The sequence below is a fragment of the Luteipulveratus mongoliensis genome (genome assembly GCF_001190945.1).
Lineage (GTDB): Bacteria > Actinomycetota > Actinomycetes > Actinomycetales > Dermatophilaceae > Luteipulveratus > Luteipulveratus mongoliensis.
On the sequence record NZ_CP011112.1, the window covers coordinates 3,624,771 to 3,740,113 of the forward strand.

The following is a 115,343-nucleotide window of genomic DNA, read 5'->3' on the forward strand; positions in this document are numbered from 1 at the left end:
ATCACGGCGAACTTGTAGTCGTGACCCGGGTGCCGACCGATCGGTGCCTCGATGGTGCCGACAACCGGATCGGGCAACCCCTGCACGATCGCGTGATAGGTCTTCTCGACCGTGCGGTCGCGAAACGCCTGCTTCAGCACCGTGTAGGCGCGCTCGCTCTTGGCCACCACCATGAGGCCGCTGGTCCCGACGTCGAGTCGCTGCACGATGCCCTGGCGCTCGGCGGCGCCTGAGGTCGAGATGCGGTAGCCGGCCGCAGCCAGCCCGCTGACCACGTCTGGGCCGTCCCAGCCGACGCTGGGGTGCGCCGCGACACCGAGAGGTTTGTTGACCACGATGATCTCGGAGTCCTCGTGGATGACCTTCAGACCCGGCACGAGCACCGGCTTGACCTCCGGCTGGCGCGGTCCGACCCGCTCGGGCATCTGCACCTCGAGCCACTGCCCGGCGCTGACCCGGTCGGACTTGCCGACCTGCTTGTGGTCCACCGAGATCGCACCCTCGGCTGCCAGCTCGGCGGCTCTGGTCCGCGAGAAGCCGAGCAGCCGGGCTACGGCCGCATCGACACGTTCGCCTTCGAGTCCGTCGGGCACGGACAACGCCCTGACATCACTCACAGCCGAGTGGAACCCTGTCGCGGCTTGGGCTCCTCGTCGCCATCGGTGCTGCTTGAGTCCTCGGCATCGTCCGAGGCGGCGTCGCTGTCGGGGTCATCGGAGACATCCTCATCCGGTGAGACGCGCGTGCCGTCCACGCCGATGCCGATGAAGGCCAGGATGCAGATCAGCACGGCCGCGCTGACGATGCTCATGTCGGCGACGTTGAAGATCGGCCAGTGCGGCAGCTCGAGGAAGTCGACGACGTGGCCCTTGCCACCGCCTGGTGACCTGAAGAACCGGTCCGTGAGGTTGCCGAGTGCTCCGCCGATCAAGAGCCCGAGCGCGCAGGCCCACGCGCGGCTGCGGAGCTTGCGCGCGACATAGACGGTCGCTGCGATGACACAGCAGGCGACGACGGTGAGCACCCAGGTCGCGTTGGTCGCGATGGAGAAAGCCGCACCCGGGTTGGACGTACGCCGTAGTCGCAGGAGGCTGCCGACGACCTCGTGCGGATCGCCTGGGTCGAGAGCGCTCACGACCCAGGCCTTGCTGCCCTGGTCGAGCAGGTAGGCGATGACGGCGACCGCCACCAGCAGGACGACCTTGCGCACCGCGAGGCCCGGCTTGGGCGCCTCGACGGATTCAGCCGGTGCTACGGGCGACTCGTCAGCGGACGGGTCTGGACTCGGTGTGGCGCTCGGACTCTCAGGCGGCACAGCACGCTCCTCCGACTCGGCATCGTCGGTGGATCCGTCCCGTGTCGCGCTCAGTGGCGCTCCTGAAGCTGCTTGCATGGCAGGCACAGGGTCGCACGCGGGAAGGCCTGAAGGCGAAGCTTGCCGATCGCATTTCCGCAGTTCTCACAGATTCCGTAGGTGCCGTCGTCGATCGCGGTCATGGCCCGCTGTGACTGCTCCAGCATCTCGCGTGAGTTCTGCGCGACGGTGAACTCATGCTCACGCTCGAACGTCTTGGTGCCGGCATCGGCCTGGTCGTCCCCGGCGCCGTCACCGCTGTCCTGCATCAGGCCGATGATCTCCAGCTCGATGTCGGACAGCTCAGCGTTCAGCCGCTCGATGTCCTCCGTCAGCTGCGCGCGGACCTCGTCCAGCTCCTTGGTGGTCCACGGGCTCTCATCGCCGCGCACCTTCAGTTTCGCCGGTGCGGCCTTGGCCGCCTTCTTGACCGGCTTCGCGGGGGACTTCTTCGCTGCATCCTCGGCGGCGGGGCCCTTGATCGACACATCTACCTCGCTCGGGTTGATCGGTGCGGATGACGCGGTACGTGCGCTGGCCTTCTTGGCTGCAGCCTTCTTCGCCGGTGCCTTGGCGGCAGCCTTCGCAGGAGCCGCCTTCGTGGCCGGCGCCTTCGCAGGAGCTTTTTTGGCCGGTGCCTTCGCAGCGCTCTTCTTGGCCGGAGCCTGCTTGACCGCGGCCTTCTTCGCCGGAGCCTTCTTGGCGGGTGCCTCGGCAGCCGCCTTCTTCGCCGGAGCCTTCTTGGCCGGTGTCTTCGCAGGCGCCGCCTTCTTGGCCGGAACCTTCGCAGCGGCCTTCTCAGCCGGCGCCTTCGCGGTCTTGGCGGGCGCACTGGCGGCCTTCGCAGCCGGGCTGGAGGAACGGCGTACGGCCTTCTTGAGCGCGCGGCTGACTCTGCCGCCGAGACCCGCAGGTTCGGACGTGCCCTGATCCTTCTTCACAGCCATCGGATCCTCTCGGTACGTCCTGGACGCTTCGCCCCCCAGGCTCAGGCGTGAGCGGATGTACCGGCAGAGGATAAATGACGGCCCGTCATCGAACAACGGCGACCGGCCGCATGCTGGGAAATTCTTGACCTAGAACCGTGCCCACATGGTGAGACGACGACGGCGCCCCACCCTCAGGGTGAGGCGCCGTCGTACGCGCGATCAGGCCTTGGCGATGTTGCCGGCGCCCTTCTCACTGTCGATCGGGGCGTGGTCCAGCTGCTTGAGCTGGCCCTCGATGTAGCCCTTGAGCTTGGTGCGGTAGTCACGCTCGAACGTCCGCAGCTGCTCGATGTCCGACGTCAGCCGGTCACGCTCGGTGTTGAGCTGGCTGAGGATCGTGGACTTCTTGTTCTCGGCGTCCCCGACCATGGTGTTGGACCGGTCGGTCGCATCCTTGATCAGCGAGTCGTGCTTGTTCTGGCCGACGCTGATGAGCTCGTCGTGCCGGGCCTGCGCGGTGCGGATCAGCTCGTCGTACTTGGACTGACCCTGCTTGAGCAGGTCATCACGCTTGCTGGTGGCCTCGCCGACGACCTTGTCGCGGTGCTGCTCACCCTCGGAGATCAGCCGCGAACGCGTCGACTGCCCCTCGGAGACGTGCTCGTCGTGCAGTCGCTGAGCCAGCGCGATGACGCCGGCCGCGTCACTGTCGGCGGTTGTCGTCTGCGGCTGCTGCGGCGATGGCGGCGCGAACGCTGCGGGTGCCGCGGCCTGCTGGCCAGCACTGTTGGCCGTGGCGGTGGCCCGCTCTGCACGCTGACGCGCATCGCGCTCGGCCGCCTCGGCCTTCTCGATCTCGTTGCGCAGCGCGACAAGTCGGTCCTGGGCCTGCTTGGCCTGGGCCTCGACCTGCTGCTGTGCATCCTTGGCCGCGCGGGCCGACTCCTCGGCACGGGCCGTCTCGGCCTTGACCGCCGCGAGGCGGTCCTGCGCCGCGGACAAGTCACCGGAAACCTTGTCGGCGTCACGCCCACCGGCCGCCACGGGCGTCAGCCCGGGGACCGCGGACGCTCCTGAGGAAGGCGAGGCCCCCGCCTGCTCCCGGCCACTCAGACCCTTGGAGCGACGGCACTCCTCCAGCTTGGAGGTGAGGTCCTCGTTCTCAGCGTTCAGCCGACGCAACTCAACGACGATCTCGTCGAGGAAGTCGTCCACCTGGATCTCGTCGTAACCGCTACGACCGAAACCCTTGGGCTTCGTGAACTCCTTCTTGACTACGTCTTCAGGCGCCAACGCCATCTGTGCTCACCTCGGAAACCACGGTGTGGCCGGCTGCTGCGCACATGCTTCAGCGCGCGACCGGCCGACCTAACGAATGTCTGTCGTCCTCACCTTAGAAGACGGAGCAGCAAAGAGACAGTCAGCACGAGCACGAGGAACGCCAAATCGATGCGAATCTGCCCCAGACGGAGGGGTGGGATGACCCGTCGCAACGCTTTCAGCGGGGGGTCGGTGATCGAGTAGACGACCTCGGCGATGACCAGAACCGGCCCACGCGGGCGCCACTCACGGGCCAGCACCTGGATCCAGTCCAGGACGAGTCGTGCGATGAGCACGATGAAGAAGAGGTAGAGCAGGAGGGAGAGGACTGCGCGCACGGCGGTCATAGGCAGCAAGTGTGCGGGACGGCCGACCGCGCCTGTCGGCGGGGTCGGCCCGAAACCGCGGTCAGGACTGGTTGAAGAGCCCGCGCGTGGACTTGGCCGGCTCGCCGCCGGAGGTCGCGACCTCCACCGAGGACGGCGAGAGCAGGAAGACCTTGCTGGTCACCCGCTCGATCGAGCCATGCAGGCCGAAGACCAGACCGGCGGCGAAGTCGACCAGCCGCTTGGCGTCGTTGTCGTCCATGTCGCTGAGGTTCATGATCACCGGGACCCCGTCACGGAAGCTCTCACCGATGTTCTTGGCCTCGTTGTAGGTCCGCGGGTGGATGGTCGTGATGCGGCTCAAGGTGCCCACCTCCGAGTCGTGCAGCTCGCGGACAGGTCGCGCGACCCCGGAGCGCTGATGCAGTGGGGTCACCTCGGCGGTGTGCTCGATGACGGGCTCGCGCTCGTAGGCGGGCTCGTCGTCGTAGTAGTCGCCCTGGTCGTCCTCGTAGTAGTAGTCGTCCCGACGGCCCTGGACCTCAGGGTGGGCAGGATCGACCTCGGCCAGTCCGAGGTACTCCATCGTCTTGCGCAGCGCGCCAGCCATGTCCTGCTCCTTGGATCCTTCGTGCCCGGGACCGCCTCGCGGCGACCAGGATGTGCGTCGTCGTCCGTTCTCGACGCTACCGAAGGGCCGGTCTGGAACCGAGGATTGCGCTTCCGACACGCAGGTGTGTCGCTCCGGCCGCCACCGCTGCCTCGAGGTCGCCACTCATCCCCGCGGAGATCCAGGTCGCGTCGGGGTGTTCACGGTGTACGTCCTCGGCGAGCTCCCGCAGCCGGGCGAAAGCCGGCGCCGGGTCCGCACCGAGCGGCGCCACGGCCATGACGCCGCGCAGGTCCAGCTGTGCCGAGTCGGCGACCGCGTCAGCCAGCGCCCCGATCTCGTGCGGTGCGACCCCGCCTCGTGCGGCATCGGAGCCCGCCAGGTCGACCTGCAGCGTCACGGACAAGCGCCGGTCACGCTGGGCCGCGGCGCGGTCGAGGGCCGCGACCACCTTGGCGCGGTCGACGGACTGGACGACATCGGCGTACGACGTCACGGCAGCTGCCTTGTTGCTCTGCAGCTGACCGATGAAGTGCACCGTGAGGTCCGCCCGCGTCCGTGGGTCGAGCTCAGCCACCTTGTCCGCGGCCTCCTGATGCCGGTTCTCACCGATGTGGCGTACGCCGAGGTCGTGCAGGCGAGTGACATCGGCTGCCGGGAAGAACTTGGTGACCACGACGAGGGTGACGCCTTCAGGGTCGCGATCGACGGCCGCGCAGGCCGAGCGAATGCGAGCATCCACGACTTCGAGGCCGGCCTTGAGCTCGGCCGTCCGCTGGTCCTCGGTCACGCATCTCCCACCGTCGTACGGTCGCGAACAGCGTTGCGAATCAAGACTTCTCGCCGCGCAGCACGATGACGCCCGCGAAGCGACCGGTGCGACCATCGCGACGGTAGGAGTACAAGGAAGGCGACTCACGCGTACAGCCCGGCACCCACTCGACCTCGGCCGCGGCGTCGGCCAGCTGCCCCACGACACCGGCCGCGACGTCGATGGCCGGCGTGCCCACCCAGCTCACGGTCCACGCACTCGGGGTGACGGTCCCCGCACCCGCGCGCATCTCGGCCGGCACCTCGTAGCAACGGCCGCACACCGATGGACCCACGGCAGCGTGGATGGTGCCTGCGCCCATCTCGCGCATGCGACGAATGGTCTCGGGCACGACGCCGGCGGTCATGCCGGGTCGCCCGGCGTGCACTGCGGCCACGACCCCGGCAACCGGATCGGCCAGCAGCACGGGAACGCAGTCCGCGACGAGTACGACAAGAGCCAGGTCGGCGGTCCGAGTGACGACACCGTCAGACGGCGGGGCCTCCGCCGCGCGCGGCGCCGTGATCACCTCGACCGAGGAGCCGTGCACTTGGTTCATGAAGACGAGTCGCTCGGCGGGTACGTCGACGGCCTCGGCGAGCAGGGCACGGTTGCGCTCCACGTCCTCGGGCCGGTCGCCGACGTGTGCGCCGAGGTTCAAGCCCTCGTAGGGGGACGCGCTCACGCCCCCGGAGACATCGGTGAAGTAGCGGTCGACCCTCGCAGCGCCGGACCCGCCGACCTGGTCGTGCCAGGCGATCATGCGGTCACTTCAGGAAGTCGGGGACGTCCAGGTCATCCTTGTCCTCGAAGGTGACCTCGTGGGGTGGACGAGCGGCGCTGCCCTGCTGCACCTGGCCGGGAACCGTGGGCGGTTCGGCCTGGTCGGGCACGACCTGGACGGGCGGCTGCGCTGCCTCGGGCGCGGGTGCCGGGACCTGGACCGGTGGCGGCACCTGACCCGGGGTCGACTGCTGCGGCGGCGCGGCGGGCGCCGGCTGGTTGCCGGTGGACGCCGGCGCCTGCTGCGTGCGGGTCGGACCGCCCTGGATCTGGCCGAGGGCCCGGTCGTCGGCGCGCTTCTGGGGTGAGCCGCCGTCGAAGCCCGCAGCGATCACGGTCACGCGGACCTCGTCACCGAGCGCGTCGTCGATGACGGCACCGAAGATGATGTTGGCCTCCGGGTGGGCGGCCTCCTGGACCAGCCGCGCAGCCTCGTTGATCTCGAACAGGCCGAGGTCGGAGCCGCCCTGCACCGAGAGCAGCACGCCGTGCGCGCCGTCGATGCTCGCCTCGAGCAGCGGCGAGGAGATGGCCAGCTCGGCGGCCTGCACCGCGCGGTCCTCACCGCGCGAGGAGCCGATGCCCATGAGCGCGGATCCGGCACCCTGCATGACCGACTTCACATCGGCGAAGTCGAGGTTGATCAGGCCCGGCGTGGTGATCAGGTCAGTGATGCCCTGGACACCGGAGAGCAGCACCTGGTCGGCACTGCGGAAGGCGTCCATCATGCTGACGTTCTTGTCGCTGATCGACAGCAACCGGTCGTTGGGGATGACGATCAGGGTGTCGACCTCCTCGCGGAGTGCGTTGATGCCCTGATCGGCCTGGTTGGCGCGCCGGCGACCCTCGAAGGTGAACGGGCGCGTCACGACGCCGATGGTCAGGGCACCGATGCCCTTGGCGATCTTGGCCACCACCGGAGCGCCGCCGGTGCCCGTGCCGCCGCCCTCACCGGCAGTCACGAACACCATGTCGGCACCCTTGAGAACTTCCTCGATCTCCTCGGCGTGGTCCTCGGCAGCCCTCTTGCCGACCTCAGGGTCGGCGCCGGCGCCCAGTCCGCGGGTCAGCTCGCGACCCACGTCGAGCTTGACGTCGGCGTCGCTCATCAGCAGGGCCTGCGCATCGGTATTGATCGCGATGAACTCCACGCCCTTGAGGCCGACCTCGATCATCCGGTTGATGGCGTTGACGCCACCCCCGCCGATGCCGACGACTTTGATCACGGCCAAGTAGTTCTGGGGAGTTGCCACGAGTGAGGGCCTTTCGCAAAGCGTTGGTAATCGAGGGTTTGACCTCTGGTAGAGCCACAAGCTGCCAGCGTGACTCGTACGCCGATCATGTCGCGTCCCGTTGTGCAGCCGTGGGTACGACACGCGTGCACGAGCCAGTGGGCGGATTTCGGCATGCTACGCGACGACTCTGGACAAGCACGAGTCTCAACCTCATGGCGAGCGTGACGCCGTCACAGCCCTCGCGACCTGCGGCGCAGGCCCGTCCTCGCTAGGAGAGCACAGGGCGGTCCGGTGCACTGAGGTCCAGCGACGTCGCCTTCATCGCGGCCACCTGGGGCGCCATGACGCGCAGCGCCGCGGCCTTGCGATCGGACTGCGTGGCATCCCCCCACTGGACCTTCAGCCGGCCCAGGTGGAACGAGACCGCACCGTCTCGGTCGAGCTGAACTTGGGTCACCGTGCCGCGCTCCTGGGCCGACAGCGCGCCCATCACCGCGGCGAGGGCACGCAGGCCGGGCTGGTTGGCCGCACTGACGGGTTGGGACAGCGGGACGACGGGCAAGCCAGCAGCGGACGTGGGATCGGTCCGTGCGTACGACAGGCCGTTCTCGTCGACCAGGTGACCTATCCGATCAGGTCCGGTGACGACCAGGACCGGCGTCCGTGGCGTCACCCGGACGACCAAGGTCGAGGGGAACGACCGGGTGACCTGCACGTCCCGGACCGGTCCAAGTGAGGCAACCGACCGTCGTACGCCGGCGGGGTCCGTCCGCAGGAGTGGTCGGCCCATCGCCGACCTCGTCGCCTGCCTCACCTGCTGCTCCAACGCCGCTGATGCACCCTCGACCTTGACCTGACGTACAGCGATCGCCGGGCTGAACGCGACGAGCCAGATGAGCCCCACGACCAGGGCGACGACGCCGGCCGCGATCAGGTGCCGGCGCCGCGCCGTGACCCGCACGCTGGCCGCGCGCTCGGCGAACCTGGTGTGGGGTGCGCTCATCTGGTGCTCGACCGCTGTCCCAGCCGATCCAGCAGGACCGGGCCGAGGCGGGTGACATCACCCGCGCCGACCGTGAGGACCAGGTCGCCCGGCCGGCTGGCGGCCAGCACCTGCTCGAGCGCCGCGTCGTGATCGGGAGCGAAGTCCGAGCCAGGCACCAGCTCGGTGATCAGGCGACCGGAGACGCCCTCGACGGGCGCCTCGCGCGCGCCGTAGACGTCGAGGACGACCGCATGGTCAGCCAGCCGGAGGGCCTCGGCGAGACCCGCAGCGGCGTGCTGGGTACGCGAGTAGAGATGTGGCTGGAAGAGCACGACGAGACGGCCGCCCTCGCGCAGGGCCAGGCCCGTGCGTACGACGGCCTCCAGCTTGCCGGGGTTGTGGGCGTAGTCGTCCACGACGCGTACGCCGGCCGCCTCGCCCTTGGGCTCGAACCGCCGGGAGGTGCCGGTGAACTCGCCCAGCCCTTCGACCACCTGCTGCGGCGAGAGACCCAGGCCCGCGGTCAGCGCCAGGGCCACTCCCGCGGCGTTGAGCAGGTTGTGCGCCCCCGGAACCCTCAAGGTCAACGGGAGGCTTGGGCCGTCTTCGAAGGTCAGCGTCGCGGACCACTCGAAGCCCTGGCCCGCCTCGTCGGTCAGTCGCAGGTCCGCATCCGGCGCCCGGCCGTACGTCAGCACCCGGGCTCCCCCGGCGCGCCTCGACTCGGCCAGCGCTCGGCTGCCCTCGTCGTCGGCACAGGCCACGAGCAGGCCGCCCGGGCGGATGGTCTCGGCGAACTCGGCGTAGGCCTGGTGCAGCCGCTGCGAGGTGCCGTAGAAGTCGAGGTGGTCATCGCGCACGTTGGTGACGATCGCGACCTGCGGCCGGTAGACGACGAACGATCCGTCACTCTCGTCGGCCTCGACCACGAACGCCTCACCCGCGCCAGGTGCCGCGTTGGCGCCGATCCCGGCGATGTCCGCACCGATCGCGAACGACGGGTCAGCGCCCGCCGCCCGCAGCGCCACCACGGCCATGCCGCTGGTGGTGGTCTTGCCGTTGGCTCCGGCCACGGCCAACCCGGTCCGGTCCCCCAAGAGCATCGCCAGGGCCTGTGAGCGGTGCAGGACGAGCAGACCTCGACGACGCGCCTCGACCAGCTCGGGGTTGTCCTCACGGATGGCCGAGGAGATCACCACGACAGCGTCGGCCGGGACCTCGACGAGGTTGGCCGCGGCGTTGCCGACGAAGACGCGTGCACCGGCGGCGCGAAGGGCATCGAGCGCCGGACCGTCGCTGTTGTCCGAGCCGCTGAGCTGTACGCCCCGGGCGAGCAGCAGCCGAGCGATGCCGGACATGCCTGAGCCGCCGATCGCGATCATGTGCACCGCGGCGACGTCATCGACCAACGGCAGGCTCGCCGCGAAGTCGAACCGCTCATTGACCCCGTGACCCATCAGCGCGCCGCCTTGGCGCCGGCGGCTTCCTCGATGAGGTCGACCAGCCGCTCGTCGGCGTCGCGATGACCGTGCTGCGCCGCGATCGTCGCCATCTGCGCGAGCCGGTCGGTGTCCTTCACCAAAGACGGCACGTGCTCGGCAACCCAGGCCGGCGTGAGGTCGTCGTTGTCGACCAGCAGCGCTCCCCCGGCCTCGACCACCGCCGAGGCGTTGAGGCGCTGCTCGCCGTTGCCGACCGGGAGCGGCACGAAGACCGCGGGCAGGCCGACCGTCGTGGTCTCACAGACCATGTTGCCGCCGGACCGGCTGACCACGAGGTCAGCGGCGGCGTAGGCCAGGTCCATCCGGTCGGCGTACTCCTGCACGACGTAGGGCGCCTGGCCCGGCTCGCCCGGTCCAGGGTCGAAGCCCTTGTCGCGACCGGTCACGTGCAGGACCTGGACACCCTCGCGCCGCAGCAGGTCGACCTGCGCGGCGAACGACTCATTGATGCGCTGGGCGCCCAACGAGCCGCCGGTGACCAGGACCGTCGGCCAGCCCTCCTGCAGGCCCAGCTCGGCCAGGGCTTGCGGCCGGGTCGCCGCTCGGTCGAGCCGGGTGATCTGCCGACGTAAGGGCATCCCGATCAGACGGGCCTGCGGCAGGTCGGTGATCTCGAACGTCTTGGCCACATGCGTGGTGAACCGGACCCCGAGCTTGGTCGCCATCCCGGTCACGGCGTTGCCCTCGTGGACCACGATCGGCACCCGACCACGGGCCGCGAGATAGGCCGGCGGGCAGACGTAGCCGCCGAACCCGACCACGACATCGGGGGTGACCTCACGCAGGATCGCCTTGGCCTGACGGACAGCCCGCGGCAGCGCCACCGGGAACTTCACCGCATCGAGGTCGGGCCTCCGCGGGAACGCCACCTTGGGAATGAGCCGCAGGTCGTAGCCGCGCTCGGGCACCAGGCGCTCCTCGAGCCCACCCCGGCTGCCCAGCACAGTGATGCGTACGTCGGGGTGCCGCTCGCGCAGCGCGTCGGCGGTGGCGAGCAACGGGGAGACGTGGCCTGCCGTACCTCCCCCAGCGAGCACGACGGAGGACAGGACAGTCACAGGGTTCTCCTCAGGTGTGACGAGCTCGCGCCGCGGCCGGCGCGACGAGCAGTATGCGCCCTGCCGTCACTCGGCCGGAGTGCGGCGGGGCAGCACGGCGAGCGAGCGGCGTACGAGGCTGGGACGCGCGGCGAGCGCAGCGCGACAGTCAGGATCATGCCGGGCGAACGAGATCAGCATGCCAAGTGCGGCCATCGTCGTCACCATCGCCGAGCCACCGGCGGACACCAGCGGCAGCGGGACCCCGATGATGGGCAGCAGGCCGGTGACCGACCCGATGTTGATCATGGCCTGGCTGATGATCCAGACGACGATGCCGGCCGAGGCCAGGCGGACGAAGAAGTCGTTGCTGGTCACGATGATGCGATAGCCGGCGTAGGCGAGCGTGGCGTACAGCCCGATGACGACCAGCGTGCCGGGCAGCCCGAGCTCCTCACCGATGACCGCGAAGATGAAGTCGTTATGGGCCTCCGGGAGACCGCCCCACTTCTCTCGGCTGGCACCCATGCCCAGGCCCCACCAGCCGCCGTCGGCCATGGCGTACATCGCGTGCGCCTTCTGGTAGCACTCGGGCCGGGCCGGATCGGTGCAGGTGCCCAGCCAGGCGTCGACGCGGCCCATCCGGTTCTGGTTGGTGAGCACGAGGACGAGCACGGCCAGTGCCGTGACGACTGCCGGGACGACGAAGACTCGCGCCCTCAGACCCGCGACGAACAGCACTCCTCCGGCGATCAACATCAGGACGAGCACGGTGCCGAGGTCGTGCCCGAGCAGGACGAGGAAGATCAGCGCCCCGCCCATCGGCACGAACGGCACCAAGGCGTGACCCATGTCGGCCAGCAGCTTGCGCTTGCGGGTCAGCACCACAGCGCCCACCAGCAGGAGTGCGAGCTTGCCGAGCTCGGAGGGCTGCATGGTGAACCCACCGAAGGCCAGCCAGTTGCGGTTGCCCTTGACGGTGTTGCCCAGCGGGCTGAACACCGCCAGCTGCAGCAGCATCGCCATCACGAACATCGGCAGGGCCAGGCGCTTCCACCAGGTCACCGAGATCCGGCTGGCGACCACCGCGGAGATGAGGCCGAGGAAGGCGTACATCGTCTGGGTCTTGAAGACGGTGTAGGAGGAGCCGCTCTCCTGATAGCTGGTCACGCTGGAGGCCGACAGCACCATCACCAGACCCAGGGCGACCAGCAGCGAGCTGACGCCGAGAATGATGTAGTACGCCGCCACGGGCGACTCGAGCCGAGCCCGGACGGTTTCCAGCGTCCAGGGCTTGCTGGGCGCTGAGGACTGGGTCGGGCTGCTAGCGCTCATGACGAGTCGTCCGATGAGCCGGCCAGGCGGCGTACCGCGGCAGCGAAGGCGTCCCCTCGGGCCTCGTAGCTGGTGTACATGTCCTTGGACGCGGCCGCAGGCGCCAGCAGTACGACGTCGCCCGGCTGGGCCATCGCCGTCGCCTCGCGCACTGCCTCGTCCATGACCCCAGTGTCGGTGCTCGACAGCTGGAGAACCGGGACCTGTGGCGCGTGTCGGGCCAGGGCGTCGGCAATCTGCTGACGGTCGACGCCGACCAGCACGACGCCTCGCAACCGCCTCGCAGCGTCCTTGACCAGGTCCTCGACATCGGCACCCTTGAGCTGTCCACCGGCCACCCAGACGACGTGCTCGAAGGCGGCCAGGGATGCGGCCGCGGCCGGCGGGTTGGTGGCCTTGGAGTCGTCGATGTAGCGGATGTCGCCGGAGATCGACACCGTCTGCACCCGGTGCGGCTGCGGCGTGTAGTGCCGCAGGCCGTCGCGGATCGCTGCCGGCCCCACGTTGTAGGCCCGAGCCAGAGCGGCGGCCGCGAGGGCGTCGGCGATGTAGTGCGGCGCCGGGTCGGCGCCGTCCACCCCGCGCAGGTCCTCCAGCTGGCACAGCTCGGCCGCGGACGTGGCCCGCTCCTCGACGAAGGCTCGGTCTGCGAGAACGTCCTCCACCATTCCGAGCATCGAGCGCGCCGGGATGCCCAGGGTGAAGCCGATAGCCCGGCAGCCCTCGACGACCTCAGCGTCCATCACGAGCTGCTCGGTCTGCGGGTCGTCGACGTTGTAGACGCAGGCGACCTGGGCGCGTTCGTAGACACGCCCCTTCATCCGGCGGTACTCCTCGAACGAGCCGTGCCAGTCGACGTGATCGGGAGCGACGTTGAGGCAGACGGCGGCGTAGGGCGAGATGCTGCGCGACCAGTGCAGCTGGAAGGTCGACAGCTCGACGGCGAGCACGTCATAGGGCTCGGGATGCAGCACGGCCTCCAGGATCGGCAGCCCGACATTGCCCGCAGCCGTGGCGCGCAGGCCGGCTGCTCGCAGCATCGACTCCAGCATCGTGACGCAGGTCGTCTTGCCATTGGTGCCGGTCACGGTGAGCCACGGGGCGCCGCCCTCGAGAGGGCGCATCCGCCAGGCGAGCTCGACCTCGCCCCAGACCGGGATGCCTGCTTTGGCGCACGCGACCAGCAGCGGATTGGTCGGAGGGACGCCGGGCGAGGTGACCACGAGCTGCGTGCCCGGGGGCGCCTCGCTCGGGAGAGGCTCGCCGGCGCGTACGACCGCACCGAGGACGTCGAGGATCTGGGCCCGGTCCGCGATCGCCGGCGAGGTGTCCGGACTGACCACGGTCACCCGCGAGCCGCGCTCCAGCAGCGCGTCCGCAGCGGCGAAGCCACTCACGCCGAGGCCGACGACGAGGACCTGCAGACCGGACCAGTCGGCGTCGCGGTGCGTCAGGTTGCGCGTGCCGGACAGCGGTTCGTACGACGGATCGACCGGCCAGAGCTCGGTCACGCGGGGTCCCCGCTAAGTATTCGGAGGAGCGAAGCGGGGGAGAAACTTCGTGGGGTGCTCATGCCCCAACCACCCACTCGGCGTAGAACAGCCCGAGGCCGAGCGCGACACAGAGTCCGCAGATGATCCAGAACCGGATCACGACCGTGACTTCGTTCCAGCCGAGCATCTCGAAGTGGTGGTGCACCGGCGCGATGCGGAACACCCGTTTGCGCCGCGTCTTGAACGAGGCGACCTGGATGATGACCGAGAGCGTCTCGAGCACGAACAGACCGCCGAGGATGACGATCAGCAGCTCGGTGCGGGTCGTGATGGCGAGCCCGGCCAGGGCGCCACCGAGCGCCAGCGAGCCGGTGTCGCCCATGAAGATCTTGGCCGGTGACGCGTTCCACCACAGGAAGCCGAAGCAGGCACCCATGACGCAGGCCGCGACCAGCGCCAGGTCGTGCGGGTCGCGGACCTCGTAGCACTTGTCACTGGGCGTGATGCTGCAGCTCTGGTTGAACTGCCAGATCGAGATCAGGACGTAGGCGCCGAAGACCATCACGCTCGCGCCGGTGGCGAGACCGTCGAGCCCGTCGGTGAGGTTCACGCCGTTGCTGGTGCCGGCGATCATCAGGTTGGCCCACAGGACGAACAGCACCAGCCCGAGCGCAGTGCCGCCGAACGCGAGGTCGACCCAGGTGTCGCGGACGAACGAGATGTGGGTGCTTGCCGGAGCGACGTTCTTGTGCTCGAACTGCAGGGAGAGCACCGCGAAGATGATCGCGACCACGGTCTGGCCGATGAGCTTCTCGTGCGAACGCAGGCCGAGCGAGCGCTGCTTGGAGATCTTGATGTAGTCGTCGGCGAACCCGACGAAGCCCAGCCCGGTCATCAGGAACATCACCAGCAGCCCGCTGGCCGTGAACGGGGTCCACGTGAGCAGGTGCGCGCCGGCGTACGCGAGCACGCTGGCGCCGATGATGACCGCACCGCCCATGGTCGGTGTGCCGCGCTTGGTGTGGTGGCTGGTGGGGCCGTCATCTCGGATGAACTGGCCATAGCTCTTGCGTACCAAGAAGCGGATGAATGCCGGGGTGCCCAGCAATGATGCCGCCAACGAGATGATGGCAGCGATCAGGACAGCCCTCACCGTGCGCCCTCCGTGTGTGTCGAGTCGCCGTCCGCGACTATGCGATCCCCGAGGAACCTTAGGCCCGAGTTGCGGCTCGCCTTCAGCAGGATCACATCTCCCGCTCGTCGCTCCCGCTCCAGCAGGTCTTGTGCAGCGTCCGCGTCGGCCACCCAGGTGGCCGTATCAGCGGTGGCGCCGGCGCCCTCGGCGCCCGCCAGGATGCCTTCGGCCTCGTCGCCGACCACCACCACCCGCCGGATGCCGGACTCGACTGCCAGGCGTCCGACCGCCTCGTGCTCGGCCCGCGAGATGTCGCCGAGCTCCAGCATCGGACCGAGCACGGCGACCGTACGGCGGCCGCCCTCCCCCATGCGTACGAGCGCCCGCAACGCGGCGCGCATCGAGTCGGGGTTGGCGTTGTAGGCGTCGTTGACCAGGGTGATGTCATCGGGCAGGTCGTGCAGCTCCATCCGCCAGCGACTCGCGGGCATCGCCTCCGACAGGGCCCCGGCGATCTGGTCCAGGGGCAGCCCGAGCTCGAGCCCGGCAGCCATGACGGCGAGAGCGTTGCCGACGTGGTGCTCGCCCAGGAGGCGCAGTCGTACGTCTGCGGTGCCGGCTGGTGTGGTCGCGGTGAAGCTGCCCCGCCCCAGGTCGTCCAGCTCGACGTCGGTAGCCCGCAGGTCGGCGGTCGCGGCGCGCCCGACGGTCTGCACCCGTGCGGTCGTCTGCTCTCGCATCGCCAGCACGCGCGGGTCGTCGGCGTTGAGCACGGCGAGACCATCGGCGGGTAGCGCCTCCACCATCTCGGCCTTGGTGCGGGCGATGGCCTCCACCGATCCGAAGCCACCGAGATGGGCCTGACCGACGTTGAGGACGATGCCGATCCGCGGCGGCGCGATCCGGGTGAGGTAGGCGATGTGGCCCACACCGTCGGCACCCATCTCGGCCACGAGATAGCGCGTCGTGGGTGTGACCTGACAGACCGTCAGGGGTACGCCGACCTCGGAGTTGTAGGAACCGATCGGCGCGACCGTCTCGGCGACCGGGCGCAGCACACTGGCCAGCAGATCCTTGGTGGTCGTCTTGCCCGAGCTGCCGGTGATCCCGATCACCGTCAGCTGCGGCGAGCGGTCGACAACCCCGCGCGCGAGCGCCGCGAACGCTTCCTGCACATCGGGTACGACCACGGTCGGCCCATCGTCCACGGTGCGCTGCCCGAGGACGGCGACGGCCCCGGCAGCGCGGGCGGCAGGGACGAAGTCGTGTCCGTCCGCGTGCTCTCCGACCCGGGCGACGTAGAGCGAACCTCGCTCGGCCTCTCGCGAGTCGGTCACGACCGAGGAGTCCACCAGGACGTCCTCTCCATGCTGTGCTCCGCCGGTGATCTCGGCGATATCCCTCAGATTGAGCGGGATCACTGGTGCTCCGTCGCAGGTTCGGTGGACAGCGGGTACGGCTTCGGGGCGTTGCCCGACGGCGGGACCTTACGCTGCTGGAGCGCGAAGGACATGATCTTGCTGAAGACCGGACCTGCGACCGGGCCACCGTGGCCGTTGCCGGCGGGCCTCTGGATCGTCACGGCCACCACGATCTCAGGCTTCTCGGCGGGTGCGAAGCCGATGAACGAAGCTGTCGTTCCGCTGTACCGCTTGAGCTTGGAGTCATAGCGCTCGGCGGTGCTGGTCTTGCCCGCCACGGTGTAGCCGGGGACCTGAGCCTGGTCAGCGGTGCCTTCCTCGCTCACCACCGACTGCATCATCCGGGTGAGCTGGGCGGCAGTCGTCGGCTTGATCACCTGGATCGGCTTGCGGTCATCCTCGGGTGCGGTGAAGCCACCCTTGCCATCACCGACACCCTTGACGACGGACATCGGCATCCGGACGCCACCGTTGGCGATGGTCTGGAACACCGCTGCCTGCTGGGCGGCCGTGCTCGCCAGACCCTGACCGAACATCACGGTGTATCGCTGGTCGCCCTTCCAGTCGGCTCCGGACTTGGCCAGGATGCCCGGCGACTCACCCGGCAGACCAGCACCCGTGCGCTGGCCCAGGCCGAAGCGGGTCATGTAGTCGTGCAGCGTCGCGGCGGGCATCTTCTCGCCCGCCAGGATCGTGCCCATGTTGGAGGAGTGCGCGAGCACACCGGCCAGAGTCATGTTCAGGGTCCCGTGCGACTCGGAGTCGTGGAACGGACGGCCCGCGCGGCGCAGGGTCGGCGGCACGGTGACCGGGGTCGTCGGCGTCGCGTAGCCCTTGTCAATCAGCCCCGCCATCGTGATGACCTTGCTGGTCGAGCCCGGCTCGTAGACCTCGTCGAACGGTCGCAGCTGGAGATACCCCGGCGCGCTGCCCATGTCGTTGGGGTCGAAGCTCGGGTACGACGCCGCGGCCAGCACCCGACCGGTCTTGACCTCGGTGACGACGACGTCGCCGGACAGGCCCTTGGTCTCCTTCACCCGCTGGATGAGGGCGTTCTGCGCGAACCACTGGAGGTCGTTGTTGATGGTCAGCTGCACGTTCTTGCCCGCGACAGCCGGCTTGTCGGAGTTGTCACCGGTCGCGATGATCTGCCCATCGGGAGCGCGCTCGTAGATGTGCTGGCCCGGAGCGCCGACCAGGCTCTTCTCCTGCATCTTCTCGACGCCGCCGCCGGGTTGGCCGTTGCTGCCGACCCAGCCGACCAGGGGGGCGACACTCGTGCCTTGCGGGTACTCCCGACGTACGGTCCGCTCGCTGGAGATACCGGGGATCGACAGCTCTTGGACCGCGCGCCACTGGGTGGGCGAGACGTCCTTGGCGAGGTAGACGAACCGGGACTTCTTGGCGTACGCCTTCTCCAGTGTCGCGCGTATGTCGCTCTCCTTCAGGCCGAGCAGTGGCGCGAGCCTGGCTGCGGCACCCTCCAGGCCGAGCTCCACCTTCTTGCCACCGACCCGTTCGGAGTAGGTCGCCATCGCCGTCGAGTCGCCCACGACGTGGCGCCGGTCCACGCTGTCCGCCAGGACCACACCATTGGTGTCGGTGATCGTGCCGCGCTGCGCGGGGATGGTGAGCCGCTTGAGGCGCTTGCCGAACGCCTCCTGAGAGACGCTCGCGGCGTCCAGCCCCTGGATGCGCACCAGCTGCACCGCGAACAGGCTGAACACGAACAGCATCGCCACCACGAGGAGCCGCGCTCGCCGCCGGGGGTGGCCGATCCCGAGCGAGACCGGGCGGCGTGGCGGCGCCGGAGGACGCGCCTTGCCGGACCGCCGCGGCGCGGGCTTGCGGGGCGGGGTGCCCGCGGACCGAGCACGACCGCCGCCACGAGGAGCCGACCGGCGCGGGGGCGGGACAGGCCGGCCCCGCTTGGACGGTCGAGCCTGGGCTGCGCCCGGTCGGCGGGACTGGCTCACGTGCTCACCTCGTGCTGGTCGGCTGCGCCCCTGGCGTTCTGGCCGGGACCGGGTGCTTCTGCTTGACCCGTGACGTACCGGGCTTGGCGTTCTGCGTCGCTGATGCTGTGGGCGTGGTCTGGTGCCCTGAGGTGGCCGGCGGTGTAACAGACTTCGTAGTGGGCGGCTGAGTCGCAGTGGCAGACGGCGAAGGCTTCACCGGGGGCGTCGGCTTCACGACGACGATCCCGAGCTCGGCCGCCGCGACGGCCTTGCCTGCCACTGTGCTGGCGGGCGTGTTCGGAAGTGTCCCCACCGTAAACGCGCTGGCTCCGGCCGCCTTCTTCGCCACGCCGAGCACCTTGCCGTCGGACGTTCGCACGTACGCGACCTCGGTCGCCGGCACCATGCCGAGCTCCTGAGCCTTGAGCGCCAGCTGCTGCGGCGCCTGCACTCCGGCCAGGTCGGTGCGCAGCTGCTCTTCGTTGTCCGAGAGCCGGTCGGAGGTCTGCTGCAGGCTGCCGAGCGCGAACGACTGCTCGGCCCGAGCGGTGTTGAGCAGCAGGACCGCCAGCAGCCCGACCGTCATGAGCAGCGCGCACAGCACCCCGAACCCGGTGTTGCTGCGACGGACGTCGTCGCCGCTGATCACCCGGAGGCGGGTCGGCTTCGATGGCCGCGCCAGCGGGAGCCGCGCGGCGCGCTCAGTGGTCACCGGTGCAGTGAGCTGGCTCATGGCATCGATCCCTTCGTCGGTCGCGTTCGTTCGGCGGCGCGCAGCCTCGCGGAGGCTGCGCGCGGGTTGTCCTCGGTCTCGGCCTCGCTCGGCGCCTCGCCACCCCGGGTCAGCAGCCGGAGATACGGCGCGTGCTCGGGGAGCTCGACCGGTAGCCCTGGCGGCGTGGTGCTCTTGGCGCCCGCCGCCAACGTCTGCTTGGTGATGCGGTCCTCCAGCGAGTGGTACGAGAGCACAGCCACCCGGCCACCCACCGCGAGCGCGTCGATCGCGGCAGGCAGCGCGTCGCGCCAGGCGTCGAGCTCACTGTTGACCTCGATCCGCAGGGCTTGGAACGTCCGCTTGCCGGGGTGTCCCCCAGTGCGCTGCGAGGCCGCAGGGATGCTTCGGCGGAGCAGGTCGACCAGCCGCTCGGACCGGTCGAACGGCTCCTGATCCCGTTCTCGGACAACGGCTTTGGCGATTCTTCGGGCGAACCGCTCCTCGCCGTAGTCACGCAGCACTCGCTCCAGCTCGGCGGCGTCGTAGGTGTTCAGCACGTCCGCCGCGGTCTGGCCGGTGCTCTGGTCCATCCGCATGTCCAGCGGTGCGTCGTGCCGGTAGGCGAACCCTCGCTCGGCCTCGTCGAGCTGCAGCGAGGAGACACCCAGGTCGAAGAGCACCGCCTGCACGAGCGGCACGTCACGCTCGGCGAGCACCTGCGTGAGCTCGTCGTACACCGCATGTGCCGGGACGAACCTCGAGCCGTACGACGCCAGCCGGTCTCCCGCCAGGCGAAGCGCGTCCTGGTCGCGGTCCAGGCCGATCACGGTCGCCTCGGGGCACGCCTCCAGCAGTGCCTCGGCGTGCCCACCCATGCCGAGCGTGGCATCGAGTGCGACCGAGCCGGGCGCCTGCAGCGCCGGAGCCAGGAGCTCCACGATGCGGTCGCGCAGGACGGGCACGTGTCGGTCGGCTGCGGGCCCTGGCGTGCTCATGGGTGACTCCTCTCCGGCGGCGGTGAGACGGGTGGGTCAGTGCTGATCGGGTCCGGCTGCCAGGTCCCCCACCGCGTCCTCGTCATCACGTTCCGGCGCCGGGGAAGTGGCGTCGGGACGGTGGACGTGAGCGGGTGGAGACCTCGCGGCCGGCGGACGGTCATGGGCAGGTCGGCACTACAGGAGTCCGGGGATCACCTCCTCGGACTGCTCCGAGAAGGACTCCTCGGTGGCCGAGAGGTACTCGTTCCAGGCGGTGGTGTCCCAGACCTCGACGCGGGCGCCCGCACCGATGACGGTGCACTCGCGCGACAGGCCGGCGTACTCGCGCAGCACGGCCGGGATGGTGACGCGGCCCTGCTTGTCCGGGATCTCGTCGGAGGCCGCCGAGAGGAAGACGCGCTGGAAGTCGCGCACTGCACGGCTGGTGACGGGCGTGGAGTTCATCGCCGTCGTGATCCGCTCGAACTCGCTCATCGCGAAGACGTAGAGGCAGCGCTCCTGGCCACGAGTGACGACGAGCCCGCCTGCCAGGTCCTTGCGGAACTTCGCCGGCAGGAACAGTCGCCCCTTGTCGTCCAGGCGGGGTGTGTGCGTGCCGAGAAACATCGGTCGCCACCTCCCTTCCCCACCTGGGACAGCTCCACGTTCTGCCCATGTCCACCACCGTACTCCACTTTGCCCCACTTCCAAGGGGATGAACACCCTCGGCGAGCCACTTCCGCTGCTGGCGAGGCGTGTTTACGCAGGTCAAGGGCCCGGCGGCCAGGTGGAGGGAAATGGGTGAAATCGTCCTGCCAAGGGGCCACCAGCCTCCGGCTGTCGACCTCTCCCGACCGACACGGGCCCGTCGAACGGGTTCGGAAGGAGTCGCCGTGGTGCGAAGTGGAGGAGCCGGTGGATCACCTGGTGGAGGCCGAGCGTGACGGGCGGCCGGACGGCAGGTGACAATGGAGGGACCAGCAGAGGTAACGATCCCGCCGCCAAGACGCGATCGAACTCCCACCGCGATGCGCATCAGGCAGGATCAACGTCATGCACTCAGGCCTTGAGACGGAGACAGAACCGCAACGTGGGGGGACGAGCCTGGACGAGCTGAGGACGGTGGCCGGCGACATCCACCGCGCCGTCTCCTCAGTGATCGAGGGCAAGAGCGATGTGGTGCGGACCGCCGTCACGGTGCTCCTGGCCGAGGGACACCTGCTCATCGAGGACGTGCCCGGAGTCGGCAAGACGATGCTGGCCAAGGCGTTGGCACGCTCGATCGACTGCCCGATGCGCCGCATCCAGTTCACGCCGGACCTGCTGCCCAGCGACATCACCGGCGTCAGCGTGTTCAACCAGGACAGCCGGACGTTCGAGTTCCGACCCGGTGCGATCTTCGCCAACATCGTGGTCGGCGACGAGATCAACCGCGCCTCGCCCAAGACGCAGTCCGCGCTGCTGGAGTGCATGGAGGAGGGCCAGGTCACCGTCGACGGGACGACCTACACGCTGCGGCGTCCGTTCATGGTGATGGCCACTCAGAACCCGATCGAGATGGAGGGCACCTTCCCGCTGCCCGAGGCCCAGCGAGACCGGTTCATGGCGCGCATCTCGATGGGCTACCCGACGGGCAATGCCGAGCTCGACATGCTCGACACGCACGGTGGCCGTTCGCCGTTGGAGACCCTGCGCCCGGTGACAGACGGCGGGACCGTTCAGCGGCTGGCCGACCAGGTCACGACGCTGCACGCCAGCCCTGGGCTGCGTCAGTTCATCGTCGACATCATGTCGGCCACCCGTTCGTCCTCGGCTCTGCGACTGGGCGCCTCCCCGCGTGCGGCCCTGCAGCTGCTGCGCGCGTCCCGAGCCCATGCGGCGCTCGAGGGTCGCGACCATGTCATCCCCGAGGATGTGCTCGCGCTCGTCACGCCGGTGCTGGCACACCGTGTGCTGCCCAGCGCCGAGACCCAGATGGCCCACCGTTCCACGGGCGATGTGCTGCACGACCTGATCCGGCGCGTGCCGGTGCCCACCAGCGCCCGCTGACATGTCCGACGAACGCACCCGCACCCTGACTGGGCGCGGGCGAGCCCTGCTCACGTGCGGCGTCACGCTGGTCCTGGGCGGCGTACTGCTCGGGTTCCCGGACATCACCCGGATCGGGGTGCTGCTCGTGGCCCTCCCCCTTCTCGCCCGACTGTTCGCCCGTCGACGCCCACCACGGCTCGGCATCGAGCGCACCGTCACACCGTCGCGGCTGCAGCCTGACGAGCGTGCGGAGGTCGTCGTCGACTTCGTCAACGTCGGCGAGAAGTCCACTGCGCTCTACCTCGCCGAAGAACGCATCGAGTACGTCCTCGGCGACCGTCCGAGGTTCCTGCTCCCCCGCATGGAGCCGGGCGCTCGTCGCCGGCTGAGCTATCGCATCCGCAGCCACGTCCGCGGCCGCCACGAGCTGGGTCCGATCGCGCTGCAGCAGCAGGACCCGTTCGGGCTGACCCACGTCGACCTGATGGTCCGCTCGGTCGGTGAGGTCGTCGTCCTGCCTCGGATCGAGGACCTCGGGGACGGCCGGCCGCCCGGCTCGGGTCTGGGCAGCGAGGGCGAGACGCCGCAGATGGTCGCACTGCACGGTGAGGAGGACGTCAGCATCCGCGCCTACCACGACGGTGACGACCTCCGGAAGGTCCATTGGCCCGCGACGGCGCATCGCGGCGAGATGATGGTCCGCCAGGAGGACCGGCCGGCGCGTCGCTCGGCGGTGCTGCTGCTGGACTCGCGTCGCTCCGGTCACGCAGGCACCGCCTCGCACAGCTCGTTCGAGTGGGCTGTCAGCGCGATCGCCTCGATCGCCGTGCAGCTCGGCCGCGCCGGCTACACCCTTCACCTCGCCAGCCGCGAGACGCTGCAGGAGGGGACCATCGAACGCCCCTTGACGTCCTCGGATGTCATCGAGGCTCTCGCCGTCGCCGATCTCGGTGACGACGACGAGCACGACCACGTCGTGCAGGCCGCGCACGGCCTTACCGAGCGCGGCGGCAGCCTCGTGGCCGCCGTCACCGACCTCGACGACCGCAGTGTCACCGACCTCGCCGGACTGCGTCAGCCCGGCACCTCGGCCCTCGCGATGGTCATGGACACCGACGCCGTCGCCCACGGTCGGCGTACGACGGGTGAGCTGGCGACCGCGCACTGTGAGCTGCTCGGGTCGGCCGGGTGGCGTGTGGTGTCGGTGCCCTCGGGAGTCACGGCCCGCCAGGCCTGGCAGAGCCTCACCCAACACGGGTCCTTCACGATGGCCGGATCATGAGCCGCGCCCGGTTCTCCGAGGGATCGCTCGCCGCGCTGGCGGTGATCGTGGCCACCTGGCCGATCACCACGCTGCTCATGGGCCAGCTGTGGTTCCGTCCCGTACTGGTGCTCGTGATGGTGGAGGCCGCGGTCGGCATGCTGTGCCGCGCACTCGGAGCGGCCCGCGCGATCATCGTCGGGGCGCAGGTGCTCGCGGTGCTCATCGGGGTGCTGCTCATCCATCTCAACGACCACCTCGGACCATCCCAGTGGGCCGACCTGCCGGGCGCGATCGGTGACCTCTTCACCGACGCCTCCGACACCTTGTCGCGCTATGCCGCGCCCGCCCCGTCCACGCCCGGCATCGTCTTTGCCCTGTCGCTGATCGTGCCGCTCGTCGCCATCGTGGTCGACCTGCTGTCGGCCACGATGCGCATGCCTGCGCTGGCCGGCCTGCCGCTGCTCGCACTGTTCCTGCTGTCGACGTCCAACACGGGCAGCGCGCTCAACCCGGTCTACTTCGTCGCCCTGGCGGTGGTGTGGCTGCTCATGCTCGCCCGGGGTGGGCTGCAGCTGCTGCGGCGATGGTCCTCGACCGAGGCGTACTCCCGCACTCCGGAGCGGCTCGAGGACCGTTTCGGGCTGGCCGGCTACAGCTCAGTCGCGCGCTGGATCGGGGTGGCCACAGTGCTCACCGCGCTGGTGCTCCCGGCGCTGATCCCCCACCTGCCACCTCGCTATATCTCCGATGGGCTTGCACGGTCCACCTCGGGCGGCCGCGGCGGCGTCGGGACCGTCGGCTTCTCCGACAGTCTGAACCTGGATCAGTCGCTCCAGGACCGGAGCCAGACGCCGATCCTGCGCTACACCACCAATGACCCGACCCCGCCGCCGCTGCGCGCGCTGACGATGTCGTCCTACTCCGGCGGCAACTGGGTCAAGGACGATCCGCGTCAGTCGAGGCCGGGCGACAACAACGACAGGCTGCCCGTCCCCGAGGGGTTGTCGGCGCAGCAGCCGCGCACGTTCTACCGCACGAGCATCTCGGCCAACGGCGTGGGTTCGCCCTATGTCGCGGTGCCCTGGCCGGTGAGCAGCGCCGACTTCGGCGACACCAACTGGACCTACGACCCGAGCTCGGCCACCCCGCGAGTCCGCGAGCGAGCCGGCAGCTACGAGGTGACCTACAGCCGGCTGCGCGCCAATGCCAGGCCGTCCAGCAGTCACGCTGCTGACCCGCCCGTACCCAGCACGATGCTCCAGCTGGACCCCAGGTCGAGGGCCCTGGTCCAGCGCACTGCCGACGGCATCGTGTCCAGCGACGACACCGACTTCGCCAAGGCCATCAAGATCCAGGACTGGCTGCGCGACACGCAACGCTTCACCTACTCGCTCACGCTCAAGCCCGCGGTCGTCCGCAACGGCCGCTCGCTCGACCCGATCAGCAACTTCCTGGAGACCAAGCAGGGTTACTGCACGCAGTTCGCCACCTCGATGGTGATGATGGCGCGCAGCCAGGGCATTCCGGCGCGGATCGCGGTCGGCTTCCTGCCTGGGACCAAGGACACGGGGACGAGCTACCAGGTGCGCGCCTCGGATGCGCACGCCTGGCCCGAGCTGTACTTCCCCGGCATGGGCTGGACCCGGTTCGAGCCGACACCCGGACAGCGTTCTGGCAACGTCCCCGAGTATGCCTCGGGCGCGGACACCTCCAACGGGACGGCCCCTGGCCGTGAAGCCTCGGAGTCCAGCGAGCCCGCCCTGCCCTCAGGCGGACGCGAGCAGGACGCCGCGACACCCACGGGGCAGGCCAACGCCGCAGTCCATCCGCCACAGCAGGGTTGGCTGGGCAGCACGGGCTCGTGGTGGACCCTGCTGGTTCTCGCGATCGGTTCCGCCGGTGCCGTGGCTCTGCCGCTGGCAGCGCGATGGCGCCGCGAGCAGCCGCTGCGTCGGGCCACAGACTCCCGCGAGCAGGTCGAGGGCCAGTGGCATGTCCTGCAGTCGCGCCTTGACGACCTGGGAGTCGATCCGCCACGTGGACGTACGCCTCGTCAGCTGGAGCAGCACTACCGCCAGCACGCGACCCTGGGCGGTGACGGACGCGCCGCCCTGCATCGTGCGGTCCAGACGCTGGAGGCCGTTCGCTATGCCCCGCCCAGTCAGGACGCACGCTCTCTGGACCAGGACGCCGAGCGCATCCTGCGCGATATCCGGTCGACCGCGTCCTGGCAGCTCCGCGCGACGGCCCTCTTCATCCCGCGCACCGGTCGGCGCGCGGTGCAGCAGTGGCTGCGCGATGCCGTCGGTGCGCCCGGACGCTGGATCTCCCGGCAGCTGCAGCGAGTCGGACGCGGCTAGAGGCGCACGTACGACGCCCGGTCACCCATGGTGGGTGACCGGGCGTCGTGTGCTGCTGAGCAGTCCTAGTCGAGGTAGTCGCGCAGGACCTGCGAGCGGCTCGGGTGACGCAGCTTGCTCATGGTCTTGGACTCGATCTGGCGGATGCGCTCGCGCGTCACGCCGTAGACCTTGCCGATCTCATCCAGCGTCTTGGGCTGGCCGTCGGTCAGTCCGAAGCGCATCGAGACAACGCCCGCCTCGCGCTCGGACAGCGTGTCCAGGACCGAGTGCAGCTGCTCCTGCAGGAGCGTGAAGCTCACCGCATCGGCAGGTACGACGGCCTCGGAGTCCTCGATCAGGTCACCGAACTCGGAGTCGCCGTCCTCGCCCAGCGGAGTGTGCAGGGAGATCGGCTCGCGACCGTACTTCTGGACCTCGACGACCTTCTCAGGCGTCATGTCGAGCTCCTTGGCGAGCTCCTCCGGCGTGGGCTCGCGGCCCAGGTCCTGCAGCATCTGACGCTGGACACGGGCCAGCTTGTTGATGACCTCGACCATGTGGACCGGGATGCGGATCGTCCGCGCCTGGTCGGCCATGGCACGGGTGATCGCCTGACGGATCCACCAGGTGGCATAGGTCGAGAACTTGTAGCCCTTGGTGTAGTCGAACTTCTCGACCGCACGGATCAGGCCCAGGTTGCCCTCCTGGATCAGGTCCAGGAAGAGCATGCCGCGGCCGGTGTAGCGCTTCGCGAGGCTGACAACCAGTCGGAGGTTGGCCTCGAGCAGGTGGTTCTTGGCGCGCTTGCCGTCCTGCGCGATCCACCACAGCTCGCGCTTGGCCTTCATCTCGATCTTCTCGCCCGAGTTGAGCTTTTCCTCGGCGAACAGACCGGCTTCGATGCGCTTGGCGAGCTCGACCTCCTGCTCGGCGTTCAGCAGGGCGACCTTGCCGATCTGCTTGAGGTAGTCCTTGACCGGGTCTGCGGTGGCGCCTGCGGTGACGACCTGCTGCGCGGGAGCATCGGCGTCGTCGTCCTGGCGGATCACGAAGCCGCCGGTCTCCGACTCTTCCTTCTCAGCGGCTTCCTTCGACGGAGTCTCGCTGTCCTCCGACTCCTCGCCGTCGGCGACCGCGTCGCTCTCGGTCGCGGCTGCCGCAGCAGCGGCCTTCTTCGCAGCGGCGGTCGTCTGGCCCGCGGCCTTCTTGGCGGCGGCCTTGGTGGTCGCGGCTTTGGCGGTCTTCTTGGCCGGCGCCTTTGTGGCGGGCTTGTCCTCAGCCTCATCCGCCGCGGCGGTCTTCTTGGCAGCGGCCTTCTTGGTCGCCGGTCGCGTGGTCTTCTTGGCAGCTGACCGGGTCGCGGTCGCGGCGACGGCACGCTGCGCGGTGTCCGGGTCGAGCGTCACGCTGACGCCGTGCTGCTCCAGCGCACGCAGCACGGTCTTCATCCGCTTGGGCGCGATCTCGGCCGTCTCCAGTGCGTGCTTGAGCGCGAGGCTGTCGACAGACCCGTGGGTCTGACCCACCCGCATCAGCTCCTGCAGGGCAGGGTGCGCGAACTCGGCCGGGAGGGCCGGCGGGGTCTCAGCAGGGGTGTTCGACACTGATGTCAACGGGCTACCTTCCGGGTACGTGCGGCGTCGGGGCGCCCGAACGTGGGCACCACGACAAGAGCCGTCGACAGGTGCGACGGCGACCGAGGTGGCGGGTTTGGAGCGGGTGTTTCGAGTGCCGAAGGGCGGTCTCCGGCGAGCGCTCCACGACCATTATAAAACGGTCGGCCGACCTTCTTGGACCAACACCGCCACGGCGTGCCACATTCCCGCAGATCAGAGGCCGTACGACGCCCTCCAGAACAGCTCAGGCGGACGCCGGAGCCTTGACCGCGAGCACCGGGCAGGCCGCGTCGAGGAGGATGCGCTGGGCGTTGGATCCCAGGATCAGCTTGCCGACCGGCGTACGCCGTCGCAGGCCGATGACGATCAGCTCTGCGCCGACCTCGTCCGCGGCCGCGATGATGTCCTCCGCCGGGTCGTCGGTGTGGGTCAGCGAGCGCAGCTCGACCTCGACGCCGCTCCTGCCGGCCTCCTCGAGGAGCCGCGACACAGGCTCCTCGTCCGCCTTGCTGGCGCGGGAGTCCAGGACCAGCAGCTTGGTCGACCGCTCGGTCGCCTCCTGCACGGCGCGCTCGAGCGCGGCCTTGCCTTCCTTGGTCGCGACGTAACCCACCACGACAGTCACGGATGGCCTCCCTCATCAGGCAGCAGTCCAGCAGGATCGGCGCGGGTGGCCGTCCTGCCCAGACGCTACCGGACGTGGCGGGCCTCGCGGGCTGTCCCCGAGGACAGGGCGCGGTCCACTGCAGCGGCGACCTGATCGATCTCGATCAGGAACCCGTCGTGGCCGTAGTCGGAGTGGATCAGCTGGACCGAGCCCGAGCCGCGAGCCCGCACCAGCTGCTCGGACAGCTCGACGGGGAACAGGCGGTCTGAGTCGACGGCGATCACGTGCAGGTCGCCGGTGTAGGGCCGCAGGGCCGCAGCCAGCCCTCCCCGACCGCGACCGATGTCGTGCGTCGACATGGACCGGGTGAGGGTGACGTAGGTGCCGGCGTCGAACCGACCGACCAGCTTGGCCGCGTGGTGGTCCAGATAGCTCTCGACGCCGAATCGGCCTCCGCGCAAAGGGTTCTCGCCGTCCTGGCCGTCTCGACCGAACCGGTCCTCGAGCTCGCTCGCGCTGCGGTAGGTCGTGTGGGCGATCCGACGAGCGAGCCCGAGCCCGTGAGCCGGGACGACACCCTGGTCGTAGTAGTCGCCGCCGCGGTAGTCGGGGTCGTGGCTGATCGCCAGGATCTGCGCCTGGCCCCATGCGATCTGGTCGGCCGATGCTGCGCCGGTGCTGGCGACGACTGCGGCGCTGCGCACCCGCGTGGGGTAGGACGCCACCCATTCCGCCACGCGCATCCCGCCCATCGAGCCTCCGACGACCAGGCGCCAGCTCGTGATCCCGAGGAGGTCGGCGACCTGTGCCTCCACGGCGACCTGGTCGCGTACGGAGATGTTGGGGAAGCGGGATCCCCACGGTCGGCCGTCCGGCGCGAGCGAACCTGGTCCAGTCGTGCCGCGACACCCCCCGAGCACGTTGGTCGCCACGACGAAGTAGCGGGCGGTGTCGATGGCGCATCCGGGTCCGATCAACCCGGGCCACCAACCAGCGGTCGGCTGTCCTGGACCGGACGGCCCGACGACATGCGCGTCGCCGGTCAGCGCGTGCTCGATGAGGACGGCGTTGCTGGCGTCGGCATTGAGCCGACCCCACGTCTGGACGGCCACCGTCACGTCGGGCAGCGACTCACCGCTCTCGAGGGTCTGCGCGCCCAGCCGTACGCCGAACGCGTCCGGGTTGGCGTCCTCCGGCAACGAGACCAGCACACCATCGGGCAATGCGGCTGCTCGTCGATGGCCCAGCACGGTCACGGCGTCGCTCCCTGGTCAGGGGCCTCGCAACGTGTCGGGCCCCGCGCTTGTCGAGCCTTTGTGGTTCGACCTTGTCCTCACCCGGGGCACCCCACCGCGGTGGAGGGTTGCCGCTCAGCCAGCCGGGGCTTGGCGCTGAGACTCTTGACATCCACGACGGTAGCAGCGCCCCACCGACGCCCTCAATTCTCAGGACGCGATCTCTCGGCTGCTGGGATCGCCCTGCCCGGGCCGCAGGCCATGACTGAGCGCGTGACCGATCAGGTGGGCCAGCGAGTACGCCGGGTTGGCGTCCAGGGCCCGGTCAAGTGCCATCCCGGCCAACGCACCGCTGCCGTGCGCCCAGCACCAGTACGCCAGCAGGGTGGCCGTCCCGTCGACCCAGACATCAGGGGTGCAAGCGACCAGCGCCTGCAGCCGGTGGGTCACCCGCCCGATCTCGACGTCCCGCTGCAACGGCGCAGCGCCGTGCGCGGCGCGCCACGCAGGACGGCCGAGCGCATCGTCCAACGCCGATCGGATCGCAGGGCTGTGCGAACGAAAGCCCAGCGCGTCAGGGGCCATCCAGCCCATCAGCTCGTCACGAAACACCTTGTCCTGCAACGAGCAGACCGCGTCGAGCAGGGTGTCGACCGGCAGCAGGTGGACTGGCAGCGCGTCGTCATCGGTGACCAGGACAGCGGACCAGGCGACGGCGACCGCGTCGTCCTCATCGCGCTCGTCCATGGCGTCGAACGGCTGGTCGACCATCGTCAGCATCGCCTGCGCGACCAGCGGGTGTGCCAACGCGACGCTCGCCGCCAGCTCATCTCGGTCGGCGTACGGCTCGACCTCGCGGAGCACCTGCTCGGCAATGGCCCCCACCCGACTCTGCTCAGGGACCGGCTGCCACTCATCCCGCTCACACCCGCCGCACGCACACCGAGCCACGGACCACTGGCCCTCGCGGACGTGCACCTCGTGCACGCACGGCGCTCCGCTTGCCTGGCTCAGCTCACGCCTGATCGTGGCCATCAGCCGCCGCGTGTCCTCCTCGTCGTCATAACCGACCAGGTCGAACTGTCGTAGACCGACTCGACCGAGCTGGTCGACGACCAGACGGGCCGCCTCGGCCCGCCTCTCGCTGGGCGGGATGTCGATGCGCGAGATCGGACCGACGGTGCCGTCGATCGAACCGACGACGACCACGGACCGTCTGGGGATGAACCCGAGGACGTAGGGCAGGTAGGCGACCAGCTCTCCGAGGCCGCGCAGCTTCTGATTCATGGACCCAGGCTTCAGCGGTCAGCACCGACCGTGAAGCCTCTCGAGACGGCCTGTGGACAGTGGGCCGTCCGTGGAAGGGGTGTGGGAAACGGCTCAGCGCACGGTGTGGCTGCGGACGGTCGAGGCCCGCTGCTTCTCCCAGCGCAGGAAATCGTCGGTGTCGCGCACCAGCGCGCTGGCGAACCAGGCGAGCACGACGGCGTCGTCGGCCAGGCCGACCACCGACAGGACCGCCTCCGGCAGCAGGTCGACCGGGGAGACGATGTACGCCGCGGCGCCTGCCAGCGCGGCGAGATGCATCGGCGAGCACCCGTCGTACTCCCCCGACATGGTCGCCCTGACCATGCGCGGGATGGCAGACAGCCGGGCACCGACGGCTGGCGCTCCGGGCGCGCTGGCTGCCTTGACGGCGTTGGCCAGCTGGCGCATGGAGCCCCACTGGACCGAGCGTGGTGAACGAGGTGCGGGCATGTTGCTCTCCTTCGTGCGGACTCCCCCGAGCCCGTAACAGAACGTCAACGACCGAGGCGCCGCGGACATTCCGGCGCCCGGACGGTCACGCGGTCCGCGGCGGGAACTCCTTCTTGGCCGAGCCGGCGATCCGGTTCAGGAGGTAGACGTCCAGGCCGGCACCGATCACACCGCCCGCGACCGGGATGCCCTTGCCGAGCTTGGCGAACGCCTTGCGTCCGACCTGGCTGATGAGACGGAAGCCGACCGCCTTGTTGACGACCAGCAGCGCCGGCCCCGGCAGCCGCTGTGCCGCCAGGTTGGCGAGCCGGCCCGTGCTCACGACACCGGCCTTCTTGAGGAGGTCATCGGCGTCCGCGCCGATCAGCGCGAGGAGGACCGCTGAGCGCAGCTCGCGCTGATCGATGTCGTAACCACGGACCGAGGCCACCGCGGCTGTCATCCGCGTCGCCACGATGTAGAACTCGAGCACGTTGGCCGGGAGCGCGATCGGCAGAGTGACGAATCCGCCCAGGCCCGTGAGGAATCCGCCTGCCGCAGCGAGCTTGCGGTGGTCGCCGATGATCTCGGCGATCGCCTTGTCGGCATTGCCCTGGTGCTTGGTCATCGCGTCCTGGGCGACCTTCTTGGCCGGTTCGAACCCGGCCTTGCCGTCGAAGCCGACGTCCAGGAGCCGCTCGGCAAGGTGCATCGCAGCGTTGTCGAGAGGTCCGTCTGCCTTCTTCGGCTGGACGGCTTGGTCGGGCTTGCTCTTTCCGAGTCCGAACATGGCGCTCATCCTGCCAGTCGTATGCCGATCGCCTCCCATCCCGGAGGGTGAACCTGACCGCGAGGACCGTCCGACACCCGGCGTACGGTGATGCGCATGCCTGCTCCCCGCGACGAGAATCCTGCCTTCGCCGAGTACGCCCACCCCGACCGTCTGGTCTCGACGCAGTGGCTGGCCGACCGGCTTGCTGACGAGACAGCCGACCTGGTCGTGCTGGAGTCCGACGAGGACGTCTTGCTCTATGACACTGGCCACATCCCAGGTGCCTTCAAGCTCGACTGGCACACCGATCTCAACGACCCGGTGACCCGCGACTACGTCGACGGCAAGCGCTTCGCCGAGGTCATGTCCGAGCGTGGCATCGGCCGCGACACGACCGTGGTGATCTACGGAGACAAGAGCAACTGGTGGGCCGCGTACGCGCTGTGGGTGCTGAGCCTGTTCGGCCACCCGGACGTACGACTGCTCGACGGCGGCCGTGCCGCCTGGACCGCCGAAGACCGCGAGCTGACGCGCGATGCCTCGACCGCGACGCCGGCGGACTACCCCGTGACCGAGCGCGACGACCCGCCGATCCGCGCGTTCCGGGACGACGTCCTGAACCACCTCGGCAAGCCGCTCGTCGACGTCCGCTCCCCCGGTGAGTACTCCGGTGAGCTGCTGCACATGCCCGACTATCCCCAGGAGGGATCGGTCCGCGGCGGTCACATCCCCGGCGCCAAGTCGGTGCCCTGGGCGCGGGCGGCGCAGGAGGACGGCCGGTTCAGGTCGCGCGAGGAGCTCTCGTCGATCTACGAGCAGGAGCAGGGCCTGGCGACAAGTGACGACGTGGTGGCCTACTGCCGCATCGGTGAGCGGTCCTCGCACACCTGGTTCGTGCTGACCCACCTGCTCGGCTTCGAGCACGTCCGCAACTACGACGGCTCGTGGACCGAGTGGGGCAACTCCGTCCGGGTGCCGATCGAGACCGGTGCGCCGGCGTCGTGACCGAAGCACTCCCTGCTCCCTTCGCGGAGCTGATCGACGACTTCCAGGCGGTCTCTGCGCAGGACCGGCTCCAGATGCTGCTCGAGCTCAGCGACGAGCTGCCCGATCTGCCCGAGCGCTATGCCGACGCCGACCTCGAGCAGGTCCACGAGTGTCAGTCGCCGCTGTTCCTCACCGTCGAGGTGGAGCGCGGTACGCCGGATGCTCCAGTTTCGTTGTTCTTCAAGGCTCCCCGCGAGGCTCCGACCACCCGAGGATTCGCCGGCATCCTGCACACCGGCCTCGACGGCCAACCCGCTTCAGCGATCCTGGACGTGCCGGACGACGTGGTCTTCCGATTCGGCCTCGCGGAGGCGGTGTCACCCCTGAGAATGCGCGGGATGGTCGCCATGCTGGCGCGGATCAAGAGACAGATCCGTGACAAGGTGACCGTGTGACTTCTCGGCCCTCCTCGATGCGTTAGGTTTCGCCCATGTCCAGTTCTTCCAACAAGGCCAAGCTCGGCATCGCCGGTGGCCTGGCCCTCCTCGGTCTGATCCTGCTGATCGTCGGTCTGCTCTCCGGCGGCTCCGTCAAGCTCGAAGGCTTCGGCAACGGCCAGCAGGTCAACGCCAAGGCTTCCGGCTTCTCGATCTTCAGCACCGACCAGTCCGCGCGCACTCTGGCGAACTGCACCGCCAACGGCCAGCCGTTGCTTCGGCCGACCGCGGACTTCTCGGTCGACGCCAGCGGGACCAAGTACTGGGAGATCGCCCGTAGTACCGACACCATGAAGTCGGGCAACTACACGGTCCAGTGCAATGGCAAGGACGGTCTGCAGACCTTCGTCGGTCCCAAGGAGGGCAAGGCCGGCAATGGCGCGTTGCGTCTCCTCGGTCTGATCCTCGGCCCGATCCTGCTGCTCGCCGGACTGGCGCTGGCCGCGATCGCGCTGATGAAGAAGAAGCCCGCGACGGCCGGACCGCAGGGTGGCTACGGCCAGCAGGGTTATGGCCAGCAGCAGGGCTACGGCCAGGCCGCCGGCTATGGCCAGCAGGGTTACGGCGACCAGCAGCAGGCCGGCTACGGCCAGCAGGGCTATGGCCAACAGGGTTACGGCGACCAGTCCTACGGCCAGCAGGGTTACGGCCAGCAGGGCTATGGCGACCAGCAGCAGGCCGGCTATGGCCAGCAGGGCTACGGCGACCAGCAGCAGGCCGGCTACGGCCAGCAGGGCTATGGCCAACAGGGTTACGGCGACCAGTCCTACGGCCAGCAGGGTTACGGCCAGCAGGGCTATGGCGACCAGCAGCAGGCCGGCTATGGCCAGCATGGCTATGGCGACCAGCAGCAGGCCGGTTACGGCCAGCAGGGCGCTTCGCCCTACGGCGCCAACGCCGAGCAGCCCACCCAGGCGGTCCCGGCCGCTGATGACCACGACGCTCCGACGCAGGCTGTTCGCCCGGCCGGCTCGGACAACGTGCACGAGCAGGCAACGACTGCTACGCCTGTCCAGGATGACCCGCAGCAGTGGAACCAGAACCCGCAGCAGGGCGGCTCCTGGCAGCAGGACGACAAGGGCCAGGGCAACAGCTGAACGGCCCCTCACCCGACGCAGCCCCGCACCGGTCACCGGTGCGGGGTTCGTCGTCGGTACCGGTGCTACGAGCTCTGGTCACGACGCGGGCCGGTCGCCACGCCGTCATCGTCGAACGGACGCAGGACGAGCCTCAGGTGGTCGCGTCCGGTGAGGTGACCTCCGTCGTACGCCGGATGGCTGAGCTGGAGGGCGACCGCACCTCTCCCACGCGATGGGTGTGGTGGGACCGGACCGCAGCGCGAGCAGCGGTGGCCGAGGGGTTGAGGCTCGGCCGGTGCTGGGACCTGCAGGAGGCACACCGCCTCCTGGCGGGCGGCTGGTCGGCCGCACCCGACGAGGTCTGGGCGGCCGCACACGAGCTAGACGTCGACGCACGCCCGCCCGCGCCGACCGGCGACCTCTTCGATCTCGCCACCCCACAGCCCGGTGAGCCGCTCGTGCGCGACGACGGCTACCTCGGACCGCGCAGCCTCGACCAGGACTGGCCGGCCACGCCGGCCGAGTGCGTCGAGTGGGCAGCTCTCGCGCTCGACGTTGCCGGACGCCAGCAGGCGATGCTCTCCGCACGCTCTCCGCAAGCCGTCGCGACGGCGTACAGCGAGTCCGGCGCCGGGATCCTGTGCCTGGAGCTGGAGCATCGGGGCCTGCCCCTGGACCGGACGCGGATGGATGAGCTCATCACGCTCGCGGCTGGACCGCGCCCGGAGTCCGAGGAGCACGCTGCGGCGATCCGCCGCGATCGCGACGAGCTCGTGCTGCGGCACGTGCCGGGTCGCGAGAGCACCGACCTGCGCAACCCCGCCCAGGTGCTGCAGCTGTTGCAGGCCGTGGGGCTGCGCGTGGACGACACCCGGTCATGGCGCCTGGAGCCGTATCGCGGGATGCATCCGGTCGTCGAGGCGTTGCTCGCCTGGCGCAAGTCCGAGCGCATTGCGACGACCTATGGCTGGACCTGGCTGGACCGATTCGTCGGACCGGATGACCGGCTCCGCGGCGAGTGGACGGTCTGCGACGGCGGCGCCGGTCGGATGACAGCCAGCGCCGGGCTGCACAGCCTCCCGGCTCCGTTGCGTCCTGGCGTCGCCGCTCAGCCGGACCACGTGCTGATCCGCGCCGACCTCGGTCAGGTCGAACCCCGAGTGCTCGCAACGGTTTCCGGCGACACGGCCTTTGCTGCAGCGACCGTGGCCGACGACCTGTACGCCGATGTCGCGGCGCGGTTGCACATCGACCGGCCGATCGCGAAGATCGCGGTTCTGGCCGCGATGTACGGGCAGACGTCCGGTCCCGCGGGCGAGGCGCTCAAGGGTCTGGAGCGGGCCTACCCGACGGCGATGGCGTACCTCCAGGAGGCGGCCGGGCGAGGTGAGCGCGGCGAGCATGTCATGACCTACGGCGGCCGCCTCGTGCGCGTCAGCACCGGAGGTGAGGCCGCGCATCGTCGCGCGATCGGACGGTTCACCCGCAACGCGGTCGTCCAGGGCGCCGCGGCGGAGCTGTTCAAGGCCTGGGCGCTGACGGTCCGGGCCGCCGTGGCACCGCTGCGCGGCGAGATCGTGCTCTGTCTGCACGACGAGCTCGTGCTGCATGTGCCGCAGGCGCACGCTGATGCAGCTGTCGCTGCTGTGGATCAAGCGCTGCAGGACGCCGCTCGACGCTGGTCAGGCGGCGCGCCGGTGCGGTTCGTGGCCGACACCAGCGTCGTTCACCGCTGGTCGGAGGCCAAGGGCTGAACGACTCGACCGCGGTCCCGCCACATCTGGACACTCGCGTCGACCAGCTCGACCCGCGGCAGCGAGGCCACCTCATCGAGCGGGATCCAGCGAGGCTCGTCGGTGCTGCCGTCGGTCTCGGCCGTCAGCTGACCGGCGACGACCCGGGCCTCGAAGACGACGCGAACGCCCTTCAGCGCGCGGCGCCGGTCCTCGCTGCGGATTCGCTCGGCTGCCGGCACGACCTCGGTGTGGACACCGAGAACCGCACCGAGAACCACGTCGTAGCCAGTCTCCTCGCGCAGCTCTCGGACTGCTGCCTCCTCGACACTCTCGTCGAGCTCGACGGCGCCGCCCGGCATCGTCCACTCCGGTGACGGTCCACCGTTCCATAGTGCGAGCAGGATCCGGTCCTGCTCGTCGACGATCACGGCGTACGCCGCGAGGCGGGTGTCGTACTCGCGATAGTCCACGCGGAGAGGCTAACGGCCGGTGCTACCGCAGGAAGTCGGTGCCCTCGTCCGGGTCGTCGCCCGAGCTCTCGTCCCGCAGGAACGCCTCGAGCTGCTCGCCGATCTCGTCGGCCGAAGGCAGCTCAGCCATCTCGGTCGCCAGCAGGCTCTTGCGCTGCCGGCCGTCGTGGAAGGTGTCGTACTGCTCCTCCAGTCCGGAGACGACCTGACCGACCTCTTCGCTGTCGGCGATCTGGCGCTGGATGTCAGCTCGGTTGAGACCGGCCGCGGCGGCCAGGTCGGCCACCGGGATCGCCAGTCCGGTCATCGCGTGGATGGCTTCGAGCGCGGCGACAGCAGCATCACCGAACTCGACCTGCGCGAGGTAGTGCGGCACGTGCAGAGCGAAGCCCACCGTGTCCGTCCCGGACTCCCCCAGCCGCAGGTGCAGCAGCTGCTCGAGGCTGGCCGGGATCTGGATGGCCCCGAAGACCGGGTCGTTCTCTGGGATCAGGCTGCGATCGCTCGCATAGCGCGTCATGCCGACCGGACGGGTGTGCGGGACGCCCATCGGGACGCCGTGCGCGCTGATGATCATCCGGATGCCGAGCATCCGAACCAGCTGACGGACCGCCTCGATCACGCGCTCCCACTGGTAGTCCGGCTCCGGACCGTAGAGCACGTAGAACGGCGTGCCCTCCTCGTCGATGACGCGGTGCAGCAGCAAGGTCGGGTCGTCGTAGGCCGAGACGTGGTCACGGTCGAACGTCATAACCGGCCGGCGTCCGCGGTAGTCGAGGAGCTGATCGATGTCGAAGGAGGCGACGACCTGGGTCTCGAGCGTGCTCAGGATGTGGTCGGTGAGCAGCTTCTGGGTCTGACCGGCGTCGATGAGGCCCCCGAACGACACGATCATCGTCGAGGCACGCAGGTCATCCTGCGGCGTATCGGTCTCCAGCTGGTAGAGCTGCGACGGGTCTTGCACGGTCTCTCCCCAGAGTCAGGTGTGTCTTCTCGCTCACTCCAACGCCTCACCCGGCTCACCGATTCCCTGGGGAGCGTGTGATCCGTCTCAGTCGGGTACGACGTCGCTGTGCCCCAGCGCGCGCAGCCGGGTCCGCAGGCGCTCGGCATTGGCCGCGAGCACAGCCTGGTCTTCGCCGTGCGTGGCCTGCGCCAGGTCGAAGTCGGCCATGCTCTGCGTGGGCCAGACGTGCACGTGCAGGTGCGGGACCTCGTACCCGACGACCATGAGCCCCGCTCTCGCGGCATCCCACTCGGCCTTCTGCGCGACGCCGATCTGGCGGGCGACCCCCATGAGATGGGCGATCAGCTCGTCGTCCGCGTCGGTCCACTGGTCGATCTCCTCGCGCGGCACGACGATCGCGTGACCATCGGTCAGCGGGTCGATGACCACGAAGGAGACGCAGACGTCGTCCTGCCAGACGAAGTGCGCCGGGATGTCACCGTCGATGATCTTGCTGAACAGGGTCGCCATGCGGCCGACCCTACTGATCACCCGCGTCAGCGCGTTCGGTGGAGCGTGGGTCGATAGGTGAGCTCTTGGGTGTGGCCGTCGAGCGTCCTGGCCTCGATGAGCTCGAGGTCGAAGTCGGCCGCCCCGCCGAAGATGGGGTCCGCGCCGGTCTGACCGCTCACGACCGGGAAGATCGTGACCTGGACCTGGTCGACCAGTCCGGCAGCCATCAGGGCTCGGTTCATCGACAGGCTGCCGTGCGATCGCAACGGCACCTCGGACTCTGCCTTGAGTCGGGCGACGACGTCGACAGCGTCACCGCTCACCAGCGTCGCGTCCGGCCAGTCGAGCGGTCCTTCGAGCGTCGTCGACACCACCGTCGTCGGCATGTCTCTCATCCGAGCATTGACCGGGTCGAGCTCCTTCAGCTCGCCCGTGCTCGGACCCAGCAGCTGCGCGAACTGTCGAAACGTGTTCGCTCCGAGCACCAGTCGTTGGTCCTCGCTGTACAGCGAGAGGCGCCGGTCGAGGAACTCAGGACCTTGCTTGCCCCAGAAGCCGCCCCAGTCGCCCTGCTCGTTGTAGGAACCGAACCCGTCGAGGGTGGAAACGATGTCGAACGTATAGGTCGTGGCCATACGCCAGTGTGAGACGAGCACGGTTGCCGATGCGCGATGGAGCCGGGATCACGTCCGGAAACGTGGCCACCTTGTCCTGACAGGACTTCCGCGACACGCATCCCAGGATTTCGGACCGGTGCCACACGGCGCGGGCTAGGGACCGGCCACGGTCGGCAAGATGCGGAACAGTCGAGGCGAAGGGGCATCCTATGGTCAGGAATCTGCTGGTCACCGCGGCCGTGTATCTCGGCGCGGTCGGTCTCGCGCTGCTGCTCGTGCCAGTGCAGTTCGGTGTGGACGCCGTGCCGAGTGATCCCGCTCCGGAGCTGGTCGCGTTGCTTCGGCTTCTCGGCGGGCCGTTCTTGGGCATCGCGGTGCTCAACTGGAGATCACGCGCGGCGGCGGAGGAGGCACGCAACAACGTTCTCCTGGCGAATCTTGTCGGGTTCGGCGTGGTCGCGGCCAATGACATCGTCGGCGTGATCACGGGTGACGCACGTGACCTCGCACGGGTGTTCATGATCGTCCACATCTCCTTCGCCACCGCTTTCGCAATCGCGTGGGTGCGGGATCGTCAGAGGGCGTCCATGGCGGTGTAGATCCGCTTCTCGGAGATCGGGTACGCCGTGCCGAGCCGCTGCGCGAACAGACTCACGCGCAGCTCCTCGACCATCCAGCGCAACTCGAGGACGGCGTCATCGGTACGCCTGCCCGCCGGCAGCTCGCGGATCAGCTCCTGCCGCTCCTCCTCCACGGCTCGCACCACTTCGGTACGCCCTGTGTCACGGCTCATATCGGCCGGCGCCTTGGCGAGCCGCTCCAGCATCGCGCGCAGGTAGCGGTCTACATGGCGCAGCCGCTCGAAACCGGTGGCCGCGACGAACCCCGGATAGATCAGCCCGGCCAGCTGAGCACGGACATCGGCCGTGAGTTCGGCGACCGACTGCTGCGTCATGCGGGTCAGGGCGAGCTCGACCTCGCGGTAGTGGTTCAGCACCGGCACCAGCAGATCGACGACCTCGATGACCCGCGGCACCACCAGCTGGCGCACAGAGCGCAGCGCCTCCTCGAAGGCCGCCGGGCTGCGTACCTCACCTCCTGACTGCTGCGCCACCACCGAGTCGACCGCGCAGGCCAGTGCGTCATCGAGCAGCGGCTGCATACCGCCGTGCGGGTTGTTGCTGATCGCGAGGCGTTGGGTGTTGGTGAGCAGGCCGAGGATCTGCTTCCACGGCACCTCGGTGTTGAGCAGGATCAGGCGGCGTACGCCGAGGCGCGTCGCCTGCTCGCTCTCGGTCTGGCTGGCGAGCACCTCGACCGACACCGTGTCACCGTGATCGACCACGGCCGGGAACCCCTGGATCGTCTGCCTGCCCTGCTTGCTCTCGAAGGTCTCGGGAAGATCGCCAAAAGCCCACTGCCGCAAGCCTTCTCGCTCTACAGAGGCGGCGGCTCGCGCCATGGTCGAGCGCACCTCGCCGGCCAGCTGCTCCTGCAGGACCGCCAGCTCCTTGCCCTCGCCGATCATCTTCCGCCGACGGTCCTCGACTCGGAACGTCATCCGCAGGTGGTCCGGCACCCGTGCCCAGTCCCACTCCCCCGCTGGCAGGCGTACGCCGGTCCGCTGAGTCAGCGCATCAGCCAGCTCGTCCGTGATCGCGCCGGCGGACGGGTCGGTCAGGGCCAGCGCCGCGCGCGCATGATCGGGTGCAGGCACGAAGTTGCGGCGAGTGGCCTTCGGCAAGGACTTGATGAGCGCGACCGCCAGCTCCTCGCGCATACCGGGCACCAGCCAGTCGAAGCCGACATCCTGCACCTGGTTGAGCTGCTCCACCGGGATGTGCACGGTCACACCGTCGGCATCCGTGCCGGGCTCGAACTGATAGGTCAGGCGCAGCCGTAGATCGCCCTGCCGCCAGCTCTTGGGGAACTGTGACTCGTCGATCGTCTCGGCCTCATCGCTGACCAGCAGCTCTTCGCTGTAGGTCAGGAGTGACGAGTTCTCGCGGGATGCTTTCTTCCACCACGTGTCGAAGTGCGTTGCGGACACTACGGATTCAGGGATCCGCTCCTCATAGAAGTCGACGAGGGCCTCGTCCTCGACGATCAGGTCGCGGCGGCGCGCCCGCGCCTCCAGGTCGGACAGCCGCTTCACCAGCGCCCGGTTGTCGTGGAAGAACTGGTGCTGGGTCTCCCAGTCGCCCTCGACGAGCGCGTGCCGGATGAACATCTCGCGCGACTCCTGCGGCGCGACCTTGCCGTACGGCACCTTGCGACCGGCCACCAACGGGACGCCGTACAGCGTCACCCGCTCGAGCGCGACGGCACTCCCCTGCTTGCGCTCCCAGTGCGGCTCGGCGTACGACCGCTTCACCAGGTGCTCGGCCGCACGCTCGACCCAGGCAGGATCCGTACGCGCGTTGATCCGGGCCCAGAGCCGGCTCGTCTCGACGAGCTCGGCTGACATCACCCAGTCCGGCTGCTTACGGAAGAGCGTCGAACCCGGCTGGATCGAGAAGCGCGCGTTGCGCGCGCCCTGGTAGTCCCGCCGGTCCCGGTCGCGGAGCCCGACATGCGACAGCAGTCCGGTCAGCAACGCCTGGTGGATAGCGTCCGGCGACGCCTCATTGTCGCTGAGCACCAGGTGCTGCTGCTTGCACGCCTGCTTGAGCTGGGTGTGCAGGTCCTGCCACTCGCGAACACGCAGGTAGTGGATGTACTCACGCTTGCACATCCGCCGAAAAGCGCTGCCACTCAACACCTTCTGCTGTTCCTTGACGTATCGCCACAGGTTCAGCAGCGACATGAAGTCGCTGTGCTCGTCCTTGAAGCGCGCGTGCGACTGGTCCGCCTGCGCCTGCGCGTCAGCCGGTCGCTCGCGCACGTCCTGGATCGACAGGCCGGCCACGATGATGAGCACCTCGCGCAGCGAACCGTTCTCGGCCGCGGCCACCAGCATCCGGGCCATCCGTGGGTCGACAGGCAGGGCTGCCAGAGTGCGGCCGTACGACGTCAGCCGCTTCCGCGGGTCCGTCGCCTTCGGGTCGATCGCCTGCAGCTCCTCCAGCAGCCGTACGCCGTCCGTCACCTGCCGTGAGTCCGGCGGCTCCACGAACGGGAACCGGCTGATGTCGCCCAGGCCGAGCGAGGTCATCTGCAGGATGACCGAGGCCAGTGACGTGCGCAGGATCTCCGGGTCGGTGAACTCCGGGCGCGCGTCGAAGTCCTCCTCGGCGTACAGCCGGATGCAGATGCCCTCAGCGACGCGTCCACAACGGCCGGCCCGCTGACGGGCGGACGCCTGAGAGATCGGCTCGATCGGCAGCCGCTGCACCTTGGTCCGCTGGCTGTAGCGCGAGATGCGCGCCGTGCCGGTGTCGACGACGTACCTGATGCCCGGCACGGTCAGCGAGGTCTCGGCCACGTTGGTGGCGAGCACGACTCGTCGCCCGCTGTGCCGGCTGAAGACTCGATGCTGCTCGGCCGAGGACAGCCGCGCGTACAGCGGCAGGATCTCGGTGCGCGGCAGGTCGAGCGCCTTGAGCGCGTCTGCGGCGTCACGGATCTCGCGTTCGCCGGAGCAGAAGACCAGCACGTCTTCGGCACGTCCGTCCCGCGGCGACTCGGTCCAGAGCTCTTCGACAGCCTCGACGATGCCGGTCACCTGATCGATGTCGACCTCGGTCTCGCCGTCCATGCGAACCAGCGGCCGATAGCGCTGCTCGACGGGGAACGTCCGACCTGAGACCTCGATCACCGGAGCCGGAATGCCTTGCGCAGCAAAGTGATTGGCGAACTTCTCCGGGTCGATCGTCGCCGAGGTGATGATGACCTTGAGATCCGGCCGACGTGGCAGCAGCTGCTTGAGGTAGCCGAGGATGAAGTCGATGTTGAGCGATCGCTCGTGCGCCTCGTCGATGATGAGCGTGTCGTAACGACGCAGGTCGCGGTCCCGCTGCATCTCCGAGAGCAGGATGCCGTCGGTCATGACCTTGACCAGGGTGTCGCGGTTGGCGTGGTCGGTGAACCGGACCTGGTAGCCGACCTGCTCCCCCAGCTCGACGTGCAGCTCCTCGGCGATGCGCTCGGCGACCGAGCGCGCAGCGATCCGACGGGGTTGGGTGTGCCCGATGGTCCCGTCGAGTCCGCGCCCGAGCTCGAGACAGATCTTGGGGAGCTGGGTCGTCTTGCCCGAGCCGGTCTCTCCCGCCACGACGACGACCTGGTGGTCACGGATCGCAGCAGCGATCTGATCGCGTGCCTCGGAGACGGGCAGAGCGGGCGGATAGGTGATCTCCGGGACCAGCGCGCGACGTCGCTCGACCCGTGCGGCACGCTGCTCCGGTGTCTCCGCCGGCCGACGAGGAGGCCGACCAGACGGGCGTCTGCGGCTGCCCGAGCGGTTCTGGCCGCGCGGGGAGGGAGTCTTGTTGGTCGTCATGATCTGGCACCCAGTCTGTCAGGGGCGCGGCACCTCGACGAACACCGGCCGACCCCGCCGCGGGTCACGCAGCAGGTCCGAGAACGCCTTGGGATTGCGCGACATCGAGACGAGCAGCTTGCCGTTGCTCAGCGGCAGCTCCGGATGAGCAAGGGGTTGGTAGGTCACGAAGCCTGAGTCGTCGTCGTACTGGTACGGAGTGTCCGACACGTGCTGCCACGGTCCCTCGGGACGAGGAGCGGTCCAGACACCGATGGTGTGACCGAACTCGCCGCCACGCTTGGACACCAGCACGTACTTCGCGCCGATCCTCTGGACCGAGAATGCTTGGGACACACCAGGACTGGCCGACAGCACCTCTTGTGCTCGACCAACATCAGAGGACCAACCCCGACCATCGAAGTACTGCCAGAACTGACGATTGGTCGGGTCCTTGGCCAGTGCCCGAACCACGAGGACGGCCTTGGCCGTGGCCTTTGTGGGCTGGCGGCTGCCGTAGAGGTAGACGTAGCCGGCATCCGGCAGAAGTGCCGCCCCCCAGTTGATCTGAGTGGGATCGTGGCTGTCCGGAGTCAGGGTCGTGACGGAGTGCAGGACGGGCATCTTGCCCGGCTTGACGGACAGCTGAGCCAAAGAGGCGCCGAGGTAGGTGAAGTCCAGCAGCCCACCCGGTAGGCGCTGCACCCGCGAGCAGGAGACGTACAGCCGGTCTCCGCCGTCGACCGGCAGGGCGGCGATCGACATCGGCCAGCACGCCTGGCCACTGCGATGCAGATCGATCAGGGGCGCATTGCCCGAGACGGTGACCTGGCTGAAGCAGGTGCTCGAGCTGACGGCCATGGAGTTGTCGCCGACGAGCGGCCGGTAGCCCTGGGGACGCAGCGTGTCCCCGAAGATCCACGCGACGCGCCCGTCGGCGAGCGGCGCGCTCGCGCCGACGTCGGCGGCCAACCACTGAGGCATCCTCAGCAGCTGCATCATCGCGTTGAGCTCGCTCGCGCGGTAGGTCCGTCCCTGTTCGGGAACCGGGCACTTGGCGGGGTCGCCCTGCGCCGCGCCGGGAGCGACCGGGAAGGCTTCCTGGTCGCCACCCAGCTGTCCAGGCGCCCCGCTCCCGGCAGCTGGATCGCTGGCGCCCTCCGAGGAGCTGGCAACCTGAAGCCCCAGGTCGGGCTCGGGCTCGGCGCAGCCCGCAAGCGCGAGCACGGCACACAGGCCGAGCGCGGCACCTGTTCGGCGGACGCGAGGCCAGGGCATGACCTCCAGGCTACGAGACACGGTCAGTCAGTACGCGTACGCGACCAGATCGGCGAACAGGGTTTCCTCGTCGACCTCGTGGCCCTTGGACGAGAACCATCGGGCGACGTTGCGGCAGTCGCGGTGCAAGAAGTCCATCCCCTGCGGGTTGCCGATCACATCGATGGCCTGCGGCAGGTCGATGACGACCAGCCGCTCCCCTGCCGCGAGGATGTTGTACGGCGACAGGTCGCCATGCGCGAAGCCGGCCCGGACCAGGCCGACCATCGCGTCGCGCAGCTGGTCGAACCAGGTCTGCAGCAACGCGGGCGTCGTCCGTGCCTGCGCGAGTCGCGGGGCACCCGCTCCATCGGGACCCGTCACGAACTCCATGAGGATCTCGGTGCCGTCGATCTGCACCGGGTAGGGGACCGGAATCCCCTGGGACCAGAACGTTTTCAGCGCCTCCCACTCGGCTCCCGCCCACTGGCCCGCAGCCACCGCCTTGCCGTGCTCGGATCCCTTGGCCATGGCACGGGTGTCGCGGCTGTTCCGGGTCCGGCGACCCTCTGTGTAGGTGTTGTTGCGGTGGAAGGTCCGGTGGTCCTCGTTGCGATAGCGCTTGGCCGCCATGACGACGGTGCGCTCCGGATCGTTGGTCGACGTGCGCTCGATGAGGAACACGTCAGCCTCCTTGCCGGTCTTGAGGACACCGAGCTCGGTGTCGAGGGCCGAGCCGGTCACGACCCAGTCGGGACGCGGCTCCGGTCCATGGCACAGCCGCTCGATGGTGTCCCAGGTCGACCATCGCTGACCCTCACCGGGGTCCTCGAGCGCCTGGAAGTCGAAGGTGAAGACGGATGCCGAGTCGGGCTCAGGGTGTGAGGCGGCGCTCGGGGTGGTGCTGAATGACATATGTACTCCGGGAGAGAAGGGTCGGCGTGCAGGGCAGGCCGAGGACAGTCGTAGACATGTCACTGCTCCTCTCTCGGGGCGCCGCGAAGGGCGCGTCATCACGTGCGACGCAAGATTGGCGGATCGCGCCGCGCTGACGCAAGCGAATTAATCAGTTGTGGCGGCGCCAGCCCAGCGGACGTCCTGCGTGCAGCCACGGCGCAAGGGATTTCGTCATCAGCGGCAGCAGGACGTACGTCATCACCGGCGTCAGCATCGCGGTCATCAGCAGGACTCGCGGCACCACGGACCAGTGCACGATGAGATGGCCGACGGTGACCGTGGCCAGCAGGTTGAGCGGGAAGAACGCCAGCCAGATAACCAGCGCCTGCTTCCAGCGCGGCGGCGACGGCGGTATCACCGGCGCGGTGACCAAAGCCTCCATCGATCGGTCGACGGGTTCGTCGAACCAGCCCTCGATGCCCGTACGCCGCTCGGCGTGGGTGTGCTCGACCAGGCCTTCCCCGGAGCGCAGCCACCAGGACCGCTCTCCGGAACCTTCCCAGCGGTGCAGGCTCTCCTCGTCGGCGAACCTGTAGAGCATGTGCCACTCATCGGAGTCGCCCGTCGGCCGGACCCAGCCGCAGCCCAGGAAGCCTGGAAAGCGCTCGGCCATCGACGTACCGGCCCGCACCCAGGCGAGCATCGCCGTCTCGTCCTCACGCCGGGCGCGACGAGTCATCGCGACGGTGACGCTGGGGGACGAATCGGCTGGTGGCATCTGGACCTCGGTGGCTGACATCACCAGCCATTGTCTCGCGGTGTGAGACGTGCCCCTGACCACCGGATGCGTGGCCTTGCTCACGGCCGCGCCCCACCCTTCCTGGCCGATAGTGCAAGCCGCGTCGCTTCCCGATTCCTTGGGTTCAGGGTGCTGTTGCAACGAGGAGTTCGTTGAGCTTCTCGGCGGGATTCTTCCACTGGTGTCGTTTGCGGGGTCGCCGGTTGAGCTCGATCGCGATCTGGTCGAGGTCGTTCTGGGTGTAGGTGCGGAAGTTTGTGCTGGTGCGGGGAAAGTACTGGCGTAGGAGCCCGTTGGTGTTCTCGTTGCTGCCGCGCTGCCAGGGTGAGTGCGGGTCGCAGAAGTAGACCTGGCAGCCGGTAGCGAGGGTGAATCGGGCGTGCTCGGCCATCTCGGCCCCTTGGTCCCAGGTCAACGACCTGGCCATGCTCACTGGCACCCTGCCCATCAGCTGGGTCAGTACGCCGATGACCTGCGCGCTGACTCGTGAGTGCGGCAGGGCGCCGAGCATGACGTACCCGGTGGTGCGTTCGACCAGAGTCACGATCGCGCTGGAACCGCGGGCGCCGATGACCAGGTCGCCTTCCCAGTGTCCTGGCACGGCCCGGTCGGCCGCCTCCGCAGGACGGGTCGAGATGTGCAAGCCCTCGATCCACGGTTTGCGGGACCGGGCCGCCGCGGCCGTGGCGCGGGAGCGTGGTTTACGCGTGGCTCGCCCTGAGCGCAGCGCGAGCTGCCGGCCGACCTCGGCGCGGAGGCTGCCGCGGCCCTGGATGTAGATGGCCTGGTAGATCGTCTCGTGTGACACCCACATCTCCGGCTGATTCGGGTACTGCGTACGCAGCCAGTGTGCGACCTGCTGCGGGGACCACCGTTCCCGCAGCAGGTCCGCGACGATGTGCCACAGCAGCGGCAGCGGCCCACCCCACGACGGGCGCAGCTTCCCACCATGGCACCGGCGCGCCCGGACCCGGTACTGCCGCTGAGCCTCCCGGTGCTCATACACCCACCGATAGCACCCGCCCCGCCGGCCGGAACCGGCCGCGTGCCGCCCCGAGGGCGACCGCGCCCCAGACCCACCCATACGCGCACCCCGGTAGGAATGGTTACGACGCACCTCCCGCCACACCGTGCTCCGATCCCGACCAAGCACCGCAGCGATCTGTGGAAACGTCAGGTCCTGACCGAACAGCACCTCGATCTGAGCACGCTCCGCGAGCGACAACCGCTTTCCAGGCATGAGCACATCCTTCGCCGTGCTCGTTGCAACAGCTCCTTGAAACCGCCTTCTGGGTAGCGACGCGGCTCGCACTATCGGCCAAGGACGGCGTCAGGCCTTGGCGGCGGTAAAGCCCTGCTCGAGGTCGGCGACGATGTCGTCGATGTGCTCCAAGCCGACCGACAGACGTACGAGCCCGGGTGTCACACCAGCGGCGAGGCGGTCCTCGTCGCCGCCCTGGCTGTGGGTCGTGGACGCCGGGTGGATCGCGAGCGAGCGCACGTCACCGATGTTGGCGACGTGCGAGTGCAGACGCAGGTTCTGGACGAACTTCTGGCCAGCCTCCAGGCCGCCCTTGATCTCGAACGCGAGCACCGCGCCTGCACCCTGCGGCGTGTACTTCTGAGCCAGCTCGTAGAACTCGTTGTCCGGCAACGATGCCCAGCGCACGGACTCGACCTGGTCGTGTCCCTGCAAGAAGGTCGCGACCTTGTGCGCGTTCTCCAGGTGGCGCTCGATGCGCAGGCTGAGGGTCTCCAGACCCTGCGCGATCAAGAACGCGTCGAACGGTGACGTCGCCGGACCGAGGTCGCGCAGCAGCTGGACGCGCGCCTTGAGGATGTACGCCAGGTTGGCGCCCAGGTCACTGCCGACTCCGAGATCGCGGGCGTAGACCAGCCCGTGATAGCTCTCCTCAGGCGTGTTGAAGTTGGGGAACTTCTCGGGATCCTGCGCGAAGTCGAACTTTCCGCCGTCGACGATCACGCCGGCGATCGTGGTCCCATGCCCGCCGAGGTACTTGGTGGCGGAGTGCACGACGATGTCGGCTCCGTGCTCGAGCGGACGCAGGAGATAAGGCGTCGCGACCGTGTTGTCGACCACGAGCGGCACACCGAGGTCGTGAGCCACCGCGGCGACACCCTCGATGTCGAGGATCTCGCTCTTGGGGTTGGAGATCGTCTCACCGAAGAACAGCTTGGTGTTGTCCTTCGCAGCCGCGCGCCAGGACTCCGGGTCGCGGGTGTTCTCCACGAACGACACCTGGATGCCGAGCTTGGGCAGGGTGTACTTCAGCAGGTTGAAGGTGCCGCCGTAGAGCGACGGGCTCGCCACGATGTGGTCGCCGGCCTCGGCGATGTTGAGGATCGCGATGGTCTCAGCAGCCTGGCCGGAGGCGAGCAGCAGCGCTCCGACGCCGCCCTCGAGGCTGGCGATGCGCTGCTCGACCGCGTCCTGCGTGGGGTTCATCAGCCGCGAGTAGATGTTGCCGAACTCCTTGAGCCCGAACAGGTTTGCCGCGTGCTCGGCGTCCTTGAAGACGTACGAGGTCGTCTGGTAGATCGGCAGGGCGCGCGACCCAGTGGTGGGGTCGGGCTCCTGGCCGGCATGGATCTGGCGGGTCTCGAAGGACCAGCTGGGTGTGGTGTCGTCGCTCATCGGTGTGGTCTCCCTCATCGAGTGACGCATCGCCGGTCAACGCAGAGCCCTCACCGACGACGCTGCGGTCGCAGGAGGTCTGCGGCCCGCGCTTGCCGTCGGGTGCCTTCGCCCGCCGGCCGGGTCATCACCCGGGGCACCCCACCGCGGTTGGAGGGTTGCCGGTCAGCAAGCCGGGGCTTCGCGCTGACACTCATGACCTGTCGGCAGGTTAGCGAACTGCGCCCTCATTTGCATCACCTGTTCTTATGGTGATCCAAACATCAAAGCATCTGTGAGGTGGCATAGATGAACAGCCCGGCCAGGCCACCGACCACGGTGCCGTTGATCCGGATGAACTGCAGATCACGCCCGACCTGGAGCTCGATGCGCCTCGCGGCCTCGTCCCCGTCCCATCGGGCAACCGTCTGGGAGATCAAGGTCGAGATCTCGCGCCCGTAGGTCGTGACGATGTAGCCGACGGCGTCGTGCAGACGTCGGTCGACCGCGCCGCGCAGCTCATCGTCGGTGACGAGACGCTGTCCTGCCTCCGCGAGCAGCACCGTGAGGCGTCGTCGCAGTGGGCCGGTCTCGTCGCCCAGCGCCTCGACGATGGTGTGCTGCACAGAGCCCCAGACCGAGACCATCCCGTCGGCTACGCCCGGGTGCAGCAGGAAGCGGGTCTTCAGAGCCTCGGCGCGCTCCTGCGTCGAGGCGTCGTGCTGCAGGTCGTGAGCGAGGGTCGCCAAGAAGTCATCGAGTGCCAGGCGTGCCGGGTGCTGCTGGGTATCGCGCACATCCGCCAGCCAGGTGAGCAGCTCGAGATAGAGCCGGTCGATAACCGTCTCGTCCAGCCAGCGTGGCGACCACCACGGTGCGCGCGCGCCGATGATCGAGGCGATGGCTTCCTTGTTGTCGCGCGCCCAGTCATGCACCTGACGGATGCCCAGATCGACCAGGCCCTGATGAGCCCGTTCCTCCAGCACACCCTCGAGGAGGTGCCCGGCGACCTCGCTCACCGGCTCCTGAGCCAGGCGAGGTAGGAAGAACGACTCCAGCAGGGTGCGTACCTCGTCGTCCTGGACCGACGCGACAGCGCGAGCCAGGGCCGGCGACGCCTCTCGGACGACGACCTCGGCGTTGACGGGGTCGGACACCCACCGACCGAGACGGAGCGGGATCTGCGCCTGAGCCAGCCGCTCCTGGACGATGTCGGCGGTCAGGAAGTTCTCGGTGACGAAGTCCTCGAGACTTGCTCCGAGCTGGTCCTTCTTCTTGGGGATCAGTGCGGTGTGTGGGATCGGCAGCCCGAGCGGGTGGCGGAAGATCGCCGTCACCGCGAACCAGTCCGCGACCGCTCCCACCATCGCGGCCTCAGCCGCCGCGTTGACGTAGCCCCACACGCCGTCCTTGCCGTGTGTGAGCACGAAGACGATGGCGGCCAGCACCAGCAGGGACGTCGCAACCAGCCGCATCCGTCGCAAAGCAGCACGACGCGACGCATCGGCCGGCCCCAGGTTGGGACCGGCCGATGTCGTCGACGAGGTGGTCGGGCTAGTCACTCAGCCCACTCTGTCGCGATGAGACCGTGATCAGGAGGCGGTCCAGCCGAGGTCGGCCTTGCCACCGTTGTCCTCGGCGAAGATGACGCGGTACTTGGTGTAGTCCGCACCCTTCGGCGCCGCGAAGACGAGCAGGCCGCTGAGGCTGTCGCCCTCCTTGACCGTGGTCACATCGAGCTGCTTGGTCTTGGGGACGACCGTGCCGCTGACATCCGGGTTACACGGGTTGTCGTTGGGGTCGATCAGCGAGAAGTTGAGGTAGGAGACGACCGCCGACCCCTTGACCGCCTTGATGGTGGTCGGGAACTCGAGGACAACCATGTTGTCGCCCGGGAAGTAGTCGTCGGTGCTCGTCGCGTCGATGGTCGGCTTCGACACCGTGACCTCGACGGACTCGTCCTTGCTGAAGCCCAGACCAGAAGCGGACTGCTTGGTGCCGATCGGCTTGGACTGCACGTTGCCGGGTCGGTTGCTGCTCAGAGTCGAGTCGCACTCCACGCCGGTCGAAGCAGCCGACGAGCTCGGCGCCGAGGGAGCCTCGGACGTGCTCGGGGCCGGAGCCTGCGTGGACGGCGCCGCGGTCGGCGCCTGCGTCGGGGCGGCGGACGTTGCCGGGGCCGTGGGGGCCTGGGCCGTAGGTGCCTCGTCCTGGCAACCAGCAAGGGCAAGCGCTGCGAATGCGGCCGGGATGACGGCAAGGCGCAGACGGCGGGTGGCGTTCATGTTCTCCTCCAGTGATGTTTCGGCAACTCCCCGGCTGCCGCGGTCAGGCTAGCGGTACGACGGCGAACCAGGACGATCCGGTTCCCACAACTTCCGCACGTTCTCGGGTATCAGGCACAGAGACGGTCGCCTGCGCGGACGCAGACGACCGTCTCTGGTGGATCAGGTCAGGACGCGGTCCAGGCAACGTTGGCCACGCCGGGGTAGTTCTCGGTGAAAAGCACCTGGTACTTGGTCAGGTCTGCCGACTTCGGCACCGCGAAGACCAGCTTCGTGGACAGCGCCTCACCCTGACGCAGGCTCTTGACCTGAATCTGCTGGGCCTCGGGCACCGCGTAGTTCAAGGTGTCGCGCTTGCACGGACGCTTGCTGTCATCGACGAGCGTGAACTTCAGCGGCGAAGTGATGAAGTACGACGCGCTGGTCGGCTTCATCGTCACGGGGAAGATCGCCGTGACCATGCCCTCACCGGGGTAGTAGGTGCTGCTCGTCGGCTTGGTGTCGATGGTCGGCTTACTGACCGTGATCTCCACCGTGCCGCTCTTGTCGAACGTCTGCAGTGATCCGATCGGCTTGGCCGCCGGACCGGGCTGGCCCTCGTAGCTGCTGGAGCTGGAGCACACACCCGCGCCACCTGCGGCAGGCGGCGAGTAGGTGGCTGACGAGGTCGGTGAGGGCTGCTCGGTCGGAGTGACCGGAGCTTGGGTCGGCTCGGCTGTCGGCTCCTGCGTGGCCGGAGCAGTCGGCGCCGCGGTCGGGGCGGTCGGCTGTCCGGTCGGCACCACCGCGGTCGGGGCGTCGTCCTGACACGCCGCGAGCGCCATGGCGGCCAGTGCGACGGGTACAACAGCAAAGCGCATGCGTCGTGTGGTCATGATGTTTCTCCCAGGTCTTGGCAGCATGCGCTGCCCCTTGTCGAACGGCAGTATGACGCGCCTCGCGTGAGATTGCGTTCCGCCGTATCGGGTTGTCCAGAGTGCGGAGGTGTCAGGACCGCACGACCCAGACCTCTTGCGACTCGCTCGGGCGGTCAGCTTTCACGAACTCGCGAGCGCCCTCCGCGACCGAAATCCCTTGCTTCGCAGCGGATTCCGCGATCGCATCGGCGACACGGCTCCACACCTGCGCGCCCTGCGGGAAGCCCATCTCCCAGCTCATCTCATCGACGCCGATCACCGTCCGGTCGGGCAGCAGGTGAGCTCGAACCAGCGGGCGCGACCCGTCGATCTCGACGACAAGCGCCCCTGACTCCGGTCGTACGGCGGTGACTCGGTCGTCAGCGCCGGCGACATGGGCGATGAGCTCTCCGGTGCGTTGTGGGTCGGCGGCGAGCGTGAGCGTACGACCCATCATGGTCAGCTGCTTGGTCGCCGGACCCGAGGTCATCGCCCGCCCGAAGCCGCCCTCCAGTGCGCGGTCCCGGACCTGCTCGTGTGTCCGGGACACCTTGCCCTTGACGAAGAACCAGATGATCGACAGCAGCACGATCGCGACCAGGAACAGGCCGAGCTTGGCAAACAACGAAGGTCCTTTCCGGTGCACGAGTGACGGGTCAAGTATGGCGACCGAAGACGGTCTCCGCTGATCAGATCGACGGACTCAGCGAGCCGGCGCGAGTGCTCCGGCCGCCACCGCTCGCACGAGCTCGGCCAGAGTGTCGAGTGACCCGGCCAGACGAGCCGGCGGCACGCTCAGCCGCAGGGGCACGCTGATCAGTCGGGTACCGATGCTGCGCACCACCATCTCCGGCGCCGGCGGCTCGTCGGCCTGGGCGTAGACGAGCATGCCCGCCCCCAGACCAAGTGCCGAGGCGTAGGTCAGCAGCGGGAAGTAGTCGGTGCTCGGCCCTGACGGAGTCGAGCCGAGGTGATAGACGACGTCGCCGACCAGCACCGCGCGCGACCCACGCCGCAGCAACATGTCCGGCGTGAACTGCAGCTGGTCGTGCACGTCGAGGCTGTGCTCGGGCTGCTCGTCGACCACGATCTCGGGCCACAGCCGCTGGCTGATCTCCGTGGTGACCCAGCGCCGGAACAGGTCATCCATGTCGACCAGGAACGTGTGGGCGCTCTGGTCACCCTCCATGTGGCGGATCGCCACGCCGTCGAGGGCCATCCGGGCCAGATCCATCGAGGGGCCGTAGTGCTCGTTGAGGCGTGTCACCGGGATCTTGTCGCGGTGGGCGCGCGCATCCGTGTCGTCGACACCGTCGAACCGGGCCAGCAGCCGCAGGCCGTCTCGGCGTACGACCGGGGGCAGGGTCGGCCAGGTCAGCACCTGCCGGACCGCGCACCTCAGCAGCTTGTTCTCGGGGATGTTGGCGGTGAAGTCGTCGTAACGGCAAGGAGGTTGGGCGATCGCCCACGGTCGTGTCGCGAGCTGCTCGACGAGCAGCCGACCGCGGATGAGGTTGAGGTCCTCCTCGACCGAGACGTAGCCGTGGAGCAGTCCGCGTCGGGTCGCCTCGTCGATCGAACGCAGCACGAAAGCGGCGACGCCATCGACCAGGTCCGCATCGGAGGACCAGCCGATCTGGTCACTCCCCCAGCCCTCACCGGGGATCCCGGCGGAGAACATCGTGAAGAGGTTCTCCATCGGCGCCGACGGCCGGATGCGCAGCGTCAGGCCGGGCACCGAGATGGCACCCACCCACGAACCGGTCACGAGCACGACGCGGTCCGGGTCGGCGGTGGCCCTGATGTCGACCCGGCCGTGCGCAACCGACATCAGCGCCTTGCGCGCCTCCCGGGGCAGCCGCACCGGGGCTGACTCGGCGTGCTCCAGGAGGTCGACGTCCATCGCATCCATGGAGTGCTGCCTCAGCGCTTGGGCGAAGGCGGCAGCGCGCCGACCTCGGCCTGAGCGTTGGAGGCGTGCCGCTCCAGGACCGCCTGCCACGTGAACGTCCGCAGCAGGTCCTCGCGGCCGTAGAACTGGTCCTCGATGAACGGGTAGACGCTGTAGGTCCAGATCCGCTTCATCGCTGCGTCGTCCAGGCCCTCGGTCATGAAGTGGCTGTGCCCGATCTGCAGGTGCGGACCACGCAGCGCCTGCCGCAGCTCGGCGTTGACGCGGTCGACGATGCCGGCCACCCAGACCGGACCGTCGTGCTTGGCCAGCCATCGAGCGAGCAGACCCTCCATCGGGCCCTCGTGCGGCATGAACGGCACGAAGTGGAAGCGGCGGCGCAGCGCGGCATCGACGAGGGCGATCGACCGGTCGGCGGTGTTCATGGTGCCGACGAAGTAGAGGTTCGGCGGGAGCTCGAAGCCCTCGTCCGGCCGGTAAGACGTCATCACGCTCTGCGAGCGGTACTCCAGCAGGAACAGCAGCTCACCGAACACCCGCGGCAGGTTGGCGCGGTTGATCTCGTCGATCAGCATGATGTGCGGCGTCGTCGGGTCTGCCTCCGCGGCCTCGACCAGGAGCGCCAACGGCCCCTTGCGCAGCTCGTAGACCATCTGCCCACCGGCGTCCAGCCGCGGACGGAAGCCTTCGAAGAAGTCCTCGTACGACGTCGACGGGTGGAACTGCACGACCGCCCGCTTGGTGTAGTCCGGCTGCAGAGCTGCCGCGAGGCGCTGGGCGAGGTAGGTCTTACCGGTGCCGGGCGGGCCGTAGAAGATGACCTGCTTCTTGTCCTCGAGCAGGCCATGGACCTCACGCAGGAAGTCCTCCTCGACGAGCAGCTCACTGGCTGCCTCGGCGATCAGGTCACGCTCCGGGTCGGCCGCCGACTCGCCTGTGCGCAGCAGCCACAGCGCGAACTGCACCTGACCCCAAGGGTCGCCGGGCAACAACGGCTCGAGACGCGCACGGAGGCGGTCGTTGGCCACCAGGTGCTGCTTGGCGCGCGACTGCCCCTCTACCTCAGGCAGATCGACACCCAGCACGCGAGCCAGCGCGATCTTGCCGTCGGCGCCGCCGAGCGGGTAGATCGGCAGGTAACGACCAGGGTTGGTGACCGCGAGGAGCTTCATGATCACGGCCTCGCCGAGACCGGTGATGCCACCCTCGGGCGACAGGATCGACTCGATCCGGTCGCGGTCGTCGTCCTCACCCCACAGCAGGTCCTTCAGCCGGACAGCGAGGTCATCGAGCTCTGCAGCGTCCATCGCACCGAGACGCGCGTTGAACACCGAGTTGGAGCCGGGGTGGCCGTAGGCGCGGCCGTTGAGCAGGCGCCGGAAGGCGACCAGGTCGAACGCGTCCAGCGCGGCCGGCTCCATGGCGGCAGCGAGCGTGCGTCGCTGCTCCTGGTGCCAGGTATCGCGCTCGGACGGGTAGGGACGCTCTGCGACGAACCGCTCCAGCTGGGCGAGCAGGTCGAGGTCGAGAGGACCAGTCGGCGTCGGCTCCTTGCCGCTCATCACCTCGACGAGAGGCGCGAGGGCCTTGACCGTCTCGATGATGTCGTCGGCGAAGTCCGCGCGGCCCAGAGAGTCCGGGTGCGGCCACCAGCGGCCGACGAAGATGTCGCCGCCCGGGTAGACCCGCTCTGCGGGGTGGACGCGGTCGGCGGAGGTCACCGGCCGGATCGTCATGAAGGACATGTCGTCAGGCAGGAAGCGCTCGACGCGGCGGCCGATCTCCTCGTGCCGCTGCGCACTCCCCTGGCCGTCCCAACCGGAGTGGAGACCGACGGCGACCCCGGACCGGGTGATCCACATCCGGAAGCCGGGCGCACTCGTACCTCCGGGCAGCGCCCAGGTGGCGTGCGCATCGACGCGGTAGGGGGCGTCCTTGGAGATGCCGGTGCGGGCCTGCAGGTTGGTCTCGTGCAGCCGCAGACCGGTGGCCTCGGCCAGCGGTCCGAGCAGCGAGCGGACCGCCAGCGTCGCGGATCCGCGCAGCTGCAGCGCCAGACCGGCAGCGCGCGCCTCCTCGCCCGGGCTCGGATAGCCCGCGCCCGGGTGGTAGTCCATGAACAGCGAGCCGGCTTCCTCGCAGATGTCCGGCAGCGCGGTGCCCAGCCCGACGAACGGCTGGCGCGACGCGAGGTAGCCCACGACCCACTCGACCCGGCGCGGGTCGTCCGGCTCGAGGGAGTGGCACAGCTCGGCGTACGCGATGTAGCGCTCGGCGTGGGTCAGGTGTCGGCCCATCCAGCCCAGGGTCTGGAAGGTGTCCGCGCCCTGCGGCCACAGGGCGGGCCAGGTGGAGTCGCGATCCGTGGACCAGAAGACCGACAGCACCGTCGGGATCCGCGAGGCATCCGGACCGCCGCTGCCGATGAACTCCTGGACCGCGCGGATGCGGGTAGCGGCCTGCTCCTCGTCCTCCGGCGTCAACGTCACGTCGACCAGGAGGTCGGCCAGGTCACGCTCGCGGCCGGCGGTGTGAGCCATGAGCTGGCCCAACCAGGTCGGCGCCGTCTGGCTCAGGGAGGAGTAGGGCCCAGGTCGCCGGGACCACACGGATGCCTGCTCGACGAAGGCCTCGACGTCACGCGACAGGGCGAGGTCCTTGAGCAGCTCGCGCGCTTCCTCGTCGCGCTCGGCGCGGTGGTTCTCACCCTGCTGGAGCAGCGTCTGCGCGGCCGGGTCGGCCTTCACGCACTCGCGGACCAGGTCGTACGTCGTCTGCCAGCGTTTGAGGTCGAGCTGGCGCTGGGGGTTGGGTCGCGGAGCGTGGTGCGTGCTCTTGACCTCGAACCCGAGGTCGTGCAGATGCCCTGCCACCGCGCTCAGGTCGTGCGGCATGGACAGGGGTGTCAGGGCGCCGAACTCAGGTCGCGCGAATCCGTGCGACGCCGCGGTCAGCGCCGGCACGTCGTAGGGCCGGCCCTCGAACACCAGCTGGTGGTCGTCGGTCGGACTGAACCCGTATGACTCGAGGAAAGCGCCTCGTCCCTGGGCATCGAACTCGTTGATGGCTGCGAGGACGTCGTCTCGCGTGATGTCGGCCAGGGCCACAGCAGTGCACTCCGATGGAACTCAGAAGGGGGAAGGTTCGCCTAGGCTCCCCAGCGTAAGTGATGTGACCAGCGGGTTCGACGGAGTGTGGCAAGTGGATCGGGAGTCGTCGCGCGGGCGCTACTTCAACGGGGCGTTCCCGCCGGACACAGTGACCTTTGCGGGCGCCATCGCCCTCAAGGTTGCTACAGGTGTAGATCAACGTGATGCCCTCGTCGAGGGTTTCACCGAGATCGGCGCTGAGATGTCCTCTTTCTTCCCCGAGCCGAACATGCGACCCGACGAGGTCGCGCACCTCGTCGACCTGGTGATCCGCGATCACAATGCTCAGGTGACGACCGCTTCGCGCGAGGCCATCGCGCTGCTCGAGGCGTTCGACGCGATGACGATCGCCGGCATCGTCTACTCCTTCGCCGAGGGCGGTGACACTCAGGACGTGCTGGAGGACATCGGCATCTCGGCGCGCACGCTCGTCGATCACGGCGTCGCGGTGCGCGGCTACTGCTTCGCCCACGCCGGCGATGCCGACGAGCTGATCATGAACGGCCAGCTGGCCCTGGGCTACGGCATCTTCGCCGAGGCCGGCAGCACGCCGGAGGAGATCGGCAAGGAGGTCGCCGCGCTGCTGCGCGAGCAGGGCCTCCCGGTGCGTCCGCACCTGAGCGCCGAGCAGCGCATCATCGTCGGACCCATGATCTACGAGATCCCTTTCACCGGAATGGATCTCGAGGACATCCCCGAGCCCTAGGCCGTGCGCGCCGGAGGCAGTGGATCAGGCAGTCGTACGACGTCTTGGTGGGTCACGACGTACGTCCCCAGCAGCGGCACGGACCGCCGTCTCGTGAGGTCGATGACGGCCTCATGCCAGCGGCGGTCGACATCGTTGATCGCGCTGTAGCCGGGTCGGGCGACAGCCATGATCAGGGACGCGGCGCCCGCCGCCTCCGATCCGAGCAGCCCGTCGAGCCGCGTGACCAGGACCTCGGCCTCGTCGCCCTGGTCGCCCTGTCGCTCGCGGTCGCTCGGGTCGAGCCGGACCGCGAGCGGCTGCCGCAGTCTGGCGCGCTCGTCACAGAGCAGGAAGAAGACGCATCCGACTTCTCGGTCGCGAGCCGAGACGAACAGGTCGAGCACGTCGCCGGCGAGGTCGTGATCGGTGAGGGGCAGCGCGTCCCATCCGGGCGGAAGGTCTTCGAAGGTCATGGGCGCACAGCGTGGCCGAATCCGGCTGACCGCCCCGAAAGTTCTCCACAGGGGCTAACCTCGCTACATCTGTAGTGGACGTGAGGAGAGTCACATGTCGGCCAACTGGCCCCACCTCGACCTGCCCCATCCGGATGGCCGCAGGCCGGTGATCGGCGACCTGCTCACCGTCCGGCCGCCACGTCCGTTCCAGAACCTTCTCGCCGCGGGCGAGAACCTCGGGCCGCTCTTCGAGATCAAGCTGGCCCGCCAGAAGATGGTGTTCGTCCAGGACGCCGCACTGGCTCAGGAGCTGTGTGACGAGACGCGGTTCGAGAAGAAGCTCCCTCCTGGTCTCGTCGCGCTGCGTGAGAACGCCGGCGACGGCCTTTTCACCGCGTACTCCGACGAGAAGAACTGGTGGCTCGCCCACGACCTGCTCAAGCCGGCGTTCACCCGGTCGGCCATGCAGAGCTATCACGGCACCATGAATGCCGTGTGCTCGGAGCTGATCTCGTTCTGGGACAAGGCATCTGGGCCGGTGGACGTCTCGCCGACGCTCACCAAGATGACGCTGGAGACGATCGGGCAGACGTCGTTCAGCACCACCTTCGACTCGTTCACGACGAGCGAGGAGCACCCGTTCGTCACCGCCATGGTGCAGTCGCTCCGCCGTGGCCAGCGGCGTGGTGCCCTGTCGGCCGTCCCCGGCGGCAAGCTGTTGCTGCGGCGCGGCGCCAAGGAGTTCCAGCAGCACCGTGACTTCGTGGACTCGATGCTGGACGACATCATCCGCGCGCGCATCGCGAGCGGCGACACCTCGACCGACGACCTGCTCGGGCTGATGCTGCACTCCGCGCACGAGAAGTCCGGCGACAAGCTCGACCCGCTCAACATCCGCTACCAGATCAACACGTTCTTGGTCGCCGGACACGAAACCACTTCTGGCGCCTTGTCATTCGCACTCCACTACATGACCCAAGATCCAGAGATCGTCGCTCAGGCACAGGCCGAGACCGACGCCATCCTCGGAGCCGACCCCGATGCGGTCCCGACCTACGAGCAGGTCGCCAAGTTCCGCTTCCTGCGCCGCTGCCTGGACGAGGCCCTGCGCCTCTGGCCGACCGCGCCCGCCTTCACCCGAGGTCCGCGCAAGGACACCGTGATCGGCGGCACCTACCCCATGCGTACCGACGACTGGGCGACCGTGCTCATCCCCCGCGTCCACCGCGCACCTGAGATCTGGGGTGAGCACGCTGAGGAGTTCGACCCCGACAACTTCCTCCCGGCCCGCGTACGTGCCCGCCCAGCGCACACGTACTTCCCCTTCGGTGTCGGCGAACGCGCTTGCATCGGAAGGCAGTTCGCCCTTCACGAGGCCGTCTTGGTTCTCGCCCGCCTGTTCCACCGTTACGACATGACACCCGACCCGACCTACGACCTGGAGATCTCGGAGCGGCTCACGCTGATGCCCGTGAACTTCCACCTGACTCTGTCTCGTCGTACGCCGTCGCTCTCGTCAGCAGGTGAGCAGCCTCAGGACGACGGGACCGTGGCAACGGAGTCGTGCCCGGTGACCACATCCGACGAACCACGGTGCCCGGTCACCCACTAGCCCGGTCGCAGGCGATTCCGTCACGGTCACGGTCCAGCTTCAGGCGATAGCCGGGCTCGCCCGCATGTAGCGGTGCCTTGCCTGCCGCCCGGACGGCGTCACAGTTCTTGTAGTAGACCGACCCACCGACCAAGGTCCGCGGCTTGGTCGCGCGACTCGTCGAGGTCCGTGGTGCCACCGGCGCTGTCTTCCGCGGAGTCAGTGTTCGGGGCGATGTCGCGGTTGCAGTCCTCGGAGGCGTCTTCTTTGGAGCGGACGCAGCCTTCGTGGTGGGCGCGAGCGGCACGGACTGAGTCGCCTGCTCGTCCGCGATCGCCGACGATGGCGTCGACGTGGGAGCCGTGGGACTTGCCGACGTGGCGTCAGCGCCTGTGGCGGTACCCAGCGGAGCCGCCTGCGCCGGCCCGTTGTCGTCGGCCCCATTGCCGACCGCCGCGACGAAGCCGATCAGCAGGAGCCCGGCGACGACGTACGTCATCTTGCGCTGGTACCACGGGCGCGGTGCCAGCACGGCACCGTTCGCCGCAGCGGCGAACTCGGTGCGCACGACCGGCGCCGCAGAGGGCAGTGGCGTCCACGGACGAACGTGCTCCGTCCATCGCGCGCCGTCCCAGTAGCGCACCCACCTCGTGTCCTGAGGATCGGCGTACCAGCCGGCTTGTGGTGTCTGAGTCATGACGAAACCCCTGCATAAGTGACGGGCTGCTCCTCCCCCCGACGAGCAGTGCGCTCACGCTAGGGGTCATGTCCGAGCGCCATCACCGATCCACGACTTCTTGCGCGGGCGGACCCGAACACCAAGAAAGCCGGCCCCTCCCATCGCGCGATGAGAGGGGCCGACCTGCCACGCGTGCTAGACGACGGTGATCGTCCCGAGGGTTGCGTCCTGACCCTCGTTGAGCGTGCAGCCGACGTGCGCGACGAAGCCACTGTCGGTGGTTAGGTCGGCGGTGAAGTCACCGACCGTCACGGTGACCGTGCCCGGAGTCGCCGAGGCCGTCTCGGCCACACCCGTGCCGCTGGCATCGGTCACGATGTTGCCCGTCTCCGGAACCGCGATCTGCGGAACTGTCAGCGATGCCGTACGCGCTCCTGGGTTCTCGACCGCGCCGGCCAGTGAGTAGGTCGCCGCGCTCGTGCCCTCGAGGGTCTTGACGTTGAGGGCGCGCAGCTGGTCGGAGGCGTCGGCGCCTGTCGTCACCGTGGCGGTGACGGCCGGCGCGGGGACGCCGCTCCCCGCGGGGACCTCGGCTGGTAGATCGGCACTGACGACCGCAGTCCATGGGTCGGTGAACACGGTGCCGAGATCGGTGAGCTTGCAGGAGTACTGGAGCGAGGCCGAGGTCGCTGCCTCGGCGGGCGCGGCGGTCGGCCCGACAATGCCGATCGCGGTAAGGACTCCGACAGCTCCCACACTCATCAGCCGGCGGCGGTTTCGGGGGGCTTGGTGCTGCTGATCGAACGCGTCCTGCTGCTGCATGATGTGCTCCTTGAATCAGCGGTGGCCGACACCGGCACGGAGTCCGGGGCGGTACTTACGGTCTAGTAAGTACGCACTGAAGGTAGGCAGCGTGTGACCTACGTCTCAAGGGGAGCGCACAAGAATTGGCGCGCTCTGCACCAACCTGAAGAAGCGTCGACCGGAGCCGACCCGGGAATTTACGCCCCCTAGATCTGCTCGACAGACGCGAGGCGTGACCCGAGCTCGGTCAGTCGATGACGCGCAGCCGGATGGTCTCCGGCATCTGACGCAGCTCGGCCAGGACGGCGTCGGACAGGCCATGACTGACGTCGGTCACCACGTAGCCCGTCTGGCCACGGGTGTTGAGCATCTGGCCGTCGATGTTGACACCATGCGTCGCCAGCACGCTGTTGACCTTGGCCAGCACACCAGGAGTGTTGAGGTGGAAGTGCATGAGCCGGCAGCCCTTGCTGCGGTTGTCCACGTTGAGTGAGGGCAGGTTGACGTTGAGCGTCGTGCTGCCGTGCTGAACGTAGTCGCGCAGCTTGGAGGCGACGAACCGGCCGATGTCCTCCTGCGCCTCCTCGGTCGACCCGCCGATGTGCGGCGTGAGGACCACGTTGGGTACGCCCTGCAACGGCGAGGTGAACGCGTCGCCCCGCTTCTTGGGCTCGACCGGGAAGACGTCGACGGAGGCGCCGGCGATGTGGCCCGACTCGAGGTGCTCGCGCAGCGCGTCATAGTCGACGAGGAAACCGCGCGAGAGGTTGAGGAACAGCGAGCGCGGCTGCATCCGGGCGAATTGCTCGGCCCCGAAGAAGCCTGCGTTGCCGTCGCGACCGTCCACGTGCAGCGTGACGACCTCGGCGATGTCGAGCAGCTCGTTGAGGCTGGCGCAGCGCCGCGCGTTGCCGAGAGCGAGCTTGTCGTCGGTGTCGTAGAAGTAGACCTGGAGCCCGAGCATCTCGGCGACGACGGACAGCTGCGAGCCGATGTTGCCGTAGCCGACGATGCCGAGCTTGCGACCCCGGATCTCGTGGCTGCCCTTGGCGTTCTTGTCCCAGACGCCGTCGTGCAGCGCCCGGTCCTTCTCGGTGAGCCGACGCGCCATGACGATGATCTCGGCGAGCGCGAGCTCGACCACCGAGCGGGTGTTGGAGAAGGGCGCGTTGAACGCGACGATCCCCCGCTCGGCGGCGTCGGAGAGCGCGATCTGGTTGGTCCCGATGCAGAACGCGCCGATCGCCTGCAGTGACGGCGCATTCGCGAGCACGCGTGGCGTGACCTCGGTCTTGGACCGGATGCCGACCAGCTCGACGCCGTCGAGCGCCGTGATCAGCTCGTCCTCGTCGAGGGCGCCGGCGACCATCTTGACGTCGATACCGGCGTCGGTCAGCAGGGTCTCGGCGAGGGGGTGGACGTTCTCCAGCAGCAGGGCCTTCACCCACACAGTCTCGCAAGTGGGGTACGCCGGTCGCTCACCTGTCCGTTCTACGGTCGCCGATCAGGCTCGTCGGCGGGCTCGGCGTTGACCACGAGGACGTCGAGTGCGCGCGCACACTGGTCCACCAGGTGCTCCCGACCGGCTCGGGATGACGGCTGTTGGGCCGACCACTGCAGTGCGCGGTCCTCGACGTAGGCGACCCATGCGTGCACGACCTCGACGTCCGACTCCGAAAGGTCCAGCAGGTCAAGCACGCGACGGGCCACGGCCATCCGCAACCCCAGCGCCAGGTCTTCGTCTCCCCGCACGGCACCCCGGCCGTACACCAGCGCCAGGTAGGACTCGCGGCGTCGGTCGATCTGGTCCAGGAACCGTTCGAGCATCTGCCGTACGCCGGCCGCGCCGCTCTCCCCCTCGTCCGGGGCGACGTTGCGCAGCACCCGCCGCCCGGCCGCGGCCACCACCTCGGCGTAGAAGTCGTTCTTGGTCGGGAAGTAGTGGAACAGCAGCCCCCGCGAGATCCCGGCCTCGGCGGCGACCTCGTCGATCGGCAGGTCCTGGATCGGGCGCTCGACCAGGCGGCGCAGCCCGATGCCGACCAGCTGCCGGCGGCGCTCGTCATGGGAGAGGCGAGTCCGACGTACGGGAGGGTCCGAGTCCACGGTCACGCTATTGAGCATTGCTCAATAAGGCGCTACGGTCAACGGCATGGACTTCGCACCCTCAGCACGCGCCGCAGAGCTCACGGAGGCCGTCCGCGCCTTCATCGAGACCGAGATCGACCCGATCGAGGCGGCGTACCACCGCGAGGTCGCCGCTGCGGACAACCCGTGGCAGCCGCTGCCCGTCATCGCCGAGCTGCAGTCGAAGGCGCGCGCACAAGGTCTGTGGAACCTCTTCCTCCCGGCCGAGCACGGCGACGCGTACGCCGACCGGTTCGGCACCGTGGGCGGCAAGGGCCTGACCAACACCGACTACGCGCCGATTGCCGAGCTCACCGGGCGGTCGTTCCTCGCACCGCATGTCTTCAACTGCAATGCGCCCGACACCGGCAACATGGAGGTGCTGCTGCGTTACGGCAACGAGGACCAGCAGCGCGAGTGGCTGGAGCCGCTGCTGGAGGCCAAGATCCGCAGCGCGTTCTGCATGACCGAGCCGGGTGCCGCCTCCTCCGACGCGACCAACATGCAGGCGACCGCTGCCGTCGACGGCGACGAGGTCGTCATCAACGGCCGCAAGTGGTGGTCGACCGGAGTCGGCCACCCGGACTGCAAGATCCTGATCTTCATGGGGTTGTCCGACCCCGAGGCCGACCGGCACTCCCAGCACTCGATGGTGCTGGTCCCCCGCGACGCCCCAGGGGTCAACGTCGAGCGGATGCTGACCACGATGGGCATCGAAGACCCGCCGCACGGCCATGGCGAGGTGTCCTTCACCGACGTCCGGGTCCCCCTGTCCAACGTCATCGCCGGGCCCGGCCGAGCGTTCGAGATCGCCCAGGGTCGGCTCGGCCCAGGCCGCGTGCACCACTGCATGCGTCTGATCGGCCTGGCCGAGGCGGCGCTCGAGCTGGCCTGCCAGCGTTCGCTGGACCGGACCGCGTTCGGCAAGCCGTTGGCCAACCTCGGCGGCAACCGTGAGCGGATCGCTGACGCCCGGATCGCGATCAACCAGGCACGGCTGCTCGTGCTGCACGCTGCCTGGCTGCTGGACACGCAAGGTCCGCTCGGCGCGTACTCCGCCGTCAGCGAGATCAAGGTGGCCGTGCCCAACATGGCGCAGCAGGTCATCGACATGGCGATCCAGCTACACGGCGGCGGCGGGCTGTCCGAGGACTTCCCACTCGCTGCGGCCTGGACCAACGCGCGCGCTCTGCGACTGGCGGACGGGCCCGACGAGGTGCACCGTGGGGTCGTGGCACGCCTTGAGCTGATGAAGTACGGAGCCAAGCGATGACCACTCCCCTGCGCACCCTGATCACGGGAGCCAGCTCGGGCCTGGGCGCTGAGATGGCACGACAGCTGGCCGCTCGCGGCCACGACGTCGCCCTCACCGCGCGTCGGGCGGACCGGCTGGTCGCGCTCAAGACCGAGATCGAGACGACTCACCCTGGCCGCCGCGTCCTGGTCAAGGCGCTCGATGTCACTGACCACGAGGCCGTCTTCGCCGTGACCCGCGAGGTGACGCGCGAGCTCGGCGGCCTGGACCGTTTCATCGTCAACGCCGGCCTCGGCAAGGGCGCGGCGCTCGGGACCGGGCGGTTCGACGCCAACCGCGAGACCGCCATGACCAACTTCGTCGGCGCCCTGGCGCAGATCGAGGCGGCGATGGAGGTGTTCCGCGAGCAGAAGCGCGGGCACCTCGTGGTGATCTCCTCGATCTCCGCGCTGCGCGGGATGCGGCGGGCGATGACGACGTACGCCGCGACCAAGGCCGGAGTGGCCTCGCTCGCTGAGGGCGTGCGCTCGGAGGTCATCGGACGGCCTGAGCTCGACATCGACGTGACCACGCTCTACCCCGGCTACATCCGCTCGGAGATGAACGAGCACGTCGAGCAGGAGCAGAAGATGATGGTCGACACCGAGACGGGAGTCAGGGCCATGGTGGAGGCCATCGAGGCCCGCAAGACCAAGGCGTACGTCCCCGCCTGGCCCTGGGTGCCGATCGGCGCGGCGATGAAGACCTTGCCTCTATCCGTCGTACGCCGGATGGTGTGAGCGGATGCCTGCAGCCGACGAGGCCCGCGAGGTCCGCCAAGAAGACGCGTTCGACGTCGCCACGATGGCGACCTGGTTGCGCGAGCACGCTACTGACGCAACAGGACTCGCCGGCACGCCAGAGGTCCGGCAGTTCTCCGGCGGCGCGTCCAACCTGACCTACCTGCTGTCGTACGCCGACCGCGACCTGGTCCTGCGCCGACCCCCTGGTGGTCACAAGGCCAAGAGCGCGCATGACATGCGGCGTGAGTTCACCATCCAGCAGCGCCTGGGCGGTTCCTTTCCCTACGTGCCGCAGATGCTGGCGTTCTGTGATGACGAGGCGGTCATCGGATCCGACTTCTACGTCATGCAGCGCCTCGAGGGCGTCATCCCGCACAAGGAGATGCCCGCGGGCGTCGACCTCTCCCCCGGTCAGGCGCGCACGCTGTGCCGCAACGTGCTGGACGTCCTGGTCGAGCTGCACCAGGTCGACGCCGAGGCTGCCGGGCTGACGGAGCTCGCCCGCGGCTCGGGCTACGTCGCACGTCAGGTCAAGGGCTGGTCGGACCGTTATGGCAAGGCTCGCACCCGCAACGTCGCGTCCTTCGGCAAGGTGATGACGTGGCTGGATGCCAACCAGCCTCAGGATATCCGAAACTGCTTGATCCACAACGACTTCCGTCTCGACAACGTCGTTCTCGACACCGCGGACCCGACTAAGGTCCGAGGCGTCCTGGACTGGGAGATGGCGACCGTCGGTGACCCGCTGATGGACCTCGGCGGATCGATGGCCTACTGGGTACAGGCTGATGACAACCTGCTCTTCCGGATGTTCCGGCGGCAGCCGAGTCACCTGCCCGGCATGCTGTCGCGGCGCGAGATCGTGCACCACTACTGCGAACGCTCCGGACTGTCGCTGAGCGATGAGGAATGGGCGTTCTACGAGGTGTTCGGGCTGTTCCGGCTGGCCGCGATCGCCCAGCAGATCTACTACCGCTACTACAACAAGCAGACCACCAACCCCAGGTTCAAGAACCTCTACCTCGCGGTCAACGCCCTTGAGTGGCGTTGCCGGACCCTCATCCGCAAGGCCGGTCGATGAGCGTCCTGCTCCTTGTCCGGCACGGCCAGGCGTCATTCGGCAAGCGTGACTACGACGTGTTGTCCGAGCGCGGCCACGAGCAAGCCACGATCCTCGGAAAAGCCCTGGCGGCCAGAGGTATTCGCCCTGATCACGTCATCCATGGGGGCATGCGACGGCAGGCGGACACTGCCGCCGGGATCATCGGTGCTGCGGGTTGGTCGGTGGACCCTGTCACGGACGACGGCTGGGCCGAGTTCGACCATGAGGACGTCATCGCCGGCCACCGACCGGCGTACCGGCACTCATCATTGATGAAGGCTGACCTGGCGCGAACTCTCAAGCCTCGCAAGGCATTCCAGACGATGTTCGTCGAGGCGACGGGGCGCTGGTCGGCGGGCAAGCACGATGACCACTATCGCGAGACGTTCGGATCTTTCTGCTCTCGTATCGAGTCCTCACTCCGCGTGGCCGCGGAAGGGTCGGGTACGACCGTTGTCGTCACCTCAGGCGGTGTGATCGGCGTGATCGCCTCGCGTCTGCTGACCGGGTCGACGGCCATCTGGAGCGACCTCAACTCCGTCACGATCAACACCGGTGTCACCAAGATCATCAGTGGCTCGTCCGGACTGACTCTGGTGTCACTCAACGAGCACACCCATCTCGAACACGACTCCAGCCTGATCACCTACCGCTGAGTTCTATTGCTACACAAGGAGATCCGTATGCGCGCAGCCCAGGTCACGACAGTCGACGGTCCGACGGCCGTCAAGGTTGCCGAGGTCGCGGCGCCGACCCGGCCCGACGACCAGGTGCTCATCGAGGTGCACCGCGCCGGCGTGGCGTACCCCGATGTGCTGCTGTCCCGCGGCGAGTATCAGTTCAAGCCCGAGCTGCCGTTCATCCCTGGCGCGGAGGTCTCGGGCGTTGTGCGCGAGGCGCCTGAGGGATCAGCGTTCACGGTCGGCCAGCGGGTCGCAGCGTTCCCTGCATTCGGCGGATTCGCCGAGCTGGCGCACACGTCCGAGGCGATGGTCCTGCCGCTGCCGGACGGCATGGACCTCGACACCGCAGCCGCGCTCCCGATGAACTACATGACCTGTGTCTTCGCGCTGGCCCAACGGGGACGTCTGGCCGAGGGCGAGACCGTCCTGGTCCACGGCGCCTCCGGTGGCATCGGCACTGCTGGCATCCAGGTGGCGAAGTCGTTGGGGGCCAAGACGATTGCCGTGGTGTCCACGGAGGAGAAGCGGGCAGCGGCCACCGATGCAGGCGCCGACTGGGTCATCCTTGCCGACGGTTTCAAGGACGCTGTCGAGGAGCTGACCTCCGGCCGCGGTGTCGACGTCGTGCTCGATCCGGTGGGCGGCGACCGCTTCACCGACTCGCTGCGCTCACTGGCTCCCGAGGGCCGGCTGCTGGTGATCGGTTTCACCGGCGGCGACATCCCGACCGTCAAGGTCAATCGTCTGCTGCACAACAACACGTCGGTGATCGGGGTGGGCTGGGGCGCCTACTGGCTCCCCCGCCCCGAGGTGCTGCGCGAGCAGTGGGACCAGCTGATCGGGCTGTGGCACGGCGGCGGCATCAAGCCGCTGATCGGTGCGACCTACGAGCTCGACCAGGTGGGCGAAGCCCTGCAGTCCCTCGACGAGCGCCACGCCAAGGGCAAGGTCCTGCTGCGCGTCACTGACTGACGGCCGCGAGGTCGGCGTAGCGGCACAGGGCGTTGACCGCCCGCAGCTGGTGCGGCGTGTGCACCTCGGCCTCGAGCAGCGCCGGCGAGGCGACCACGACGGCAAGGGCCTTCGCCCTGGAGACCGCAACGTTGAGGCGGTGCAGGTCGAAGAGGAAGTCCACGCCACGGGGTGCGTCGTGCGCTGATGACGAGCCCATCGCATAGATCACCACGGGCGCCTGCCTGCCCTGGAACCGGTCGACCGTGCCCACGCGTACGTCGTCCGGCAGGTGAGCGGCCAGCTGGGCGACGTGCGCGTTGTAGGGCGCCACGACGAGCACGTCATCGACGGTCATGGGGTGTCGCTCGTGGTGCACGTCCGTCCACGTCCCGGTCAGCAGGTCATCGACCAGCCGACCGACGACCTCGGCCTCCTCGACACTGTCCGCGACGTTGCCCCCGTGCTCGACCTCGACCCACCGGAGTCCGGTGCCGCTGACCAGGCCCGGTGCATCGACGAGCTGGCGCTCCCGATGCTCTGCGGGATGCAGGCGACCGTCGTACATCAGCTCGGAGACGAACGAGCAGACCTCCGGGTGCATCCGGAAGGTGCGGTCGAGGAACACGCCACGGTCCGCCGGGATCGTGTCGTGACCGTCGAGCAGGTGGTCCAGAGCAGATGCGCCTGCACCGAACGGGTGCGCCGCCTGGGTCGGCTGAGTGAGCTGCTGCGGATCACCGAGGAGTACGAGGGAGCGCGCCGACTGCGCCACCGCCACGGCGTTGGCCAGTGAGAACTGGCCGGCCTCGTCGATGACCAGGACGTCGACAGCATCGGCCATCCCCTCGCGCGCCCACATCCAGGCGGTGCCTCCGACCAGACGCATGCTGCCGTCGGCCAGACCGGCCTCGACGGCGTCATTGCTGTCGAGACGCGTGATCTGATCGTCGGGCGCCACCTCCGGGACAGTGGTCTTCTGCCACGCGGGACGATCAACCTCTTTCAGGACGTTTTCGATGACCGCGTGCGAAAGCGCAGTCACACCAACGGTTTTGCCACTGTCCAGCAGCTCGCGGATGAGGGCAGACGCGGCGTAGGTCTTGCCCGTGCCGGGAGGACCCTGGACCGCGAGGATCTGACCGTCGAGACCTGCGCCGACTCGCACGACGACATCCTTCGGCGTCTCCCCCGTCCGAGGCTCCAGATCCGCGGCGGTCGGGACCGCGCGCTCGATGAGGGCGACACCGAGCGGACGCTCGCCTGCCAGCATCCGCTCAGCGCAGCGCTGGATCGACGAGCGCAGCACACCATCGTTGATAGGGCCCTCAGGGCCGAGGCCGCGCACGACCTTCGGCTCGTTCCGCGCACCGATCTTGACGTCGACCCAGCCCTCGACCGGGTCCGCGTCGAGGACCTGACCGACACCTTCGTTGGTGTCGACGTCGTGTGGCCGGCCCCTCAGCGCGAAGTCCTGCGGGGGAAACGTGTAGCGCCAGCGCTTCGACGTCGCCCGACCCGTGGGGCTGAGCACGTCCTCGACGAAGACCGGCGCACCCACCCGCCCGATCGCAGTGCCGTCCGCGACGATCTCCTCGTCGCTCATCGCTCCGTAGCGGAAGAACGCCCACCACCCCGGGCGCGCCTCGCGACGGTGCCAGCCCACACACCCGGCCAGCAGGTCGTGGCCAGAGGCAAGCAGCCGCTCGGTCAGGGCCTGCTCCTCGAGCTCGGCGTCGCTGACCGCCTTGAGCTCCGGAGGGGTCGGGCGCCGGAGACTGACGCCCGTCGCCGCCAGCTCGTCGCGCCGCTGCTCGAGCCAGACGTGCAGGTCGTGCGTGGACCGGACGTCCTCACGGTTGTAGCGCTCGATCTCATCCAGGATGCTCTGACCGCCGTCGGTCAGCCAGCGCTCGTAGTCGACCACCGAGGTCATGGCATCGGCGACCGCCGCGTCGGTGTCCGCGGTCCGGGTGTGACCCCAGTAGAAGTCCTCGAGCTTTTTGATGGAGTACGACGGCTTGCTGATCCGAAGGCCCTGCTTGACGACCGCGTAGAGGTCGACGAACCGCTCGGCTCGCAGCAGCTGGTCCAGCTCCGCCTCGCGCGTCGCGTGCCGGGCGGTCATCCGCTGCAACGCGGTGATCTCGTACGGCGCGTAGTGATAGATGTGCAGGTCGGGATCAGCCGCCCACCGCCGCATCAGCTCATCGATCAGATCGGCGACCAGCTTGCCCTCCTGCTCGAAGTCGTGCGCCCACCACGAGCTGAACGCACCCGAGCGCTCCCAGAGCCCCGCGAGGTATTCGCGTCCCTCGCCGTCCTGCGCCCACGGGTCACCCTCGAAGTCGAGGTAGACGTCTCCGGCGGCCGGCTCAGGCAGCCGCTGGAGTCCCTTGCCTGGCTCGGGCGGGAGCAGGTCGTACGACGCCTCCCCGGCCTCTCGCTCGCGGACCTGCAGGCGGGCCTGATGCAGGAGACGGTCTCGAGTCAGCGGGGTGAGCGCGTCACCGATCTGCTCGGGACTGGCCGCGGCCAGGTCGGTGAGGGTCGCAATCCCCTTGGACCGCAGCGCCATTCGTTGGTCGGAGCGCAACCCAGCCACCTGGACGAGGTCGTCCTCGGCCTCCCACTGCTCCTCGCACACTGTCTGCCAGCGGCACATCGTGCAGTGCGCCACCGGCGCCGGCTCGGTGGGAGGCGGCGCGGCGACGACGCCTTCGAGTCGTTCACGAATCCGTCGGGCATAGGACGCGACATCGACCAGGCGCCACGGATGCTCCTGCTTGTCGCCGGTCACCACGACGAGCTGCTGTGGGGCCGCGCCCTGCAGCTCGGTCAACCGCTCGGCGTACATCGCCATCTGCAGCAGCGCCGGGACCTTCAGCCGGCGCGCCAGCTTGGTGTCGGCCACGTCGTAGGACCACGCGCCGAGGTCGCTCGGACGCTCGCGACGGAGAAGGAAGTCCGCGTGCCCGACCCAGGACCCGTCGTACAACGTCGCCTGGTAGATCACGTCGACACCGGAACGCATCGCCGCGACGGTCTCCTGCTCGGCCGCCACCCGGTCCTCGTCCGCGATCTCGACGACGCTCAGCCCGCGTTCGCGCAATATCGCGAGGTAGTCACGCTCGTGGCTGATGCCCTTGGAGAACACCAGCTTCAGCGCGTCGTCGGCTCCTTTGGGCCGCCGCTCACCGGACTCCTGCGCCATCCATTGGAGGTCCAGGGTCGTGATGTGCGGGCAGGCGACATGCTTGGTGAGGTCCGTGGGGCTGAGCACGATTCGCCCGTCGACGCGCTGCATGTCGCCACTGTGCCAGCGGGCACCGACACTGCGTGGATCAGCTGGCGACGACGACCTTGAACGCCAGCGGCGGCTGCCCCGGGGAAATGACTCGGCTGGCGGCGTCCTTCATGACCCAGCGGATATCGCACGTCCCGCTGTGGTCCGCGGCGACCACCTCGACCCGCACCTGAACCGCCTGGCCGGGCGCGACCGTCGGCACGTCGATCCGCTGCGCGGTCTCGCAGGCTGCCGCGCCACGGGCGACGTCAGTCCGCTCGAGCCGACGTGCCGTCCACGCGGACGTGCCGGTGTTGCGCACCTTCCAGACGGTGGTGAAGCGCTCCTTCGGGCTGACGCTGGAGCAGTCGGGCACGGACGGGTCAGCCTCGAGTGCAAAGCCATCCTGGCCCGCGGCGCTCGCCGTGAGGGTTCGTGCCAACGCGTTGCACGCAGTCCCGGCCGAGCTGCTGACCGTCGCGGCGGCCGGCAGCTGCTCGGGGACCTGCTCGATGCTCGTCGCGCCGGATCCGCCCATCTCAGCAGCGGCAGCAACCGGTGGCGCATCGAGCAGGAGTGGACGGACAAGAAGCAGTACGGCCATCGCGGCGGCCGCGGCCACGAGTGCGATGAGTGCCCAGCCGGCCGACTGCGAACCAACTCGACGCAGCACCGACGGGCGCGCGGAGTGGCCGGCAAGGGAGAGCTGAGCCGGAGCCGGGAGGTCGGCGACGTCGTACGCGGGAGTCTCGGTGGCCGTGTGCGTCACCTGGGTGTCGACGGGGTTCACCACGGGCAACGGACCACTGCCACGCGTGACCATGCGGTGCGCCCGCTCCCAGTCGGTCTTCCACCGGCGCGGATCCGACCCGCACGCGAGCACGAACTGCTCCGTGGTGATCCAGGTCGGCAACCGAGAACCGAGGGTCGCCTCGTGAAGCGTGGTGTGGGAGATGCAGCCCGAGCGACGCGCCATCTCTCTAAAGGATGGGGTTCCAGCGGTCTGACGTAGGTCGATCAATGCCTGAACAAACTGCCTGACGGCGGCCCGGCCTTCTTCGCGCTGCATAGCGCCAACTCCCTTGATCTGCCGCCGTTTCCGGCGGGATGGCGACTCCCTGTCCGAGCCGCACTCCGTCCGTCAGACGTCTGTAAGGCGGTGTCAGATCCCTCGGATCTTGGGCGATTTGGCGAGGGGGCTCCGTCAACGTTCATGCCACGCCGCATGAGCCGGGACAGGCCAGGCTCGACGCCACATCAGCGGCATGTGGACATCCCCCAGGAGGGCAGCTTCATGAACCGCACCATTGCTCGTCGTACAGCAGTCATCGCGCTCGGCGCCTCGCTCGCTGGTGGGGGCGCTCTTGCCGTCGCCTCGCAGAGCGACGCCGCACCGGGCAAGGTCCACACCGCCAGCTCCAGCCTCACGGTCCGCTCCGGACCCTCGGCGAGCGCCAAGGCTGTCGGCTCGCTCAAGAAGGGCGCCAAGGTCGACATCAAGTGCCAGATGTACGGCAGCACCGTCAAGGGCACCTACGGCACCTCCAACGTCTGGGACCGGATCGGCACCGGCCGCTACGTCTCCGACGCCTACATCTACACCGGCTCCGACGGCTTCGTCGCCCCCAAGTGCGGCGGCGGCAACACTCCTCCGCCCACGAGCAACGTGCACGGACGTAACAACGGTCCGGCCGGCCCCAAGAGCGGCAGCCGCTCGCAGAAGGTCGAGCGCGTCGTCAACGCGGCCCTGTCGCAGACCGGGAAGGGACTGTCCTACTCGTGGGGCGCGGGCGGCAAGGGCGGCCCGTCGTACGGCATCTCCTCACCCTCCCCGAGCGGCTACCACGACTACAACCGGTTCGGCTTCGACTGCTCCGGCCTGACGCTCTACTCCTACTGGAAGGGCATCGGCAAGGACATCGGTCCGGCCACGAGCTACCAGTACAACTCCGGCACGAAGGTCTCGATCAACAAGCGCCAGCGCGGCGACCTGATCATGTGGGGCTCGAGCGGCGGCGGCAGCACCTACCACGTCGCGCTCTACCTCGGGAACAACAAGATCGTCGAGGCCAGCTCGCCCCGCAGCAGCAAGAGCGTCCACGTCCGTTCCTGGAGCCCCAACGAGAGCGGCGTCATGAGCAGCGTCGTCCGCATCATCAAGTAACCACCTCCACCCCACACACGTACTGAGAAGGGAACGAGTCATGAAGAACACCAAGACGATTCGCCGGTCCGCTGCCGTTGGTCTCACGATGGCCCTCGCTGGTGGAGGTGCTCTTGCCGTCGCCTCGCAGAGCGACGCCGCACCGGGCAAGGTCCACACCGCCAGCTCCAGTCTCACCGTCCGCTCCGGCCCCTCGGCCGGCGCCAAGGCCGTCGGCTCGCTCAAGAAGGGCGCCAAGGTCGACATCAAGTGCCAGACCTACGGCACCACCGTCAAGGGCACCTACGGCACCTCCAACGTGTGGGACCGGATCGGCACCGGTCGCTACGTCTCCGACGCCTACATCTACACCGGCTCCGACGGCTTCGTCGCACCCAAGTGCGGCGGGACCAGCACGCCCAAGCCGCCGCCCTCGAGCAACAAGGGCCGCAAGTGGGGCAAGACCGCGTCGTACAACGGCGGCGCGAGCGGTCAGTGCACCTGGGGCGCCAAGGAGAAGTTCAAGAAGTACTCCGGCAAGTACCCGGCGATCTACGGCAACGCCAAGGACTGGTTCGGCTCGGCGAAGGCCAATGGAGGGACCACGACGTACACCCCGTCCGCCAACGCGATCGTCGTCTTCCAGCCCGGCGCTCAGGGCGCGAACCGCACGTACGGCCACGTCGCATGGGTCAACTCGGTCCAGAAGACCAGCCACGGCACCTACGTCCACATCACCGAGATGAACTGGAAGGGCAAGTACATCTACAACACGCGCACCGTGAAGGACGTCAGCGGGATGGGCTACATCCTCGCCCCGCACAAGTAGACACCTACACAAATTGACTGCAGTAGCACGCATGCGTGCTACTGCAGTCAATTTGTGCTGGACGAGCTACTTGCCTTTCAGCCGGTCGACGACGGGAGCCATGGCCTGCATGCCGGCCTGGTTGACCGTCACGTACGACACCCCGATCTCCTCGCGCCGCCGCTGCAGCTCTTCGACCATCTGGTCCGGTGACCCGCGCAGCAGCACCAGCGAGTCCTGCTCGATCAGGGTCTGCGCGTCGATGCCGATCGCGTTCTGCACCCAGCCGGGGACGTCGTCCCCCGCCGAGAACAGGTTCATCGAGATCTCGATGTCCTGAGCGCGATCGCCGGCCTTCTCCCGGAGGCCGTCAGCCACGCCACGAACCTCCTCGCGCGTCGCCAGCGGGCCGGCCCCGAGTGCGATGATGTCGGCGGTCTCGACAGCCAGGTCCATGGCCTTCGGGCCGTACGCCGCCACCATGACCGGAGTCCGTACGTCGCCGTCCAGCTCCCTCAGGTCCCGCACCGCCTGGCGCACCAGGTCACGGCGCTCAGCGGCCGAACCCCAAGGCATACCAAGCCTTTCGGTGAACTCCTTGGCCGCCGGTCGCCCGGTCCCGATACCGAGCATGAACCGGCCGTCCGTCAGCGCCGTCATCGAGTGCGCTTCCCAGGCGACCAGGTGCGGCGGTCGCATCGGCGCCGCCACCACGAAGGTGGCGACGTCGAGGTCGGCGACCCCCGCAGCCAGCGCCAGCGAAGGGAACGGTGACGGCAGCTGCAGCCCGTCAGGCATCAGCAGCGTGGAGTAACCGAGATCAGCGACCTGGCGAGCGAGCCCCGTCCACTGGTCGTTGTTCTGCGGCGTGGCGACGACACCGAAACGAAAAGCGTGAGCCATGGGCGATCATCTCCTCGCTCCCTGACGGTACGCCGCCGAGGTCAGCAGCGGGTCTTGCTGCCCTCCCGCGTCACCACACCGTTCTGAGTCGCGATCTGACCATGCCAGCATCCGTCGGACGCCCGGGTACTGAAGTCCTGACTCGACGTCCCTGTGGCCCGGCGCTCCTCGCGAGGCACGATGTAGTTCCAGGTGGCCCGGCCGGCGTACGCGTTGTCCCAGGAGGTCCACGCTCCACGGGACGGGCCGCGGGCGACGAGCTGGTTGCCGCGGTCGGTGACCTTGATGTCCGTCGTGATGTCCCCAGCCGTTGTGGTGTCGATCCGACCGGTCAGGTCATAGCCGAAGCTCCAGGGCGCGTAGGTCGCTGGGCCGCGGCCCGCTGCGGTTCGGACGAATCCGGTGTCGGTCATCGTGGTGCTCTGGCCGTCCGTCGTCTCACCGTCCGCCCAGTAGTGGTGAGTCTTCTGCGCCACCTCGCGGTGCACCGTCGTCGTCACCGGTCCGTGCGAGGTGTTCAGCGTGCCAGTGGTCGTCAGTCCGTGCCGGCCGTTCAGGTCTGCCGTGAAGTACGCCCCGTCCTGACCGGTCGTGTTGCTGACCGCAGGGGTGGTCTGCTGAGGTGCGCGCACGGTCCCCGTCACCCGCGTCGAGTGCTCGTCCTGCCAGCTGCGGAAGGCCACTGGGACGTCCCAGCCACCACCGGCAGCACCGTCGACCTTGATGCTGACCTGATGCGCCTTGCCGTCCGTCATGCTCGCGACGAACGGTGTGAGGTCGAGCTGAACTGGCTTGATATCAAACGCTCTTGGCGCCGGGAGGACGTACCAGAGGAACGGGTTGGACCAGCCGCCGGTGTAGATGTGCGGGTAGGGCGTCGCGATCCCCGCGAGCCGACCGTCCACGTAGACCTGCAGCTCGCGCCACGGCCCTTGATCGGTCTTGCACCAGTAGTCGTCGGGACTCTTGGTCGGCGCCGCGGTGTACCAGAACTCCTCGCAACCGCCACCCGAGCCGGTCGCATAGACGTCGGCGACCAGGCGCTCGGTGTTGGGCTTGATCGTCAACGTGCCGTGCGTGTCACCCGCTCCCCCGGTCGGGTCGGCCAGTGGCTGCACCTGCTCAGCGCCCTTCGCCGCCGGCCATCTCGCCGACGTGCCGTAGAACGTGAGGTCGACCGTGACATCGAGCACGCCGGTGTAGGTGTCATCGACGACGTTGCCGATCGACATCTGCACCTCCTGAGGGGAGCGCAGCAGCGTCGCGTAGTCCGTGACGTCGCGCTCGACGCTCCACTCGATGCCGTCGGCGGAGGGCTCGGGCGTGCTCGTCTTGAAGACCGGCACGCCGCCGACCTTGAGCCAGCCGAGGCGGTCGTACTGCCGGCCCTTCACGGCGCCGTGCATCGTGAGCACGACCTTGCTCCAGTCACCGGCGCACTGGGCCGGCGGCGTGAACGCACTGGTGTAGACGTTGAAGTCACGGAAGCCGTGATCGACGATCCGACTCGTGCAGCTCTTGGTGTTCGGCTTGGCGATCGGACGGTCCGCGGTGCGCGGGTTGTCGTGGTCGCTGCCGAAGTACGGCGGTACGTCCGCCGCGCCGCTCGTCGCCGCGGTGCCGGCCATGAGGGCCAACGCTCCCAGGGTCGCTGCCATCGTTCGTCGGACGCTCATCGCGGGACCACCTTCTCGCTCAGCAGGGTAAGACCGGAGGTCACGTTATCGATCACACGTCACCCACGGACCCAATTGAGCCAGTCAGGCGTCGGACAGCTCGCGCGTCACGTTGGCCCGGGCCTCGGCTTCCCAGTGCTCCTGGGCGTACGCCGTGGTGAACAGTGACGGCTGGTCGAGCAGCGCCTGCAAGACCGCGGCGCGCCCGGTGGCGAAGGCGTCGTCGGGCACGGCGGCGTACTCCGCCCGGACATCCTGCACGTAGGCGTCGTAGCGCTCCAGCCCCGAGGCGAGGATCGCCAGGTCGGCGTCGAAGAGCACGGCCGCGTTGACGTCGCCGGCCGTCGAGGCGTGAGTCGCGGTCCCGCGTACGAGGCGGGCCACCTCGGCGACAACACTCCAGGCCACGCCGGCCGACGTGAGCCAGACCTCCGCGCGCTGGGCCGAGAGCTCCTCGTTGCTCGCCCGCGCGGTCCAAGGCACCGCGACGTCGTAGACCACGTCGTGGAAGTACGCCGCCAGCACGATGGCTGGTCGGTCGATCCGCAGGTCCGGCGAGGCCGTACAGATCTCATCGATGCGGTCGAGCACCTCGGCCAGGTGCTGCACATCGTGGTAGTGCCGCCAGGGTTGTTCGTACGCCGCCACGAGGCGCTCCCCCAGCGTCACCTGATCGCGCAGCGGCCAGGCGTGCCGCGCCCGGTCGGAGGCCGCGGACATCGTCAGTCGCGGTAGGCGATCTGCGTCTTGAGCTGACCGTCCGCGACCGTGGCATCGACGGTCTCCAGGCGACGGTCACGTGGCTGGTTGACCAGCGGAGCGGCCGTCTCGTTGAGCGCCTGGACGAACTTCTTGCCCGACATCATCGGCTGCCCGTCAGACGTGAGCTGGACGCGCGTCACACGCTGCACGTCGTCGAACATCACTGTCGCCATGACCTGCTCGGGGTCACCACCGAGCCGCTCCACCTCGGCAGCGCACTCCCGTCCGAGCTGGTCGGCGAGCTCGAGCAGCGCGGAAGGGGCAAGCGGCTCACCGCCGGCCTCTGCGCGCGGCTCCTCTTTGTTCCTGTTCCAGATAGCCACGGCGACACCATAGGGACAAAGGGGCCGTGCGCGCAGGACACTCGCACCGCGGGTCTCACATCCACCACACCCGAAGGGACGTACGGCCGGGTCCGCTCTCGTGGCAGGCTCGACACCACGAGCCGGGAGGCGGTGAGCATGGCGGCAGCAGGAGCGCGTACGCGCCGCATTCTCGTGTGCGCGATCACCGCAGTCGTCGGCACGGTCCTGCTTGCTCTCTCGCTCGGCACCGCGCCGGGCGACTCACGGTTCTACGGACTCACGCTCGCCCTGGCCGCGACCTGGGGTCTGGGAGCTGCCCTCTCCGGGCCGCTTCCCCTGTGGCGGTCGCGGGCCGGCGACCGCCCGGGGCAGGCTGCGCGACCAGCCCTGGCCGGCGTACTGACAGGGCTGAGCCTGACGCTCGTGTCCACCATGGGCGCGCTCGTGCTGGCTCAGGTGGAGTCCCTCCGGTCCGCCATCGACGACGTCATCGACATTGCGCAGCAGGGCAGCTATCCGGTTGTCGTGCTGCTCGCCCTGCTGACGGGTTCGGTCGAGGAGCTGTTCTTCCGCGGCGCGCTCTACGACGCGCTGCGTGACTGGCACCCGGCCGAGGTGACCGTGGCGGCGTACGCGCTCATCACCGTTGCGACCGGCAACCTCATGCTGATCGTGGCGGCCGTCCTGCTCGGCGGGGTCACGGCGCGACAGCGCCAGGTCACCGGCGGCGTCCTGGCCCCAATACTCACCCACGTGATCTGGTCACTGGGCATGGTGTCGGTGCTCCCTGCAGTCCTGGAGGTCACGTCATGACACGTCGGGTTCTCGTTACTGGAGTCACCGGATATCTCGGGTCCAGGCTGGTGGTCCCACTTCTCGAATCTGGTTGGGACGTCAGGGTTCTCGCGCGTACGCCGGCCAAGCTCGACCGACACCCGTGGCGCAGCCAGGTGGAGGTTGTGCAGGGCGACGCGACCGATACGGACACCGTCGAAGCCGCGATGCAGGACGTCGCTGTCGCCTACTACCTCCTGCACTCGATGGATGGTGCCGGTGACCTCGCGGATCGCGATCATGAGATGGCCAAGACCTTCGCCGACGCGGCTGCGGCGGCCGGCGTCGAGCGCATCGTCTATCTCGGCGGGCTCCACCCGGCCGGCCAGGATCTGTCCGAGCACCTCGCGTCGAGGGCGGACGTCGGGCAGGTCTTCCTCGACGGCGAGGTGCCGGCAGTCGTCCTCCAAGCCGCCATCCTGATCGGCTCCGGCTCGGCGTCGTTCGAGATGCTGCGGCACCTCACCCACCGGCTCCCGGTGATGCTCACCCCGCGGTGGGTGCGTAGTCGTATCCAGCCGATCGCGATCGACGACGTCCTCCACTACCTGGTGGGTGCTGCAGATCTCCCGTCGACGGTCAACCGGACCTTCGACGTCGGCGGGCCGGACGTCCTGACCTATCAGCAGATGATCGAGGGATTCGCGGACGTGGCCGGGCTGCACCGCCGCCTGGTCCTGATCGCTCCCGTGCTCACTCCGCAGCTCGCGAGCCTATGGGTCGGACTGGTCACACCGGTCCCGTCATCGATAGCCCGACCGCTGGTCGACAGCCTCGTGCACGATGTCGTGTGCGGTGAGCACGACATCGACCAGTGGGTCCCGGCACCCGAAGGCGGCGCCACGTCGTACACCGAGGCCGTACGCCGGGCGCTCACCCCGCGCGAGGACCTCAGTCCCCCGCCTGCGGCGAGCGTCTGGCCGGGTGACCCCGACTGGGTCGGCTGACAACGGCGTACGACTGCATTCGCCGGCCGTGCATCTGTGGGCCATCGCCGGGTTCCCGGGCCCTTCTTGACTGGACCCATGGACGTCTCACGCAGAAGCCTGCTCATCGGCGCGCTCGGCACCGGCATCGCCGCTGTCCCCTTGATCGCGGAAGCCTCCCCTCTTCGCGTCAGCGCTCGAACCGATCCCTTCACCCTTGGCGTCGCCTCCGGGGACCCGACTGCGGACGGCGTCGTGCTGTGGACCCGCCTGGCCCTCAACCCGCTCGATGAGTCAGGTCTCGGTGGTATGCCGAACCGGCCGGTCAGCGTGCGGTACGAGGTCGCGGACGACGAGAAGTTCCGCCGCGTCGTCCGCCGCGGCGCCCAGGTCGCCCGGCCCGAGTCGGCCCACAGCGTGCATGTCGAGCTGAGCGGTCTGCGTCCGGGCCGGGAGTACTACTACCGGTTCCGCGTCGGTACCCACGTCAGTCCGGCCGGTCGTACGGTCCTCGCGCCGGCCGGCCACGAGCTCGCGTCCGGCCTCTCGATGGCCTTCGCCTCGTGCTCGCAGCTCGAGCACGGCTGGTTCACGGCGTACCGGCGGATGGCCGAGGACCAGCCCGACCTCGTGCTGCACCTCGGCGACTACCAGTACGAGTACAAGGCCGGTGCCTACGAAGGGCGAGGAGGCAACGTACGAGATCACGCCGGTCCCGAGACCGTCGACCTCGCGAGCTATCGCCTGCGTCACGCGCAGTACAAGAATGACCCCGATCTGCAGGCGGCGCACGCCATCGCGCCGTGGCTGGTGGTCTTCGACGACCATGAGGTCGACAACAACTGGGCAGATGAGGTCCCTGAGAACACCAAGGCGGATGAGTGGAACGACACGGCTGCGCGCTTCCGCGTCCGTCGTGCCGCCGCGTTCAAGGCGTACTACGAGAACATGCCGTTGCGCCACTCCAGCATCCCGAACGGGCCGGACATGCAGATCTACCGTCGCCTGCAATGGGGCCGGCTCGCCAGCTTCCACATGATGGATACTCGCCAGTACCGCGACGACCAGGCGTGCGGCGACAGCTGGCAGAAGAACTGTGACGCCCGCCTCGACGAGAGCCGGACGATCACCGGTCCACGCCAAGAGCGTTGGCTGCTCGAAGGATTCAAGGCTTCCCGGGCCCGGTGGGACATCCTTGGTCAGCAGGTCTTCTTCGCCGAGAAGGACCGCAACGCCTCCGCAGACATCACCGACGTGTCGATGGACGGATGGGACGGGTACGCCGCGTCTCGCCGACGGATCACGCAGGGCTGGGTCGACGCGCGCGTACGCAACCCGATCGTGCTGACCGGCGACGTGCACCGCAACTGGGCCAACGACCTCAAGGTCGACTACCGCGACCCGAGCGCACCCGTCGTCGGATCCGAGCTGGTCTGCACCTCGATCACGTCCACCGGTGACGGAGACGGCTCGACGGTCGAGCCCACCATGCCGACCAACCCCCACCTGAAGTTCTACAGCGACGACCGTGGCTACGTCCGTACGCGCATCACCCCGGGCGCGATGCGGGCCGACTTCAGGGTGATCGATTCGGTTGCTACGCAAGGCGGTTCGGTCTCCACGAAGGCGTCTTACCAGGTGCTTGACGGTCAGCGCGGACTGCAGCGCGCGCTCTGAACGGACCGGGGCGTCCGCGACCAGCACGGTCGCGGACGCCCGAAGCGTGATCAGCTCTTGCCGGGTGTGCAGGGCGGCGGGTCCGCAGGCGGCTTGACGTCACCGGTGGCGTACGGCAGTGGCGCGTCCTTGACCTGATAGCCGCGACCGGAGGCGTACGACGTGAACGGCGCCGGTGCCATGCCCATCCGATGGCATCGACCGTCCACAACGCCCCATGAGAAGCCCATCCGGTCGAACTTCTTGCCACGTGGGTCGTCGTAGACCGAGAACGACATCCGCTCGCCCTTGGGGAAGTCCACGCCACCGTCCACGACACCGGAGACCACGGCCACGGGACCGGTCGCCATGACGTAGTCGACCTTGACGCTCCCCTTGTGGTGCTTGATCGAGCCATCGGGCATCGGCTCCGGGTGGTCGATCTTGACGCTGCCATGAGCAGCGCCGAAGACGATCTGGCCGTTCTCGATCTTGTAGGGGTTGCCATGAGCGTCAAACGTGAAGCGCCGCAACGGGTTCTGCGGGTCGACGCTGTAGCGCACCCAGGCGTCGCCGGTCACGTGACCTTCGGTGTGAGGCTGCACGACCGCCGCGAGGGTGCCAGTCGCGTGCGGTGCAGCGACCGCGCGAGTGCCCTGGACGAGGGCCGCGCAGCCCAGGACCGCCACGACGGCCGTTGCGGCAAGAGTTCGTTTGCGTGCTCGGGTCAGGCTCGGATTCATCTGTGGCTCCTGGTCAGTTCGTCCGGACGGTCTGTCCGTTCCGTCGAACTTCCCAGTGCTGCAACGGTTCTCGGCTCCCTCGCAGGTGGGGTACCACTCCCACGCTGGTGTGGGATCCGCCTCAGCTGCTCGGCTTGCTCTCCCGCCAGGTGCGCTCGAAGGGCAGCCGCCACGCGTGCGGAGCGACCAGCTGGTGGATGGCGTTCGGTCCCCAGCTGTCCTGCGGGTAGGGCTTGACCAAGGGTGGGTCGTCCAGCAACGCCGCCGATCGCTCCCACAGGCTCTCGATGCCTTCGGACGTGGTGAACAACGTGTGGTCCCCGCGCATCGCATCGAGGATCAGCCGCTGGTAGGCCTCGAGGACGTCCTCCGCCTCCTGCGTCTCTCGGGTGGCGAACTGCATCGACAGCTTCTCCAGGCGCATCCCGGGTCCCGGTCGCTTGCCATAGAACGAGAGCGAGAGCTTGGAGGCGTCAGCCAGGTCGAAGGTGAGGTGGTCCGGCCCCTGCGTCCCGACTCCCGAACCGGGCGGGAACATGCTCTTGGGCGCCTGGCGGAAGGCGATCGAGATGATCCGCTGCCCCTCAGCCAGCCGTTTGCCCGTACGCAGGTAGAACGGCACGTCCGCCCAGCGCCAGTTGTCGATCTCGCACTTCATGGCGATGAACGTCTCGGTGTCGGAGTCCGGCGACACGCCCTCCTGGTCGCGGTAGCCGGCGTACTGACCCCGCACGACGTTCTGCGGGTCGATCGGCATCAGCGACCGGAAGACCTTGTTCTTCTCCTCGCTGATCGCGCGCGGCTCCAGCGCGGTCGGCGGCTCCATCGCGACGAACGCGAGCACCTGCAGCAGGTGCGTCACGACCATGTCCTTGTACGCCCCGGTCGCCTCATAGAACTCGGCCCGGTTGTCGAGGCCGAGCTTTTCGGGGATGTCGATCTGCACGTGGTCGATGAAGGTGCGGTTCCAGATGGGCTCGAAGAGTCCGTTGGCGAACCGGAAGGCCAGGATGTTCTGGGCCGCCTCCTTGCCAAGGAAGTGGTCGATCCGGAAGATCTGATCCTCCGAGAACGTCTGGTGTATCTCGGCATTCAGCGCTACGGCGCTCGCCAGGTCGGTGCCGAACGGCTTCTCCATCACGACCCGCGAACGGTCGACCAGGTCTGCGGCAGACAGCATGGCGATCACCGCGCGGGCCGCCTTCGGCGGGACGCTCAGGTAGTGCAGGCGGCGTACGCCCTCGCCCAGCTCGGCCTCGGCGTCCTTGACGGCCTTGGCCAACGCCTCCGGCCCGGCGCCCTGCGGCACATAGTGCAGGCGGGCCGCGAACTCCTTCCAGTCCGCATCCGTGAGCGGCTTGGCGCTGAACTCGTCCAACGCCTTCTTGGCGAAGTCACGGAAGCCCTCGTCGTCGTACTCCTCGAGCGACGTACCGACGACCTGTACGTCCGGAGTCAGGTCGGACAGCGTCAGGTGCGCGAGACCAGGAATCAGCTTGCGCCGACCCAGGTCGCCGGTCGCGCCGAACAGCACGACGACATGCGGCGCGGTTGGCTCGCTGTCCAGCCGTCGCCGGCTGCTCGGGTGCGGGTAGGCGATGCTCTCGTCGTTGCCCATGAGTCCGATCCTGCCACCGGAACGGGGAACCGCGCTGGTGGCCCGCCGCGTCCGTTCTGAGGGCGGCTGGCCGGTCGCCCGATGACAGGAAGAAAGGCCCCACGATGAACAAGAAGCTGCTCGCCTCAACACTGGCCGGCGCCGCGCTCGCCTCCACCGGAGCTCTTGCCATGAGCAGCGGTGCGGATGCAGCGCCGGGCGCGGTCAGATACAGCATCGTGTCGCAGTGCAAGGGTTCGATCGTCGAGAGTGGTCCGCTGCGCAACCTCTACGAGCGCAAGCACGGAGAGTGGCAGCTCTGGTACTCCTCCGCCAACAACGGCACGAACTGCCTCATGGTCTTCGACCGGGCGACCGGTAGCCACCAGATGGACGCCGGCCTGGCCATCAAGGGCGCGCCGGGCTTCGGCAAGGAGGACAGTGGCACGTTCTCCTCGTACGCCGGCGGCATCCAGGCGACCAACACCAACAACCGTTGCGTGTGGATCCAAGGCAGCGTCACCTACCCCGGGTCGATGGGCGGGCTGCACGGCGTCCTGCTCAGCAAGAGCGGAGCCGTTCGCAACAGCAAGTGGATCCACTGCGGCTGACCACCAAACAGCGACACGATGGGCCCGGAGCGAGTATCGCTCCGGGCCCGTCCAAGGTTGACTCAACCCGGAGGTCCGCCATGTCACATGATCCACAGACCACGAGCCGGCCCGCCCTACGCGCGTCCCTTGCCGTCGTGACAGCCGCGCTCGCGCTGACCGCCTGCCAGGACGAGGCTCACGTCCCGTCCGGGCCAGGGCCATCCCCGACGTCCTCTGCCTCTGGGCCCGCACGCGCAGGACAGCCGTTCAGACTCGCCGTGGGCCAACGGGTCGAGGTCGACTCACGAGATGCCGTCACCTTCGTCAAGATCGTCGAGGACTCCCGGTGTCCCGCTGACACGGAGTGTGTCTGGGCCGGGCAGGTCAAGGTCGCCGTCCGGCTCCAACCCGTGGGCGTCCCCGCTCGCGACCTGGTCCTGACCTTTCCGATGTCCGCCCGCGACTCCGACCGAGCGACGTACGCCGGCCGCACCCTGCGGCTCACTGCGGTCAGCCCGCGTGCGCAGACCGACTCCGCCACCGTCGTACTGACCCGGGCGAGCAACCCGACGACAACGGCACTCTGACTAACCCGCGCTGACCGGCTCCGGCTCGCCGGACGGACTCGTCGTCGGCGTCGGAACAGTACGGAGGTTCTCGCCCTCGACATCGATGTCCGGAAGGATCTTGTTGAGCCAGCCCGGGATCCACCAGGCCCGCTCATCGAGCAGGGCCATGGCCGTCGGCATGATGACCATGCGTACGAGGAACGCGTCAAACACGATCGCGGCTGCCATCGCGAATCCCATGAGCTTCAGGAAGGTCTCATTGGACAACGTAAACCCGGCGAAGACCGAGATCATGATGATCGCCGCGGCAGTGACAACTCGAGCACCCGCCCGGTAACCGATGCGGATGGCCTCGTGGGTGGACTCCCCGTGGTGATGCTCTTCACGCATCCGACTGACCAGGAACACCTGGTAGTCCATGGCCAACCCGAACACGATGCCGATGAGGAAGATCGGCATGAACACCAGGATCGGGCCGCGATCCTCGGGCTTGATCCAGCCCAGCCAGCCTTCCTGGAAGAACCCGACCGTGACACCGAAGGTTGCCGCGATCGACAACAAGAAGCCCAGTGCCGCGATGAGCGGAATGATCACCGACCGGAAGACGATCATGAGCAGGATGAACGCCAGGCCGACAACCACCACGAGGTACAACGGCAGCTTGCTGGTGAGCGCGTGTGAGAAGTCGGCATTGATCGCCGCCACGCCACCGATGCCGACGTACGCCTTGGTCGACTGCTGGATTCCCGAGGCCTTGTCGCGCACCTGATCGAGCAGCTTTGAGGTCTCCGGTGTCGAAGGTCCACTGCTCGGCACGATCACGAACTGGGCGGCATCACCCTTGCTGTTCGGGATGGGCCCGACAAAGCCACCCGGCGCAATGTGGTCGAGTCCTTTGACCTGTGCGGTGAACTGCTTCTCAGCCGCCTTGAGGTCGCCGCCCGAGCCGCCGTCGATGACGGCGATGAGGGGCGCGGACTTACCGGCGCCGAATGCATCGCTCTGGACTTTGATCGCTGCCTTGTCCGACTGCGCCGCAAAGTCCAGTCCCAGCTCCAGCTTGGAGAGGGGCAGGGCTGCCAGCACCAGGACGGCCACGGCCGCCAAAAGGTACGGCAGCGGATGTTTGGTGAAGGCCGTGCCGATGCGCTGACCGAGGGTTCGGCGATGCACCTTGACCGGAACCCACAGCAACGGAACGCGCGGCTTGAAGATGATGGACTTGAACAGACCAAGGAGCGCCGGCAGCACGGTGAGCGCAACCAGGACCGCGAGAACCACGGTCACCGCCGCGCCGAGACCCATCTGCGAGAGGAACGACATTCCGGTGAGGGACAGGGCGCACAACGCGATAACGACGGTCGCGCCGGCAAAGACCACGGCCGACCCGGCCGTGCCCACCGCGACACCTGCCGCATGTGCGTAGTCGGTCGTGCCCTGAGTCTCGAACCGGTATCGCGAGATGACGAAGAGGGAGTAGTCGATACCGACCGCGAGGCCGATCATCGTGGCCAGACCGGTCGTCGAGGTGCCGAGTGTCAAGAAGGACGTGCCGATGGCGATGATCGACGAGGACAGCCCGATACCGATCATCGCTGCACCGAGCGGCATGAGCGCGGACAGCAGAGCGGCGAACGTGATGATGATGACGATCAGAGCCACTCCGACGCCGACGAGCTCGGCCGGCGGCTCGGAGACGGCCTCGTTGGCCGACCCGGCGGTCTCCACGTTGATCCCGGCGGCCCGACCCTCCTTCTTCGCAGCGGTCATCGCCGCGATCGTCTGATCGGTGACTCCGGTATCGGCTCCGCTCAGCTTGGCCGTCAGCGTGATCGGCAGAGCGGCGACCTTGCCGTCCGGACTCAACGTCTCGGCCGCGCCCGGCCCCCGTGTCGGGTTGACGATCGCGGCGCGCTCAGCAGCACTCAGCTGGGGAATCTCGCGCAGCTTGGCGATCACCTTGTCCACCGCTGCAGCATTTGTGCCTTGAGTGAGCCGCTGGCCGTTGGTCGACTGAAAGACGACAGTGGCCGTTGCGGCGTCAGTGCTGGCGGTCTCCGGGAACTTCTTCTGCAAGACCTCCTGCGCCTTGACGGCCTGACTGCCCGGAAGGTTGAAATCGTCCTTGAACGGTTTGGATACCGCTGAACCGATTCCGGCGATGGCCACGATCGCGATGATCCACACCGCGAGTACGGCCCACCATCTGCGGTAGGAGAAGTGGCCGATCTTGTAAAGGAAGGAAGCCATGAATCGCTTTCGTGTCGGTCACGCCGGCGGGGAAAGGATCCGCACGCCCAAGCCGAATCGAAGGCCGTAGCTGCGGAGAAAGCTCGCCCGTCATCGTACGCAACGCCCAGCATGTCGCGGCGTTTGTGACAGGCGCCAAATTTCGTGTTCCCCGGCCTTGTCTTGCCGGTTCTCGAACACACCAAGAACCGGGCACCGCCATGTCGTCATGGTGGTGCCCGGTCCGTGGGTTATCGGATCGTTCTAGCTGCAGCCGCTGGTGCTACCGCAGCCCTCGCACACGTAGCAGCTGCCAGCCGGACGCATCTTGGTGCCGCACGTCATGCACATCGGCGCGTCCGCGGCCTTGCCCTGGAACTTCTCCAGCAGGTCCGCCGAGGAGTGGATCTCTGCCGAGACCTCTCGGACGTCAGCCGCACCCGACCCTGACTTCACGTCGGTGTCGACGGACTCGTCCTCGACCGGGTCAGCCTTCTTGGCCGAGGCCGGCGCCGCCGACTGCGAGTACGACTCGAACTCTCCGGCGACGTCCTCACCGGACTCCTCCGACGACGTCGCATCGGCGTACGAACCGGTCTCGAGCTGACGTGCACGCTCCTCGGCCGTGTGGATGCCGATGAACGAGCGGGTCTCGAAGTCCATGTGGTCCAGCGCCAGGCGACGGAAGACGTAGTCCATGATCGACTGCGCCATCCGGATGTCCGGGTCGTCGGTCATCCCGGCCGGCTCAAACCGCATGTTGGTGAACTTCTCGACGTAGGTCTCCAGTGGCACGCCGTACTGGAGCGCGACAGAGACGGCGACCGAGAACGCGTCCATGACGCCCGCGAGGGTCGAGCCCTGCTTGCCGAACTTCAGGAAGATCTCGCCGAGCTCGCCGTCCGCGTGCGTGCCGGCCGTGAGGTAACCCTCCGCACCGCCGACCGCGAACGACGTGGTCTGGCTGCTGCGACGCTTGGGCAGACGCTTGCGGATCGGGCGGTACTCAATGACCTTCTCGACGCCGGCCTCGCCTGCGGCCTTCTTGCCCTTGGCCGTCGAACCGCCGTCGGACAGCGGCTGGCCGACCTTGCAGTTGTCGCGGTAGACCGCCAGCGCCTTGAGGCCGAGCTTCCAGCCCTCCAGGTGAACCTCCGCGATCTCCTCGACCGTGGCCGTCTCCGGCAGATTGACCGTCTTGGAGATGGCACCGGAGAGGAACGGCTGCGCAGCAGCCATCATCCGGACGTGGCCCATCGCACTGATGGCACGCTCGCCCATCGCGCAGTCGAAGACCTCGTAGTGCTCCTGTTTCAGACCGGGCGCGTCAATGACGTGGCCCTTGTCAGCGATGTGCTCAACGATCGCCTCGATCTGCTCCTGCTGGTAGCCGAGCTTCTTCAGGGCGCGCGGGATGGTCTGGTTGACGATCTGCATCGAGCCGCCACCGACGAGCTTCTTGAACTTGACCAGCGAGAAGTCCGGCTCGATGCCGGTCGTGTCGCAGTCCATCATGAAGCCGATGGTGCCGGTCGGCGCGAGCACCGAGGCCTGCGCGTTGCGGTAGCCGTGCTTGTCGCCGAGCTCGATGACCTCCGCCCAGGCCTTGGTGGCCGCGCGGTGGATGTCGCCGTCCATCACATCGAGCGTGCGGACCTCGTCGTTGGCCGAGCGGTGCTTGCGCATGACGCGCTTGTGAGCCTCGGCGTTGCGGGCATATCCGGCGTACGGACCCACGACAGCGGCGATCTCTGCTGACCGCTTGTAGGAGGCACCGGTCAGCAGCGAGGTGATCGAACCTGCCAGGGCGCGACCGCCCTCAGACTCGTAGCCGTGGCCGGTGGCCATCAGCAGGGCACCGAGGTTGGCGTAACCGATGCCGAGCTGGCGGTAGTCGACGGTGGTCTTGCCGATGGCCTCCGTCGGGAAGTCGGCGAAGCAGATCGAGATGTCCATCGCGGTGATGACCAGCTCGACGACCTTCTGGAAGGTCGCGGTGTCGAACGTGTCGTCGTCCTTGAGGAACTTCAGCAGGTTCAGGGACGCCAGGTTGCAGGAGGAGTTGTCCAGCGACATGTACTCCGAGCACGGGTTGGACGCGGTGATGCGGCCCGTCTCCGGGTTGGTGTGCCAGTCGTTGATCGTGTCGTCGTACTGCAGGCCCGGGTCGGCACACTCCCAGGCGGCCTTGTTGATCTTGTCGAACAGCTCGCGAGCGTCGACCTCCTCGATCACCGAGCCGTCGCTGCGGGAGGTGAGGCCGAACGTCTTGCCCTCCTCGACCGCACGCATGAACTCGTCGCTGACGCGGACCGAGTTGTTGGCGTTCTGGTACTGGACGGAGGTGATGTCCTTGCCGCCCAGGTCCATGTCGAAGCCGGCGTCGCGCAGCGCGCGGATCTTGTCCTCCTCGCGCGCCTTGGTCTCGATGAACTCCACGATGTCGGGGTGGTTGACATCGAGGACGACCATCTTGGCCGCCCGTCGGGTGGCGCCACCGGACTTGATGGTGCCGGCCGACGCGTCAGCGCCGCGCATGAACGAGACCGGACCAGAAGCCGTACCGCCGCTGGAGAGCAGCTCCTTGGAGGAGCGGATACGGGAGAGGTTGAGGCCGGCGCCGGAGCCACCCTTGAAGATGAACCCCTCCTCCTTGTACCAGTTGAGGATCGAGTCCATCGAGTCGTCGACGGACAGGATGAAGCAGGCCGAGACCTGCTGCGGGCTCTTGGTGCCGACGTTGAACCAGACCGGTGAGTTGAACGCGAACACCTGGTGCAGCAGCGTCCACGTCAGCTCGTGCTCGAAGAGCTCCGCGTCCTCGTCGCTGCGGAAGTAGCCGAAGTCTTTGCCGGCCTTGACGTAGGTCAGCACCACGCGGTCGATGAGCTGCTTGAGGCTCTTCTCGCGGACGTCCGTGCCCAGTGCGCCGCGGAAGTACTTGGTCGTGACGATGGTGGAGGCGTTCAGCGACCAGAAGTCGGGGAACTCGACACCGCGCTGCTCGAAGATCGTCTCGCCGGTCTTCCAGTTCTGCTGGACGACATCACGCGACTCCCAGGTCACCTCGTCATAGGGGTGCACGCCGGGCGTGGTGTAGATCCGCTCGACCTTTACACCCTTGCTCTTGCGACGAGCCTGTGACTGCGCGCGCGTCGTCTCCGTCATGGCGACTCTCCCTCTCTCGTTCTTCACTGATCGTCTCGCTGACCACTGACAGTGGTCGTGATGTCTTCGGGTCCGTGCTCGGTGTCGGACTCCACCCGCAGCAGCGTGATCGCGGCCTCGAAGTCCTCGAGGGACTCAAAGGCCTGGTAGACGCTGGCGAATCTCAGGTAGGCGACCTCGTCCAGCAGCCGGAGTGGGCCGAGGATCTCCAGGCCGACGTCGTGCGCGTCGATCTCCGCGACACCCTTGGCCCGGATCGACTCCTCCACCTGCTGGGCCAGGAGCGCGACGTCGTCATCGCTCACCGGTCGCCCCTGACAGGCCTTGCGTACGCCGCTGATCACCTTGCCCCGGCTGAACGGCTCACTGGCGCCGGACCGCTTGACCACGGTCAGGCTGGCGTTCTCCATCGTGGAGAACCGCTTGCCGCAGCTCGGACACTGTCGCCGCCGCTTGATGCAGGTGCCGTCCTCGTTGGTGCGGCTGTCGACCACTCGACTGTCGTTGTGACGGCAGAACGGGCAGTGCATGGCGGCTCCTCTCCACATACGTCGTACGCCGCCCTCACCCGTCATGGTCAACACCGAAATGGGCATAGGAATGCCCGGAGACGGTGCTCTGACGGTGTCCCTCCGCGTCTTCCTGTGGATAAACCTGTGGGTATCCGGTGGATGACCTGGGGACTATATGTGGACGACTTACAGCGGTGTAACTACTAGATATAGGGATCGTAAGACGCCTGGCGCCCAGGTGCAAGATCCGTCGGCCTTGGGTTGTCCAGCAGTCAGATCACTGCAGGTCAGGGACCTGCGGTGGGCGTGTCGCAATGTCCGAATCCGGCGTGTCGCGCGGCGATCGGTGGTACCGGTCGCCACCCACGCCGCACCACCATCGAACGCGCCACGGCCGGGCCGTCCACCACGCGGTGGATGGCCCGGCCGTCACGACGCGTGGTGCGAAGTCAGCCCTGCGGGATCACCAGCCGCTGGCCGGCGCTCACCTGGAGAGAGCTCAGTCGGTTAGCGAGCTGCAACCTGGCCACTCCCTCGTGGACCGGCAGTCCAGGAAGCTCAGCCTGCGCGATCTCACTCAGCGTGGCACCCGGCTCAACCGTCACCACCCGAGTCGGTGGGGTGGAAGGCGAGGACGCCGCGGCGACGGAGGCTGTGACCAGACCCAGCACGGCCAGCGCTCCCGCCAGCAGGAGCATCAGGCGACCGCGCGGCGTCAGCCGAAGGCGCGGCCCCCTCGCCCTGCTCATCACCGGCTCGGGATCGGGCACCACCGTCAGGTGGCGCCGACGCACGGTGGGCGTCGAGCTCTGCGGATGCTCCCAGGCGATGACCGCGCTCATGATCTCCTCCAACCTCTGCTGTGCTGATCCGAACACATGTGCGATGGAACGCTTGTACGATGTATAGCACGGGTGTTCGATGAAGTCGAGACCAACCGCGAACGTCCGCCAGCTCCGCCACCCGCGACATGCGTCGTACAGGTGTTTGAGAACTGTGTCCGAAGTTCATAGGCTTGGCTCACAGATCGAGACTCAACCAGCGACCACTGACATCGCCTTGCGCGACGGTGCTCTGGCCGCGCTAAGACGGGGAACGAGGACCACCAGATGGCCAAGATCCACGAGCTGCCGGAGCCCGACAGCCACGCGCTGACCACGCGTCAGCGGAAGGTGCTGGACGTCATCCGCAACTCGATCGACCGCCGCGGCTACCCGCCGAGCATGCGGGAGATCGGCGAGGCGGTCGGCCTCACGTCTCCGAGCTCCGTCGCGCACCAGCTGTCCATGCTGGAGCGCAAGGGCTACCTGCGGCGTGACCCGATGCGCCCCCGGGCGATGGAGGTCGTGTCACCCGACATGGGCAAGCGCGACCGCGGCTACCGCGGCGGTCCGGTCAGCGCAGCTGCCGAGTCCGGCATCGACGAGACCGGCATCAACGACGAGCGCCCCGAGCCGTCCTACATCCCCGTCGTGGGACGGATCGCAGCGGGCGGCCCGATCCTGGCCGAGGAGGTCGTCGAGGATGTCTTCCCACTCCCCCGGCAGATCGTCGGCGAGGGCGACCTGTTCCTGCTGAAGGTGGTCGGCGACTCGATGGTCGATGCGGCGATCTGCGACGGCGACTGGGTCGTCGTTCACCAGCAGCAGACCGCGGAGAACGGTGACATCGTCGCAGCGATGCTCGACAACGAGGCGACCGTCAAGACGTTCAAGCGCACCCGAGGCAAGGTGTGGCTGATGCCCCACAACGAGGCCTACGAGCCGATCGACGGCGATGAGGCCACCATCCTCGGCAAGGTCACCGCCGTCCTGCGCAGGGTGGTCTGACCAGCTGTCATCGGCCTCCCGCTCTCCATCTCGCGGGATGCCGATGACTACTGAGGAAGTGCCTGCTCGAGATGGGTCAGCGTCTCTCCCAAGGGAGTCTCGATCTTGATCGTGGTCTCGGCTTCCCCGCGCGTACGACCGCGGGTGAGAACCGCGACCGGCAGGCCGAGGCGAGACGCACGTCGTACGAACCGATAGCCCGACATCACCATGAGCGAAGACCCGAGGACAAGCAGGCCATCCGACTGCTCGACCACACCAAAACACTTCTCCACCAACGGTTTTGGCACGGCCTCCCCGAACATCACCACGTCCGGCTTGAGCTTGTCCGAACCACACACGACGCAGGTCGCGACGCGAAAGGTCGAGACCAGCTCGTCAGGGAGTACGACGTCACCATCCGGTCGGATCTCACCGCCGACCTCGCGATCGAAGGTCGGATTCGCCTGGGTCAGCCGCTCGTCGATGACCTCGCGGTCGTAGCGTTCGCCGCACTGCATGCAGACGACGTGCGAGAGCGAGCCGTGCAGCTCGAGCACGTCGACCGAGCCGGCCTGCTGATGCAGCCCGTCGACGTTCTGAGTGATGACGGTGCCGAGCAGACCTCGGGCCTGCAGCCGAGCCACGACCTGATGACCGACGTTGGGTCGCGCGCCTTCAAAGCGTCGCCAGCCGACGTAGCTGCGCGCCCAGTAGCGCTGTCGGGCCTCCGGCGAGGCCAACAGCTCGGTGGCCGTCATCGGCGTGATGCGGCGTTCACCGTCGGGACCGCGGTAGTCAGGGATGCCCGACTCGGTGGACAGGCCGGCGCCGGTCAGCACGGACAGCCCACCCGCGGCGACGAGCCTGACCAGCTCGTCCCAGGTCGATGCGTCGACGTCCGGTGGTCGAGTCGTCGCCTCAGTCACACCAGCAGTATCCGGGACGTCTCCTGCTCACGGCGCTACGGGTCGCTGACCAGCGTGAATTACCGGACAGCGATGCGTTGGCAATATCGATAACACCAACTTATACTGGCGGGCATGATTGACGCTGCTGGCCTGCGCGTGATGCGCGCGATCTCCGATGAGGGCAGCTTCACCGCCGCAGCTGCCTCGCTGGGCTACTCCCAGCCAGCCATCTCCCAGATGGTGCGGCGACTCGAGGAGCGCACCGGCACGGTGCTGGTCGAGCGACTCGGCCGTACGGTCCGCCTCACCGAAGCCGGTCACATCCTTGCCCGGCATGCCGGACCGGTGCTGTCCGCTCTCGAGCTTGCGGAGGCAGAGGTCGCCGCCATCGCCGGGCTGCGTGCCGGGCGCGTACGGCTGATGGCCTTCCCGTCCTCCTCGTCGACCTTGGTGCCTCGTGCTCTCGCTCTGGTCAAGGAGCGATTCCCGGAGGTGCAGGTGACCTTCGCCGAGGCAGAGCCGCCGGAGTCCCTTGCCGCGCTGCGTGCCGGCGAGTGCGACCTCGCAGTGGCGTTCGCCTACGAGGGTGACGATCTCCCCCGTGGCGAAGAGGGCCTGGAGGCCTTCTCCATCCGCAAGCTCCTGGACGACGAGGTCCGTCTCGCGGTGTCCAAGAAGCATCCGCTCGCCGTGGCGGGCAAGGCCAAGCTGTCCGATCTGGCCGACGAGCAGTGGATCGCCGGCTGCCCTCGGTGTCGCGGCCACCTGCTCTCGCTCGCTGCGCGCGAAGGGTTCGTGCCCGAGGTCGCCTTCGAGACCGAGGACTACGTCGCGGTTCTCGGACTGGTTGCCGAGGGCCTCGGTGTCGCTCTGGTCCCAGACCTGATCCTCCGCTCAGCGAGCAACCCGGGCGTGGTGACGATGCCGATCGACCCGGCCAACCGTCGTACGGTCCTGGCCGTGACCACGCCTGACCTGCAACGGGTTCCGGCGGTCGAGGCCACCCTCGAGGCCTTGCACGAGGCCGCGCGCGCCACCTGCTGACCGCAGGATGCAGGGAGTTCTCCAAGGATTTGGGGTCATCGGGGCGGTCATCGCCGTCGGCTTCGTCCTCGCCCACACCGGTGTGCTCGACCAGGCCAGCCAGCTCATGCTCGCCCGTCTGGTGTTCTTCGTCGCGACGCCGTGCCTGCTGTTCACCCTGCTGCTGAAAGCAGATCTGCATCGGGTGTTCTCGGCAGGTCTGGTGGTCGCACTGGCCAGCGTGGTCTGTGCGGGCGGGATCTATCTGGTGCTGGCCCGGCTGGTGTTCCGCCGGGACGGCGCCGACACCGTGGTGGGCGTCTTGTGCTCGTCGTACGTCAACGCGGGCAACCTCGGGCTGCCGATCGCGGTGTACGTGCTCGGCAGCGGAGCGGCGATCGCACCGATTCTGCTCATGCAGCTGCTGGTCCTGACGCCGCTGTCCTTCGCGTTCTTGGACACCCTGACTTCCGGTCGGCGTCCATCGATCATGCGAGTCCTCTCGCAGCCGGCGCGCAATCCGGTGACCGTCGGCTGCTTCCTCGGTGTCGCCCTCGCCCTGACCGGGTGGGATCCACCCTCGATCGTCATCGATCCGGTCACCATGATCGGCGGAATCGCTGTGCCTGCAGCCCTTCTCGCGTACGGCGTCTCGCTGCGACTCGGTCCGCGACCGCTGTCCGGCGGCTCGGCCGGCGAGCTCGCCACAGTGGCGCTGCTCAAGGTCGCGGTGCAGCCGCTGGCGGCGTGGGCGATCGCGCGCCTCGCGTTCGGGATGAGTGGCAAGGACCTCCTCGCGGCCGTCATCGTCGCGAGCCTGCCGACCGCGCAGAACATCTTCGTCTACGCCACCCGCTACGGCCGCGCCGAGGTGCTCGCTCGCGATGCGATCTTCGTGACCACGGTCTCGTCAGTGCCGGTGCTGCTGGCCATCTCGGCTTTCCTCACCTGATCCTCGTCCGGGCCGCGTCGGACGTCAGCCCGGACGTGCGACCAGCGGCCGGCCACCCCTCACCACGACGGCGATCGCCCCACCGCGATCGGTGCGATAGACCGTCGAGCCGCTGTCTCGCAGCAAGGTCATGGTGCGCGGCGCAGGATGCCCGTAGTCGTTGTCGGCGCCGACACTGATCAGGGCGATCGGCGCGCTGATCGCCTTCATCAGCGACGGGTCCTGGTTGGCCGAGCCATGGTGAGCCACCTTGAGGACGCTCACGGGGCGGGACACCTGCTCACGGGCCAACGCTCGTCGGACCTGCGCCTGAGCCTCTCGCTCTGCGTCGCCCAGCAGGAGGATCCGGATGTCGGCAGTCTCGACGTCGAGTACGACGGAGGCGTTGTTCTGGACGGAGCCGGCGTGAATCTCTCTGGCAGGCCACAGGACTCGCGCTATCACGCCGGGCCAGCGCAGCTCGTCGCCGGCGATGAGCGCGCGCACCGGGACGCCATGCGCGGCCGCCGTTCGTTGGACCGACGGCTCCTGCGAGGGCTCCTCGTCCGCCGAGCTCGACTCGCCCGGTCGGTCATGGACAGAGGTCGTCAGGATTTCTCGGGTCGACCGTCCGTCCAGCGCTCCAGCGAGGCCGGCAACATGATCTGCGTGGAAGTGCGTCAGGACGACCGCGTCGAGAGTGGTGATCGCGAGCCGGTCCAGGCACGAGTCGATGAGAGCAGGGTCCGGGCCGGCATCGACCAGTACGCCCGAGTGCTCGCCCGTACGGAGCACTCCCCCATCGCCTTGCCCGACATCGCAGGCCACGTAGACCCACCCTTGCGGGGGCCAACCGAGTCCGGGCAGCGGAGTCCACGCAGCAAGCAACAGGACCGCGACGCCGGCCGCAACGGCCGGTCGCCGCAGAGCGCCGGCTACCAGCCACGGACCCAAGAACAGCAGGGCCAGCACCAGGCCGGCCAGGAGAAACGCACCCGGCGGACCGTCGGGCCACGGCAGAGTTCCGAGCGGAACACCTGCGAACACGTGCGCGATCTGGGCGATCCCCCATGCCGGAAGGCCCGCCAGCCAGGCGGGCACGACGGCCAGCGGACCGGCCCACGGCGCGATGGCGACGACCGCGACCCCGGCCAGCGTCGCCGGGGTGACCAGCGGTGCGGCCAGCAGATTCGCCGGAACGCCAACCACACTGACCGAGCCCTGCAGAAGCACGATGACCGGTGCGCACATGGCCTGCGCGGCGACCGGGATCGCGATCGCCTCCCCGAGCCACGACAGGCGCGACGGCAGGAACCGGGCGAACCACGCGCCCCAGGGGCGGGCGAACAGCACCAGTCCGAAAGTCGCCAGCACGGAGAGGGCGAAGCCGTAGGACGCGGCAAGCCACGGATCCACACACAGCAGCACCAGAACAGCACCGGCCAACGCCGGCGTCGCAGCACGCGGGCGTGACATCGAGGTGCCCAGCAACCCGACGACACCCATCGCCGAAGCCCGAACGACGCTCGGCTCCGGCCTGCACAGCATCACGAACAGCGCCAGCCCGAGCAGGCAGACCGGCAGTCGAGCGCGTCGGGGCACACGCAGCCAGCCGCACACCCACAGCACGGCCATCAGAACGACTGTGACATTGGTGCCACTGACAGCTGTCAGATGAGTCATGCCCGTCGCCCGCATGTCGTCGTCGAGCGCGGACGGCACCCGGCTCTTGTCGCCGATGACCAGCGCGGGCACCAACCCTCGCGGGTCGGCAGGGAGGTGATCGGTCGCCCGGCGGAGCGACGCTCGAAGATGCTCGACGGACCGGGTCAGGATGCTCGGCTGGCTGAGAATGGTTGGTGGCGAACGGGACTCGGCGATGGCCTCGACATCAGCGCCAGGCTCGGCCGGCGCCAGTCGGACGGTGGCGCGGACGCGCTGATGCCAAGTCACGTCGAGCCAGTGCTCGTCGCCGAAGAGCAGGATCGGTGTGCGCGGCGTGCTCTCCTGGCCCCGCCCGATGACCGAACGCACGGACAGGCGCACCATGACGAGCGTGCCCGGTCCCGGACGCCGGGACGCGACGGTGTGCGGGTCCGAGACCACCACTGCCTCGACCTGCGTCACCGCCCGCTGGGTCGCCAGACGCGGCACGGTCCCGGCCTGTCGAGTGGCCAGATGACCTGCCACGGCGACGGACACCAGTGCCGCGGCCGCACAGCACAGCCCGACCACGCGTACGGCCGTGCTCGGTCGTCGGCGATCGGCCCAGACCGCGCCCACCCCGAGGCCCAGCAGCACGACTGCAATGACCGCACCTTCGACCGGGCGACACCGCAGAGCAACGAGTGCCACCACCCAGGCAACCGCGGCCGGTACGAGCAGCCGGAAGTCGAGACCCATCCGGTCAGACACTCACCAGCGGGCGCAGCTGCTCCATGAGCTTGTCCCCGATGCCGCTGACCTCGCTCAGCTCTTCGACGCTGGTGAACCTGCCGTTCTCCGTGCGCCACTGCACGATGCGCTGCGCAATGACGGGACCGACACCAGGCAGCCCGTCGAGACCGGCCTCGTCAGCGGTGTTGAGGTTGACGGGACCGCCGGGTGCTGACGAGCCAGCACCGGCGACTGGCCCTCCCGCCGAGCCCGTGGACGCGGCACCCGGCACCGAGGCGGGCGGCGCCACCTGCTCGCCCGGCCGAGGAACGATGACCTGCTCACCGTCGACCACCGGACGGGCGAGGTTGACCCGCGCGAGATCAGCCTTCGCGGTCGCGCCGCCCGCCGCGGTGACGGCATCCTGCACGCGGGCACCGGCAGGCAACCGGACGACTCCGGGTCGTCGTACCTGGCCGACGACGTGCACCATCAGCTGGGTCGGTCCGGCCGAGGCAGTCGGTGCACCGCCTCCGGCGGTCCCTGGCAGCGTAGGACCGGGGGCCGCGCCGGTCCGGGAGGTGAGCGCGGCCGGCGTACCGCTGCCTGATGCAGACGGGAGCAACGTGCGCACCGGCTGCGGCTGCGCCATCGTGCGAACCCAGAGCATCCGCCCACCGAGGACGACGCCGGCCGCCACGACCAGGACCAGCACGGCGACGACCGCCAGTCGACTCGGACCGAGCTGGACATCCTGCAGGCTGCTCGGGGTGCGCACCAGAGGTGCGTGTGGTCGGATCGCCGCGTCCTCCCGCTCTCGCAGATGGCGGGCCCGGTCGATCGATGCCGTACTGCGCGATGGCTTCTCGGCGGGCGGCCGGCGTTCTCGATCCGCGGGGCGCTTCTTAGGGCGACGGTCGGTGAGGGCGGCCTCGTCCGGGATCCAGCCGCCACGGCGCGCGCGATCGACCTCGCCGAGCACGGCGGCCAGGCGATCAGGGGGCGGGTTGGAGGCACGGCGGTTGACCATGCGGGAGACGCTAGGGAGGTCGAGTCGACCCGCGCTGACTCATGCTCCCGCCCTGTGGACAACTCCGTCGGGGCGAGGGGATGTGGACAACCGCTACATGTGCGCGGCGCCGATCACCGGCGCGATCCCGGTTCGGGCGCTGGCCGCGACAGCCAGCATCCCCGGCCCGACGTGCGCACCGACCACCGCGCCCACCTCTACAAGGAGCACGCTGCGCGCTGTTGGGAGCCGGTCGCGCAGACGTTGCTGCAGATCTTTCGCGCGAGCCTCGGAGTCGAGATGGTGCACCGCGATGTCGATCCCCAGCGGAGCCTCCATCTCCTCGACGGCCGCAACCAGGCGCTCCTCCAGACGGGCCAGAGCCTTTGACGTCGTGCGCACTCTCTCGAGCGGCTCGATCTGTCCGTCGACCAGCTGCAACAACGGCTTGATCGACAGCGCCGAGCCGAGCAGGGCAGATGCCTTGCCGATACGCCCCCCGCGCCGGAGGTGCTCCAAGGTGTCGACGTAGAACATCGTCGTGCCGCTCAGGGCGCGGGTGCGAGCGGCCTCGACGACCTGGGCGGACGTCCCACCCGCGGCCGCGACCTGGGCCGCCGACATGGCGGCAAAACCCATCGCCATGCCGAGCGACCGCGAATCCACCACTGTCACCGGAACGGGCGAGTCCGTGGCCGCGAGCTGCGCCGAGGACACCGTCGCCGACATCGAACCCGAGATGTGGATCGAGACGATCTCGTCCGCGCCGTCAGCAGCAGCCTTCTCATAGATGTCGAGGAACTCACCCGCGGACGGCTTGGAGGTCGACACCGGCCGGAAGGCCCTCAGCGCATCGGCGACCTCAGCCGTACCGATCTCGCGTCCTTCGGCGTACGAGCGGCCGGCAACGACCACGTGGAGGGGTACGACGGCGATCCGCAGGGCGTCCGTGATCTCCGACGGCAGGTACGCCGTCGAGTCGGTCACGACCGCCACACTCACGTCAGCACGCCCTTCAGCCGGCGACGATATTGACCAGCTTGGGCGCGCGCACGATGACCTTGCGAATCTGCTTGTCTCCCAAGAAGTCCAGCACCTTCTGACTCTCGCGAGCCAGCCGCTCCAGGTCCTGCTCCGTGATCGACGGAGAGACCTCAAGGCGGTCGCGCACCTTGCCCTGGACCTGCACGACACACGTGACGGTGTCGTCGACGAGCAGGGCCGGGTCGGCTGTCGGGAATGGCTCGAACGTCAGCGAGTCGGCGTGACCCAGCCGTGACCAGAGTTCTTCGGCGATGTGCGGAGCCAGCGGTGCGACCATCTGCACCAGCGGCTCCATGACCGCGCGCGAAGGCACCTCCGCCTTGGTGACCGCGTTGTTGAGCTCGATCAGCTTGGCGACGGTCGTGTTGAACTGGAGGCCTTCGTAGTCGGCCCGGACACCGTCAATGGTCTTGTGCAGCAAGCGATTCAGCGCGTCGTCGGGCGCGTCATCGACCACCCGGACCTCGCCGGTCTCCTCATCGACCACGTTGCGCCACAGCCGCTGCAGGAAGCGCTGAGATCCGACGATCGCGCGCGTCTCCCATGGCCGCGACTGGTCCAGCGGACCCATCGACATCTCGTAGACCCGGAATGTGTCCGCGCCGTACTCGTCGGCCATCTCATCGGGCGTCACGACGTTCTTGAGCGACTTACCCATCTTGCCGTACTCACGGGCGACGGGCTTGCCCTGCCAGGTGTACGTCGTCCCGTCCGGGCCGGCGACTTCCTCCACCTCAGCGGCCGGCACCGGCTGCCCACGGTGGTCGCGGAAGGCGTACGCCTGCACGTAGCCGTGAATGAACAGCCGGCGGAACGGCTCCTCCGAGGACACGTGACCCAGGTCGTAGAGCACCTTGTGCCAGAAACGGGCGTAGAGCAGGTGCAGCACCGCGTGCTCGGGTCCGCCGACGTAGAGGTCGACGCCCCCCGGATCGTCGGCGACGCCAGCGCCGCTGCCCTGCTGCTTGCCCATCCAGTAGTGCTCGACCTCGGGGTCCACGAACCGCTCGGTGTTGGCCGGGTCGGTGTATCGCAGTTCGTACCAACAGGATCCGGCCCAGTTGGGCATCGTGTCGGTCTCGCGGCGGTAGGTCTGCGGGCCGTCCCCCAGGTCCATCTCGACCTCGACCCACTCCTCCGCACGCGACAGCGGTGACTCGGGTCGCGCGTTCGCGTCATCGGGCTCGTACGTCTTCGGGGAGTAGTCGGCGACCTCAGGCAGCTCCACCGGCAGCATCGAGTCCGGCAGCGCGTGCGCCACGCCGGCCTCGTCGTAGACGATCGGGAACGGCTCGCCCCAGTAGCGCTGCCGGCTGAACAGCCAGTCGCGCAGCTTGTAGGTGACCGTGCCCCGACCGACACCATCGGCCTCCAGGAGCGCGATGACTGCGTCCTTCGCGTCCTCGATCTCCTTGCCGTCCAACGAGATTCGCTCATTGGAGGAGTTGATGATCGGGCCGGCGCCGGTGAACGCGGCGTCCTCGTCGTGGCCCTCGGTCGGCTGCACCGTACGGAGGTAAGGCAGGTCGTACTTGTTGGCGTAGTCCCAGTCTCGCGGGTCCTCGCCCGGCACGGCCATGATCGCGCCGGTGCCATAGCCCATCATCACGTAGTCGGCGATGAAGACCGGAACGCGTTCTCCTGTCACAGGATTCGTCGCAAACACACCGGTGAAGACGCCCGTCTTGGCCTTGTCATCCGTCTGGCGCTCGAGGTCACTCTTGCGCATGGCCGCACGCTGGTACGCCGTCACGGCCGTTTTGGGGTCGGGCGCGCCATCCGTCCACGCGTCCTTGGTGCCCTCGGGCCAGGCATCCGGCATCACGGCCGCAACCAGGGGGTGCTCGGGCGCCAGCACCATGAACGTCGCACCGAAGATCGTGTCGGGTCGGGTCGTGAAGACCTCGATGCCCGCGTCGGAACCTTCGACGGCGAACGTGATCGAGGCGCCGTGCGAGCGGCCGATCCAGTTGCGCTGCATGAGCTTGATGGACTCGGTCCAGTCGACCCGGTCCAGGTCATCGGTCAGCCGGTCGGCATAGGCGGTGATGCGCATCATCCACTGGGACAGGTTGCGCTGGAAGACCGGCATGTCTCCGCGCTCGGTCAGCCCCTCGTTGGTGACCTCCTCGTTGGCCACGACCGTGCCCAGACCAGGAGCCCAGTTGACCGGGACCTCCTTCTTGTACGCCAGGCGCCGGCTGTCGACGGCCTCCCGCCGCTCGGCGTCGCTCAGGTCTGCCCACGGACGCCCGTCGGGAGTCGCGACCGAGCCCTTCTCGTACGCCATCAGCAGCTCGGCGATGGGCCGCGCCTTGCCCGCGGACTCGTCGTACCAGGCATTGAAGATCTGCAGGAAGATCCACTGCGTCCAGCGGTAGAACCCGGGGTCGATGGTGGCGACCTTGCGGCGCTTGTCGTGCGACAGACCCAGCTGACGCAGCTGCCGCGTGAAGGTGACGATGTTGTCCTCGGTCGTCTTGCGCGGGTGCTGTCCGGTCTGGACCGCGTGCTGCTCCGCCGGCAGGCCGAAGGCGTCGAAGCCCTGCGTGTAGAGGACGTTCTTGCCGGTCGTGCGCTGGTAGCGCGCGCAGACGTCCGTGGCGACGAACGGCAGCGGGTGGCCGACGTGCAGACCCGCGCCGCTGGGGTAAGGGAACATGTCCTGGACCATGAACTTCTGGCGCCCTGCGACCGCATCCGGGTCCGCCCACGGACCGGCCGGATTGGGCGCCTCGAAGGTGGCGTCCTGCTCCCACCGGTCCTGCCAGCGTCGCTCGATCTCGCCGGCCAGCGCGGCGGTGTAGCGGTGCTGGTGCTCTTGCTCAGCCATGTGTGTCCCTCGTGCTTGAAGTAGCAGTGCCGCCCCGGACTCGTGACATGAAAGAACCCCTCACATGGAGGGGTTGGCCGCGTTGATGTCCGACTAGATCAACGCGGCTGAATAAGGAGCAGCAGCTGCTTCATCTTTCAAGCCTAGCGCAGCCCGATATGACCGCTGCAGGGCGACGCCGCGCCGCACCTTCCGGAGGGCAACGAAAAGGCCGCCGCCCGAGGGCAGCGGCCGTGATCGTGCTCTCGGTCAGGAGAGGCTGCTGAGCTTCTTGGCCATAGCCGACTTCTTGTTGGCGGCCTGGTTCTTGTGAATGACGCCCTTGGTGACGGCCTTGTCCAGCTTCTGGGAAGCCGTCTGCAGCGCGGTCTCGGCCGTCGCCTTGTCACCGGCGTCCGCAGCCTCGCGGAACTTGCGGATCCAGGTGCGCAGCTCGGACTTGTGGGCCTTGTTGCGCTCGGTGCGGATCGCGTTGGTCTTGATCCGCTTCATCTGCGACTTGATGTTTGCCACGAAAACTCTCTTCTTGGTCGGACTGGCTCTGTCATGAGGGCGACAGACGCGGTTCGGGATGGGGCGTGGGGACACCCGGCGAAGAACCGCGTGTGTGGTGGTGCTGACGTGCGCGCACGACCAGAGCGCGCACGCAAGGGGCAAATCTACCAGCGGCGCGGCGCCCTGACCAAAACGGGCGGCTCAGGCCGAGGCAGCCCCTGCTTCTCCCGCACGCTCGCGAGTGATGTCGAGGATGGCGCGCTCCACGGCGTAGACCGGGTCGCGGCCGCCACCCTTGACCTCGAAGTCAGCCGCCGCGACGGCCTGGATGGCGCGACCGAGGCGGTCACCGTCCCAGCCACGAGCAGCCGCGCGTGCTCGGTCGATCTGCCAGGGCGCCATGCTCAGCTGCTTGGCCAGGTCGGCCGAACGGCCACGGCCGGCGCTCGCGACCCGCGCCACCTGGCGCAGCTGGCTGGCGAGCACGGCCACGATCGGCACCGGGTCGAGACCGGCCGCCAACGCGTGCCGCAGCAGCCGCAAGGCCTCCGCGGTGTCGCCGGCGACGGCCGCGTCAGCGACCCGGAAGCCGGTCGCCTCGACCTTGCCACCGTGGTAGCGCTCCACGGTCGATGCGTCGATGAGCCCGGTCGTGTCGTCCATGAGCTGCTGACACGCCTGGGCCAGCTCGCTCAGGTCCTTGCCGACGGCCTCCAGGAGCGCCCGCACCGCCTCGGGCGCGATCTTGCGGCCGTTGCTGCGGAACTCGTTGCTGACGAAGGCGCTCTTGTCGCGATCGGACTTGATGGCGGGCGCCTCGATGACGCGCGCCCGCGCCTTCTTGAGGGCATCGAGCGCCTTCTTGCCCCGGTTGCCGGACTTGTGGGTGACGATCACGACGGCGTCGCTGCCCTGGGCCAGGATCGTCAGCAGATCCTCGATGAGGGCGTCGGTCCCCTCGTCCAGGTCACGCACCACGACGACCTTGCTGCCACCGAACAGGCTCGGGCTCACGTGGACCTGCAAGGCGCCGGGTTCGTACGCAGCACCCTCGAGCCGGATGACCTCGGCCTCGGGGTCCTGCTCGCGGACGGCATCCAACGTGCTGGTCAAGGCGCGCTCGGCGAGCACGTGCTCGGGGCCGGAGATCAGGACGAAGGGAGGGACGCTCACGCGCCCAAGAGTGCCATCCGCTGCTGACGGTCGCGTTCGAGGGAAGTCTCGTAGCTCTTGCTGCGCACCGCCGCCAGCATGAGCAGCACGGCGCCAACGGCGAAGAACGGCGCCGCGACCACGTTGGCCAGGTAGTCGGCGCCCACGATCATCCGGCTCGCCGCGACGATCATCACGACGGGTACGCCGATCGCCAGGGCCGGCCATCGACGGCGGCCGCTCATGGACATCACCGTGTAGGCGGCGGCTGTCAGGGAGGTGGCGATGGCGACATGCCCACTCGGGAACCTGTCCACGCCGTTCAGCGGGGCGAGGGCGTGCAGGTCGGCGCTCGTCGGACTGGGTCGTTCGAAGATCACCTTGGCGACCGTCACGGCGAGCCAACCCGTGAAGAAGACGGCCACGCCGGTCAAACAGATGCGGTGCGACCCCAGACCGAGCGCGGCCGTGGAGACGATGAGCACGCTCACCAGACCGCCCGGTGGGCCCAAGGTGAAGTCGAGGACGGCGCCGGTCTGTCCGACCCAGTGCGGCCGGTGGGCGGCGAGCGTCTCGGCCAGGGCGCGCTCCCCGGTGTGCTCCGGACCGAAGAACCGGACCAGCACGCCCAGCACCGCGCCGAATGACAGCAGGACAAGACCCTCTGTCGCCATACGCCGTCTCATGGGTGCCCCCAGCCGCCGCTACTCGCGAGGATAGGAGCATGGATCTCGAACAGCTGATACGCCGCGCTGTCGGCGTGGCGGACCTCTACGACAGGCTCAACCTTCAAGAGCGCGGGCGCGCGTGGACGACTGAACAGCTGGCGCTCGGCTTCGTCGGTGATGTCGGCGACCTCGCGAAGCTGGTCATGGCCGACGCCGGAACCCGCGACATCGAGGACCACCGGGACCTGCTCGGCCACGAGCTGGCCGACTGCCTCTGGTCGGTGCTCGTGATCGCGGCGCGCAGTGGGATCGACCTGGAGCAGGAGTTCGATCGGTGTATGTCGATGCTGACGGAGCACATCGACGGCCGGTTGAGGTGACCGTCGAGCGCAACGCACGACCGTCAGCCGTCCTCGCGGCGCTCGGGCACGGACTGCCCCGACGCCTCACCCATCACGATCGCCCGCGCCATGTGGCGCAGCGCATCCATCAGTCCCATGTTTCCCCCTCGGCCCCGGCCGATACCACAGAGACTACGACGAACGCCGCGTTTTGCAAGGACCCCAGACCGGGCTAGCTCACATCCAGCTCCAGTCGTACGCCGAGGCTTGCCGCGCGAGCTGTGACCTCCTCGGGCGACTGGTCGAGGTGGTCGGCCAGCTCGGCGACGGTGAGGCCCATGTCCGCCGCATCGCGGAGCTCCTCGTCGTCCTCCGTGGACCACGTTCGACCCGCCACCTGAGGTTCCTCCGGTGCCGGCTCCGGCTCCGGCTCCGCTGTGAGTGCGGGAGCCGGCGCGGGTGCGGGTGCGGGAGCCGGCGCTGGCGCCGGCTCTGGTGTCGCCATGGTCGCGTCGCTGCGAGCCCCCTTCACACCGCGCAGGGCGGGCAGGTCGACGGGCACCACATCGGGCGCTGTCTCATCGAGCCGCTTCAGTGCCTGCAGCACCAGCGCGCGGTCCGTGGTCGGCCAGAACGGTGGCAACGACTTCTGCAGGAAGCCCGCGTAGCGGGCCGTGATCATCCGGGAGTCGAGGAAGGCGACGACCCCACGATCGGAGGACCGGCGTACGAGACGTCCGGCTCCCTGAGCCAGCCGGAGTGCCGCGTGGGTCGCCGACACGGCCATGAACCCGTTGCCGCCCATCCGCGCGATCGCCTGTGAGCGAGCGGAGGCCAGCGGGTCATCCGGTCGGGGGAACGGGATGCGGTCGATGATGACCAACTGGCACGCCGAGCCGGGCACGTCGACGCCCTGCCACAGCGACATCGTCCCGAACAGGCAGGTGCGCGCGTCGGAGGCGAACTGGCGCACCAGCGTCGCGGTCTGGTCATCGCCCTGGCAGAGCACGGGGATGTCGTCACCGAGCCGCTGCCGCATCTCCTCGGCGGCCGCCTTAGCAGCACGTGTCGAGGAGAACAGGCCGAGCGTGCGGCCGCCTGCAGCGCGTACCAAGGTCTCGATCTCGTCGAACGACTGGGGCGACGTGCCGTCTCGCCCAGGCGGCGGGAGGTGCTGCGCGACGTAGGCGATCGCCTGGCTCGGGTAGTCGAACGGTGAGCCCACATCCAGGCCGGTCCACGACGGACCGCCCTCGCCGCGCAGGCCGAGCTGGCCGGCCACCGCGTCGAAGGACCCGCCGAGCTCAAGGGTGGCGGACGTCATCACGACGGTGCGATCGCCGAAGATCTTGTCGCGCAGCAGCATGGCCACGCTCATCGGCGCGACGCGCAGGATCGGGCCGCGCCGCGGGTCGATCGAGACCCACGCGACATCGAGATCGCGCTCCTCCAGGAGCCGCTCGGCGTTGTCGAAGATCTCATCGACCGCCGCGCGCGCCACCTGACGGGCACCGTCGTTGTCGGCCGGAGTAGGCGGCTTGATGTCGGTCTGCACGCCCCGGGCCGCGTCGCGCACCCGGGTGAGAGCGAGCGCGAGCGTGTCGGGCACGCCCATCAGCCGGCCCTCGGCCAAACCCGCCATGATCTGCCCGAGGAACTCACCGGCGTCGGTGAGCTGTGTCGTATCGCCTAGTCTGCCAACCCTTTTGGCGGCAGCCGTGACCATGCCCTGCGTCATCTCGTCAGTGATCGTGGACGTGACACGGTCGACCAGCTCGTGCGCCTCGTCGACCACGAGAAGGTCGTGGTCTGGCAGCATCTGACGGCCCTCGAACGAGTCGATGGCCATGAACGAGTGGTTGGTCACGACGACGTCGACGTCCTTGGCCGCACTGCGCGCCTGCTCGACGAAGCACTCCCCCACCATCGGGCACTTCTGGCCGAGGCACTCGTGAGCCGACACCGAGACCTGTCGCCAGGCGCGCTCGGAGACACCCGGAACCAGCTCGTCCCGGTCGCCGGACTCGGTCTCGTCGGCCCACTCGCGCAGCCGGGTGATCTCCTGACCGAGCCGTCCGGCGGCGCGGTCGACGTCGCCCACGGACAGGAGGCCGTCCTCCTCGTCGTCGGGGTAGCCGCCCGCCAGCTTGTTCTTGCACAGGTAGTTGCGACGGCCCTTGACCAGCGCGTACGACGGCCGCCGCCCCAACGCGGTCTGCAGCGCCTCGGCGACCCGGGGCATGTCGCGGTCGACCACCTGGGCCTGCAGCGCAAGCGTGGCGGTCGCCACGATCGCGGGCTTGCCTGTCTCGAAGGCGTGCTGCACCGCGGGCACGAGGTAGGCCAGGGACTTGCCCGTGCCGGTGCCGGCCTGGACGAGCAGATGGTCACCGGACTTCACCGCGTCCGCCACAGCCTGGGCCATCTGGCTCTGGCCAGGCCGCTCGCTGCCGCCGACACCTTCGACGGCGCGATGCAGCAGGGACTCGAGCGGAACGGCAGAAGGCATTGCCTCAGCCTAGGCGGGAGCGGGCGTCGTCGTACGCCGGTGGCGCGGTCCTGGGGACAACCCGGATCACTCGTGCTCAGCGGGGTGGCAGATCAGGTGGGCCACCATGGCCGTCCACCCGGTCTGGTGCGAGGCGCCGAGGCCCGCACCGGTGTCACCGTGGAAGTACTCGCTGAACGTCGGGTGCGCCTGCCACAGGTCTCCGGTCGGCACATGGCGTGGGTCGCCCGGTCGACGACCGTCCTCGCCCGCCCGGAACATCCGGACGAGACGCTGCTCGAGGTCGGTGACGATCTCCCGCAGCGGCACGTGGTTGCCGGAGCCCGTGGGGTACTCGATCTCGAGCTCGCGTCCGAGATCCGTCGCGTAGGTCCGCAAGGCGTCGGTCAGCAGGACGTTGACGGGGAACCAGACCGGCCCGCGCCAGTTCGAGTTGCCACCGAACAGACCACTCTGCGCCTCCCCCGGTGCGTACGCGATTGGGAGCGACGAACCTTCCAGGTCGATGTTGATGCCGTCCCGATAGATGGCAGACAACGAGCGAATCCCATAGGGAGACAGGAACTCTCGCTCATCCAGCATGCGGGTGAGGATGCGCGTGAGGCGCTCCGGGGTGAGGAGCGAGAGCGTGGTGTCCGGCTGGCCGTCGTACTCGCTGTGCACGACCGCGTCGGTCAGCTCAGGACGCCGCTTGAGCAGCCATTGCATGCGCGAGGTGTAGTCCGGCAGCTCCTGCGGCACCCAGTCCGGCTCGACGGCGACAGCCATCAGCGGCAGCAGCCCGACCATGGAGCGGACCGGCACCTGCGAGCCAGAGCCGTCGTCGTCCACAACTGCGTCGTAGAAGAATCCGTCCTCGTCGTTCCAGAGCGAGATGTTGTTGGTACCAAAGGATTCCATCGCCTCAGCGATCGACAGGAAGTGCTCCAGGAACTTCGTCGCGGCTTCGTCCCAGGCTCGGTCGACACGCGCGAGCTCCCACGCGATGCGCAGCATGTTGAGGCAGAAGAACGCCATCCAGCTGGTCGCGTCCGACTGCTCCAGCCGGTGCCCGTCGGGCAGTGGCTGCGACCGGTCGAACGGGCCGACGTTGTCCATCCCGAGGAAGCCGCCCTCGAAGAGGTTGGAGCCGTCGGAGTCCTTGCGGTTGACCCACCAGCCGAAGTTGAGCATCAGCTTGCTGAAGACCCGGATCAGGAAGTCGTTGTCCTGAGCGCCGTCGAGCTGGTAGACCCGCCAGACCGCCCAGGCGTGAACCGGCGGGTTGACGTCGGAGAAGTTCCACTCGTACGCCGGCAGCTGGCCGTTGGGGTGCATCGCCCACTCGCGGCACATCAGGACGAGCTGTTCCTTCGCGAACGCCGGGTCGACGTGTGCGAGCGCGACGCAGTGGAACGCCAGGTCCCACGACGCGAACCACGGGTACTCCCACTCGTCGGGCATCGAGATGATGTCCGCCAGCGAGAGCGTCTGCCACTCCGTGTTGCGGCCCTTGGGCTGGGCGGCCAGGCGCTCGGGCGGTGGCGGCGGCTGTGCCGGGTCGCCCTCCAGCCACTGCCGGATGTCGTAGCGGAACAGCTGCTTGCACCACAGCAGCCCGGCGAAGGCACGGCGAGCGACCGTCCGGTCCTCGTCTGAGACATCAGCGGGTACGACCGTGGCGTAGAAAGCGTCGGCATCCGCTTGTCGGCCGCTCACGATCTCGTCGGCTCCATCGAGGCCGGCGTCGCCCTGGTCGTCGCGGGTGAGGCGGAGCGTGACCGTCACGGTCTCGCCCGGCTGCACCGCGTCGTAGTGCCACCAGAACGCCGCCTTCGTCCCGACGTGGGTGGCGAGCAACGACTCGTCCCCGTGGACCACCGCGCGATTGATGGCGTCCTTCGGGTGAGCCGGATCCTCCCCCTCGACCCCGAACGTCGCGGACACGTTGGTCTCGTTGTCGCACAACAGAACTCGTGCGCCGTCGCTCGCGCTCATCCGGTAGTGACCGAGCCAGTCGTGCTCGATCTCCACCCCGCCCTCGACCGCACGGATCGTGGGTCGCCGGTCGTCCCGACCCCAGCTCCAGGTGTTGCGGAACCACACGTGCGGGAGCAGGTCCAACGGAGCCGCATCAGGACCGTGGTTGGTGGCCTCGAGACGGACGACGACGTCGTACGGGTTGGCCTTGGCGTGCGTGACCGTCACGTCGAAGAACCGGTTGCCGTCGAGGATGCCGGTGTCGGCGAGCTCAAGCTCGTCGTCGCCGAAGCCGCGGCGGCCGTTCTCCTCGACCAGCTGCTGGTAAGGAAAGGCCGCCTGCGGGTAGCGGTAGAGGTACTGCGCGTACGAGTGGGTCGGCGTGGCGTCGAGGTGCCACCAGTACTCCTTGGCGTCCTCGCCGTGGTTGCCCTGGGCGTTGGTGAGCCCGAACAGCCGCTCCTTGAGCCGGTCGTCCTGACCGTTCCACATCGCGACCGCGACGTTGAGGAAGCCGTAGCGGTCGGTCAGCCCCGCGATCCCGTCCTCGCCCCAGCGGTAGGCGCGGGTGTGCGCGTGGTCGAACGGGAAGGACTCCCAGGCGTTGCCGTCCGCGGAGTAGTCCTCCCGGACGGTCCCCCACTGGCGACCGGAGACGTACGGTCCCCACAGTCTCCAGGGGTCGAGGTCGCCCGGCGACTCGGCCAGGCGGGCGTGCTCAGCGGTCAGGTGGTCAGCAGGTTCGCTCACAGAACGGCACTCTATTGATCGGATCGACGATCAGGGTCAGCGCGCGCCGTTGCTCATCGAGTGCGACCTGCTCCCGATCGAAGCGCTCGACGAGCTGGTCCAGCTCTGCGCGAAGATCGGGACACATCTCGAGATACGTTCGCTCCTCGCCCAGCCGGGCACACTCAAGGTAGCGGCCGATGACCGTGGTCCCGAGCCCGGCGCTGATCATGGCTTGGATCTGGCCGACGCGGACGACATCCCTCGCTTCGAACTCGCGATATCCCGCGCTCGTGCGATGCGGCTGCAGGAGGCCGCGGTCCTCGTAGTGGCGCAATGCACGGGGGCTGACTCCCGTCACCGTCGCCAGCTCACCGATCAGCACACTGCACCTCTCAATCCCTTGACCTTCACACCAGCGTCAACCTCTAGCGTCGCCGCCGTGAACAGGACAACCGCACGACGCGCGACGATCATCCATGGGTACGCGGCGACGCCGAACGACCACTGGTTCGCCTGGCTCGCCGACGAGTTCGAAGCCATCGGCGTCTCCACGAACGTCCCCGAGCTGCCCGACCCGGCACAGCCGAACGCCGATCGATGGGCCGAGACTGTGGCCTCGACGCTCGAATCAGTTGACCACGACACGATTCTCGTCGCCCACAGTCTCGGGTGCGTCACCACACTTCGGTATCTGGCAGACCTGCACGGCGACTGGACACTCGGCACTCTCATCCTCGTTGCTGGCTTCCTCGAACCGCTTCCTGCCCTTCCAGAGCTCGACGCATTCATCGCCGACGGCCTCGAGGTCAGCGCGTTGGCTGCGCACATCGACCGGATCGTCGTGCTGCGCTCCGACGCCGACCCGTACGTGCCGGTCGAGCACACCGATCGACTCGCCGCACGTCTCGGCGTACAGGCTCACCTCGTCGCTGGAGCAGGACACTTCCTCGCCAGCGACGGCATCGTCGAGCTTCCGGAGGCTCTTCACCCGGTACGTTGCGTTCGCTGACCAGGAAGATCACGCCGAGGATGCGCGTTGGACGAGTAGTGAAAATCGGTCAGGCTGCTCATGCCAGCGGTGTGAGCCCGCGGTCGCTGCGGTTCTACGAGGACATGGGTCTCATCGTCCCGGGACGTTGCGCCAACGGGTATCGCGACTACTGCACCACCACACTCGATCGCGTGGTCGTCATTCGGTCGCTGCTGGAGTCAGGCCTGCCCGTGCGCCTCATCAAAGGTGCCCTGCCCCGCAACCCCCTCGATCCGGCCGGCGCCGAGCTCGCCGCGCGCGCTGAGATCCGTCAAGAGGTCGAGGCCTATCGCGATCGGCTGGCCGCACGCATCGCTGCTCTCACGACTCAGCACGCGGCGCTCGAGCAATACCTGTGTGCCGCGGACGACGTCGAGTGTCACCGGACTTGACCTTGACATCAGTGTGAGGCTCGTACGGTCCCGGGCATGGAGAACGACAACCGGACCCGTGCCGCGAAACCGCAGATGTACGCCCTCGTCCAGGGCTCGACGCGTGGCCCACTGGACCTCGTCCTGACGGCCGATCAGCCTCGTCCTGAGGTGGGACCCCGGGAGTACCTCATCAGGGTCGGCGCAGCGGGTGTGAACTTCGCCGACGTCATGCAGACCCACGGGACCTACGCCGGTGGCCCGCGCCCACCGTACGTCGCGGGCTTCGAGGCAGCCGGTCAGATCGTCGGCGTCGGTCCGGAGGTCCAGGACGCACTACCCATCGGCACTCTCGTCATCGGTGCCGGACCCGGTGCGTTCGCGGAGTACATGGTGATGCCAGCGGCCGGTGCGCTGCCCATTCCTGCGGGCTGGTCCGAGACGGAGGCTCTGGGTCTCGTCCTGAACTGGGGAACCGCGCTGGCGGCTCTGCGACCGCTCGGCGCCGTGACACCCGGTGAGGTGGTGCTCGTCCATGCCGCTGCTGGCGGCGTCGGTCAGGCGGCGGTCCGGCTGGCACGCCACTACGGCGCAACGGTCATCGCGACCGCCTCCACGCACAAGCATCCGGTCGTCACCGCCCTCGGCGCCCATCACGTCGTGGATCCCGCGCGTCCTGATCTGACCGAGGAGATCATGCGGCTCACGGGTGGCGTCGACCTCGTCCTGGAGTCGGTCGGGCGGACGACGTTCGAGACAAGCCTCTCGGTGACGAAGGCGTTCACCGGACGCGTCGTCGTCTTCGGCGCCGCGTCCGGTGATGCCGCCGTCACGACCGACGACCTCGTCTTCCGCCATCAGGTGCAGCTCAAGGGCCTGCACATCGGGGCGCTCGCCGCGACGGCACCCGCGATCTATCGTGCTCTGCTCGAGGAGCTCGAGCAGCTGATCACGCAGGGTGTCTATCAGCCCGGCACACCGCAGATCCATCCCCTGTCAGCGGGGCCTGCAGTCCTTGAGGAGCTCAAGGCCTCTCGGACGCACGGCAAGCACGCCCTCGATCCGCGACGGCTCAGCTGACGGCGTACGACGCCAGGTCGGCCTGCAGGGTCGGCGTCACCTTGGCATGCACCAGGGTGCCCTCGTCCTGGTGCTCGGTGCTGAGGATCTCGCCCTCGTCGTGCAGCCGGCTGAGCAGGTCACCGCGGTCGTACGGGAGCACAACCTCGACCTGGATGTCAGGCCGCGGCAGCTCGCGGGCGATCAGCTCCTGGAGCTGCTCGAAGCCCTCGCCGGTGCGAGCGGACACCGCGATGCTGTGCTTCTCGGCACGGAGCAGCCGGTCCACGACGTCGGGCAGGGCCAGGTCGGCCTTGTTGACGACGATGACTTCCTTGACCGCGTCGCCGCCGACCTCCGCCATGACCGCGCGGACGGCGCTGATCTGTGACTCGGGGTCGGGGTGACTGCCGTCGACCACGTGCAGGACGAGATCGGCGTCGCCGACCTCTTCCAAGGTCGAACGGAACGCCTCGATCAGCTGATGCGGCAGGTTGGCGACGAAGCCCACCGTGTCGGTCAGCGTGAACAGTCGGCCGTCCGTGGTCTCCGACCGACGCACGGTCGGGTCGAGGGTGGCGAACAGCTGGTTCTCGACGAGCACACCTGCACCGGTCAGACGGTTGAGCAGCGAGGACTTGCCAGCGTTGGTGTAACCGGCGATGGCAACGCTCGGCACATGGTGTGCCTTGCGGCTGTGGCGCTTGGTGTCGCGAGAGGTCTTCATCTGCGCAATCTCCTTGCGCAGCTTGGCCATTCGACTGTTGATCCGTCGCCGGTCGAGCTCGATCTTGGTCTCACCAGGACCACGCGAACCCATGCCCTGGCCGCCTGCGGCCTGACCACCGGCCTGCCGGGACATCGACTCACCCCAACCACGCAACCGCGGGAGCAGGTAGCTGAGCTGGGCCAGCTCGACCTGAGCCTTGCCCTCCTTGGACTTGGCGTGCTGGGCGAAGATGTCGAGAATCAGGGCCGTCCGGTCGATCACCTTGACCTTGACGACATCCTCCAGCGCGCGGCGCTGGCTCGGAGCGAGCTCGGTGTCGGCGATGACCGTGTCCGCGCCCTCGTCGATCACGATGTCGCGCAGCTCCTGGGCCTTACCGGAGCCCATCCAGGTGCCGGGGTCGGGACGGCTGCGCCGCTGGAGCACACCGGCCAGCACGGTCGAACCGGCCGTCTCGGCAAGAGCGGACAGCTCACGCAGGGAGTTCTCGGCCTCCTCTGCGGTGCCGTCGGTCCAGACGCCGGCCAGCACGACCCGCTCCAGGCGGAGCTGGCGGTACTCGACCTCGGTGACGTCCTCGAGCTCGGTGGACAGTCCCTCGACGCGTCGGAGCGCGGCACGCTCCTGTCGGTCGAGCTGCTCACCGTCGACGTCGTCGATCAGGAAGCCGGCCTCGTCGTAGCGAGGATCGGTGTCGGAGCCGTCGGACAAAGCCTCGGCGCGGGTGCTGAGCAAGTGATCACGTGTCGTCATGTTCTCCCTAGAGTCGCAAAAGAGAACGCTGTGCGCGAGACCTTTATGCCGATGCGAGCCTCGTCATGGCGCTCGCATGGGGATCTACGGCTAGGAGATGCCGAAGTCCTGGACCCAGACACCTGACCCGAGGCGCGGTGAGACCTCGCCCGGGTAGAAGCCCACACCGATGCGGTTGAGGCCGCAGTTCAGGATGGCTGCGCGGTGCCCCAGGCTGTTCATCCAGGCCTTGACGACCGCTGTCGGCGTGTCTTGACCGGCAGCAAGGTTCTCGGCGGCGGGGAGGCCGGCATAGCCGGCGTCGTCCATCCGGGCGTACGCACTTCTGCCGTCACGGCTGAAGTGCGAGAAGTAGTGGCGCATCGCCATGTCCTTGGAGTGCGCGAGTGCGGCGCGACTGAGCGCCGGGTCCGCCTGCAGCGGGTCACAGCCACGCTTGTCGCGCTCGATGTTGGTCAGCCGCAGCACCTCGGCGACCGCTTGGCCGATCCGCGGGGGCACCGGTGCAGGCGGGGTCGACGGCGGGTCGCCCGGCTTCCGCGGCTTAGGCGTCGACGACGGTGAAGGTTTGGCGGTGACGGTCGGGCTCGGCAGTGGCGGCCAGGTGGGCAGCGGCGCCGTGGGCGGCGCGGTCGGGAGCGGCAGACCGGGCACGCTCGGCTCCCCCGACGGGGCGGGGGCCCCGGGCAGGCCCGACAACGGGCCGAGGGTCACTCCGGCGCCGGACGTCCGCAGCGGACTGCCGACGGTCGACTTCCCCCTGGGGGTGCTGCCCGCAGTGCCCGACGTGGAGGGTGCCGGGGTCGCGCTGGGCGGCTCACCAGGTGCCGGGCCCCCGAGCTCGTGCTGCGCCGTGAGCGTGGCCCCGCCGGACGGCGCCGAGGAGGCCGGGCGTTCAGGGCCCGGTGTGGCGCTCGTGGCGTGCCTGATCTCGTCGGCCTGCACGCGAGGCGTGCCCACGCCGCCGAACCGCAACCACACCAAAGCACTCGCGGTCGCGACCGCGATGAGGAGGGCCGGGATCAGCAGCGCCAGCCGACGCCGTGCGTTGCGAGCCGATAGTGCTCGTGCTTCTGCTCGTGTCGACAATGGTTCGCTCATGCTCCGCTTTGACCCCTCGCCCCTGATCGTGCTGGATACCCGGGGCACGTTACCGG

The 115,343-nt window shown here is 68.4% G+C and carries 101 protein-coding genes and 2 riboswitches (1 of these 103 only partly in view); of the genes, 29 read left to right on the forward strand and 72 right to left on the reverse strand.

What is annotated here, in order from left to right; genetic code table 11:
- From VV02_RS17240 to mraZ, 20 genes are all read right to left on the reverse strand, one after another.
- Positions 1-617 carry the 5' portion of an RluA family pseudouridine synthase gene (locus VV02_RS17240; RefSeq protein WP_052593450.1) on the reverse strand. It extends 316 nt beyond the left edge of the window, so the window shows 617 of its 933 coding nt (coding positions 1-617); its start codon is at positions 615-617; its stop codon lies off the left edge, out of view.
- Positions 614-1,393: a signal peptidase II gene (gene lspA / locus VV02_RS17245; protein ID WP_218917435.1), complete on the reverse strand. Its 780-nt coding sequence runs from the start codon at positions 1,391-1,393 to the stop codon at positions 614-616. The genes VV02_RS17240 and lspA overlap by 4 nt, the downstream gene beginning before the upstream one ends.
- On the reverse strand, positions 1,366-2,301 hold the full coding sequence (locus VV02_RS27360) for a TraR/DksA family transcriptional regulator (protein ID WP_083450248.1): 936 nt from the start codon (positions 2,299-2,301) through the stop codon (positions 1,366-1,368). The genes lspA and VV02_RS27360 overlap by 28 nt, the downstream gene beginning before the upstream one ends.
- Positions 2,302-2,502: 201 nt before the next feature.
- Positions 2,503-3,582 (reverse strand): DivIVA domain-containing protein, encoded by a 1,080-nt coding sequence (locus VV02_RS17255; RefSeq protein WP_052593452.1) that lies wholly within the window; start codon positions 3,580-3,582, stop codon positions 2,503-2,505.
- 89 nt (positions 3,583-3,671) lie between these two features.
- Positions 3,672-3,950 (reverse strand): YggT family protein, encoded by a 279-nt coding sequence (locus VV02_RS17260; protein ID WP_052593455.1) that lies wholly within the window; start codon positions 3,948-3,950, stop codon positions 3,672-3,674.
- A 61-nt stretch (positions 3,951-4,011) separates the two neighbouring features.
- Positions 4,012-4,539, reverse strand: a complete 528-nt coding sequence (locus VV02_RS27195) for a cell division protein SepF (RefSeq protein WP_052593457.1) — start codon at positions 4,537-4,539, stop codon at positions 4,012-4,014.
- Positions 4,540-4,615: 76 nt separating this feature from the next.
- Entirely contained in the window at positions 4,616-5,329 is a 714-nt protein-coding gene (locus tag VV02_RS17270) for a YggS family pyridoxal phosphate-dependent enzyme (protein WP_052593459.1), read from the reverse strand.
- 40 nt (positions 5,330-5,369) lie between these two features.
- Complete coding sequence (gene pgeF / locus VV02_RS17275; RefSeq protein WP_052593461.1) at positions 5,370-6,113, reverse strand: peptidoglycan editing factor PgeF; 744 nt, start codon at positions 6,111-6,113, stop codon at positions 5,370-5,372.
- Positions 6,114-6,117: 4 nt separating this feature from the next.
- Positions 6,118-7,386, reverse strand: coding sequence for a cell division protein FtsZ (ftsZ, locus tag VV02_RS17280; protein WP_052593463.1), 1,269 nt, complete (start codon positions 7,384-7,386; stop codon positions 6,118-6,120).
- A 250-nt stretch (positions 7,387-7,636) separates the two neighbouring features.
- Positions 7,637-8,371 carry a cell division protein FtsQ/DivIB gene (locus VV02_RS17285; protein ID WP_052593465.1) on the reverse strand — a complete coding sequence of 245 codons (735 nt, stop codon included), beginning with the start codon at positions 8,369-8,371 and terminating at the stop codon, positions 7,637-7,639.
- The gene (gene murC / locus VV02_RS17290; RefSeq protein ID WP_052593468.1) at positions 8,368-9,810 is read right to left on the reverse strand and encodes a UDP-N-acetylmuramate--L-alanine ligase; all 1,443 of its coding nucleotides are present in this window, start codon (positions 9,808-9,810) and stop codon (positions 8,368-8,370) included. The genes VV02_RS17285 and murC overlap by 4 nt, the downstream gene beginning before the upstream one ends.
- The gene (murG, locus tag VV02_RS17295) at positions 9,810-10,913 is read right to left on the reverse strand and encodes an undecaprenyldiphospho-muramoylpentapeptide beta-N-acetylglucosaminyltransferase (RefSeq protein ID WP_052593470.1); all 1,104 of its coding nucleotides are present in this window, start codon (positions 10,911-10,913) and stop codon (positions 9,810-9,812) included. Before murG ends, murC begins: the two co-directional genes overlap by 1 nt.
- A gap of 66 nt (positions 10,914-10,979) precedes the next feature.
- Entirely contained in the window at positions 10,980-12,227 is a 1,248-nt protein-coding gene (gene ftsW / locus VV02_RS17300) for a putative lipid II flippase FtsW (RefSeq protein ID WP_052593472.1), read from the reverse strand.
- Positions 12,224-13,738, reverse strand: a complete 1,515-nt coding sequence (gene murD / locus VV02_RS17305) for a UDP-N-acetylmuramoyl-L-alanine--D-glutamate ligase (protein ID WP_052593474.1) — start codon at positions 13,736-13,738, stop codon at positions 12,224-12,226. Before murD ends, ftsW begins: the two co-directional genes overlap by 4 nt.
- A 58-nt stretch (positions 13,739-13,796) precedes the next feature.
- Positions 13,797-14,873, reverse strand: a complete 1,077-nt coding sequence (gene mraY / locus VV02_RS17310; protein WP_052593475.1) for a phospho-N-acetylmuramoyl-pentapeptide-transferase — start codon at positions 14,871-14,873, stop codon at positions 13,797-13,799.
- Positions 14,870-16,276: a UDP-N-acetylmuramoyl-tripeptide--D-alanyl-D-alanine ligase gene (locus VV02_RS17315; RefSeq protein ID WP_052593477.1), complete on the reverse strand. Its 1,407-nt coding sequence runs from the start codon at positions 16,274-16,276 to the stop codon at positions 14,870-14,872. Before VV02_RS17315 ends, mraY begins: the two co-directional genes overlap by 4 nt.
- On the reverse strand, positions 16,273-18,252 hold the full coding sequence (locus VV02_RS17320; RefSeq protein ID WP_245633118.1) for a peptidoglycan D,D-transpeptidase FtsI family protein: 1,980 nt from the start codon (positions 18,250-18,252) through the stop codon (positions 16,273-16,275). The genes VV02_RS17315 and VV02_RS17320 overlap by 4 nt, the downstream gene beginning before the upstream one ends.
- A gap of 4 nt (positions 18,253-18,256) precedes the next feature.
- On the reverse strand, positions 18,257-18,967 hold the full coding sequence (ftsL, locus tag VV02_RS17325) for a cell division protein FtsL (RefSeq protein WP_052593479.1): 711 nt from the start codon (positions 18,965-18,967) through the stop codon (positions 18,257-18,259).
- Positions 18,964-19,944 (reverse strand): 16S rRNA (cytosine(1402)-N(4))-methyltransferase RsmH, encoded by a 981-nt coding sequence (gene rsmH / locus VV02_RS17330; RefSeq protein WP_052593481.1) that lies wholly within the window; start codon positions 19,942-19,944, stop codon positions 18,964-18,966. Before rsmH ends, ftsL begins: the two co-directional genes overlap by 4 nt.
- A 177-nt stretch (positions 19,945-20,121) precedes the next feature.
- Positions 20,122-20,553, reverse strand: a complete 432-nt coding sequence (mraZ, locus tag VV02_RS17335) for a division/cell wall cluster transcriptional repressor MraZ (protein WP_052593483.1) — start codon at positions 20,551-20,553, stop codon at positions 20,122-20,124.
- A gap of 426 nt (positions 20,554-20,979) precedes the next feature.
- On the opposite strand from mraZ, the gene VV02_RS17340 reads away from it, so the two are divergent.
- The 3 genes from VV02_RS17340 to VV02_RS17350 are packed head-to-tail and all read left to right on the forward strand — an operon-like array spanning position 20,980 to position 25,581.
- Positions 20,980-21,975, forward strand: coding sequence for an AAA family ATPase (locus VV02_RS17340; protein WP_052593485.1), 996 nt, complete (start codon positions 20,980-20,982; stop codon positions 21,973-21,975).
- 1 nt (position 21,976) lies between these two features.
- Positions 21,977-23,239, forward strand: coding sequence for a DUF58 domain-containing protein (locus tag VV02_RS17345; protein ID WP_052593487.1), 1,263 nt, complete (start codon positions 21,977-21,979; stop codon positions 23,237-23,239).
- A complete protein-coding gene (locus VV02_RS17350; protein WP_052593489.1) occupies positions 23,236-25,581 on the forward strand; it encodes a transglutaminase TgpA family protein in 2,346 nt (781 codons plus the stop codon). The genes VV02_RS17345 and VV02_RS17350 overlap by 4 nt, the downstream gene beginning before the upstream one ends.
- A gap of 65 nt (positions 25,582-25,646) precedes the next feature.
- Here the strand turns inward: VV02_RS17350 and VV02_RS17355 are convergent, their stop codons facing one another.
- The 6 genes from VV02_RS17355 to VV02_RS17380 form a co-directional block, all read right to left on the reverse strand.
- Positions 25,647-27,167, reverse strand: coding sequence for an RNA polymerase sigma factor (locus VV02_RS17355; protein ID WP_052593491.1), 1,521 nt, complete (start codon positions 27,165-27,167; stop codon positions 25,647-25,649).
- Positions 27,168-27,423: 256 nt separating this feature from the next.
- Entirely contained in the window at positions 27,424-27,804 is a 381-nt protein-coding gene (locus VV02_RS17360; RefSeq protein ID WP_052593493.1) for a universal stress protein, read from the reverse strand.
- A gap of 65 nt (positions 27,805-27,869) precedes the next feature.
- Positions 27,870-29,042, reverse strand: a complete 1,173-nt coding sequence (gene metX, locus VV02_RS17365) for a homoserine O-acetyltransferase MetX (protein WP_218917436.1) — start codon at positions 29,040-29,042, stop codon at positions 27,870-27,872.
- 38 nt (positions 29,043-29,080) lie between these two features.
- Positions 29,081-29,192, reverse strand: a riboswitch (SAM riboswitch).
- A 39-nt stretch (positions 29,193-29,231) separates the two neighbouring features.
- Positions 29,232-30,308 carry a DUF4192 domain-containing protein gene (locus VV02_RS17370; protein WP_052593495.1) on the reverse strand — a complete coding sequence of 359 codons (1,077 nt, stop codon included), beginning with the start codon at positions 30,306-30,308 and terminating at the stop codon, positions 29,232-29,234.
- A 93-nt stretch (positions 30,309-30,401) separates the two neighbouring features.
- Complete coding sequence (locus VV02_RS17375; RefSeq protein ID WP_052593497.1) at positions 30,402-30,779, reverse strand: YkvA family protein; 378 nt, start codon at positions 30,777-30,779, stop codon at positions 30,402-30,404.
- Between the two features lie 85 nt (positions 30,780-30,864).
- Positions 30,865-31,548, reverse strand: coding sequence for an EcsC family protein (locus tag VV02_RS17380; RefSeq protein ID WP_052593500.1), 684 nt, complete (start codon positions 31,546-31,548; stop codon positions 30,865-30,867).
- A gap of 96 nt (positions 31,549-31,644) precedes the next feature.
- Here VV02_RS17380 and VV02_RS17385 point away from each other — a divergent pair, with 96 nt between their 5' ends.
- The 4 genes from VV02_RS17385 (at position 31,645) to VV02_RS17400 (ending at position 35,847) form a co-directional block, all read left to right on the forward strand.
- Positions 31,645-32,535: a sulfurtransferase gene (locus tag VV02_RS17385; protein WP_052597188.1), complete on the forward strand. Its 891-nt coding sequence runs from the start codon at positions 31,645-31,647 to the stop codon at positions 32,533-32,535.
- On the forward strand, positions 32,532-32,972 hold the full coding sequence (locus VV02_RS17390) for a SufE family protein (protein ID WP_052593502.1): 441 nt from the start codon (positions 32,532-32,534) through the stop codon (positions 32,970-32,972). The genes VV02_RS17385 and VV02_RS17390 overlap by 4 nt, the downstream gene beginning before the upstream one ends.
- 35 nt (positions 32,973-33,007) lie before the next feature.
- Complete coding sequence (locus tag VV02_RS26855; RefSeq protein WP_052593504.1) at positions 33,008-34,111, forward strand: hypothetical protein; 1,104 nt, start codon at positions 33,008-33,010, stop codon at positions 34,109-34,111.
- Between the two features lie 62 nt (positions 34,112-34,173).
- Positions 34,174-35,847 carry a DNA polymerase gene (locus VV02_RS17400; RefSeq protein WP_245633119.1) on the forward strand — a complete coding sequence of 558 codons (1,674 nt, stop codon included), beginning with the start codon at positions 34,174-34,176 and terminating at the stop codon, positions 35,845-35,847.
- Here VV02_RS17400 and VV02_RS17405 read toward each other — a convergent pair.
- The 4 genes from VV02_RS17405 to VV02_RS17420 form a co-directional block, all read right to left on the reverse strand.
- A complete protein-coding gene (locus VV02_RS17405) occupies positions 35,820-36,299 on the reverse strand; it encodes an NUDIX hydrolase (protein ID WP_052593505.1) in 480 nt (159 codons plus the stop codon). The genes VV02_RS17400 and VV02_RS17405 overlap by 28 nt on opposite strands.
- 22 nt (positions 36,300-36,321) lie before the next feature.
- Positions 36,322-37,263 carry a PAC2 family protein gene (locus VV02_RS17410; RefSeq protein WP_052593507.1) on the reverse strand — a complete coding sequence of 314 codons (942 nt, stop codon included), beginning with the start codon at positions 37,261-37,263 and terminating at the stop codon, positions 36,322-36,324.
- Positions 37,264-37,350: 87 nt separating this feature from the next.
- On the reverse strand, positions 37,351-37,776 hold the full coding sequence (locus VV02_RS17415) for an HIT family protein (RefSeq protein WP_052593509.1): 426 nt from the start codon (positions 37,774-37,776) through the stop codon (positions 37,351-37,353).
- Between the two features lie 26 nt (positions 37,777-37,802).
- Positions 37,803-38,393, reverse strand: a complete 591-nt coding sequence (locus VV02_RS17420) for a dihydrofolate reductase family protein (protein ID WP_052593511.1) — start codon at positions 38,391-38,393, stop codon at positions 37,803-37,805.
- Between the two features lie 191 nt (positions 38,394-38,584).
- Here VV02_RS17420 and VV02_RS17425 point away from each other — a divergent pair, with 191 nt between their 5' ends.
- Positions 38,585-38,974, forward strand: a complete 390-nt coding sequence (locus tag VV02_RS17425; protein WP_052593512.1) for a hypothetical protein — start codon at positions 38,585-38,587, stop codon at positions 38,972-38,974.
- Here the strand turns inward: VV02_RS17425 and hrpA are convergent.
- From hrpA to VV02_RS17485, 12 genes are all read right to left on the reverse strand, one after another.
- Positions 38,950-42,816, reverse strand: a complete 3,867-nt coding sequence (gene hrpA / locus VV02_RS17430; protein ID WP_052593514.1) for an ATP-dependent RNA helicase HrpA — start codon at positions 42,814-42,816, stop codon at positions 38,950-38,952. The two genes, VV02_RS17425 and hrpA, sit on opposite strands and share 25 nt — an antisense overlap.
- Before the next feature lie 18 nt (positions 42,817-42,834).
- Positions 42,835-44,073, reverse strand: a complete 1,239-nt coding sequence (locus VV02_RS17435) for a DUF4185 domain-containing protein (RefSeq protein WP_052593516.1) — start codon at positions 44,071-44,073, stop codon at positions 42,835-42,837.
- Positions 44,074-44,100: 27 nt separating this feature from the next.
- On the reverse strand, positions 44,101-44,967 hold the full coding sequence (locus VV02_RS17440; protein WP_052593518.1) for a serine protein kinase RIO: 867 nt from the start codon (positions 44,965-44,967) through the stop codon (positions 44,101-44,103).
- Positions 44,968-45,118: 151 nt separating this feature from the next.
- The gene (locus VV02_RS17445; protein ID WP_157063438.1) at positions 45,119-45,748 is read right to left on the reverse strand and encodes an antibiotic biosynthesis monooxygenase; all 630 of its coding nucleotides are present in this window, start codon (positions 45,746-45,748) and stop codon (positions 45,119-45,121) included.
- A 124-nt stretch (positions 45,749-45,872) separates the two neighbouring features.
- Complete coding sequence (locus VV02_RS17450) at positions 45,873-46,988, reverse strand: IS30 family transposase (protein ID WP_052593519.1); 1,116 nt, start codon at positions 46,986-46,988, stop codon at positions 45,873-45,875.
- Positions 46,989-47,078: 90 nt separating this feature from the next.
- Complete coding sequence (locus VV02_RS17455; RefSeq protein WP_052593521.1) at positions 47,079-48,404, reverse strand: bifunctional o-acetylhomoserine/o-acetylserine sulfhydrylase; 1,326 nt, start codon at positions 48,402-48,404, stop codon at positions 47,079-47,081.
- An 83-nt stretch (positions 48,405-48,487) separates the two neighbouring features.
- Positions 48,488-48,605: riboswitch (SAM riboswitch) on the reverse strand.
- 62 nt (positions 48,606-48,667) lie between these two features.
- The gene (locus VV02_RS17460; RefSeq protein WP_342667837.1) at positions 48,668-49,945 is read right to left on the reverse strand and encodes a DUF445 domain-containing protein; all 1,278 of its coding nucleotides are present in this window, start codon (positions 49,943-49,945) and stop codon (positions 48,668-48,670) included.
- Positions 49,946-49,975: 30 nt separating this feature from the next.
- On the reverse strand, positions 49,976-50,668 hold the full coding sequence (locus tag VV02_RS17465; protein ID WP_052593524.1) for a DUF4352 domain-containing protein: 693 nt from the start codon (positions 50,666-50,668) through the stop codon (positions 49,976-49,978).
- Positions 50,669-50,835: 167 nt separating this feature from the next.
- A complete protein-coding gene (locus VV02_RS17470) occupies positions 50,836-51,543 on the reverse strand; it encodes a DUF4352 domain-containing protein (RefSeq protein ID WP_157063439.1) in 708 nt (235 codons plus the stop codon).
- A 112-nt stretch (positions 51,544-51,655) separates the two neighbouring features.
- Positions 51,656-52,189, reverse strand: a complete 534-nt coding sequence (locus tag VV02_RS17475) for a hypothetical protein (protein WP_052593529.1) — start codon at positions 52,187-52,189, stop codon at positions 51,656-51,658.
- Positions 52,190-52,267: 78 nt separating this feature from the next.
- A complete protein-coding gene (locus VV02_RS17480; RefSeq protein ID WP_052593532.1) occupies positions 52,268-53,476 on the reverse strand; it encodes an McrC family protein in 1,209 nt (402 codons plus the stop codon).
- Between the two features lie 11 nt (positions 53,477-53,487).
- Positions 53,488-56,583: an AAA family ATPase gene (locus VV02_RS17485; RefSeq protein WP_052593534.1), complete on the reverse strand. Its 3,096-nt coding sequence runs from the start codon at positions 56,581-56,583 to the stop codon at positions 53,488-53,490.
- A gap of 94 nt (positions 56,584-56,677) precedes the next feature.
- Between VV02_RS17485 and VV02_RS17490 the strand changes: the two genes are divergently transcribed.
- Positions 56,678-57,331, forward strand: coding sequence for a DUF6891 domain-containing protein (locus VV02_RS17490; RefSeq protein ID WP_169787713.1), 654 nt, complete (start codon positions 56,678-56,680; stop codon positions 57,329-57,331).
- Here VV02_RS17490 and VV02_RS17495 read toward each other — a convergent pair.
- Entirely contained in the window at positions 57,328-57,786 is a 459-nt protein-coding gene (locus VV02_RS17495) for a hypothetical protein (RefSeq protein WP_052593540.1), read from the reverse strand. The genes VV02_RS17490 and VV02_RS17495 overlap by 4 nt on opposite strands.
- A gap of 94 nt (positions 57,787-57,880) precedes the next feature.
- On the opposite strand from VV02_RS17495, the gene VV02_RS17500 reads away from it, so the two are divergent.
- Positions 57,881-59,380 (forward strand): cytochrome P450, encoded by a 1,500-nt coding sequence (locus VV02_RS17500; RefSeq protein WP_083450250.1) that lies wholly within the window; start codon positions 57,881-57,883, stop codon positions 59,378-59,380.
- Here VV02_RS17500 and VV02_RS17505 read toward each other — a convergent pair.
- The 4 genes from VV02_RS17505 to VV02_RS17520 all read right to left on the reverse strand — a co-directional run bounded on the left by VV02_RS17505 (position 59,370) and on the right by VV02_RS17520 (position 62,954).
- Complete coding sequence (locus VV02_RS17505) at positions 59,370-60,056, reverse strand: excalibur calcium-binding domain-containing protein (RefSeq protein WP_052593542.1); 687 nt, start codon at positions 60,054-60,056, stop codon at positions 59,370-59,372. The two genes, VV02_RS17500 and VV02_RS17505, sit on opposite strands and share 11 nt — an antisense overlap.
- Before the next feature lie 177 nt (positions 60,057-60,233).
- Positions 60,234-60,860 (reverse strand): DUF6801 domain-containing protein, encoded by a 627-nt coding sequence (locus tag VV02_RS17510; protein WP_052593544.1) that lies wholly within the window; start codon positions 60,858-60,860, stop codon positions 60,234-60,236.
- 229 nt (positions 60,861-61,089) lie between these two features.
- A complete protein-coding gene (gene serA / locus VV02_RS17515; protein ID WP_052597194.1) occupies positions 61,090-62,286 on the reverse strand; it encodes a phosphoglycerate dehydrogenase in 1,197 nt (398 codons plus the stop codon).
- Positions 62,287-62,333: 47 nt separating this feature from the next.
- Positions 62,334-62,954 carry a TetR/AcrR family transcriptional regulator gene (locus VV02_RS17520; RefSeq protein WP_218917437.1) on the reverse strand — a complete coding sequence of 207 codons (621 nt, stop codon included), beginning with the start codon at positions 62,952-62,954 and terminating at the stop codon, positions 62,334-62,336.
- A gap of 40 nt (positions 62,955-62,994) precedes the next feature.
- Here VV02_RS17520 and VV02_RS17525 point away from each other — a divergent pair, with 40 nt between their 5' ends.
- The 5 genes from VV02_RS17525 to VV02_RS17545 are packed head-to-tail and all read left to right on the forward strand — an operon-like array spanning position 62,995 to position 67,763.
- Positions 62,995-64,242, forward strand: a complete 1,248-nt coding sequence (locus VV02_RS17525) for an acyl-CoA dehydrogenase family protein (protein ID WP_052593547.1) — start codon at positions 62,995-62,997, stop codon at positions 64,240-64,242.
- Positions 64,239-65,003, forward strand: a complete 765-nt coding sequence (locus tag VV02_RS17530; protein WP_052593549.1) for an SDR family oxidoreductase — start codon at positions 64,239-64,241, stop codon at positions 65,001-65,003. Before VV02_RS17525 ends, VV02_RS17530 begins: the two co-directional genes overlap by 4 nt.
- Before the next feature lie 4 nt (positions 65,004-65,007).
- Positions 65,008-66,087 (forward strand): phosphotransferase family protein, encoded by a 1,080-nt coding sequence (locus VV02_RS17535; RefSeq protein ID WP_052593552.1) that lies wholly within the window; start codon positions 65,008-65,010, stop codon positions 66,085-66,087.
- The gene (locus VV02_RS17540; protein ID WP_052593553.1) at positions 66,084-66,764 is read left to right on the forward strand and encodes a histidine phosphatase family protein; all 681 of its coding nucleotides are present in this window, start codon (positions 66,084-66,086) and stop codon (positions 66,762-66,764) included. Before VV02_RS17535 ends, VV02_RS17540 begins: the two co-directional genes overlap by 4 nt.
- Positions 66,765-66,791: 27 nt before the next feature.
- Entirely contained in the window at positions 66,792-67,763 is a 972-nt protein-coding gene (locus tag VV02_RS17545) for an NADPH:quinone oxidoreductase family protein (protein ID WP_052593555.1), read from the forward strand.
- On the opposite strand, the gene VV02_RS17550 is transcribed toward VV02_RS17545, so the two are convergent.
- Positions 67,753-71,049, reverse strand: coding sequence for a TM0106 family RecB-like putative nuclease (locus VV02_RS17550; protein ID WP_052593558.1), 3,297 nt, complete (start codon positions 71,047-71,049; stop codon positions 67,753-67,755). The two genes, VV02_RS17545 and VV02_RS17550, sit on opposite strands and share 11 nt — an antisense overlap.
- A gap of 37 nt (positions 71,050-71,086) precedes the next feature.
- Positions 71,087-72,004: an NBR1-Ig-like domain-containing protein gene (locus tag VV02_RS17555; RefSeq protein WP_052593560.1), complete on the reverse strand. Its 918-nt coding sequence runs from the start codon at positions 72,002-72,004 to the stop codon at positions 71,087-71,089.
- Positions 72,005-72,322: 318 nt separating this feature from the next.
- Here VV02_RS17555 and VV02_RS17560 point away from each other — a divergent pair, with 318 nt between their 5' ends.
- Together VV02_RS17560 and VV02_RS17565 are read left to right on the forward strand one after the other, a co-directional pair.
- Entirely contained in the window at positions 72,323-73,192 is an 870-nt protein-coding gene (locus VV02_RS17560) for a C40 family peptidase (RefSeq protein ID WP_157063441.1), read from the forward strand.
- Between the two features lie 40 nt (positions 73,193-73,232).
- Positions 73,233-74,000: a CHAP domain-containing protein gene (locus tag VV02_RS17565; RefSeq protein ID WP_052593564.1), complete on the forward strand. Its 768-nt coding sequence runs from the start codon at positions 73,233-73,235 to the stop codon at positions 73,998-74,000.
- 66 nt (positions 74,001-74,066) lie between these two features.
- Here VV02_RS17565 and VV02_RS17570 read toward each other — a convergent pair whose 3' ends face one another.
- From VV02_RS17570 to VV02_RS17585, 4 genes are all read right to left on the reverse strand, one after another.
- On the reverse strand, positions 74,067-74,882 hold the full coding sequence (locus tag VV02_RS17570) for an LLM class flavin-dependent oxidoreductase (protein WP_052593567.1): 816 nt from the start codon (positions 74,880-74,882) through the stop codon (positions 74,067-74,069).
- A 41-nt stretch (positions 74,883-74,923) separates the two neighbouring features.
- Positions 74,924-76,558, reverse strand: coding sequence for a peptide-N4-asparagine amidase (locus VV02_RS17575; RefSeq protein WP_083450253.1), 1,635 nt, complete (start codon positions 76,556-76,558; stop codon positions 74,924-74,926).
- 84 nt (positions 76,559-76,642) lie between these two features.
- Entirely contained in the window at positions 76,643-77,278 is a 636-nt protein-coding gene (locus tag VV02_RS17580; protein ID WP_052593572.1) for an HD domain-containing protein, read from the reverse strand.
- Positions 77,279-77,280: 2 nt separating this feature from the next.
- Complete coding sequence (locus VV02_RS17585; RefSeq protein ID WP_052593574.1) at positions 77,281-77,643, reverse strand: hypothetical protein; 363 nt, start codon at positions 77,641-77,643, stop codon at positions 77,281-77,283.
- A gap of 138 nt (positions 77,644-77,781) precedes the next feature.
- Here VV02_RS17585 and VV02_RS17590 point away from each other — a divergent pair, with 138 nt between their 5' ends.
- From VV02_RS17590 to VV02_RS17600, 3 genes are all read left to right on the forward strand, one after another.
- Entirely contained in the window at positions 77,782-78,438 is a 657-nt protein-coding gene (locus tag VV02_RS17590; RefSeq protein WP_083450254.1) for a CPBP family intramembrane glutamic endopeptidase, read from the forward strand.
- A complete protein-coding gene (locus tag VV02_RS17595) occupies positions 78,435-79,406 on the forward strand; it encodes an NAD(P)H-binding protein (protein ID WP_052593577.1) in 972 nt (323 codons plus the stop codon). The genes VV02_RS17590 and VV02_RS17595 overlap by 4 nt, the downstream gene beginning before the upstream one ends.
- A gap of 78 nt (positions 79,407-79,484) precedes the next feature.
- Positions 79,485-81,062 (forward strand): alkaline phosphatase D family protein, encoded by a 1,578-nt coding sequence (locus VV02_RS17600; protein ID WP_052593580.1) that lies wholly within the window; start codon positions 79,485-79,487, stop codon positions 81,060-81,062.
- Between the two features lie 50 nt (positions 81,063-81,112).
- Here the strand turns inward: VV02_RS17600 and VV02_RS17605 are convergent, their stop codons facing one another.
- Complete coding sequence (locus VV02_RS17605) at positions 81,113-81,784, reverse strand: hypothetical protein (RefSeq protein WP_052593583.1); 672 nt, start codon at positions 81,782-81,784, stop codon at positions 81,113-81,115.
- 121 nt (positions 81,785-81,905) lie between these two features.
- The gene (gene zwf / locus VV02_RS17610) at positions 81,906-83,402 is read right to left on the reverse strand and encodes a glucose-6-phosphate dehydrogenase (RefSeq protein ID WP_052593585.1); all 1,497 of its coding nucleotides are present in this window, start codon (positions 83,400-83,402) and stop codon (positions 81,906-81,908) included.
- Between the two features lie 104 nt (positions 83,403-83,506).
- On the opposite strand from zwf, the gene VV02_RS17615 reads away from it, so the two are divergent.
- Both VV02_RS17615 and VV02_RS26465 read left to right on the forward strand, forming a co-directional pair.
- Positions 83,507-83,992: a hypothetical protein gene (locus tag VV02_RS17615; protein ID WP_052593587.1), complete on the forward strand. Its 486-nt coding sequence runs from the start codon at positions 83,507-83,509 to the stop codon at positions 83,990-83,992.
- An 80-nt stretch (positions 83,993-84,072) separates the two neighbouring features.
- Positions 84,073-84,561 (forward strand): hypothetical protein, encoded by a 489-nt coding sequence (locus tag VV02_RS26465; protein ID WP_157063442.1) that lies wholly within the window; start codon positions 84,073-84,075, stop codon positions 84,559-84,561.
- Here VV02_RS26465 and VV02_RS17625 read toward each other — a convergent pair whose 3' ends face one another.
- The 4 genes from VV02_RS17625 to VV02_RS17640 all read right to left on the reverse strand — a co-directional run bounded on the left by VV02_RS17625 (position 84,562) and on the right by VV02_RS17640 (position 91,294).
- Positions 84,562-86,793 carry an MMPL family transporter gene (locus VV02_RS17625; protein ID WP_052593590.1) on the reverse strand — a complete coding sequence of 744 codons (2,232 nt, stop codon included), beginning with the start codon at positions 86,791-86,793 and terminating at the stop codon, positions 84,562-84,564. It abuts the gene before it with no gap.
- 243 nt (positions 86,794-87,036) lie between these two features.
- Positions 87,037-89,940, reverse strand: a complete 2,904-nt coding sequence (locus tag VV02_RS17630; RefSeq protein WP_052593593.1) for a vitamin B12-dependent ribonucleotide reductase — start codon at positions 89,938-89,940, stop codon at positions 87,037-87,039.
- 23 nt (positions 89,941-89,963) lie between these two features.
- Positions 89,964-90,470 carry a transcriptional regulator NrdR gene (gene nrdR, locus VV02_RS17635; RefSeq protein WP_052593595.1) on the reverse strand — a complete coding sequence of 169 codons (507 nt, stop codon included), beginning with the start codon at positions 90,468-90,470 and terminating at the stop codon, positions 89,964-89,966.
- A 431-nt stretch (positions 90,471-90,901) separates the two neighbouring features.
- Positions 90,902-91,294: a LysM peptidoglycan-binding domain-containing protein gene (locus tag VV02_RS17640; RefSeq protein ID WP_052593597.1), complete on the reverse strand. Its 393-nt coding sequence runs from the start codon at positions 91,292-91,294 to the stop codon at positions 90,902-90,904.
- Positions 91,295-91,561: 267 nt separating this feature from the next.
- Here VV02_RS17640 and lexA point away from each other — a divergent pair, with 267 nt between their 5' ends.
- Complete coding sequence (gene lexA, locus VV02_RS17645; RefSeq protein ID WP_052593599.1) at positions 91,562-92,281, forward strand: transcriptional repressor LexA; 720 nt, start codon at positions 91,562-91,564, stop codon at positions 92,279-92,281.
- 47 nt (positions 92,282-92,328) lie between these two features.
- Here the strand turns inward: lexA and VV02_RS17650 are convergent, their stop codons facing one another.
- On the reverse strand, positions 92,329-93,189 hold the full coding sequence (locus VV02_RS17650) for an NAD-dependent protein deacetylase (protein WP_052593600.1): 861 nt from the start codon (positions 93,187-93,189) through the stop codon (positions 92,329-92,331).
- 114 nt (positions 93,190-93,303) lie between these two features.
- On the opposite strand from VV02_RS17650, the gene VV02_RS17655 reads away from it, so the two are divergent.
- Positions 93,304-94,215, forward strand: a complete 912-nt coding sequence (locus VV02_RS17655) for a LysR family transcriptional regulator (protein WP_052593602.1) — start codon at positions 93,304-93,306, stop codon at positions 94,213-94,215.
- Between the two features lie 7 nt (positions 94,216-94,222).
- The gene (locus VV02_RS17660) at positions 94,223-95,146 is read left to right on the forward strand and encodes an AEC family transporter (protein WP_052593605.1); all 924 of its coding nucleotides are present in this window, start codon (positions 94,223-94,225) and stop codon (positions 95,144-95,146) included.
- Positions 95,147-95,170: 24 nt separating this feature from the next.
- Here VV02_RS17660 and VV02_RS17665 read toward each other — a convergent pair whose 3' ends face one another.
- The 7 genes from VV02_RS17665 to VV02_RS27205 form a co-directional block, all read right to left on the reverse strand.
- On the reverse strand, positions 95,171-97,528 hold the full coding sequence (locus VV02_RS17665) for a ComEC/Rec2 family competence protein (protein WP_052593606.1): 2,358 nt from the start codon (positions 97,526-97,528) through the stop codon (positions 95,171-95,173).
- Positions 97,529-97,532: 4 nt separating this feature from the next.
- Positions 97,533-98,531: a ComEA family DNA-binding protein gene (locus VV02_RS27200; RefSeq protein ID WP_245633120.1), complete on the reverse strand. Its 999-nt coding sequence runs from the start codon at positions 98,529-98,531 to the stop codon at positions 97,533-97,535.
- Positions 98,532-98,624: 93 nt separating this feature from the next.
- Entirely contained in the window at positions 98,625-99,497 is an 873-nt protein-coding gene (locus VV02_RS17675; RefSeq protein WP_245633121.1) for a DegV family protein, read from the reverse strand.
- Between the two features lie 28 nt (positions 99,498-99,525).
- Positions 99,526-102,387, reverse strand: a complete 2,862-nt coding sequence (leuS, locus tag VV02_RS17680) for a leucine--tRNA ligase (RefSeq protein WP_052593610.1) — start codon at positions 102,385-102,387, stop codon at positions 99,526-99,528.
- A gap of 249 nt (positions 102,388-102,636) precedes the next feature.
- Positions 102,637-102,900, reverse strand: coding sequence for a 30S ribosomal protein S20 (gene rpsT / locus VV02_RS17685; RefSeq protein ID WP_052593612.1), 264 nt, complete (start codon positions 102,898-102,900; stop codon positions 102,637-102,639).
- A 183-nt stretch (positions 102,901-103,083) separates the two neighbouring features.
- A complete protein-coding gene (holA, locus tag VV02_RS17690; RefSeq protein ID WP_052593614.1) occupies positions 103,084-104,055 on the reverse strand; it encodes a DNA polymerase III subunit delta in 972 nt (323 codons plus the stop codon).
- Positions 104,052-104,708: a phosphatase PAP2 family protein gene (locus VV02_RS27205; RefSeq protein ID WP_052593616.1), complete on the reverse strand. Its 657-nt coding sequence runs from the start codon at positions 104,706-104,708 to the stop codon at positions 104,052-104,054. The genes holA and VV02_RS27205 overlap by 4 nt, the downstream gene beginning before the upstream one ends.
- A gap of 50 nt (positions 104,709-104,758) precedes the next feature.
- Between VV02_RS27205 and VV02_RS17700 the strand changes: the two genes are divergently transcribed.
- The gene (locus VV02_RS17700; protein WP_052593618.1) at positions 104,759-105,082 is read left to right on the forward strand and encodes a nucleoside triphosphate pyrophosphohydrolase family protein; all 324 of its coding nucleotides are present in this window, start codon (positions 104,759-104,761) and stop codon (positions 105,080-105,082) included.
- A 193-nt stretch (positions 105,083-105,275) separates the two neighbouring features.
- On the opposite strand, the gene VV02_RS17705 is transcribed toward VV02_RS17700, so the two are convergent.
- The 3 genes from VV02_RS17705 to VV02_RS17715 form a co-directional block, all read right to left on the reverse strand.
- Entirely contained in the window at positions 105,276-107,552 is a 2,277-nt protein-coding gene (locus VV02_RS17705) for an ATP-dependent DNA helicase (protein ID WP_052593621.1), read from the reverse strand.
- A 66-nt stretch (positions 107,553-107,618) separates the two neighbouring features.
- Positions 107,619-110,261: an MGH1-like glycoside hydrolase domain-containing protein gene (locus VV02_RS17710; protein ID WP_052593623.1), complete on the reverse strand. Its 2,643-nt coding sequence runs from the start codon at positions 110,259-110,261 to the stop codon at positions 107,619-107,621.
- Positions 110,245-110,625 (reverse strand): MerR family transcriptional regulator, encoded by a 381-nt coding sequence (locus VV02_RS17715; protein WP_052593625.1) that lies wholly within the window; start codon positions 110,623-110,625, stop codon positions 110,245-110,247. Before VV02_RS17715 ends, VV02_RS17710 begins: the two co-directional genes overlap by 17 nt.
- Positions 110,626-110,682: 57 nt before the next feature.
- On the opposite strand from VV02_RS17715, the gene VV02_RS17720 reads away from it, so the two are divergent.
- The 3 genes from VV02_RS17720 to VV02_RS17730 are packed head-to-tail and all read left to right on the forward strand — an operon-like array spanning position 110,683 to position 112,724.
- Entirely contained in the window at positions 110,683-111,252 is a 570-nt protein-coding gene (locus tag VV02_RS17720) for an RBBP9/YdeN family alpha/beta hydrolase (protein ID WP_052593627.1), read from the forward strand.
- Positions 111,253-111,272: 20 nt separating this feature from the next.
- Positions 111,273-111,665, forward strand: coding sequence for a MerR family transcriptional regulator (locus VV02_RS17725; RefSeq protein WP_083450256.1), 393 nt, complete (start codon positions 111,273-111,275; stop codon positions 111,663-111,665).
- Between the two features lie 36 nt (positions 111,666-111,701).
- Complete coding sequence (locus tag VV02_RS17730; protein WP_052593629.1) at positions 111,702-112,724, forward strand: zinc-binding dehydrogenase; 1,023 nt, start codon at positions 111,702-111,704, stop codon at positions 112,722-112,724.
- Here VV02_RS17730 and hflX read toward each other — a convergent pair.
- A complete protein-coding gene (gene hflX / locus VV02_RS17735) occupies positions 112,717-114,186 on the reverse strand; it encodes a GTPase HflX (RefSeq protein ID WP_052593631.1) in 1,470 nt (489 codons plus the stop codon). The genes VV02_RS17730 and hflX overlap by 8 nt on opposite strands.
- A 90-nt stretch (positions 114,187-114,276) precedes the next feature.
- A complete protein-coding gene (locus VV02_RS17740) occupies positions 114,277-115,287 on the reverse strand; it encodes a CAP domain-containing protein (protein WP_083450257.1) in 1,011 nt (336 codons plus the stop codon).
- Positions 115,288-115,343 lie beyond the last annotated feature (56 nt).

Bases quoted from the DNA above. Each gene is read 5' to 3' on its own strand.
- lspA (WP_218917435.1), bottom strand. From the start codon at position 1,393: ATGCAAGCAGCTTCAGGAGCGCCACTGAGCGCGACACGGGACGGATCC.
- VV02_RS27360 (WP_083450248.1), bottom strand. From the start codon at position 2,301: ATGGCTGTGAAGAAGGATCAGGGCACGTCCGAACCTGCGGGTCTCGGC.
- VV02_RS17255 (WP_052593452.1), bottom strand. From the start codon at position 3,582: ATGGCGTTGGCGCCTGAAGACGTAGTCAAGAAGGAGTTCACGAAGCCC.
- VV02_RS17260 (WP_052593455.1), bottom strand. From the start codon at position 3,950: ATGACCGCCGTGCGCGCAGTCCTCTCCCTCCTGCTCTACCTCTTCTTC.
- VV02_RS27195 (WP_052593457.1), bottom strand. From the start codon at position 4,539: ATGGCTGGCGCGCTGCGCAAGACGATGGAGTACCTCGGACTGGCCGAG.
- pgeF (WP_052593461.1), bottom strand. From the start codon at position 6,113: ATGATCGCCTGGCACGACCAGGTCGGCGGGTCCGGCGCTGCGAGGGTC.
- VV02_RS17285 (WP_052593465.1), bottom strand. From the start codon at position 8,371: ATGAGCGCACCCCACACCAGGTTCGCCGAGCGCGCGGCCAGCGTGCGG.
- murC (WP_052593468.1), bottom strand. From the start codon at position 9,810: ATGGGTCACGGGGTCAATGAGCGGTTCGACTTCGCGGCGAGCCTGCCG.
- ftsW (WP_052593472.1), bottom strand. From the start codon at position 12,227: ATGAGCGCTAGCAGCCCGACCCAGTCCTCAGCGCCCAGCAAGCCCTGG.
- ftsL (WP_052593479.1), bottom strand. From the start codon at position 18,967: ATGAGCCAGCTCACTGCACCGGTGACCACTGAGCGCGCCGCGCGGCTC.
- rsmH (WP_052593481.1), bottom strand. From the start codon at position 19,944: ATGAGCACGCCAGGGCCCGCAGCCGACCGACACGTGCCCGTCCTGCGC.
- mraZ (WP_052593483.1), bottom strand. From the start codon at position 20,553: ATGTTTCTCGGCACGCACACACCCCGCCTGGACGACAAGGGGCGACTG.
- VV02_RS17340 (WP_052593485.1), top strand. From the start codon at position 20,980: ATGCACTCAGGCCTTGAGACGGAGACAGAACCGCAACGTGGGGGGACG.
- VV02_RS17345 (WP_052593487.1), top strand. From the start codon at position 21,977: ATGTCCGACGAACGCACCCGCACCCTGACTGGGCGCGGGCGAGCCCTG.
- VV02_RS17350 (WP_052593489.1), top strand. From the start codon at position 23,236: ATGAGCCGCGCCCGGTTCTCCGAGGGATCGCTCGCCGCGCTGGCGGTG.
- VV02_RS17370 (WP_052593495.1), bottom strand. From the start codon at position 30,308: ATGAATCAGAAGCTGCGCGGCCTCGGAGAGCTGGTCGCCTACCTGCCC.
- VV02_RS17375 (WP_052593497.1), bottom strand. From the start codon at position 30,779: ATGCCCGCACCTCGTTCACCACGCTCGGTCCAGTGGGGCTCCATGCGC.
- VV02_RS17380 (WP_052593500.1), bottom strand. From the start codon at position 31,548: ATGTTCGGACTCGGAAAGAGCAAGCCCGACCAAGCCGTCCAGCCGAAG.
- VV02_RS17385 (WP_052597188.1), top strand. From the start codon at position 31,645: ATGCCTGCTCCCCGCGACGAGAATCCTGCCTTCGCCGAGTACGCCCAC.
- VV02_RS26855 (WP_052593504.1), top strand. From the start codon at position 33,008: ATGTCCAGTTCTTCCAACAAGGCCAAGCTCGGCATCGCCGGTGGCCTG.
- VV02_RS17415 (WP_052593509.1), bottom strand. From the start codon at position 37,776: ATGGCGACCCTGTTCAGCAAGATCATCGACGGTGACATCCCGGCGCAC.
- VV02_RS17420 (WP_052593511.1), bottom strand. From the start codon at position 38,393: ATGGCCACGACCTATACGTTCGACATCGTTTCCACCCTCGACGGGTTC.
- VV02_RS17425 (WP_052593512.1), top strand. From the start codon at position 38,585: ATGGTCAGGAATCTGCTGGTCACCGCGGCCGTGTATCTCGGCGCGGTC.
- hrpA (WP_052593514.1), bottom strand. From the start codon at position 42,816: ATGACGACCAACAAGACTCCCTCCCCGCGCGGCCAGAACCGCTCGGGC.
- VV02_RS17435 (WP_052593516.1), bottom strand. From the start codon at position 44,073: ATGCCCTGGCCTCGCGTCCGCCGAACAGGTGCCGCGCTCGGCCTGTGT.
- VV02_RS17440 (WP_052593518.1), bottom strand. From the start codon at position 44,967: ATGTCATTCAGCACCACCCCGAGCGCCGCCTCACACCCTGAGCCCGAC.
- VV02_RS17445 (WP_157063438.1), bottom strand. From the start codon at position 45,748: ATGTCAGCCACCGAGGTCCAGATGCCACCAGCCGATTCGTCCCCCAGC.
- VV02_RS17450 (WP_052593519.1), bottom strand. From the start codon at position 46,988: ATGCCTGGAAAGCGGTTGTCGCTCGCGGAGCGTGCTCAGATCGAGGTG.
- VV02_RS17455 (WP_052593521.1), bottom strand. From the start codon at position 48,404: ATGAGCGACGACACCACACCCAGCTGGTCCTTCGAGACCCGCCAGATC.
- VV02_RS17465 (WP_052593524.1), bottom strand. From the start codon at position 50,668: ATGAACGCCACCCGCCGTCTGCGCCTTGCCGTCATCCCGGCCGCATTC.
- VV02_RS17470 (WP_157063439.1), bottom strand. From the start codon at position 51,543: ATGACCACACGACGCATGCGCTTTGCTGTTGTACCCGTCGCACTGGCC.
- VV02_RS17480 (WP_052593532.1), bottom strand. From the start codon at position 53,476: ATGGATGCGATGGACGTCGACCTCCTGGAGCACGCCGAGTCAGCCCCG.
- VV02_RS17495 (WP_052593540.1), bottom strand. From the start codon at position 57,786: ATGACCTTCGAAGACCTTCCGCCCGGATGGGACGCGCTGCCCCTCACC.
- VV02_RS17500 (WP_083450250.1), top strand. From the start codon at position 57,881: ATGTCGGCCAACTGGCCCCACCTCGACCTGCCCCATCCGGATGGCCGC.
- VV02_RS17505 (WP_052593542.1), bottom strand. From the start codon at position 60,056: ATGACTCAGACACCACAAGCCGGCTGGTACGCCGATCCTCAGGACACG.
- VV02_RS17510 (WP_052593544.1), bottom strand. From the start codon at position 60,860: ATGCAGCAGCAGGACGCGTTCGATCAGCAGCACCAAGCCCCCCGAAAC.
- VV02_RS17525 (WP_052593547.1), top strand. From the start codon at position 62,995: ATGGACTTCGCACCCTCAGCACGCGCCGCAGAGCTCACGGAGGCCGTC.
- VV02_RS17530 (WP_052593549.1), top strand. From the start codon at position 64,239: ATGACCACTCCCCTGCGCACCCTGATCACGGGAGCCAGCTCGGGCCTG.
- VV02_RS17535 (WP_052593552.1), top strand. From the start codon at position 65,008: ATGCCTGCAGCCGACGAGGCCCGCGAGGTCCGCCAAGAAGACGCGTTC.
- VV02_RS17540 (WP_052593553.1), top strand. From the start codon at position 66,084: ATGAGCGTCCTGCTCCTTGTCCGGCACGGCCAGGCGTCATTCGGCAAG.
- VV02_RS17545 (WP_052593555.1), top strand. From the start codon at position 66,792: ATGCGCGCAGCCCAGGTCACGACAGTCGACGGTCCGACGGCCGTCAAG.
- VV02_RS17550 (WP_052593558.1), bottom strand. From the start codon at position 71,049: ATGCAGCGCGTCGACGGGCGAATCGTGCTCAGCCCCACGGACCTCACC.
- VV02_RS17555 (WP_052593560.1), bottom strand. From the start codon at position 72,004: ATGGCGCGTCGCTCGGGCTGCATCTCCCACACCACGCTTCACGAGGCG.
- VV02_RS17560 (WP_157063441.1), top strand. From the start codon at position 72,323: ATGAACCGCACCATTGCTCGTCGTACAGCAGTCATCGCGCTCGGCGCC.
- VV02_RS17565 (WP_052593564.1), top strand. From the start codon at position 73,233: ATGAAGAACACCAAGACGATTCGCCGGTCCGCTGCCGTTGGTCTCACG.
- VV02_RS17570 (WP_052593567.1), bottom strand. From the start codon at position 74,882: ATGGCTCACGCTTTTCGTTTCGGTGTCGTCGCCACGCCGCAGAACAAC.
- VV02_RS17575 (WP_083450253.1), bottom strand. From the start codon at position 76,558: ATGAGCGTCCGACGAACGATGGCAGCGACCCTGGGAGCGTTGGCCCTC.
- VV02_RS17580 (WP_052593572.1), bottom strand. From the start codon at position 77,278: ATGTCCGCGGCCTCCGACCGGGCGCGGCACGCCTGGCCGCTGCGCGAT.
- VV02_RS17590 (WP_083450254.1), top strand. From the start codon at position 77,782: ATGGCGGCAGCAGGAGCGCGTACGCGCCGCATTCTCGTGTGCGCGATC.
- VV02_RS17595 (WP_052593577.1), top strand. From the start codon at position 78,435: ATGACACGTCGGGTTCTCGTTACTGGAGTCACCGGATATCTCGGGTCC.
- VV02_RS17600 (WP_052593580.1), top strand. From the start codon at position 79,485: ATGGACGTCTCACGCAGAAGCCTGCTCATCGGCGCGCTCGGCACCGGC.
- VV02_RS17605 (WP_052593583.1), bottom strand. From the start codon at position 81,784: ATGAATCCGAGCCTGACCCGAGCACGCAAACGAACTCTTGCCGCAACG.
- zwf (WP_052593585.1), bottom strand. From the start codon at position 83,402: ATGGGCAACGACGAGAGCATCGCCTACCCGCACCCGAGCAGCCGGCGA.
- VV02_RS17615 (WP_052593587.1), top strand. From the start codon at position 83,507: ATGAACAAGAAGCTGCTCGCCTCAACACTGGCCGGCGCCGCGCTCGCC.
- VV02_RS26465 (WP_157063442.1), top strand. From the start codon at position 84,073: ATGTCACATGATCCACAGACCACGAGCCGGCCCGCCCTACGCGCGTCC.
- VV02_RS17625 (WP_052593590.1), bottom strand. From the start codon at position 86,793: ATGGCTTCCTTCCTTTACAAGATCGGCCACTTCTCCTACCGCAGATGG.
- VV02_RS17630 (WP_052593593.1), bottom strand. From the start codon at position 89,940: ATGACGGAGACGACGCGCGCGCAGTCACAGGCTCGTCGCAAGAGCAAG.
- nrdR (WP_052593595.1), bottom strand. From the start codon at position 90,470: ATGCACTGCCCGTTCTGCCGTCACAACGACAGTCGAGTGGTCGACAGC.
- VV02_RS17640 (WP_052593597.1), bottom strand. From the start codon at position 91,294: ATGAGCGCGGTCATCGCCTGGGAGCATCCGCAGAGCTCGACGCCCACC.
- lexA (WP_052593599.1), top strand. From the start codon at position 91,562: ATGGCCAAGATCCACGAGCTGCCGGAGCCCGACAGCCACGCGCTGACC.
- VV02_RS17655 (WP_052593602.1), top strand. From the start codon at position 93,304: ATGATTGACGCTGCTGGCCTGCGCGTGATGCGCGCGATCTCCGATGAG.
- VV02_RS17660 (WP_052593605.1), top strand. From the start codon at position 94,223: ATGCAGGGAGTTCTCCAAGGATTTGGGGTCATCGGGGCGGTCATCGCC.
- VV02_RS17665 (WP_052593606.1), bottom strand. From the start codon at position 97,528: ATGGGTCTCGACTTCCGGCTGCTCGTACCGGCCGCGGTTGCCTGGGTG.
- VV02_RS27200 (WP_245633120.1), bottom strand. From the start codon at position 98,531: ATGGTCAACCGCCGTGCCTCCAACCCGCCCCCTGATCGCCTGGCCGCC.
- leuS (WP_052593610.1), bottom strand. From the start codon at position 102,387: ATGGCTGAGCAAGAGCACCAGCACCGCTACACCGCCGCGCTGGCCGGC.
- VV02_RS27205 (WP_052593616.1), bottom strand. From the start codon at position 104,708: ATGGCGACAGAGGGTCTTGTCCTGCTGTCATTCGGCGCGGTGCTGGGC.
- VV02_RS17700 (WP_052593618.1), top strand. From the start codon at position 104,759: ATGGATCTCGAACAGCTGATACGCCGCGCTGTCGGCGTGGCGGACCTC.
- VV02_RS17705 (WP_052593621.1), bottom strand. From the start codon at position 107,552: ATGCCTTCTGCCGTTCCGCTCGAGTCCCTGCTGCATCGCGCCGTCGAA.
- VV02_RS17725 (WP_083450256.1), top strand. From the start codon at position 111,273: ATGCGCGTTGGACGAGTAGTGAAAATCGGTCAGGCTGCTCATGCCAGC.
- VV02_RS17730 (WP_052593629.1), top strand. From the start codon at position 111,702: ATGGAGAACGACAACCGGACCCGTGCCGCGAAACCGCAGATGTACGCC.
- hflX (WP_052593631.1), bottom strand. From the start codon at position 114,186: ATGACGACACGTGATCACTTGCTCAGCACCCGCGCCGAGGCTTTGTCC.
- VV02_RS17740 (WP_083450257.1), bottom strand. From the start codon at position 115,287: ATGAGCGAACCATTGTCGACACGAGCAGAAGCACGAGCACTATCGGCT.